The 86859-nt window shown below is 57.5% G+C and carries 81 protein-coding genes and 2 tRNA genes (1 of these 83 running past the window's edge); 32 read left to right on the forward strand and 51 right to left on the reverse strand.

The features are described 5' to 3' along the window. Positions 1-21, reverse strand: the beginning of a protein-coding gene (locus DY251_RS16835; protein ID WP_137113489.1) for a hypothetical protein. It extends 216 nt beyond the left edge of the window; the window shows 21 of its 237 coding nt (coding positions 1-21); the start codon lies at positions 19-21; the stop codon falls past the left edge of the window. An 89-nt stretch (positions 22-110) separates the two neighbouring features. Further along, positions 111-353 carry a helix-turn-helix domain-containing protein gene (locus DY251_RS16840; RefSeq protein ID WP_116625078.1) on the reverse strand — a complete coding sequence of 81 codons (243 nt, stop codon included), beginning with the start codon at positions 351-353 and terminating at the stop codon, positions 111-113. Between the two features lie 106 nt (positions 354-459). Between DY251_RS16840 and DY251_RS16845 the strand changes: the two genes are divergently transcribed. The 8 genes from DY251_RS16845 to DY251_RS16880 all read left to right on the forward strand — a co-directional run bounded on the left by DY251_RS16845 (position 460) and on the right by DY251_RS16880 (position 8904). Then, positions 460-3378 (forward strand): monovalent cation/H+ antiporter subunit A, encoded by a 2919-nt coding sequence (locus tag DY251_RS16845; RefSeq protein ID WP_116625079.1) that lies wholly within the window; start codon positions 460-462, stop codon positions 3376-3378. After that, on the forward strand, positions 3378-3716 hold the full coding sequence (locus tag DY251_RS16850; protein ID WP_116625080.1) for a Na+/H+ antiporter subunit C: 339 nt from the start codon (positions 3378-3380) through the stop codon (positions 3714-3716). The genes DY251_RS16845 and DY251_RS16850 overlap by 1 nt, the downstream gene beginning before the upstream one ends. 1 nt (position 3717) lies before the next feature. Continuing rightward, entirely contained in the window at positions 3718-5319 is a 1602-nt protein-coding gene (locus tag DY251_RS16855; protein ID WP_116625081.1) for a monovalent cation/H+ antiporter subunit D, read from the forward strand. 5 nt (positions 5320-5324) lie between these two features. Beyond that, positions 5325-5801, forward strand: a complete 477-nt coding sequence (locus DY251_RS16860; protein WP_425373313.1) for a Na+/H+ antiporter subunit E — start codon at positions 5325-5327, stop codon at positions 5799-5801. Beyond that, a complete protein-coding gene (locus tag DY251_RS16865; protein ID WP_116625083.1) occupies positions 5798-6079 on the forward strand; it encodes a K+/H+ antiporter subunit F in 282 nt (93 codons plus the stop codon). Before DY251_RS16860 ends, DY251_RS16865 begins: the two co-directional genes overlap by 4 nt. Further along, positions 6076-6423, forward strand: coding sequence for a monovalent cation/H(+) antiporter subunit G (mnhG, locus tag DY251_RS16870; protein WP_116625084.1), 348 nt, complete (start codon positions 6076-6078; stop codon positions 6421-6423). Before DY251_RS16865 ends, mnhG begins: the two co-directional genes overlap by 4 nt. A 139-nt stretch (positions 6424-6562) precedes the next feature. Continuing rightward, positions 6563-7144, forward strand: coding sequence for a TRAP transporter small permease subunit (locus DY251_RS16875; RefSeq protein ID WP_116625085.1), 582 nt, complete (start codon positions 6563-6565; stop codon positions 7142-7144). Next, positions 7144-8904 (forward strand): TRAP transporter large permease, encoded by a 1761-nt coding sequence (locus DY251_RS16880; protein ID WP_170971323.1) that lies wholly within the window; start codon positions 7144-7146, stop codon positions 8902-8904. The genes DY251_RS16875 and DY251_RS16880 overlap by 1 nt, the downstream gene beginning before the upstream one ends. A gap of 2 nt (positions 8905-8906) precedes the next feature. On the opposite strand, the gene DY251_RS16885 is transcribed toward DY251_RS16880, so the two are convergent. After that, positions 8907-9170 (reverse strand): hypothetical protein, encoded by a 264-nt coding sequence (locus DY251_RS16885; protein WP_147307452.1) that lies wholly within the window; start codon positions 9168-9170, stop codon positions 8907-8909. Between the two features lie 425 nt (positions 9171-9595). Between DY251_RS16885 and DY251_RS16890 the strand changes: the two genes are divergently transcribed. The 6 genes from DY251_RS16890 to rimO all read left to right on the forward strand — a co-directional run bounded on the left by DY251_RS16890 (position 9596) and on the right by rimO (position 14370). Next, the gene (locus DY251_RS16890; RefSeq protein WP_116625087.1) at positions 9596-9868 is read left to right on the forward strand and encodes a hypothetical protein; all 273 of its coding nucleotides are present in this window, start codon (positions 9596-9598) and stop codon (positions 9866-9868) included. A gap of 118 nt (positions 9869-9986) precedes the next feature. Further along, complete coding sequence (locus DY251_RS16895) at positions 9987-10256, forward strand: DUF2934 domain-containing protein (RefSeq protein ID WP_116625088.1); 270 nt, start codon at positions 9987-9989, stop codon at positions 10254-10256. A gap of 170 nt (positions 10257-10426) precedes the next feature. Continuing rightward, entirely contained in the window at positions 10427-11254 is an 828-nt protein-coding gene (gene map / locus DY251_RS16900; RefSeq protein ID WP_116625089.1) for a type I methionyl aminopeptidase, read from the forward strand. A gap of 88 nt (positions 11255-11342) precedes the next feature. After that, positions 11343-12095 (forward strand): RadC family protein, encoded by a 753-nt coding sequence (gene radC / locus DY251_RS16905; RefSeq protein WP_116625090.1) that lies wholly within the window; start codon positions 11343-11345, stop codon positions 12093-12095. A gap of 142 nt (positions 12096-12237) precedes the next feature. Then, the gene (locus DY251_RS16910; RefSeq protein WP_116625091.1) at positions 12238-12933 is read left to right on the forward strand and encodes a TerC family protein; all 696 of its coding nucleotides are present in this window, start codon (positions 12238-12240) and stop codon (positions 12931-12933) included. Between the two features lie 120 nt (positions 12934-13053). Continuing rightward, the gene (gene rimO, locus DY251_RS16915; protein ID WP_116625154.1) at positions 13054-14370 is read left to right on the forward strand and encodes a 30S ribosomal protein S12 methylthiotransferase RimO; all 1317 of its coding nucleotides are present in this window, start codon (positions 13054-13056) and stop codon (positions 14368-14370) included. On the opposite strand, the gene DY251_RS16920 is transcribed toward rimO, so the two are convergent. The 5 genes from DY251_RS16920 to DY251_RS16940 all read right to left on the reverse strand — a co-directional run bounded on the left by DY251_RS16920 (position 14352) and on the right by DY251_RS16940 (position 17927). Further along, entirely contained in the window at positions 14352-14990 is a 639-nt protein-coding gene (locus DY251_RS16920) for a glutathione S-transferase family protein (RefSeq protein WP_116625092.1), read from the reverse strand. The two genes, rimO and DY251_RS16920, sit on opposite strands and share 19 nt — an antisense overlap. A gap of 139 nt (positions 14991-15129) precedes the next feature. Next, positions 15130-15747: a 30S ribosomal protein S4 gene (gene rpsD, locus DY251_RS16925; protein ID WP_116625093.1), complete on the reverse strand. Its 618-nt coding sequence runs from the start codon at positions 15745-15747 to the stop codon at positions 15130-15132. A gap of 252 nt (positions 15748-15999) precedes the next feature. After that, the gene (locus DY251_RS16930; RefSeq protein ID WP_116625094.1) at positions 16000-16185 is read right to left on the reverse strand and encodes a DUF3008 family protein; all 186 of its coding nucleotides are present in this window, start codon (positions 16183-16185) and stop codon (positions 16000-16002) included. Between the two features lie 55 nt (positions 16186-16240). Then, complete coding sequence (murI, locus tag DY251_RS16935) at positions 16241-17041, reverse strand: glutamate racemase (RefSeq protein ID WP_116625095.1); 801 nt, start codon at positions 17039-17041, stop codon at positions 16241-16243. Further along, positions 17034-17927: an RNA methyltransferase gene (locus DY251_RS16940; protein WP_116625096.1), complete on the reverse strand. Its 894-nt coding sequence runs from the start codon at positions 17925-17927 to the stop codon at positions 17034-17036. Before DY251_RS16940 ends, murI begins: the two co-directional genes overlap by 8 nt. A gap of 178 nt (positions 17928-18105) precedes the next feature. On the opposite strand from DY251_RS16940, the gene DY251_RS16945 reads away from it, so the two are divergent. Beyond that, entirely contained in the window at positions 18106-19317 is a 1212-nt protein-coding gene (locus DY251_RS16945) for an NADP-dependent isocitrate dehydrogenase (protein WP_116625097.1), read from the forward strand. A 284-nt stretch (positions 19318-19601) separates the two neighbouring features. Here DY251_RS16945 and alaS read toward each other — a convergent pair whose 3' ends face one another. The 4 genes from alaS to DY251_RS16965 form a co-directional block, all read right to left on the reverse strand. Continuing rightward, positions 19602-22262 (reverse strand): alanine--tRNA ligase, encoded by a 2661-nt coding sequence (gene alaS, locus DY251_RS16950; RefSeq protein ID WP_116625098.1) that lies wholly within the window; start codon positions 22260-22262, stop codon positions 19602-19604. Positions 22263-22342: 80 nt separating this feature from the next. Beyond that, a complete protein-coding gene (locus DY251_RS16955) occupies positions 22343-24313 on the reverse strand; it encodes a polysaccharide biosynthesis protein (protein WP_116625099.1) in 1971 nt (656 codons plus the stop codon). A gap of 98 nt (positions 24314-24411) precedes the next feature. Then, a complete protein-coding gene (locus DY251_RS16960; protein ID WP_116625100.1) occupies positions 24412-26388 on the reverse strand; it encodes a bifunctional 2',3'-cyclic-nucleotide 2'-phosphodiesterase/3'-nucleotidase in 1977 nt (658 codons plus the stop codon). A gap of 62 nt (positions 26389-26450) precedes the next feature. Continuing rightward, entirely contained in the window at positions 26451-26918 is a 468-nt protein-coding gene (locus DY251_RS16965; RefSeq protein WP_425373312.1) for an Lrp/AsnC family transcriptional regulator, read from the reverse strand. Between the two features lie 158 nt (positions 26919-27076). Here DY251_RS16965 and ald point away from each other — a divergent pair, with 158 nt between their 5' ends. After that, on the forward strand, positions 27077-28195 hold the full coding sequence (gene ald / locus DY251_RS16970) for an alanine dehydrogenase (RefSeq protein ID WP_116625102.1): 1119 nt from the start codon (positions 27077-27079) through the stop codon (positions 28193-28195). Positions 28196-28310: 115 nt separating this feature from the next. Here the strand turns inward: ald and DY251_RS16975 are convergent. Continuing rightward, positions 28311-28384 (reverse strand) — tRNA-Gly (locus tag DY251_RS16975). 19 nt (positions 28385-28403) lie between these two features. Next, positions 28404-28488 (reverse strand) — tRNA-Tyr (locus DY251_RS16980). Between the two features lie 237 nt (positions 28489-28725). On the opposite strand from DY251_RS16980, the gene rlmB reads away from it, so the two are divergent. Continuing rightward, positions 28726-29574, forward strand: a complete 849-nt coding sequence (rlmB, locus tag DY251_RS16985; RefSeq protein ID WP_116625103.1) for a 23S rRNA (guanosine(2251)-2'-O)-methyltransferase RlmB — start codon at positions 28726-28728, stop codon at positions 29572-29574. Positions 29575-29777: 203 nt separating this feature from the next. Here the strand turns inward: rlmB and DY251_RS16990 are convergent, their stop codons facing one another. The 3 genes from DY251_RS16990 to gcl are packed head-to-tail and all read right to left on the reverse strand — an operon-like array spanning position 29778 to position 33261. Beyond that, on the reverse strand, positions 29778-30665 hold the full coding sequence (locus DY251_RS16990; RefSeq protein ID WP_116625104.1) for a 2-hydroxy-3-oxopropionate reductase: 888 nt from the start codon (positions 30663-30665) through the stop codon (positions 29778-29780). Between the two features lie 8 nt (positions 30666-30673). Next, positions 30674-31465, reverse strand: a complete 792-nt coding sequence (otnI, locus tag DY251_RS16995) for a 2-oxo-tetronate isomerase (RefSeq protein WP_116625105.1) — start codon at positions 31463-31465, stop codon at positions 30674-30676. A gap of 14 nt (positions 31466-31479) precedes the next feature. After that, positions 31480-33261 carry a glyoxylate carboligase gene (gcl, locus tag DY251_RS17000; protein ID WP_116625155.1) on the reverse strand — a complete coding sequence of 594 codons (1782 nt, stop codon included), beginning with the start codon at positions 33259-33261 and terminating at the stop codon, positions 31480-31482. A 203-nt stretch (positions 33262-33464) separates the two neighbouring features. Here gcl and DY251_RS17005 point away from each other — a divergent pair, with 203 nt between their 5' ends. After that, on the forward strand, positions 33465-35786 hold the full coding sequence (locus DY251_RS17005; RefSeq protein ID WP_116625106.1) for an NADP-dependent malic enzyme: 2322 nt from the start codon (positions 33465-33467) through the stop codon (positions 35784-35786). Between the two features lie 15 nt (positions 35787-35801). On the opposite strand, the gene gltX is transcribed toward DY251_RS17005, so the two are convergent. Genes gltX through DY251_RS17020 form a run of 3 tightly spaced genes read right to left on the reverse strand, consistent with a single transcriptional unit; the run spans position 35802 to position 40176 of the window. Further along, positions 35802-37175: a glutamate--tRNA ligase gene (gene gltX, locus DY251_RS17010; protein WP_116625107.1), complete on the reverse strand. Its 1374-nt coding sequence runs from the start codon at positions 37173-37175 to the stop codon at positions 35802-35804. Between the two features lie 54 nt (positions 37176-37229). Then, entirely contained in the window at positions 37230-38444 is a 1215-nt protein-coding gene (locus DY251_RS17015) for an MFS transporter (RefSeq protein ID WP_116625108.1), read from the reverse strand. Between the two features lie 55 nt (positions 38445-38499). Further along, a complete protein-coding gene (locus DY251_RS17020; RefSeq protein WP_116625109.1) occupies positions 38500-40176 on the reverse strand; it encodes an NAD+ synthase in 1677 nt (558 codons plus the stop codon). A gap of 172 nt (positions 40177-40348) precedes the next feature. Here DY251_RS17020 and purL point away from each other — a divergent pair, with 172 nt between their 5' ends. Together purL and DY251_RS17030 are read left to right on the forward strand one after the other, a co-directional pair. Then, positions 40349-42556, forward strand: coding sequence for a phosphoribosylformylglycinamidine synthase subunit PurL (purL, locus tag DY251_RS17025; protein ID WP_116625110.1), 2208 nt, complete (start codon positions 40349-40351; stop codon positions 42554-42556). Between the two features lie 18 nt (positions 42557-42574). Further along, positions 42575-42808, forward strand: coding sequence for a BolA/IbaG family iron-sulfur metabolism protein (locus tag DY251_RS17030; protein WP_116625111.1), 234 nt, complete (start codon positions 42575-42577; stop codon positions 42806-42808). A gap of 75 nt (positions 42809-42883) precedes the next feature. Here DY251_RS17030 and DY251_RS17035 read toward each other — a convergent pair whose 3' ends face one another. Next, on the reverse strand, positions 42884-43660 hold the full coding sequence (locus DY251_RS17035) for a phosphodiester glycosidase family protein (RefSeq protein ID WP_116625112.1): 777 nt from the start codon (positions 43658-43660) through the stop codon (positions 42884-42886). 145 nt (positions 43661-43805) lie between these two features. Here DY251_RS17035 and grxD point away from each other — a divergent pair, with 145 nt between their 5' ends. Next, on the forward strand, positions 43806-44141 hold the full coding sequence (gene grxD / locus DY251_RS17040; protein ID WP_116625156.1) for a Grx4 family monothiol glutaredoxin: 336 nt from the start codon (positions 43806-43808) through the stop codon (positions 44139-44141). Between the two features lie 120 nt (positions 44142-44261). Then, complete coding sequence (locus DY251_RS17045) at positions 44262-45530, forward strand: multidrug effflux MFS transporter (RefSeq protein WP_116625113.1); 1269 nt, start codon at positions 44262-44264, stop codon at positions 45528-45530. On the opposite strand, the gene DY251_RS17050 is transcribed toward DY251_RS17045, so the two are convergent. Genes DY251_RS17050 through aspS form a run of 3 tightly spaced genes read right to left on the reverse strand, consistent with a single transcriptional unit; the run spans position 45527 to position 49011 of the window. Further along, a complete protein-coding gene (locus tag DY251_RS17050) occupies positions 45527-46351 on the reverse strand; it encodes an inositol monophosphatase family protein (protein ID WP_116625114.1) in 825 nt (274 codons plus the stop codon). The two genes, DY251_RS17045 and DY251_RS17050, sit on opposite strands and share 4 nt — an antisense overlap. Further along, positions 46348-47208: a tRNA 2-thiocytidine(32) synthetase TtcA gene (ttcA, locus tag DY251_RS17055; RefSeq protein WP_116625115.1), complete on the reverse strand. Its 861-nt coding sequence runs from the start codon at positions 47206-47208 to the stop codon at positions 46348-46350. The genes DY251_RS17050 and ttcA overlap by 4 nt, the downstream gene beginning before the upstream one ends. A 9-nt stretch (positions 47209-47217) precedes the next feature. Then, positions 47218-49011, reverse strand: a complete 1794-nt coding sequence (gene aspS, locus DY251_RS17060) for an aspartate--tRNA ligase (RefSeq protein WP_116625116.1) — start codon at positions 49009-49011, stop codon at positions 47218-47220. 193 nt (positions 49012-49204) lie between these two features. On the opposite strand from aspS, the gene DY251_RS17065 reads away from it, so the two are divergent. Further along, positions 49205-50443: an MFS transporter gene (locus DY251_RS17065; protein ID WP_116625117.1), complete on the forward strand. Its 1239-nt coding sequence runs from the start codon at positions 49205-49207 to the stop codon at positions 50441-50443. 58 nt (positions 50444-50501) lie between these two features. Next, positions 50502-51650, forward strand: a complete 1149-nt coding sequence (gene rnd, locus DY251_RS17070; protein ID WP_116625157.1) for a ribonuclease D — start codon at positions 50502-50504, stop codon at positions 51648-51650. A gap of 6 nt (positions 51651-51656) precedes the next feature. Here rnd and DY251_RS17075 read toward each other — a convergent pair whose 3' ends face one another. Continuing rightward, a complete protein-coding gene (locus tag DY251_RS17075; protein WP_116625118.1) occupies positions 51657-52073 on the reverse strand; it encodes an MAPEG family protein in 417 nt (138 codons plus the stop codon). A 12-nt stretch (positions 52074-52085) separates the two neighbouring features. Beyond that, positions 52086-53576, reverse strand: coding sequence for an IMP dehydrogenase (gene guaB, locus DY251_RS17080; protein WP_116625119.1), 1491 nt, complete (start codon positions 53574-53576; stop codon positions 52086-52088). Positions 53577-53796: 220 nt separating this feature from the next. Between guaB and DY251_RS17085 the strand changes: the two genes are divergently transcribed. Then, positions 53797-55221, forward strand: a complete 1425-nt coding sequence (locus DY251_RS17085) for an MFS transporter (protein ID WP_281004476.1) — start codon at positions 53797-53799, stop codon at positions 55219-55221. Here the strand turns inward: DY251_RS17085 and DY251_RS17090 are convergent. From DY251_RS17090 to exoK, 4 genes are all read right to left on the reverse strand, one after another. Beyond that, positions 55218-55910 (reverse strand): RlmE family RNA methyltransferase, encoded by a 693-nt coding sequence (locus DY251_RS17090; RefSeq protein ID WP_116625159.1) that lies wholly within the window; start codon positions 55908-55910, stop codon positions 55218-55220. The genes DY251_RS17085 and DY251_RS17090 overlap by 4 nt on opposite strands. Beyond that, positions 55907-57127: a Ppx/GppA phosphatase family protein gene (locus DY251_RS17095; protein ID WP_116625120.1), complete on the reverse strand. Its 1221-nt coding sequence runs from the start codon at positions 57125-57127 to the stop codon at positions 55907-55909. The genes DY251_RS17090 and DY251_RS17095 overlap by 4 nt, the downstream gene beginning before the upstream one ends. Positions 57128-57286: 159 nt before the next feature. Beyond that, entirely contained in the window at positions 57287-57514 is a 228-nt protein-coding gene (locus DY251_RS21500; protein ID WP_158553273.1) for a hypothetical protein, read from the reverse strand. A 274-nt stretch (positions 57515-57788) separates the two neighbouring features. Continuing rightward, on the reverse strand, positions 57789-58577 hold the full coding sequence (gene exoK, locus DY251_RS17105; RefSeq protein WP_245416016.1) for an endo-1,3-1,4-beta-glycanase ExoK: 789 nt from the start codon (positions 58575-58577) through the stop codon (positions 57789-57791). A 194-nt stretch (positions 58578-58771) separates the two neighbouring features. On the opposite strand from exoK, the gene DY251_RS17110 reads away from it, so the two are divergent. Both DY251_RS17110 and DY251_RS17115 read left to right on the forward strand, forming a co-directional pair. Beyond that, positions 58772-60115 carry an O-antigen ligase family protein gene (locus DY251_RS17110; RefSeq protein ID WP_116625122.1) on the forward strand — a complete coding sequence of 448 codons (1344 nt, stop codon included), beginning with the start codon at positions 58772-58774 and terminating at the stop codon, positions 60113-60115. Then, entirely contained in the window at positions 60112-60999 is an 888-nt protein-coding gene (locus DY251_RS17115) for a hypothetical protein (RefSeq protein ID WP_116625123.1), read from the forward strand. The genes DY251_RS17110 and DY251_RS17115 overlap by 4 nt, the downstream gene beginning before the upstream one ends. Here the strand turns inward: DY251_RS17115 and DY251_RS17120 are convergent. Continuing rightward, the gene (locus DY251_RS17120) at positions 60996-62159 is read right to left on the reverse strand and encodes an acyltransferase family protein (RefSeq protein WP_116625124.1); all 1164 of its coding nucleotides are present in this window, start codon (positions 62157-62159) and stop codon (positions 60996-60998) included. The genes DY251_RS17115 and DY251_RS17120 overlap by 4 nt on opposite strands. 99 nt (positions 62160-62258) lie before the next feature. Here DY251_RS17120 and DY251_RS17125 point away from each other — a divergent pair, with 99 nt between their 5' ends. Then, on the forward strand, positions 62259-63263 hold the full coding sequence (locus DY251_RS17125; protein ID WP_116625125.1) for a glycosyltransferase: 1005 nt from the start codon (positions 62259-62261) through the stop codon (positions 63261-63263). Further along, positions 63260-64207, forward strand: coding sequence for a glycosyltransferase family 2 protein (locus tag DY251_RS17130; protein WP_137113491.1), 948 nt, complete (start codon positions 63260-63262; stop codon positions 64205-64207). Before DY251_RS17125 ends, DY251_RS17130 begins: the two co-directional genes overlap by 4 nt. Here DY251_RS17130 and DY251_RS17135 read toward each other — a convergent pair. The 6 genes from DY251_RS17135 to DY251_RS17160 are packed head-to-tail and all read right to left on the reverse strand — an operon-like array spanning position 64204 to position 71656. Further along, positions 64204-66654: a polysaccharide biosynthesis tyrosine autokinase gene (locus tag DY251_RS17135; RefSeq protein ID WP_116625127.1), complete on the reverse strand. Its 2451-nt coding sequence runs from the start codon at positions 66652-66654 to the stop codon at positions 64204-64206. The genes DY251_RS17130 and DY251_RS17135 overlap by 4 nt on opposite strands. Next, entirely contained in the window at positions 66651-67592 is a 942-nt protein-coding gene (locus DY251_RS17140; protein WP_116625128.1) for a glycosyltransferase family 2 protein, read from the reverse strand. Before DY251_RS17140 ends, DY251_RS17135 begins: the two co-directional genes overlap by 4 nt. Further along, the gene (locus DY251_RS17145) at positions 67589-68578 is read right to left on the reverse strand and encodes a glycosyltransferase family 2 protein (RefSeq protein WP_116625129.1); all 990 of its coding nucleotides are present in this window, start codon (positions 68576-68578) and stop codon (positions 67589-67591) included. Before DY251_RS17145 ends, DY251_RS17140 begins: the two co-directional genes overlap by 4 nt. Beyond that, the gene (locus tag DY251_RS17150; RefSeq protein ID WP_116625130.1) at positions 68575-69750 is read right to left on the reverse strand and encodes a glycosyltransferase family protein; all 1176 of its coding nucleotides are present in this window, start codon (positions 69748-69750) and stop codon (positions 68575-68577) included. Before DY251_RS17150 ends, DY251_RS17145 begins: the two co-directional genes overlap by 4 nt. Positions 69751-69782: 32 nt before the next feature. Next, complete coding sequence (locus DY251_RS17155; RefSeq protein WP_116625131.1) at positions 69783-70994, reverse strand: polysaccharide biosynthesis/export family protein; 1212 nt, start codon at positions 70992-70994, stop codon at positions 69783-69785. Then, positions 70994-71656, reverse strand: a complete 663-nt coding sequence (locus DY251_RS17160) for a sugar transferase (protein ID WP_281004478.1) — start codon at positions 71654-71656, stop codon at positions 70994-70996. Before DY251_RS17160 ends, DY251_RS17155 begins: the two co-directional genes overlap by 1 nt. A 485-nt stretch (positions 71657-72141) precedes the next feature. Between DY251_RS17160 and DY251_RS17165 the strand changes: the two genes are divergently transcribed. Then, positions 72142-72393, forward strand: a complete 252-nt coding sequence (locus DY251_RS17165) for a hypothetical protein (RefSeq protein WP_116625133.1) — start codon at positions 72142-72144, stop codon at positions 72391-72393. 3 nt (positions 72394-72396) lie between these two features. Here the strand turns inward: DY251_RS17165 and DY251_RS17170 are convergent, their stop codons facing one another. The 6 genes from DY251_RS17170 to DY251_RS17195 form a co-directional block, all read right to left on the reverse strand. Beyond that, positions 72397-74214: an ABC transporter ATP-binding protein gene (locus DY251_RS17170; protein ID WP_116625134.1), complete on the reverse strand. Its 1818-nt coding sequence runs from the start codon at positions 74212-74214 to the stop codon at positions 72397-72399. Beyond that, positions 74211-75161, reverse strand: a complete 951-nt coding sequence (locus tag DY251_RS17175; protein ID WP_116625135.1) for a phosphoenolpyruvate carboxykinase (ATP) — start codon at positions 75159-75161, stop codon at positions 74211-74213. Before DY251_RS17175 ends, DY251_RS17170 begins: the two co-directional genes overlap by 4 nt. Then, positions 75158-77050: a lasso peptide isopeptide bond-forming cyclase gene (locus DY251_RS17180; protein ID WP_116625136.1), complete on the reverse strand. Its 1893-nt coding sequence runs from the start codon at positions 77048-77050 to the stop codon at positions 75158-75160. The genes DY251_RS17175 and DY251_RS17180 overlap by 4 nt, the downstream gene beginning before the upstream one ends. Further along, on the reverse strand, positions 77047-77541 hold the full coding sequence (locus DY251_RS17185; RefSeq protein ID WP_116625137.1) for a lasso peptide biosynthesis B2 protein: 495 nt from the start codon (positions 77539-77541) through the stop codon (positions 77047-77049). Before DY251_RS17185 ends, DY251_RS17180 begins: the two co-directional genes overlap by 4 nt. After that, the gene (locus DY251_RS17190) at positions 77435-77740 is read right to left on the reverse strand and encodes a PqqD family protein (RefSeq protein WP_245416017.1); all 306 of its coding nucleotides are present in this window, start codon (positions 77738-77740) and stop codon (positions 77435-77437) included. Before DY251_RS17190 ends, DY251_RS17185 begins: the two co-directional genes overlap by 107 nt. A 68-nt stretch (positions 77741-77808) precedes the next feature. Further along, positions 77809-77961 carry a lasso RiPP family leader peptide-containing protein gene (locus DY251_RS17195; protein ID WP_116625161.1) on the reverse strand — a complete coding sequence of 51 codons (153 nt, stop codon included), beginning with the start codon at positions 77959-77961 and terminating at the stop codon, positions 77809-77811. A 509-nt stretch (positions 77962-78470) separates the two neighbouring features. Between DY251_RS17195 and DY251_RS17200 the strand changes: the two genes are divergently transcribed. Both DY251_RS17200 and DY251_RS17205 read left to right on the forward strand, forming a co-directional pair. Then, positions 78471-79550: a nucleotidyltransferase family protein gene (locus tag DY251_RS17200; protein ID WP_137113493.1), complete on the forward strand. Its 1080-nt coding sequence runs from the start codon at positions 78471-78473 to the stop codon at positions 79548-79550. Next, entirely contained in the window at positions 79531-79953 is a 423-nt protein-coding gene (locus DY251_RS17205; RefSeq protein WP_137113494.1) for a hypothetical protein, read from the forward strand. The genes DY251_RS17200 and DY251_RS17205 overlap by 20 nt, the downstream gene beginning before the upstream one ends. A gap of 73 nt (positions 79954-80026) precedes the next feature. On the opposite strand, the gene DY251_RS17210 is transcribed toward DY251_RS17205, so the two are convergent. The 8 genes from DY251_RS17210 to DY251_RS17245 form a co-directional block, all read right to left on the reverse strand. Then, positions 80027-80704, reverse strand: a complete 678-nt coding sequence (locus DY251_RS17210) for a GntR family transcriptional regulator (RefSeq protein WP_116625141.1) — start codon at positions 80702-80704, stop codon at positions 80027-80029. 89 nt (positions 80705-80793) lie between these two features. Further along, a complete protein-coding gene (locus DY251_RS17215; RefSeq protein WP_158553275.1) occupies positions 80794-81567 on the reverse strand; it encodes an SDR family NAD(P)-dependent oxidoreductase in 774 nt (257 codons plus the stop codon). Continuing rightward, positions 81560-82351 (reverse strand): SDR family oxidoreductase, encoded by a 792-nt coding sequence (locus DY251_RS17220; RefSeq protein WP_116625143.1) that lies wholly within the window; start codon positions 82349-82351, stop codon positions 81560-81562. The genes DY251_RS17215 and DY251_RS17220 overlap by 8 nt, the downstream gene beginning before the upstream one ends. Then, positions 82348-83430: a branched-chain amino acid ABC transporter permease gene (locus DY251_RS17225; protein WP_116625144.1), complete on the reverse strand. Its 1083-nt coding sequence runs from the start codon at positions 83428-83430 to the stop codon at positions 82348-82350. Before DY251_RS17225 ends, DY251_RS17220 begins: the two co-directional genes overlap by 4 nt. Then, entirely contained in the window at positions 83430-84311 is an 882-nt protein-coding gene (locus DY251_RS17230; protein WP_116625145.1) for a branched-chain amino acid ABC transporter permease, read from the reverse strand. The genes DY251_RS17225 and DY251_RS17230 overlap by 1 nt, the downstream gene beginning before the upstream one ends. Beyond that, a complete protein-coding gene (locus tag DY251_RS17235) occupies positions 84308-85066 on the reverse strand; it encodes an ABC transporter ATP-binding protein (protein WP_116625146.1) in 759 nt (252 codons plus the stop codon). The genes DY251_RS17230 and DY251_RS17235 overlap by 4 nt, the downstream gene beginning before the upstream one ends. Continuing rightward, positions 85063-85779 (reverse strand): ABC transporter ATP-binding protein, encoded by a 717-nt coding sequence (locus tag DY251_RS17240; RefSeq protein WP_116625162.1) that lies wholly within the window; start codon positions 85777-85779, stop codon positions 85063-85065. The genes DY251_RS17235 and DY251_RS17240 overlap by 4 nt, the downstream gene beginning before the upstream one ends. Before the next feature lie 59 nt (positions 85780-85838). Next, positions 85839-86780, reverse strand: a complete 942-nt coding sequence (locus tag DY251_RS17245) for an ABC transporter substrate-binding protein (RefSeq protein WP_116625147.1) — start codon at positions 86778-86780, stop codon at positions 85839-85841. Positions 86781-86859 lie beyond the last annotated feature (79 nt).

Raw genomic sequence — 86859 nt, forward strand, 5'->3', positions numbered from 1 at the left:
AAGCGTGATGGGCTCTTTCAAGCGCTTGATTGCCGTAAACACTGCAAGCGACCAATGCACTCTAGACCGCAATTGTGGCATCTCAAATAACATTTGAGGGAGAACGTCGCTCAGCCCCGCGCCCTGAAACGAACGCCAACGCCACGCGCTGCGCCATCTTCAAAAAGCAGCTCGACACCGCGCAGACGGAACGCATTGATCAGCAGCTCCTCCGAACTGCGCTGGAGCGCGTGACGCTGGCACTCGAAATCCTTGATGGTGCTACGGGAAACCCCCGCCGCGAGCGCGAGTTGGCCCTGTGTCCAATTCAAAAGACCTCGCGCAGCACGACATTGTTCGGGCAGCAGAGACATAGTGCCGGACTCGTTGCTGTTTCGCCGATTATTCCGTTGCAGAGTCAACCATAATGGGTGACATTAGGCAACCGTTCTTCATGCTGAGTCCGAGGCATCCCATCGTATGATCGAGAGTGCAATCTTGATTCCGCTCGTCACGATACCCTTCGTGGTGAGCCTTATCGCGCTTGCACTTCCTTCCAACGCCCGCAACACGGAAGCCTGGATTGCCGGCATTACGGCGCTTGGGTTATTTATCCTCACGGCGATGCAATATCCGGCTGTCGACGATGGCGGCGCGATACGGCACAACATCGAATGGGTGCCACAGCTTGGCCTGAATATGACGTTTCGCATGGACGGCTTTGCATGGCTGTTCACCATGCTGATTACCGGGATCGGTTTCCTGGTTGTCATTTATGCGCGCTATTACATGTCGCCCGAAGACCCGGTGCCGCGCTTCTATGCATTTCTGCTTGCGTTTATGGGGTCGATGCTCGGCGTCGTAAATTCCGGTAACCTGATCCAGCTTGTCGTGTTCTGGGAACTGACGAGCGTCTTTTCATTCCTGCTGATTGGCTACTGGTATCACAATGCCGCCGCGCGCGATGGCGCACGCATGGCGCTGACGATCACCGCGCTTGGCGGGCTGTGCCTGCTGGCCGGCATCCTGCTGATCGGGCAAGTGGTAGGCAGCTACGATCTCGACACGGTGCTTGCTTCCGGCTCGATGATCCGTGGACATAAGCTCTATGTGCCGATCCTCGTTCTCGTGCTGATCGGCGCATTTACGAAGAGCGCGCAGTTTCCATTCCATGTCTGGCTGCCGAACGCTATGTCGGCCCCAACGCCTGTGTCCGCCTATCTGCATTCGGCAACGATGGTGAAGGCCGGCGTATTCCTGATGACGCGCCTCTGGCCGGTGCTCGCAGGCACGCCGGAGTGGTTCACGATTGTCGGACTTGCTGGCATGGCGACCCTGCTGCTCGGCGCATTTTTCGCAATCTTCCAGCAGGACATCAAAGGGCTGCTTGCGTATTCGACCATCAGCCATCTGGGACTTATCACGCTGCTGCTCAGCCTCGGCAGCCCGCTTGGCCTGGTGGCCGCGATTTTCCACATGGCCAACCACGCTACATTCAAGGCATCGCTGTTCATGGCGGCGGGTATCATCGACCATGAAGCCGGAACACGCGACATGCGCAAGCTTGGCGGATTGTTCTCGCTGATGCCGGTGACCGCCACGCTGGCGATGGTGGCAAGCGCAGCGATGGCGGGCGTGCCGCTGCTCAACGGCTTTTTGTCCAAGGAGATGTTCTTTGCGGAGGCAATCGAGCATCACGCGGATTCGATTCTGGATACGGCAGCGCCTTACGTAGCCGTGCTGGCGAGCGCATTCGCTGTTACCTATTCGATCCGGTTCATTCACGGCGTTTTTTTCGGAAAAATACCGGCGGACATGCCGAAGCATCCGCATGAGCCGCCTTTCTTCATGAGATTGCCGGCGATGCTGCTGGTGTTGATATGCCTCGTTGTCGGCATACTGCCCGGCCAGACTATCGGCGGCTATCTCAACAGCGCAGCGATGGCAGTGCTTGGCCCCGAAATGCCGGAATATAGCCTATCGATCTGGCACGGGTTCAACGTGCCGCTGCTAATGAGCGTTCTGGCGCTTGTCGCGGGAATTCTGCTCTACGGCATTCTCAAGACCTATCTCGCCACGAGCGAGGAAGGCCCACCGTATTTCCGCGAACTCAAAGGGCAGCGCATTTTTGAGCGCGTGATGGTATCCGTATCGTGGCGCTGGGCGCGCCTGCTGGAAAGCTGGCTCGGCACGCGGCGGCTGCAACCGCAGCTGCGGCTATTGGCGTTTATCGCGCTTGTTGCGGCGGTATTGGCTGCGACAAGGCGCGGCGTGCCGCACCCAACCCTCTCGTTGGGAAATATGGATTTGCTTTTCACCGGGCTCTGGGCGATCGGCATTATTTGCGCGATTGGCGCGGCATATCAGGCGAAATATCACAGGCTTTACGCGCTTATCCTGATGGGCGGCGCGGGGCTGGTAACGTGCATCTCCTTCATTTGGCTTTCGGCGCCTGACCTGGCGCTGACACAGCTCGTGGTCGAAGTGGTGACGACCGTGCTGATCCTGCTCGGCCTGCGGTGGCTGCCGAAACGGATAGAGCAGAATTACGATGGCGTATCACTGGAAACGCGACTGCGGCGCGGTCGTGACATGCTGCTGGCCGTCGGTTGCGGCGCGGGTACGGCATTCCTCGCTTACGTCGTGATGGTGCGCCAGCCGCCACAGACCATCGCCGACTTTTTCGTCGAGAACGCGTACGAGCTTGGCGGTGGGCGCAATATCGTCAACGTTATCCTTGTCGATTTCCGCGGCTTCGATACGTTTGGCGAAATCACGGTTCTCGGCATTGTTGCGCTGACCGTTTTCTCCCTGTTGCGCCGCTTCCGCCCTGCCCCGGACAATATCGATTCACCGGAGCAGCAATTGCTGCAATCGAGACATACGGCCCGCAGCGACGAGAGCGAGGAAGCCGAAACGGCGAGCATTGCCGACGAATATCTCTACATGCCTTCGGTGATTATGCAGTGGCTGTTCCCAGTCATTATCGTGTTTGCTTTCTACCTGTTCCTGCGGGGCCACGATGCGCCGGGCGGCGGCTTCGTTGCAGGCATCGCGATGGCCGCGGCGTTCATTCTGCAATATATGGCTGCGGGCACGCGCTGGGTGGAAGAGCGGTTGCGCGTTCTGCCCGTGCGGTGGATGGGCATGGGCCTTCTGGTTGCTGCGGCAACGGGCCTTGGCGCGTGGGTATTTGGCTATCCATTCCTGACATCGCACGCGCAATATATCGAGCTTACGCTGATCGGAAAGGTTCCGGCAGCGACGGCGCTGATATTCGACTTCGGCATTTTCTCGCTGGTGATGGGCGCTACCGTGCTGATGCTCATCGCGATTGCGCACCAATCGATCCGCAAGCTGCGCGCGGCGAAGCTGCCGACAGCGCAGGAGAACGCGTGATGGAACTCGTTCTCGCAATCGGAATCGGAGCACTGGTAGGTTCGGGCGTGTGGCTACTGCAACGCCCGCGCACGTTCCAGCTCATCGTCGGACTTTCGCTGATCGGCTATGGCGTCAACCTGTTCATCTTCGCGATGGGACGGCTGCGCGTTAACGCGGCACCCGTATTGTCCGATGGCGGGCCGGCCGATCCGTCAGCCTATGCCGATCCTATTCCGCAGGCGCTGGTTCTGACTGCAATCGTGATCGGCTTCGCTACAACAGCGCTGTTTCTGGTCGTGTTGTTAGCGGCGCGTGGCCTGACCGGCTCGGATCACGTCGACGGCAGGGAGCCATAATATGGACCTGTCGAACCACCTCATCATCGCGCCGATACTGCTGCCTTTGCTGACGGGCGCGCTGCTGCTTCTCTTCGATGAACGCAAGCACACGTTGAAAGCGCTGCTCAGCGTCGGTTCGACGTTGCTGCTGGTCGCGATGGGTATGGTGCTACTGCGCGTAGCAGATAGCGGCACTGCGAGCGTCTACCTTCTTGGAAACTGGGCAGCGCCGTTTGGCATTGTGCTGGTGCTGGACCGCTTGTCCGCCGTCATGCTGCTCGTGACGAGCCTGCTGGCGATTGCGTCGCTGTTCTTTTCACTCGCGCGGTGGGACAAGATGGGCTCGCACTTCCACAGCCTGTTCCAGTTTCTGCTGATGGGGTTGAACGGCGCTTTCCTGACCGGCGATCTTTTCAATCTGTTTGTGTTTTTCGAGGTGGTTCTTTCCGCTTCATATGGCTTGCTGCTGCACGGATCGGGGCCGCATCGAGTGCGCGCCGGGCTGCACTACATCGCAATGAACCTGGCCGCATCGTTCCTGTTCCTCGTTGGCGTCGCGCTGATCTATGGCGTTACGGGCACGCTGAACATGGCTGACCTCGTCGGGCGCATCGGCGAGGTGCCGCCGGAAAACCGTTTCCTGCTGGAAGCAGGCGCGGCAATCCTCGGCATCGCGTTTCTGGTCAAAGCTGGAATGTGGCCGCTCTGCTTCTGGCTTCCGAGCGCTTATTCTGCGGCAGCAGCGCCGGTTGCCGCGATCTTCGCCGTGCTGAGCAAGATGGGCATCTATGTGCTGCTGCGACTTTCACCGCTTTTGTTCGGTGCAGCGGCAGGAAGCTCGGCAGGCTTCGACGACAAATGGCTGTTTGCCGGTGGCCTTGTAACGCTGGCCTTCGGCACGATTGGCGTTCTGGCATCGCAAGCGATGGTGAGGCTGGCCGCGTTCAGCGTTCTAGTTTCAAGCGGCACGCTGCTGGCGGCAGTCGCAATGTCGGGCGACCGCTCAACAGCAGCGGCGCTCTACTACATGATTAGTTCCACGCTGACGATCGGCGCGCTGTTCCTGCTGATCGAACTGCTTGAGCGCGCGCAAGATCCCGCCGCGGCGGTTCTGTCAGTCACGATGGAAGCCTATGGCGATGGCGACGAAGACGAACCGGAAGAGGAAGTGGGTGTCACCATCCCTGCGACGCTTGCCATCCTTGGCGTCTCATTCGGTGTTTGCGGCATTCTGCTTTCCGGTCTGCCACCGCTGTCCGGCTTTGTGGGTAAATTCGCGCTGCTTTCGGCAGCCATCGATGCGGGCAACAAGATTTCGACGTTAAACTGGTTCTTCTTTGGCCTGCTGATAACTTCGGGCCTGTTCGCGATGGTCGCAATGGTGCGCGCGGGCATCCGCATATTCTGGGCGCCCGTCGAGATCATCGTGCCGCGCGTTCGAGTGATCGAATTCGTGCCCGTGGCATTCCTGTTGATACTTTGCATCTGGATGACGGCGCAGGCGGGGCCAACAATGCGCTATCTGGACGCTGCGGCCAACGCCTTGCACGATCCGACGGGCTATGTTCATGACGTGCTGAGCGCCGCACCAATACCGTCGCCAAAGGAGGCTGGACATTGAGCCGCGTGCTTCCATACCCTGCACTCGCAGCGTCACTGCTGCTGATGTGGTTTCTGCTCAATGGCTTTTCGCTCGGCCATCTCGTGCTGGGCGCTGCGATTGCGCTGTTCGCGACCTGGGCGATGGTGTCGCTGCAACCTGCCAAGCCGCGCGTGCGCAGCTGGGGTGCAGTGCTGCGCCTGCTCGGCCTCGTGTCGGTGGACGTTCTGCGCTCCAACATTGCGGTGGCGCGGCTGATCCTGTCTCCCAACAGCGCACAAGCGCGATCAGGCTTCATCCCGATCGAGCTGACGCTGCGCGATAAAACAGGCCTCGCCGTGCTCGCCTGCGCGCTGACGGCCACGCCGGGCACAGCTTGGGTGGAGTACCGATCCCGGCAGAATATCCTGCTTCTGCATGTGCTTGATGTGGGCGACGAGCAAGACTGGATCGACCTCATCAAGCAGCGCTATGAACCCCTGCTGCTGGAGATATTCGAATGAGTGTGACCCTGCTCTACTGGTCGCTGACGATTTCGCACTGGCTGCTGCTGGCGGCAATGTTCTGTTGCCTCATCCGGCTCGTGCGCGGGCCGCGCGCGCAAGACCGCGTGCTTGCATTCGATGCGCTTTATGTGAGCGCGATGCTGTTCCTGCTCAGTCTCGGCATCGCAACTCGCAGCCCGTTCTATTTCGACGCAGCGTTGGTGATTGCCCTGCTCGGCTTTGTTTCCACAGCAGCATTGTCAAAGTTTCTCATGCGCGGCGAGGTCATCGAATGAGCGACCCCACCGCACTTCCTCTCTGGGCGGCTATCCTGATTTCAGCGTTTCTGTTGATCGGATCAGGGCTGACGCTGCTTGGCGCTATCGGCCTTCTAAAATTCGGCAGCTTTTACCGACGCCTCCATGCCCCAACGCTTGGCACGACATTCGGCGCGGGCGGCATACTCATCGCGTCCATCATATTTTCGCTTTTTAGCCAGACGCGGCCGTTTCTGCATGAATTGCTGATTTCGGTTTTCGTGACCGTAACGACACCCGTCACGCTGATGCTGCTGAGCCGCGCGGCACTTTTTCGCGACAGAACCGAGAAAAACGAAGACGTGCCGCCGTTCCGCGGCTGAGCTGTCGCCACTATTTTTGCCACTTTCGTTGTAGCGACAAGCGGTCTGCTGTGATCTAAGCAGTTATGAGAATCTTGATCGGCTGTTGGGGAACGTGCCGCATCAGGACATACGAGGCGGAGTACAGGGAGGAAATGGGATGGCGGGTTTACTCGCGCTTTCCAGAGCCATTGATCGATTCAACGAAATCGTCGGCAAGTGGGTGGGATGGTTGATCCTGCTTTCCATCCTGATCAGCGCGATTAACGCGGTTGTTCGCAAGGTTTTCAGTATCTCCTCGAACGCGTGGCTCGAAGCGCAATGGTATCTTTTTGGTGCTGCGTTTTTGCTGGCTGCGGCCTACACACTCAAGGAGAACGAGCATATTCGAATTGACATCGTCTACGGCATGTTCTCCCGGCGCGTTCAACACTGGATTGACCTTTTCGGCCACGTGTTCTTCCTGATGCCGTTCGTGCTGCTGATGGTCTATTACTTCGTCCCCTATTTCCTGCTCTCCTACAGATCCGGCGAAATGTCGACCAATGCGGGCGGCCTTATCATCTGGCCAGCAAAAGCGCTGCTGTTGATTGGCTTCACCCAACTCGCCTTTCAGGGCATTTCGGAAATCATAAAAAAGATCGCGATCATACGAGGAGACATTGAGGACCCCAATCCCTTCATCTCCGCTCACGAGGCTGCCGAACTGGAAGGCAAAGCGCTGGCGGAGGAGATCAAGTAATGATCGAGTTCATCGCCACGAACATGGCTCCGATCATGTTCTGCTCTCTTATTGTTTTTCTGCTGCTCGGCTATCCTGTCGCATTTGCGTTGGCTGCAAACGGACTGCTTTTCTTTTTGATCGGCGTTGAATTGGCACCGCTTTCGAGCGGGACGATCAGCCTCAACTGGAATTTGCTCTACGCCCTGCCCGAGCGCTTCTATGGCGGCGTAATGGCAAATGAAACGCTGTTGGCCATTCCGTTTTTCACCTTCATGGGCATTGTGCTCGAACGATCGGGCATGGCTGAAGACCTGCTCGACACGATAGGCCAGTTGTTCGGTCCGGTTCGCGGCGGCCTCGCCTACGCCGTCATTTTCGTCGGCGCACTGCTTGCGGCTACGACCGGCGTAGTGGCAGCGTCCGTGATCGCGATGGGCCTCATTTCGCTGCCTATCATGTTGCGCTACGGATACGACCGGCGTCTCGCTTCGGGCGTTATCGCCGCATCCGGTACACTTGCCCAGATCATCCCGCCATCGCTTGTTCTTATCGTTTTGGCGGACCAGCTGGGTCGCTCGGTTGGCGATATGTACAAGGGCGCAATGATACCCGGTCTGATCCTCACCGGCATCTACATGCTCTATGTCCTCGTGATGTCGATCATCCGACCAAAATCGATGCCCGCGCTGCCGCCCGAAGCGCGCACGCTCGGCTCAGGCGTCACGTCATTGTTTGTAGCACTCGTGGCCGCCGGCGCATTTGCCTATGCGGCGCACATCTACCTCGCGCCGACCCATGGGGAGAATGCCGACATTCTTGGCGCAACGGTTGGCGTGATCGTGATTTATATCGTCGCGCTGATCGACAAGCATTCCAGCCTCGGCATGATGTCCCGGCTTGCGCAACAGGTGATTATCGTTCTGATCCCGCCGCTGGCGCTCATTTTTCTGGTTCTGGGAACGATCTTCCTCGGCATTGCGACGCCAACAGAAGGCGGCGCGATGGGCGCGGTCGGCGCGCTGATCATGGCTGCAATGAAGGGTCGCCTAAATTTGGACGTGGTGCAGCAGGCACTCGCCGCCACCACGCGCCTTTCGTCATTCGTGATGTTCATCCTCATCGGCGCGCGCGTTTTTTCGCTGACGTTTTACGGCGTGAACGGGCATCTCTGGGTTGAACATCTGCTGACCTCACTTCCTGGCGGAGAGATAGGCTTCCTGATTGCCGTCAATATTCTGGTTTTCCTGCTTGCGTTCTTCCTCGACTTCTTCGAGCTGGCATTCATTATCGTTCCGCTTCTTGCGCCCGCGGCGGATAAGCTCGGCATTGATCTGATCTGGTTTGGCGTGCTGTTGGGCGTCAACATGCAGACCAGCTTCATGCACCCGCCATTCGGATTTGCATTGTTCTACCTGCGCTCGGTGGCAACACGCGTGCCATATATCGACCGCATCACGAAACAGAGGATCGAACCCATTACAACTGGCCAGATCTACTGGGGTGCAGTGCCGTTCGTATTCATCCAGGTCTTGATGGTGACACTGGTCATTATGTTCCCGCAAATGGTGATGCACTACAAAGGCAAGGTAGTTGATCCATCGACCATCGACATCAAATTGCCCGACCTGCCAGGATTTGGCGCGCCGGCTGGCGGTGCAACGCAGCCAAAGCTGGAACAGCCGAATAGCAATGACCTGTCCTCGCCACCCGATATGGGTGGATCCAAGCAAGCGCCCGCGCCGGCCAACGACCTGTCAAAGCCGCCTAGTTTTAACTGACGCTAGGCGGCGGTGCGCTGCGAATCCGCACCCTCGCCCTCGTCATTCAGCAAGGTGTGAGGCGCGGTGCAGGCATAATATGAAAAGGCGACGTTCTCATCCGATAGGCCTGCAGAGCGGCAGTCCGGACAGTAAAAATATGGCTTGAGATGTTCCGGGCGCGCGCCATGGCGGCTACCCAGATAGCGCGCCAGCAATACCAGCTTAAGCGGGACATTATGATTGCAGCCTGTGCTGGTGCAACGCGCCCGAATATCAACACCCAATGCGATATGTTCGCCCAGCGTCTGGATGTTAGATGGGTCAGAAATTGGCGGAAGCGGAAAGATTGGGTGAGGCATGGTAGAGCAACAAGCTGCCTCAACTGCTGCATTACGACCAGCCCATAGAAGAATATACACCACACCACCATCGCTAAAAAACACAGCGCCCGTCGGCCAAGGCCGACGGGCACACTCATAACGGCTCCGGGCGGGCGGCATAGGGAAAGCCGCGATGAGTAAGCAATCCTAGCGTGCGAACAAAGCGCAATACAATTCAGCACTTAGAGGAGGGTCGGCTAATACCGCTAACGCCTTTATGTGATGTCTATACCGACCGGGCGGGCATCAAATGCGGGCCCTTGCTAGCGGTCTGGTTGCACCATAATCTCGCCCACCGTCGTTCATTTCGCACCGGATGGGAGGATCGAATGAAACTTTTCAATGCATCTTTCCGCAGAGCATCACTCGCAGCAATTGCCGTTCTGGCAGCACTAGCCACCAGCAATGTGTCACTGCTTACGTCTGGCTTCATCGGTGACGCTCAGGCGAAGAAGATTGTGATCAAGCAGACCAGCATCTATGTCGCGACGCTTCCGACCGGTTGCGTCAAAACTATATACGGCAATGTCACCGTTTGGCGCTGCGGCACAATCTACTACCAGCCGTACAAGGGCCGTTACGTTCGCGTCTATATAAACTAGCCGAGCTAACTTCACGCTTTGCACCTCTGGCACTCTGTGGCAGGCTGCATTTGCGGCATGAATCTGGAACTTTGATTCACGCTCGCGCCAGTCGTGCAACGCCATCCGGGAGCAGGATATGAGCGGAAATCGTGACGAGCGCATAAGAGAACGAGCACACGCAATTTGGGATCGGGAAGGCAAGCCGGAAGGTGCAGCGCAGCGCCACTGGCAGCAGGCGGAAGGCGAGATCGAAAAGGAAGACAGCGCGCCGAAAAAGGCGGCAGCAAAGAAGCCTGCCGCCAAAAAGCCGGTAGCAACTTCTGCGAGCGCGAAGGCAAAAAAGACCGGTGCCGACGCAGCACCCGCCAAGCGCTCCAAAGACACGAAGAAGCCCTCGAAAGCCTGAGTACACTCCGCAGCAATTGCGCCGCATAGGCCTCAGCGCGCAGATTTGATCAAAATCCGCATGTACGCGCGCGGACAATCCATCCGTGCGGTTGAAATTTGCGTGCCAAGGTGCCAAATCCGGGACAAGCTAATTTGCCCTGGATAGGGCAGTATCCTGAGACATTGCCGATGGTCACTTATCTCGACGCCGAAACCGCGCCCATGCGCAACACCGGCCAAATACGTCTTTACGGCGCGGATGCCTTTGAAGGCATGCGACGCGCGTGCCAGCTAACCGCGCGCTGCCTCGATGAGTTGGCAGATATCGTTCAGCCCGGCGTGACGACCAACGAGATTGACCGAAAGGTTTTCGAGTTCGGCATGGACAATGGCGCGTTGCCAGCCACACTGAACTATCGCGGCTACACGAAATCGTCCTGCACCTCGATCAACCACGTCGTTTGCCACGGTATTCCAGACGATAAGCCGCTGCGCGAAGGCGATGTGGTCAACATCGACGTGACTTATGTGTTGGATGGCTGGCACGGCGATTCCAGCCGTATGTATCCCGTTGGCCAGATCAAGCGCGCCGCAGAGCGACTGCTTGAAGTGACGCACGAATGCCTGATGCGCGGCATCGCTGCGGTTAAGCCCGGCGCGCGCACGGGCGCAATCGGTGCTGCAATCCAGAGCTTTGCGGAGCGCGAGCGCTGCTCGGTGGTGCGCGACTTCTGTGGCCACGGCGTCGGCAGGCTGTTTCATGACGCACCGAATATTCTTCATTACGGCTCCGCGCATGAAGGCATCGAAATGCGTGAGGGCATGATTTTCACCATCGAGCCGATGATCAATCTCGGTCGACCGCATGTGAAAGTGCTGTCCGACGGCTGGACCGCTGTGACGCGGGATCGCTCGCTCTCCGCCCAGTACGAGCATACGGTCGGCGTAACCAGGGATGGGTGTGAGATTTTCACGCTTTCGCCAAAGGGCTTGGATCGCCCCGGCCTGCCCTCCTGAACAGGAATCCCAAGGATAACTGAATCTGCCCGCTTCATTCGCGCATAAGCACAATCTAATAAGATGATCGTGCGGCGCAGGATCGAGCATGCAAGACGAACAGGACGAGCGCGGTTTCTTTGGCGAGCGGCCACTTAAGCCTCTCGCGAAAACCGACCCCAAACTAGACAAGCCGCACTATCTCGGCCATCGCGAACGCCTGCGGCAACGCCTTCGCGACAGCGGGCCGGAATCGCTCCAGGATTACGAGGTTCTGGAGCTTTTGCTTTTTCGCTCGATCACCCGCGCAGATACCAAGGGTCGCGCAAAAGCGCTCATTCAAAGATTCGGCTCACTAAGCGAAGTGCTGGGTGCACCGGAACGCCTGTTGCGAGAGGTGGAGGGCATCGGCGACGCGGTCGCGTTTGACCTCAAGGTAATTGCCGCCGCCGCCAAGCGCATGGCAAAGGGCGAGGTCGCACAGCGCGAGGTTTTGTCGTCATGGCAATTGCTGCTCGACTATGTGCGCACAGCGATGGCATTCGAGACGACAGAACAGTTTCGCATATTGTTTCTGGACAAGCGAAACGCGCTGATCGCCGACGAAGTGCAGCAAACCGGAACAGTCGATCACACGCCCGCCTATCCGCGCGAAGTTGCCAAGCGTGCGCTGGAACTCTCCGCCACGGCAATCATACTGGTCCACAACCATCCGTCTGGCGACCCGACGCCTTCAAAGGCTGATATTGAAATGACCAAGACGATCATGAGTGTGTGCAAGCCGCTGAGCATTATGGTTCACGATCACATCATCGTCGGAAAGGCCGGTTTCGCGAGCCTCAAGGGGCTGGCGTTGATATAGCGCGAACACTGCAACCATATATGCGCAACGTCGTTCACGAGCAGCGTCGGTGAATGAAATGCAGAATGCCGCGAAGCGCTTGACGTGTGCCGACATCACAGTTTAGGGCCAAAGCTGGAATTCATCAGGGGATAGATGCGATATGGAAATATTTACCGCCGCAGGCTTTTCGGCTCTGCTCCAGGTTATCGCAATCGATCTGGTGCTTGCTGGCGACAACGCCATCGTTATCGGGCTGGCCGCTGCGGGGCTCCCCAAGGATCAACGAAAGAAGGCGATCCTCGTCGGCATTGCAGCCGCCACCGTACTGCGCATCATCTTTGCGCTGATCACCCAACAGCTTCTACAAATCGGGCCGATCCTGCTCATCGCCGGTGGTTTGTTGCTTCTCTATGTGTGCTGGAAAATGTGGCGCGAACTGCGCGTCTCGCATGAAGACGAGGCCGATGCGACCGAAGCCCTGTCCGATACGGATTATAACGCGGACGGCACCGTTGCCGGCAGGGGCGCTCGCAAAACCTTCGCGCAAGCGGCGATGCAGATCGTTATCGCAGACGTTTCGATGTCTCTCGACAATGTTCTCGCGGTTGCTGGCGCGGCGATGGACCACCCCACGGTTCTTATCATCGGCCTTGCACTGTCGATCGCTCTCATGGGCTTCGCGGCTTCCTTCATTGCACGCTTGCTGCATCGCTACCGCTGGATCGCTTACATTGGCTTGCTGGTCATTCTGTACGTCGCAATCGAGATGACTTTGAAGGGCGCATACAACCAGTGGCCCGATCAGCTCAGCTTCCTCAACGCCTGGTTTGGCGCGCCAGGAAGCCTCGCTCATTAAACGGACAGGTTTCATTGCGCCGCCAAGTGTGATACTGCGCCGCGCAATATGAAGATCATAAGGGCCGGACCGAAAGGTTCGGCCTTTGGCAATTGGCCCATGACCACTGAAATGAAGCCCATGTCTGTAGCGCCCCGCGTCAGCTTTGTGAGCCTTGGCTGCCCCAAGGCACTTGTCGATTCCGAACGCATCATCACCCGCCTTCGGGCAGAGGGATACGAAATCGCGCGCAAACATGACGGCGCAGATTTGGTGGTGGTGAACACCTGCGGGTTCCTCGATTCCGCGCGCGACGAGTCCCTGGAGGCCATCGGCACGGCGATGAAAGAAAACGGCAAAGTGATTGTCACCGGCTGCATGGGCGCCACGCCGGAACTGATCCGCGACAAGCATCCGAACGTCTTCGCGATCACCGGGCCGCAGGCATATGAAAGCGTGATGGCAGCGGTGCACGAGGCCGCGCCGCCCGCGCACGATCCTTACCTGGACCTGCTGCCGCCGCAAGGTGTCAAGCTGACGCCACGCCACTACGCCTATCTGAAGATTTCGGAAGGCTGTAACAATCGCTGCACATTCTGCATCATCCCTGCCCTGCGCGGCGATCTCGTTTCGCGTCCAGCTGCGGACGTGCTGCGAGAGGCGGAAAAACTGGCGAAGGCTGGCGTCAAGGAAATCATGGTCATCAGCCAGGATACGAGCGCCTATGGCGTGGATATAAAATATGCCGCCAGCCAATGGGGCGACCGCGAGGTGCGCGCAAAATTCCTCGACCTTTCGCGCGAGCTTGGCGACATGGGCATGTGGGTGCGCCTGCATTACGTCTACCCATACCCGCACGTCGCGGATGTCATTCCATTGATGGCGGAAGGCAAGGTGCTGCCCTATCTCGACATTCCCTTCCAGCACGCATCGCCCGCAGTATTGAAAAATATGCGCCGCCCTGCGCATGGTGAAAAGACGCTCGACCGCATCCGCTCGTGGCGCGAGATCTGCCCAGACCTCTCAATCCGCTCGACCTTTATCGTGGGCTTCCCCGGCGAAACCGAGGAAGATTTCCAGATGCTTCTGGACTGGCTGGACGAAGCGAAAATCGACCGCGCTGGCTGCTTCAAATACGAGCCAGTTGGCGGCGCACGCTCAGAAGAAATGGGCCTTGCTGCTGTGCCGCAGGAGGTCAAAGAGGCGCGCTGGCATCGGTTCATGCAGCGCCAGCAGAAGATTTCCGCTCAACAGCAGAAGAAAAAGATCGGCAAGCGCCTGCCTGTCATCATCGACGAGGCAAATGGATTGTCGGCCAAGGGCCGCACGAAATACGACGCACCGGAGATTGACGGTTCAGTTCACATCGAATCCCGCCGTCCGCTGCGCACAGGCGACATTGTGACAGTGAAGATCGAACGGGCGGATGCCTACGATCTTTATGGCATCACCGGTTGATTGGCGGAGGCGCCCGCCTCTGCAATCTCTTTTTCGACACTCATAATGCGCTGATAGGCCGGACGCGACAGCGTGCGGCTCAGATACTCCCGGAACACAGGATCATTCGGCATCGCTTTCAGAACATTCATAGTGAAAAATAGACCGCTAGCCATCTGAGTGTCTGCGGCGGTGAAATTATCGCCCGCCACGAACTTGCTGCGCGCAAGCCGTTTGCGCACATTGGCAAGCATGTCCTCATACGAGCCGAACGAGAAACTGCCGGACCGATAGGAAATGCCCTGTGCATGAGCCGAGACCGCAGGATCAAAAACAGAATCGCAATAAATCAGCCAAGTAAGGAACGCAGCTCGATCCGCAGTGCCCACCGGAGGCGCAAGCTGCGCATCAGGGAAAGCTTCGGTGAGATAAAGGCAGATCGCAGCGCGCTCGGTTACGACCGTGCCGTTATGATCAATCGCTGGCACTTTCTTATTGGGCTGAACTTCGCGATAGCTCTCCGGCACACCGTCTTTTGCCCTGATATCGATATGAATGCGCTCGTAACGCGCGCCGATTTCTTCAAGCAACCAATGAACGCCGACCGAACGTGACCACGGCGCAAAGTAGAACGTCAGCATCGGTTTCTCCTTCCGCTTAGGGAACGACAACGCCTGCCGATGACAGAAACCTCTGGCCAGCCTTGTGACAAGAGCCCTCCCAAAACGAAAAGCGGCCCTTGCGGGCCGCTCCAAATACTCTGCGTGAAAGCAGGCGCGCTTAACGAGAATAAAACTCGACGACCAGATTCGGTTCCATCTGAACTGCAAACGGAACGTCCGACAGGCCCGGAACACGACGATAGGTCGCGACCATCTTGTTGTGATCAACTTCGATGTAGTCCGGCACGTCGCGCTCTGCGAGCTGGACAGCCTCCAGAACCAGAACGAGCTGCTTGGACTTTTCGCGAACTTCGATGACGTCGCCCGGCTTGCAGCGATACGAACCAATGTTGGTGCGCTTGCCGTTCACGTTGATGTGGCCGTGATTAATGAACTGGCGTGCCGCGAAAATGGTGGGCACGAACTTCGCGCGATAGACGACAGCGTCAAGGCGCGATTCCAGCAGACCAATCAGGTTTTCGGAAGTGTCACCACGGCGGCGGTTGGCTTCCTCGTAAATCTTGCGGAACTGCTTTTCCGAAACGTCGCCATAGTGGCCCTTGAGCTTCTGCTTTGCGCGGAGCTGCAGGCCGAAATCGGACAGCTTACCCTTGCGGCGCTGACCATGCTGGCCGGGACCATATTCACGACGGTTTACAGGGGACTTCGGACGGCCCCAGATGTTTTCGCCAAGACGGCGATCAATTTTGTATTTTGCCGATTCGCGTTTGCTCATCGCATTCCCTTTCAAAAAGTTACGCCCGGAACTTCACGTTCCGGGTGAAGGAAACGCGCCCTCCTCTGGCTTCCGTTTTCGAAACCTGACAGGATTTTCCACAACGCTGCGGATAATCCACGGGACACGTCAATGATCTCAGGACGTATTTCTGGCAATCCTGTCAGGTCCCGAACCGACAAAAGCCAGCGCCGGACTTTTCGGCCCGGCGCGGCGTGGACATAGGAGAAAGCTGCGCAAAAGTCAAATCAGCTAACTAGCCTTTTTCTTCGGCAAGCCCTTACGCTTCGTTTCGGCAAATTCCTCAAGCTGCTTTTCGCTCATGGAATCGTACATTTCCCGCGACGCGCCCTTGAGTTCGCTCTTTTTTGTCTCGCCGCGCTTTGCAGAAAGCGCAGCGCCTGCGGCCTTCTGTTGTGCTTGTGATTTGGCGGGCATGAATGCCTCCTGTCGTTGATGACATTTCAACGCAGGCGGACACCCGCCGTTCCCGTCAGCTTACAGAAAGTCCAAATCCCTGCATCAGCCGGCGCGTGGCGAAATCCACACTTCCAGAACTGAAAACGGCAACATCATGCATATCTTTTGGCGGCGCGGCATGTTCGCCGGGATTTACCTCGCCCAGAAGCGAAAGCGTGCGGCGCGCAATCGCCTCGCTGGAATCGATCCAGTCCACCGGCCACGGCGCCATTTTGCGCATACGATTGATCAGGAAGGGGTAATGCGTGCAGGCGAGCACGACAATATCGGTCCGCAGCCCATCCCTTTCGACAAAGCAGGGCTCGATTTCCGCGCGCACGGCTTCCTCGTCGACGAAACCTTCACGCATATAAATTTCAGCGAGTCGTGCAAGTTGCGTGCTGCCGACCAGCCGCACATGGCACTGCCCTGCCCATTTGCCGATCAGATCACGCGTATATTGACGCTTCACCGTGCCGGGCGTCGCGAGCACGGAAACCAGACCGGAGCGCGTGCGCTCTGCCGCCGGCTTGATGGCTGGAACTGTGCCCACAAAAGGCGTTTCGGGATAGGCCTCCCGCAAGTCAGAGAGCGAAAGCGTCGAAGCGGTGTTGCACGGAACAACGGCAACCTGCGGCCGGTAGCGCTTTATAAGATCACCAAACAGCGAGACGATGCGCTCGTTGAGCGCGGGTTCCTCCCAATCGCCATAAGGAAATGCTGCGTCATCAGCGAAATAGACAAAGCGCCGATCTGGCATCAGCACCCGCGCCTCACGCAGAACGGTGAGGCCACCAACACCGGAGTCGAACATCAAAACCGGGCGGTTAGCCATGTTTGACGCCCCGTTTGGCCATCGCTTCCCTGCCGCGTTCCGATAGAGGCGCTGCACCTTCCTCGCTGTGCGCCGCGCGGTCGGCAAGCGCCTTGCGTTCGGGATAACCGCTGCCGCGCGGCTGCTTCGGCGAAAAATAATCGAGTGACGACAGAACGCCGCGCAGCACTTTCAATTCAGCTTCCGCGAAGGCAGGACGGGTCAGCACGGAGCGCAGATTGTCGACCATCTTGGGCTTCTTGGCCGCGGGACGAAAATAGCCACGAGCCTCCAAAGCAGCTTCCAGATGCTCAAAAAAGCTATGCAGTTGCACCTTCGATGCGGGCTCCATATCCGGTCCACGGAACGCGGTATCCGTTTCGGATGCGAGGCCCGACTTCATCCACTCATAAGACATCAGCAACACCGCCTGCGCGATATTCAGCGATGCAAAAGCCGGATTCACCGGAAAGGTGACAATCTCATCGGCCAGCCCGACCTCCTCGTTGAACAGGCCGAACTTTTCGCGCCCGAAGAGAATGCCAAGTTTTTCGCCATCGTCGTAGCGGGTTCGCAAGGTTCGTGCGGCCTCAACAGGTCCGCGCACCTGCTTGAAGCCATCGCGCTCCCGCGCGGTCGTCGCGAACACGAAATTAAGGTCAGCTACAGCCTCCGCGAGCGTTTCGTACACGACCACGCCGTCAATCACATGATCAGCCTTGCTGGCTGCCGCACGCGCCCGCTCGTTCGGCCAACCATCGCGAGGCTTTACCAGACGCAACTCGGACAGCCCGAAATTCGCCATTGCGCGCGCAACCATGCCGATATTCTCGCCAAGCTGCGGCTCAACGAGAATGACAGCCGGCCCGCCGGTAATCATGGGTCTATCGCTATCAGTTCCTGCCATTTGCCTCGGGTGCCTGTTCATTGCGGCGAATGCTGGGTCGGATGCCATATTCGCGCGGCAAATTGAAGAGCCTCGACACTTTGTCGTAGACAGCGGCTCGCCATTTGCGCGCGCGGAACCGCTTTGCTATAGGCCACTCACACATCCAATTCGCGCATTTTCACACGAGGCTCAATTTATGTCGAAAATCAAGGTGGCAAATCCCGTTGTCGAGCTGGACGGGGATGAGATGACCCGCATTATCTGGCAACTCATCAAGGACAAGTTGATCCACCCCTATCTCGACGTGAACCTGGACTACTACGACCTTGGCATGGAGCATCGCGACGCGACCAACGATCAGGTCACAGTCGATGCGGCGAACGCGATCAAGAAATATGGCGTTGGCGTCAAGTGCGCGACCATTACGCCAGACGAGGCTCGCGTCGAGGAATTCGGCCTCAAGAAAATGTGGAAGTCGCCCAACGGCACGATCCGCAACATTCTCGGCGGCGTGATTTTCCGCGAACCCATTATCATGAAGAACGTGCCGCGTTTGGTGCCGGGCTGGACGAAGCCCATCATCGTTGGCCGTCACGCATTCGGTGATCAGTATAAAGCGACGGACTTCCGCTATCCCGGCAAGGGCAAGCTGACGATCAAGTTTGTCGGTGATGACGGCACGGTGATCGAGCACGACGTATATGACGCGCCAGGTTCCGGCGTCGCCATGGCTATGTACAATCTGGACGAGTCGATCCGCGAATTTGCGCGCGCCTCGCTGAACTACGGTCTGCTGCGCGGCTATCCGGTTTATCTTTCGACCAAAAACACGATCCTCAAGGCCTATGACGGCCGCTTCAAGGACATCTTCCAGGAAGTGTACGAGCAGGAATTCGAGGCTGAGTTCAAGGCGCGCAAGATCTGGTACGAGCATCGCCTGATCGACGACATGGTTGCTTCGAGCCTGAAATGGTCGGGCGGCTATGTCTGGGCCTGTAAGAACTATGACGGCGACGTGCAGTCCGACACCGTGGCGCAAGGCTTCGGTTCGCTCGGCCTCATGACCTCAGTGCTCATGACGCCGGATGGCAAGACAGTTGAAGCAGAAGCCGCGCACGGCACGGTTACGCGCCACTATCGCCAGCATCAGAAGGGCGAAGAAACGTCGACCAACTCGATCGCATCGATCTTTGCATGGACGCGTGGTCTGGCCCATCGCGCCAAGCTGGACGACAATGCGCAATTGAAGAAATTCGCCGAGACGCTGGAGAAGGTCTGCGTGCAGACGGTCGAATCCGGCTTCATGACCAAGGATCTGTCGCTACTGATTGGACCCGATCAGCCGTGGCTCTCCACCACCGGTTTCCTCGACAAGATCGACGAGAATTTGCAAAAGGCGATGGCGTAAAAGCTAGTCCTTCAGGAATCGAAAAGGCGCGCTCAATGGCGCGCCTTTTTTGTTTGAAAGATTATGATCGGCGGACGCATTTGCCACCAAGCGAGCACTAGTGCCGCCCCTCACCCTTACCCTCTCCCCGTAAACGGCGAGAGGGGGCATCGACGTAGCTCTCAATTTTCAACGCAGCTTGAGTTCGCAAACTAGGCCACAGCCCGCCTCCCCCCGTTTACGGGGAGAGGATGCCGGCAGGCAGGTGAGGTGCAGAGCCGACCTCACCCGCATTTTTGCTTTCCCTACGCGGCCATTGCGGCCTTCACTGCAGCGATGGCTTCGGCAGCCTTCGATGCGTCGGGGCCACCAGCCTGCGCCATGTCCGGGCGACCACCGCCACCCTGCCCGCCAAGAGCGGCAGAGGCAACGCGCACAAGATCAACCGCGCTGAAACGCTTGATGAGATCTTCGGTGACGCCCACGACAACACTCGCCTTGCCTTCAGCCTCACCAACCAGAACAACCACGCCGGAGCCAAGCGACTTCTTGCCTTCGTCGGCCAGAGACTTGAGATCCTTCGGCGCAACGCCAGACACTGACTTGCCGAGGAAACCTACGCCGGCAACCTGCTCCGCCTCGCTGCCGCCATCGGCTTTGGCCGAACCGCCCATTGCGAGCTTCTTGCGCGCATCGGTCAATTCACGCTCCAGCTTCTTGCGTTCATCCAGCAAGGACTCGACGCGAGCCAGCACATCGGCGGGCGCGACCTTCAGCGCCGATGCAACGGCCTTCAAGCGCTGATCCTGTTCATCAAGATGCTTGCGCGCCGCAATGCCCGTAAGCGCCTCGACACGCCGAACACCAGCGGCGACCGCGCCTTCACTCACGATGCGCACCAGCCCAATATCGCCAGTGGCAGACACATGCGTGCCGCCGCAAAGCTCAACGGAATAAGGCCGGTTTGACTTTTCGCCGTGCAGGCCCGTACCCATCGAAACGACACGCACCTCGTCGCCATATTTTTCACCGAAGAGCGCCATCGCGCCCTCTGCAATCGCGTCATCGACACTCATCAAGCGCGTGGTGACGGGTGCGTTCTGCACGATGATTTCGTTCGCCAACTCCTCGACACGCTCAAGCTCTTCATGGCTGATGGGCTTGGGGTGGGAGAAGTCGAAGCGCAGACGATCCGGCGCAACCAGCGAACCTTTTTGCGCAACATGGGTGCCGAGCACTTCGCGCAGACCTTCATGCAGCAAGTGGGTCGCAGAGTGATTTGCACGCAAACGCGTGCGCCGCTCATGCGCAACATTCAACTCAACAGCTGTACCAACCTTGATGCTACCCTTGGAGACGGTGCCAATATGCACGAACAGCCCATCTGCTTTCTTTTGCGTGTCGGTAACGGTGAAGGTAAAGCCGTCGCCAGAGATCGTGCCGGTATCGCCCATCTGGCCACCCGACTCGCCGTAAAATGGCGTCTGGTTCACGATGATGGAAGCCTTGGCACCGTCACCAACCTGCGCGACCTCTTTGCCGTCCTGAACGATGGCGAGCACAACGCCCTCTGCCTTTTCGGTGTCGTAGCCAAGGAATTCCGTCGCGCCGTGCCTTTCACGCAGTGCAAACCAAATCGTTTCCGTAGCGGCCTCGCCCGAGCCAGCCCAATTGGCGCGAGCCTCCGCCTTCTGGCGTTCCATCGCGTCCTGAAAGCCGTCAAGGTTCACGGAGATATTGCGCTGGCGCAGGGCGTCCTGCGTCAAATCAAGCGGGAAGCCGTAAGTATCGTAGAGCTTGAAGGCGGTTTCGCCATCCAGCATGTCGCCCGATTTCAGCGAGGCGGTTGCGTCTTCGAGCAGGTTGAGCCCGCGCGCAAGCGTCTTGCGGAACCGCGACTCTTCCAACTTAAGCGTTTCGGTGATGAGCGCCTCGCCACGAACAAGCTCGGGATATGCCTGACCCATTTCGCGCACGAGCGCCGGAATCAGCTTCCACATTATTGGCTCGGATGCGCCGAGAAGCTGCGCGTGACGCATAGCGCGGCGCATGATCCGGCGCAGCACATAACCCCTGCCCTCGTTGGAGGGAAGCACACCATCCGCAATGAGGAAGCACGATGAGCGCAAATGGTCTGCAATGACACGGAACGAAGCAACTGTTTCCGCATCCGGCCCGCGACCAAGCGCAGATGCGGTCGCCTCGATCAGGTGCCTGAAAAGATCCGTCTCGAAAACGCTTTCGACGCCTTGCAGGATCGACGCCATGCGCTCAAGACCCATGCCCGTGTCGATGGACGGGCGCGGCAAGTTGATCCGCTCTTCCTTCGTGACCTGCTCATACTGCATGAACACGAGGTTCCAGAACTCAAGGAACCGGTCACCATCCTCTTCCGGACTTCCGGGAGGTCCGCCCCAGATATGCTCGCCACGGTCGATGAAAATCTCAGAGCATGGGCCACAGGGGCCGGTGTCGCCCATCGCCCAGAAATTGTCCGAGGTGGCGATGCGGATGATCCGATCGTCCGAGAACCCGGCGATCTTTTTCCAGTATTCCGCCGCCTCATCATCCGTATGGTAGACAGTGACGAGCAGCTTATCCTTCGGCAGACCAAAATCCTTGGTGATGAGATTCCAGGCAAACTCGATGGCGTTTTCCTTGAAATAGTCGCCGAACGAGAAATTGCCCAGCATCTCAAAGAATGTCAGATGGCGCGCGGTGTAGCCTACATTGTCGAGGTCGTTGTGCTTACCACCGGCGCGCACGCTCTTCTGCGCCGTTGCAGCGCGCACATAGGGGCGCTTCTCAAGACCCGTAAACACGTTCTTGAACTGCACCATGCCCGCATTGGTGAACATCAAGGTCGGATCATTGCGCGGCACCAGTGGGCTGGAAGCCACAACCTCGTGACCGTTCTTTCGGAAATAATCGAGGAACGTTGACCTGATCTCGTTGACGCCGCTCATGCACTGACCTTCATGAAAAACCGCCGGCAAACCGGCGGGAAAACTCGACGGTGCTTCTTAGCCGCCGGAAATTTAACTGTCTAGGAAATCGCTTGGTCTTGTTCAGCTTCAGCGCGAGATAGTGGCCGATTTTCAGGCTCAGACGAAGCACGCTCATTGCGGATGAACTCGGGCACGATGTGGTGCAGGATCATCAAGGCCCGCTCGCGATCTTCACGAGCGAGCGCGCTTTCAATCTCGGCCACGGATTTGTTCAGCAAAACATGGTCAATCATTCGCGGCGAAGCGACAAAATAACCGTCATGCGCGGTATCCTCTCGCACTTCCGACTTGTCGAACAATTCCTCATAGAGTTTCTCACCCGGACGCAGGCCGGAAAAAACAATGTCCACATCAGTGTATGGCTTGAAGCCAGCAAGCTGAATCATCCGCTCTGCAAGGTGCAGAATGCGAACGGGCTTACCCATATCCAGCACCATGATCTTGCCACGCTCATTGGCGCGATGCATGGCATGTGAAGACGCATTCAGCACAAGCCGAACGGCCTCCGGAATGGTCATGAAGAAGCGGATGATGTCGGGGTGCGTAACCGTAACCGGCCCACCCGCCGCAATCTGCTCCTTGAAGCGCGGCACGACCGAGCCATTAGAGCCAAGAACATTGCCGAAGCGAACCGTCTTGAAGCTGGTTGCATCGGAGGAAACATCCAGCGCCTGACAGTAAGATTCGGCCGAGCGCTTGGTGGCACCCATCACATTGGTCGGGTTCACAGCCTTGTCGGTCGAGATCATGACAAACGACAGAGCGCTGTTTGCGAGTGCCGCGTCGGCGACATTGCGCGTACCGAGGAGGTTGGTCTTGATGGCTTCCAGCGGGTTCGATTCGACCAGGGGCACGTGCTTCAGCGCCGCCGCGTGGAAAACAAGCTGCGGCTTGAACTCCTCGAATATCTGGTTGACGCGCGCACGGTCGCGCACGTCAAGAATATGTGCAACAAGCGCAAGCTGCGGATGACGGTCCCGAAGTTCCGTATCCAAATTGTAGAGCAGGAATTCCGAGTTATCGGTGACGATCAGCTTTTGCGGGCCGAGCATTGCGATCTGTCTGCAAAGCTCCGAACCAATTGAGCCGCCGCCGCCCGTGACCAACACAACGCGGCCATTGATCATGGACGACACGCCTTGCAGATCGGCCTTTATTTCCGGACGCCCAAGCAGGTCGCCAAGCTCAATTTCTTTCGGTTCCAGCAACTGGTCACTGGTAAGAACAGTCGTGGAGGTTCGATCTGGCAGGCGCAGGACCTTCAGCCCGGCAGCAGTCCCGGCCTCGACAATTTCACCGAGCCGTTTGCGCGAGTGATTTGGATCGGTGATGATGAGTTCAGATGCCGGCTTGCCACGCGATTGCAATAGCGTTTGAATATTAGGCAAATCACCCAGCCGTCCGCGAACACGCACACCCTGCACGATGCGCCCCTTGGCAAAGAGGCTATCATCAACGATTGCAGCGACTTCAAAAGTGCCATTTCCCGCCCGTCGCACCGAGCGGATGAAACTGTCGGCCTCATCGTTCATGCCATACAAAATAACGCGGCGCTTGGCCTGCTTGGTGCGCTTGGCGGCGCGCGACCCATGCCTGCGCTCAAGCATCAGCCGGTAGGCAAAACGCGAACCGACCATGCCACCGATCATGAATATCGCGGTGAGGACAGGCACTGATCGCGGAACGTTTTGGCCGCGCGAAACGAGAAACGCGCCGGCGGTATAGATAACCACCGCGGCGACCACCGCCTTGATTATCTCCAGCACATCCGGCGCGGAGACATAGCGCCATGAAGTGCGATTGACTCGAAACACATAAATGCAAATCGTGCTGAGCGCGACAAACGCGGCGATCTTCTGCGGAAAATCAGGAATCCACGACAGATAGTTCGTATTATAGGCAACAGCGAACGCCGCCACGAACGCGATAAGCGCGACGATAACATCATGGGCGAAGCTGATGTAGGGAAGCCAGCCCTTCTGCCGTACGAATTGGTAGAGGTTCCGCATTACCTTGCCTGTCGTTATGGCAAACTCGTCTATACCGCGTTAAGCGCCGCAACAACATAGGTGCAGCACTTAAACTGTGGCCAATCGTCTAGTTTCGCTCAAAGATCAATGCGGTAGCGCGCAAAACCTCCTTCGCCTTCACCATCCGCCGCGATTTTTACCCCCTTTACCGAATCGAGAAAGTCCTTGGCTTTCGGACCCGTTTCAAAAACCGCGCTCGTTCCAGACATGGGCGCAAACGACCAGTTCGAATCAGCAGACGGATTAATCGTTCCCTGCTCTACAATATACCTTACTATAACATCGCGATTTGTATCGGGCGCCTCATAGATAATTTTGGAGGCGTTGATGCCCGGAAAATTGCCGCCTCCGCCGGCGCGGTAGTTGTTCGTGGCCACAACGAATTTCTGCGCAGCGTCAATCGGTTTTCCGTCGAAGCTCAAATCTACGATGCGGCTTGATCCGGAATTTATGAGATTGCCCTTTGGGTCATATTTGGGCGGTTGCGACAGGTCGATCTTGTAGGTAACGCCGTCGATGACATCGAAATTATAGGCTGGGAAATCCTTGTTTATGAGCGGTTGGTTGCTCTTTCCCGGCTCGATCTTGTTGAAAATGCCAGCAGACATTTCGAGCCATTCCTTGACCTCCGCTCCGGTGATTTCCACGGCGCGCACAGTGTTGGGATAAAGGTAAAGGTCCGCGACATTCTTGATCGCAATGTCGCCCGCTGGCACGTCCGTATAATAGTCTGGCCCGCCGCGCCCGCCCGACTTGAACGGCGCGGCAGCAGACAGAACCGGCAAATCCTTCCACTTGGACTCTTTCAGCAGATCCTTGATGTACCAGGTTTGCGCCTGGCTGACGATCTGCACAGAAGGATCATCCGCAACCAGCGCGAAATAGGAATAGAGCGGAGCCGAGGTTTTACCGACCGGCCTGCGGACATAGACGAGCGTCGCCTCATGATCCTCCTTTAGGGCACTCACAATACGCTCATCGTCAACCACAAGCGCCTTGTTCTTGCTCTCAACCCTCTCGTAGATCGGCCGCGCCTCTGAAGCCGCCGCGACGACCTTCCATTTGTTTCCATCTTTTTCCAGCAGCAGGTCGATCAGGCCCATATGCGAACCCCAAAAGCCGCCCATCACGGCGGGCTTGCCGCCAAGCGTGCCTTTTTCCGCATCGACACCGTCCAGCCCCACAAAATCCTTCGGGCCGGGGAAGACCAGATGCTGGTGGCCCGTGAAAATAGCATCGATGCCGTCCACACCCGCGAGGAAGAACGAAGCGTTCTCCATCATGTCGGTTTGCTTGATGTCGATGCCTGAGTGGGAGAGCGCGATGATGATATCTGCGCCCTCTTCCTTGATCTGCGGAACCCACGCCTTGGCGGCCTGCACAATATCCCGCGTGACCACGTTTCCAATCAGGTTTTTGGCATCCCAGTTCATGATTTGCGGCGGCACGAAGCCAATGATTCCGATCTTGACAGGCTGTTCCGCCCCGGCCCCGTCTTTGATCTTCTTTTCGAGGATCACATAGGGCTTGAGGTACAATGTGTCCTGTCGCGGATCGGATGCTAGTTGCGTGCCGCGCACCAGATTTGCGCAAACAAAGGGGAAATTCGCGCCGGCAAGCACCTTATCCATAAAAGAAAGGCCGTAGTTGAATTCGTGGTTGCCGAGCGTTGAGCACTCGTAGCCGAGCAGGTTCATGCCCTTCATGACCGGATGGATATCACCGTCCTTCATGCCTCGCTCATAGGCGATGTAGTCGCCCATCGGGTTGCCCTGAAGCAGGTCGCCATTGTCCACCAGCATTGAGTTGGTGGCTTCGGCCCGAACATTGCCAATCAATGTCGCGGTGCGCGACAGGCCCATCGTGTCATTGGGTTTATCGGCATAATAGTCATAAGGCAGCACGCTGACGTGAATGTCAGTCGTTTCCATTATGCGCAGATGCGCCTGATTTGCATTCGCCCGCGCCGAGAACGGATGCAGCATCACAAGGGCGCTGGCGGCGGAACCGGCGAGAAAAGTACGGCGGGAAACGGAAAAGTCGGGACGCGACATGGGGGCAATCTCCTGTCTGGTCAGATGCCAAAACTGTCGACCCTAATTGTGTCCAAGTCCAGTCACGTCGTCTCGGGCTTCATTCCAACCGTCGTGCGGTCGATAACCTCTCGCAAGGCAAAGGAAGAATTGATCTTCGTCACGTGCGGCATGGCTGAAAGCCATTCCTTGTGAATGCGCTCATAGTCCTGCAAATCCTTCACCGCGATGCGCAGGATATAGTCGTATTCGCCCGACATGAGGTGGCAGGACAGAACATTCGGACAGCGGCGGATAGCAGCCTCAAATTCGGCCAGCGATTTCTCGAACTGACCGGAAAGCGAAATGTGCACAATGGCTGTCGTACGATAACCCAGCGCAGCATTTGACAGACGCGCATGATAGCCGCGGATCATCCCGCTCTTTTCGAGGATATCGAGGCGACGAGAGCAGGCCGATTGCGACAGCCCGACCTTCTCCGCCAGGGCCGCATTGGGCAACCGCCCATCAGCCTGCAGGGCCTCCAGAATGGCGATATCAAGCTTATCCAACACCGTTCATCGAACTTTCTTCGAAAAAGAACAATTTCAGCGCAAGAAATAACGAATATTAGCTATTCTAGCAACCATCTTCGCAAAGACCTGCGAAACGGATTGTGTTCTACTCAGTTGTCAGGGAGCACGGCAGTAAGCCGATAGAGGAGAACGCGATGCGTGTAGGATGCCCGAAAGAAATCAAAAACCATGAATATCGCGTCGGTCTGACGCCCGGCGCAGTGCGCGAATATGTTGCGCATGGCCATGAGGTGATCGTTCAGACCGGCGCAGGCGCAGGTATTGGCGCTGACGATAATGCGTACCGCGCAGCGGGCGCGACGATTGCAAAAACCGCGGAAGAAGTTTTCACCCGCGCAGACATGATCGTGAAGGTCAAGGAGCCCCAGCCGAACGAATGGGTCCAGCTTCGCGAGGGACAAATCCTCTATACCTATCTGCATCTGGCTCCCGATCCGGCGCAGACCAAGGGCCTGCTAGATTCCGGCGTTACAGCCGTTGCCTACGAAACCGTGACGGATGATCGCGGCGGCCTGCCGCTGCTCGCACCAATGTCCGAAGTTGCGGGACGCCTGTCGATTCAGGCTGGCGCTACTGCGCTTCAGAAAGCAAATGGCGGACGCGGCGTGCTGCTCGGCGGCGTTCCGGGCGTTCTCCCCGGCAAGGTAACTGTTATCGGTGGCGGCGTCGTGGGCCTTCATGCTGCGAAAATGGCGGCTGGATTGGGCGCGGACGTGACAATTCTGGACCGCTCCATTCCACGCTTGCGCCAGCTGGATGACATCTTCAACGGTCGCGTGCACACGCGCTACTCCACAGTTGAGGCGCTGGAAGAAGAATGCTTCTCCGCAGACATCGTTGTCGGCGCAGTTCTCATTCCCGGCGCAGCAGCACCAAAGCTGGTCAGCCGCGAAATGCTTTCCGGCATGAAGAAGGGTGCGGTTCTGGTAGACGTCGCCATAGACCAGGGTGGCTGCTTCGAAACCTCTCACGCTACCACCCATGCCGATCCGACCTATGAAGTCGACGGCATTATTCACTACTGCGTGGCGAATATGCCGGGTGCCGTGCCGGTCACCTCCGCTCACGCGCTCAACAACGCCACGCTGCACTATGGCTTGCAGCTTGCCGACAAGGGGATCAAGGCGATCCTCGACGACCAGCATCTGCGCAATGGTCTGAACGTCCACAAAGGCCGCATAACCAACCGCGCTGTTGCAGAAGCTCTGGGCTACGAAATGGCTGAACCAAAGACCGTTCTGGCAGCCGCCTGATAAAAGATTATCGCTGAAATGATTTGGCCCGCCTGTATGTCAGGTGGGCTTTTTCATGCGCGAAGAATTCTCTCTCGGACCATCTGAAAGAAAAGCACATTAGCGTTTGGAAAATTGGAGCGGGTGAAGGGAATCGAACCCTCGTATTCAGCTTGGAAGGCTGCTGCTCTACCATTGAGCTACACCCGCGTGGCTTCCGGCGCGACAGTGGTGGAGGAGGTTGGATTTGAACCAACGTAGGCTAAGCCAACGGATTTACAGTCCGTCCCCTTTAACCACTCGGGCACTCCTCCATACTGTCTACGGAGCCATGCGACGAGGCATATTCGCATCCGCGAACCGAAGCAAATGCTTGCTCAGTCACGATGCGAAGCGCCTTATGGCGACTGCGTATTGGTGTGTCAACCACGGTCGCAATTATTCACGACCTATTTTGAGCAAATAGCGATATTCGCCTGCCCGCGCAGGATCGATGTAGCCATTTTGCCGGAAACTGCTAAGGCGTTGCGCAGATCAGGGAAACGATTGGCATGAGCGACGACAAAAAGGCTGGAACACCCAAGGACAGCCACTATGCGCGTTTGCGGCGTGAGCACCGGGCCAAAACAACCGGAAATCAGCCGCAACGTTCTCGCCCCGCAACGCCTGCCGGACCTGTGCCAAAAGGTGTTGTGCAGATTTACGGCCTGCATTCCGTGCGCGAGGCAATTGCCAATCCCAAACGGCGAATCGACCATATGATGGTCACGCGCAATGCGGTGGAACGCCTCGGCATTACGGACGTGGACGCCCTGCCCTTCGACGTCAAAATGGTCGAGCCGCGCGAGATCGACCGCATCACCGGCAGCGATGCGGTACATCAGGGAGTATTGATCGAAGCCAAACCACTGCAACCAAAGCGGCTCGATGAGCTTGGCGATTCACCGCTGCTGCTAGTACTGGATCAGGTGACGGACCCGCACAATGTCGGGGCAATCATGCGCTCGGCAGTCGCGTTCGGCGCGGGCGCATTGATCACCACAGCGCGACATAGCCCGCAGGAAAGCGGCGTGCTGGCAAAAGCAGCCTCAGGCGCGCTGGAACACATCGACCACATCGAGGTTCGCAATCTCGCCGAAGCGCTCGAAACGCTGCACGAGGCAGGTTTCCAAACGATTGGTCTGGATTCCGATGGACCGGCAGAGCTGGAAAAGACCTTCGCGGGTGGAAAAATCGCACTCGTGTTGGGAGCGGAAGGCAAAGGCTTGCGGCAGAAAACACGCGAGACAGTGTCAACGCTCGCACGGCTCGATATGCCCGGAGCGATACGGTCGCTGAATGTCTCCAACGCTGCCGCCGTCGCGCTATACGCGGCGCAACGGCATCTGGGTTCTGTATAGCTCGCGCCACCCCCGATCCGCCTGCCGCTACCTTCTCCCCGTAAACGAGGCGAAGGACGATGGCAGAGAGGTCGAAGTCCTCTTGCGACGTTCTGAGATTGAAATCAAAGCGGATCAGTGCTTCCTTCGCGCCGTTTACGGGGAGAAGGCGCCGGCAGGCGGATGAGGTGCAATGCAACGCTGACACTAGTCACGGAATCCGTTTAAGCGACTGCGTGCCCCGCCATTAGTTCCAGCGCCTTCACCAGCCCTGAATGATCATCCTTGCCGCCGCCATTGGCTGCGCAGGCGTTAAAAAGCTGCTGCGTGGTGGACGTGTTCGGCAGCGCGATGCCAAGCGCGCGCGCACCATCCAATGCGAGGTTCAAGTCCTTCCGATGGAGGTCGATGCGGAAACCCGGATCGAATGTCCGTTTGATCATGCGTTCGCCATGCACTTCCAGAATGCGCGAGGTCGCTAGCCCACCCATCAGCGCTTGCCGCACCTTCGCAGGATCGGCTCCTGCTTTCGACGCGAAGACCAGCGCTTCCGCGACTGCCTCAATGGTGAGTGCGACGACGATCTGATTGGCAACCTTGGCGGTTTGTCCCGATCCGACCGGCCCGACGAGAGTAATGTTCTTGCCCATCTTTTCCAGAACCTGACGCGCGCGCTCGAAAACCTCCGGCTTGCCGCCGCACATTATCGACAGGCTCGCGGCCTTGGCTCCAACCTCTCCGCCCGAAACAGGCGCGTCGAGATAATCAGCGCCGAGCGCTTCGATCTTTGCCGCAAACTCCTTGGTTTCGATGGGCGAAATCGAACTCATGTCGATGACGAGCTTGCCCGCTGATAAACCAGCCGCAAGGCTATCTTCGCCGCCGAAAAGCACGTCCGCCACATCCGGCGTATCCGGCACGATTGTGATGATGATATCCGCCGCCTGCGCGACCGCCTTGTTGCCCGCGACCGCTTTCAGCCCCTTGGCCACAAGATCAGCGCGCGGCGCGCCTCGATGGTTTGAGGTGACGACACTGTAGCCAGCATCCAGCAAATGCCCGGCCATCGGGCCGCCCATAATGCCCAGACCAATAAAGCCGATCGTTTCCATAATTCCCCCTACGCCGCAGCCTTGCGCGACAAATCCTTGAACCAGCCGAGCCCTTCCACCGTGCCGGCGCGGGGTTTGTATTCCGCACCGACCCAACCGGCATACCCGATGCGGTCAAGATGATCGTAGAGGAACGGATAGTTGATTTCGCCCGTGCCGGGTTCGTGACGTCCGGGATTATCGGCCAACTGGATATGCGCGATGCGCGGCAAGTGCTTTTCGATGGAACGCGCCAGATCGCCCTCCATTATCTGCATGTGGTAGATATCGTATTGCAGGTAGAGATTATCCGAACCGACACGCTCCATAAGGGCCAGCGCCTGACGGCTGGTGTTAAGAAAAAAGTCCGGAATATCGATTGTGTTGATCGGCTCGATCAGAAGGCGAATGCCAGCTTGCTTGAGCTTCGCAGCCGCAAACTTCAAGTTCTCAACAAAGACATTTTCGAGCACGGCAGCATCGACGCCTTGCGGTGCAATTCCGGCAAGGCAATTCACCTGCGGACAGTCCAACGCCTTGGCGTAAGTGATCGCCGTATCGACGCCCTTGCGGAATTCGTCGATGCGATCCGGCAGCACGGCGATGCCGCGCTCGCCTTTTGCCCAATCGCCCGGCGGCAGGTTAAACAGCACCTGCGCCAAGCCGTTGCGCTTCAGCCGTTCGGCCACAGCCTCCGGCGCATGGTCGTAGGGCCCGACATATTCGACGCCCTTGAAGCCAGCCTTCGCCGCCGCATCGAAGCGGTCTAGAAACTCATGCTCACCAAAAAGCATGGAAAGATTTGCCGAAAATCTTGGCATGAAATTACTCCTGCTTAGTCGAGCATCATGATGGCGGTCGGCGCATCTTCATTACGCTCGGCCAACTCTTCGAACTCGATGATATTGTCGATTTCAGTGCCCATCGAAATGTTGGTCACGCGCTCAAGGATGAATTCGAGCACGACCGGAACCTGATGCTCCTTCACGAGCCGCCTGGCTTCTTCAAACGCGGACTGGAACTCTTCCGGCTTGCGCACGCGCAACGCCTTGCAGCCCATTGCCTCCGCGACTGCAACGTGATCGACGCCATAGCCAGCTTCTGCGCCCTCGCCCACGTTGATGTTTTCAAAGGCGAGATCAACCTGAAAATCCATGTTGAACCCGCGCTGCGACTGACGGATCAGACCGAGATAAGCGTTGTTCACGAGCACATGGATATATGGCAGCTTGTGCTGCGCACCGACGGCAAGTTCCTCGATCATAAACTGAAAATCATAGTCACCGGACAGCGCGACGATCTCGGCTTCAGGCCGTGCAGCGCGAACGCCAAGTGCTGCAGGAAGCGTCCATCCGAGCGGTCCCGCCTGCCCGCAATTGATCCAGTTGCGCGCCTTATAAACATGGAGGAACTGCGCCCCGGCAATCTGGCTAAGGCCGATGGTCGTGACATAGGTCGTGTCGCGCCCGAACGCCTTGTTCATTTCCTCGTAGACGCGCTGCGGCTTAAGCGGAACGTTCTCAAAATGCGTCTTGCGCTTGAGTGCCTTCTTGCGCTGTTGGCATTCGCCAACCCAATCCCGCCAGGCGCGAAGCTTGCCTGATGAGCGCCATTCAGTTGCGACGTCGAGCAGCATTTTCAAGGCCGCACCAGCATCGGAAACGACACCCAGATCCGGAGCGAACACGCGCCCGATCTGCGTCGGCTCAATGTCGATGTGAACGAACTTCCGGCCTTGCGTATATGTTTCGACAGAGCCGGTGTGCCGGTTTGCCCAGCGATTGCCGATGCCAAGAACGAAGTCCGAGGCCAGCATGTTGGCGTTTCCATAGCGCTGCGAGGTTTGCAGGCCGCACATGCCAGCCATCAACGGGTGGTCGTCGGGAATCGTACCCCAGCCCATGAGCGTTGGAATGACCGGCACACCAACGATCTCGGCAAATTCGGTCAAAAGATCCTGCGCATCCGCATTGATGATGCCGCCGCCAGCGACGATGAGCGGCCGCTCCGACTCGTTTAGAAGTGTAAGAACCTTTTCCGCCTGCGCTCGGCTCATGGCTGGTTTCGCCAGCGGCATGGGCTCGTATGCGTCGATGTCGAACTCGATTTCCGCCATCTGCACGTCTATTGGCATGTCGATCAGAACCGGCCCCGGCCTGCCTGAACGCATGAGATAAAACGCCTTCTGGAACGCCATCGGCACCAGATATGGCTCCATGACCGTGACAGCCCATTTCGTGACGGGGGCGGCAATCGCCGCGATGTCCACCGCCTGAAAATCTTCCTTGTTGAGCCGGGCGCGCGGCGCCTGCCCTGTAACGCAGAGAATCGGTATCGAGTCTGCCGAAGCGGAATAAAGGCCGGTTATCATATCCGTGCCTGCCGGACCGGATGTGCCAATGCACAGGCCGATATTGCCCGCCGCAGCGCGCGTATATCCCTCAGCCATATGCGAAGCACCCTCAACATGACGGGCGAGGACATGGCGGATGGAACCGCGCGCCTTGAGCGCGGAATAAAATGGGTTGATCGCCGCGCCTGGTACGCCGAAAGCGCAATTCACGCCTTCTTTTTCCAAAACCAGAACGGCTGCATCGACTGCCCGCATACGTGCCATGACTTCCTCCTCCGGCGCAATTTGGGGATCGTTGAAAGCCTCTCGCAATGTGATCATCACGACAATCAGGGCAAATGCTGTTTCATTTTCAAGAAATTCTTGGCAATCGAAGCGCCCTGCGCATGACCTATTTGTGTAGTTTGGGGTTGCGGCAACGGCGCTTTCTTGCTCTTTCGTTGCGCGGAAGGTGTGGAGGGAAAATCATGTCCGGCGAGATCAAGCAAAAGCGCAGTGATCTGGAAGAAGCTGCTCTTTTCTTTCACAAATATCCTATTCCCGGAAAGCTGGAGATACAGGCGACAAAGCCGCTTGGAAACCAGCGTGACCTTGCCCTCGCCTACTCGCCCGGTGTCGCCGCCCCATGCCTGGAAATCCATGACAATCCCGCGCTCGCGGCCGAATACACGGCACGCGCAAATCTCGTAGGCGTAGTTTCCAACGGATCGGCAGTGCTGGGTCTGGGAAATATCGGACCACTCGCTTCCAAGCCGGTGATGGAAGGTAAAGCGGTTCTTTTCAAAAAATTTGCTGGCATCGATGTATTCGACATCGAAATCGACGCGCCAGAAATCGACACGATGGTCGGCACCGTCGCTGCGCTGGAGCCGACCTTCGGTGGCATCAACCTTGAAGACATCAAGGCCCCGGAATGTTTCGAGGTGGAAGAACAGCTGAAGGCACGGATGAAAATTCCGGTTTTCCACGACGATCAGCACGGAACCGCGATTATTGTTGCCGCCGCTGTGACGAACGCGCTGGAGCTTTCGGGCAAGGATTTGGCCAAGGTCAAGATCGTTAGTTCGGGCGCAGGTGCAGCGGCACTCGCTTGCCTCAACCTTCTTGTCTCGCTCGGCGCGAGCATTGAAAACATCTGGGTCACAGACCGCTTCGGCGTAGCTTACAAGGGCCGCGCCGAGGAGATGGACCGCTGGAAAGATCCTTATGTGAAGGATACGGACAAGCGCACGCTTGCAGACGTCATCGAAGGCGCTGACGTTTTTCTCGGCCTTTCGGCGGCCGGTGTTTTGAAGCCGGAATTGCTGGCAGGCATGGCGAAGCATCCGCTGATTTTGGCGCTGGCCAACCCCACGCCGGAAATCATGCCCGAAGAAGCGCGGGCCGCACGGCCCGATGCGATGATCTGTACAGGCCGTTCGGATTTTCCGAATCAAGTCAACAATGTGCTATGCTTCCCCTACATTTTCCGCGGCGCGCTGGACTGCGGCGCAAGCGCGATTAATGAGGAGATGAAGCTGGCGGCAGTGCGTGCAATCGCCGGGCTGGCGCGCGAAGAGCCTTCCGATGTCGCCGCGCGCGCCTACTCCGGCGAAACGCCGACATTCGGGCCAACCTATCTCATACCCTCGCCCTTCGATCCGCGATTGATCCTGCGCATCGCGCCAGCTGTCGCCAAGGCTGCGGCAGACTCTGGCGTAGCGACGCGCCCGATTGCCGACATGGAAGCCTATGTGGATCGGCTCACGCGCTTTGTGTTCCGCTCCGGCCTCATCATGAAGCCGATCTTCTCGAAGGCAAAAGCCGCAGCTTCAAAACGCGTGATCTATGCCAATGGCGAGGACGAGCGTGTGCTGCGTGCTGCGCAAGTGGTTATCGAGGAAGGCATTGCCCAGCCGATCCTTATCGGGCGCCCGCATGTCATCGAGATTCGCAGCAAACGTTACGGCCTGCGCATAAAGGCTGGTACGGATTTCGAGTTGATCAACCCGGAAGACGATCCGCGCTATCGGCACTATGTTGACGAACTGGTGGAAATAGCTGGCCATCGCGGCATTACGCCGGAAGGTGCGCGCACGATGGTTCGCACCGACAATACGGTGATTGCAGCGCTCGCACTAAGGCGCGGCGATGCTGATGCCATGATCGGCGGGCTGGAAGGCCGGTTCGAGCGGCATTTGCGCAATGTGCGGCTGATTATCGGAACCCGGCCGGGTGTACGCGACAAGGATCTGTCGGCGCTCTCGATGCTTATTTCGCAGCGCGGCGTGACCTTTTTCACGGACACTTACGTGACGGTCGATCCGTCAGCGCAAGAAATTGCGGAAATGACGGTGCTGGCCGCTGAGGAAATCCGGCGATTCGGCATACACCCCAAGGCTGCCCTGCTCTCGCATTCGGACTTCGGCTCCCGCGATTCGCCAAGTGCGCTGAAAATGCGTGAGGCAGCAGAGATACTGAAACGTCTCGCGCCCGATCTTGATTGCGACGGTGAAATGCACGGCGACTCGGCGCTTTCGGAAGCACAGCGCCAACGCGTCTATCCGCATTCCAAACTTAAAGGAGAGGCGAACCTACTGGTCTTTCCGAATCTGGATTCGGCAAACATCACGCTATCAACGGCAAAGCAGATGATGGACGCACTCCACGTGGGACCGATCCTGCTCGGCACGAAAAAGCCAGCCCACATTCTCACACCGTCCGTAACGTCGCGCGGCATCGTGAACATGAGCGCGCTGGCCGTGACGGAAGCTTCTCAACAAGCGAAAGCGGTGCTGCCCGAAGCTTGATTAAACGCGCAAGTCTCAGGGCTTGCGCGCAAGCATGGCGTCGCGGCCAATCAACGGCAACAAATCAGCCAGTTCCGGCCCGGAGTCGCGCCCGGTTATCGCAAGGCGAAGCGGCGTGAAAAGCTGCTTTCCTTTGCGCCCGGTTGCCTCGCGCACTGCCGCAGTCCAAGTTTTCCATGTCGTGCGGTCCCACGGTTCCTCGGGCAGCACATTGAATGCGGCGCGCACAAAATCGAGATCGTCTTCGCCGAACAACACGGGTTCGTGCGGCCCCTCGCGAACGATGCGCCACCAGCCAGCGGCATCCTGCAACCGATCAAGGTTTCCGCGAACGACATTCCAGAACTCTTCCGCGCGCTCGCCGGAAACGCCATGCGCACCGAGCCTATCTTGCGCATCGCGGAAATCCATCTGATGAAGGATGGTGCGATTGAGCGTCACCAACTCATCAGGATCGAACTTCGCAGCCGATTTGGAGACGGTCTTGGGGTCGAAATGCTCCGAAAGCTCAAGCATGTTGTGGCAAGCGATGACATTTTCGGACGTGCCGTGCAGCACAGCGAGCGACGCGATGGACATCGGCTCAACGCCGTCCTCGCGCAATCCGCCGAGCGACAGCGCGCCGCTGCGCTTGGAAAGTCCCTCACCGGAAGCCGTAGTGAGAAGGTTGTGGTGGCCGAATGTCGGAGGCTCTGCGCCCAGCGCCTTGAATATCTCGATCTGAACGCCGGTGTTCGTCACATGGTCATCGCCACGAATGACGTGGGTAATGCCGAGATCGACATCGTCCACAACTGACGGCAGGGTGTAGAGATAGGTTCCGTCCTCGCGCACCAGCACGGGATCGGAAAGCGAGGCCAGATCGACCGTCTGCTTGCCGCGAATGATGTCGTTCCACGTAACCTTCGTTGAGCGAGGCTCAAGCGGATCAGACACAAAGTTCGGAAGCAGGAAGCGCCAATGCGGCTTGCGGCCCTCAGCCTCATATTCGGCCTTTTCCTGCTCGGTCAACGCAAGCGCCTCGCGACCGTAGACCGGTGGCATCTTGCGCGTGCGGCGAATCTTTCGGCGAAGCTCCAGCTCCTCCTCCGTTTCATAGCACGGATAGAGCAACCCCTTGGCCTTCAGCGTCTCGACCGCCTGATCGTAAACGTCGAAGCGCTGAGACTGATACTTCACATGATCGGGGAAGATTCCGAGCCAGTGAAGATCATAAAGCGTGGCGTCAGCATATTCCTGCCGCGAGCGCTCAACGTCCGTATCATCGAAGCGCAGCACGAATTGTCCGCCGTTCTGCATGGCATAAAGCCAGTTGAACAAAGCAGTGCGCGCATTGCCAATGTGTATGTAGCCCGTCGGTGACGGTGCAAATCGAACAATAACAGTCATGGCGTTCGACTAATTCAACACAATCGTCATTGCAAGCAGACGACCGAAATCCGATTAACAAGCGTTTCGGGCCCGCGCCGTTTTGGCAACATACCAAAAGACAAGCGAGGCAAAAACGCAGTAGAGGCCCATCGCGATCAACTGGCCGGGATAAGACACGCCGATGTCGATCAAATAACCCGTGAGTCCCGGCCCTGCCGCCGAGGCGAAAACCGCCGCCGAAATACCCAGCGCGCGGATCGAACCAAGGTGTTTCAGCCCATAAAGTTCGGGCCATACGGCACCAAACAGTGTCGTGGAAAGTCCCGCAGACATGCCGACCAGCACCATGAAAGCAAACGGCGCCCAAGGCGCGGCGACGAATCCAAGCATTGCGGCGGCCATTCCGAGCGGAAGCAACACGAAAGGAAGCAGCGCCAGACCGGAAAACCGGTCGATCAACTGGCCGGACAGCAGCGTAAAAATGCTGTTGACGAATGCCCAGACGACGAACGCCGATGCGAAAATGCCCGGCGTCCATCCGCGCAGTTCAGACAGATAGACCTGATGGAAGAAAACCACCGTTACGATGAAGCCCGGCGCCATAAAGCCGAGCATGAAGAGATAAAACAGCGGATCGCGCAAAACTTCCGAGCGCGACCAGTCGCGCGCATCGACCACACGCGGATTGACCTCACCACTGCCCGGTTGCCGCTCTACAGATACAAGCGCCAACACCGCAGGTAGCGCAAACAGAGCCACGAGCGCGGCGTAAAACAGCCAACCGCCGCGCCAGCCAAGCCAACCGGCGAGCACCGCAAAACTGCTGATCAGCACCGCTTCACCCGCATTGTGACCAAGTATCACCAAAGAAAGCGCTTTGCCGCGCTGCGCCGAAAACCAGCGCGCGGTCGCCGTATAGGCAAGGTGCGGGGACATGCCCTGCCCGAACAATCGCAGCAGATATACCGTAAGCACCAGCAGCAGGACGTGATGCGACAGCGCCATCAAAGTCGCCGCCAGCGCCAGCATCGGCAGCACGAACAACGCCACCTTTCGCGCCGGATATCGATCGACGATCTGGCCGAGATAAGGCAGCGTCAACGCGCTGCAAAGAGTGCCGATCATGTAGACCAGCCCCCACTGACCGTTTGAGAGCCCGTATTCAGCGCGCAAATAGCCGGCCGAGCCGCCCATGAACGAAGTCTGACCGACCGTGGAAAAGAAGGTGAGCAGAAACCCACCGGCGATCCAGCGGAAATTCGATTTCAGAAAGGTCAGAAACGGCATGGATAAAGCCGGTCAGGAAAGAGGCAAGGTCCGGTTCAGCAGGAAATATAATAAGTTATACTCGATCCCTAAACCTGTTTGTAATCGGATAGCGCCGGTCACGTCCAAAATTCTTTTTGGTGATTTTCACGCCCGGCGCAGCCTGCCTGCGCTTGTACTCCGCGATATAAAGCAGATGCTCAACGCGCTCGACGGTTGCTCTGTCGAAGCCCTGCTTGACGATATCGTCAACACCCAACTCGCCTTCAACCAGACCTTCGAGAATAGCGTCCAGCACCGGATATGGTGGCAGCGAATCCTGATCGGTCTGGTTCGGGCGGAGTTCCGCAGACGGTGCCTTGTCTATGATGTTGTGCGGTATCACCTCGCCCGAAGGGCCGAAGGCTCCGGGCGGCACATGATCATTGCGCCAGCTCGACAGCGCGTAGACCTGCATCTTGTAAAGGTCTTTGATGGGATTGAAGCCACCATTCATGTCGCCATAGAGCGTGGCGTAGCCCACTGACATTTCCGATTTGTTGCCGGTCGTGACAACCATTGAACCGAACTTGTTGGAAACCGCCATCAGGATCGTTCCGCGCGCGCGGCTCTGGAGGTTTTCTTCGGTGATGCCTTCCTTGGTGCCCTCGAACAACGGCCCAAGCGCTTCAAGAAAGCCCCCTACCGGCTTGAAAATAGGCACAACATCATATGCACAGCCCAATGCGCGAGCGCAGTCCTCAGCATCCTTGAGCGAGTCCTTCGACGTGTAATGATAGGGCATCATGATGCAGCGAACGCGCTCCTCGCCCAAGGCATCCACGGCAAGCGCGGCGCAAATCGCCGAGTCGATGCCGCCGGAAAGACCCAGCACCACATCCTTGAAACCGTTCTTGTTCACATAGTCGCGCAGGCCGAGCATGCAGGCGCGATAATCTGCCTCCTCGCGCTCGGGCAGCTTTGACATCGGCCCTTCTTCACAGACCCATGTTTCACCCACGCGCTTCCAGGTGGTGACGGCGGTTACATCCTCGAACTGGCTCATCTGAAACGCGAGGGATTTGTCCGCATTGATGGCAAAGGACGCGCCATCGAAAACGAGATCGTCCTGCCCACCAAGCTGGTTGGCGTACAGCATGGGCAGGCCCGTCTCGATGACTTGTTTGATGACGATCTGATGGCGGACATCGATCTTCGCGCGATAATAGGGCGAGCCGTTGGGTACGAGCAGGATTTCCGCGCCGCTTTCAGCGAGCGTTTCGCACACGTCCTGATCGCCCCAAATGTCTTCGCAAATGGGAATGCCCAGCCTGACGCCGCGAAAATTGACCGGCCCCGGCATATCCGGCCCCGGCTGGAAAACGCGCTTTTCATCAAACTCGCCATAGTTCGGCAGGTCGATCTTGTAACGCTCGGCGATGATCTTGCCGCCATCAGCAACGATAACGGAGTTGTGCCGCCCGCTTTTGCGTTGCAGCGGCGTGCCGATAATAACCCCGGGGCCACCATCCGCCGTGTCGGCGGCAATCTCTTTGGCGGCCTTTTCGCAGGCTTTCAGGAATGCCGGGCGCACCACCAGATCTTCCGGCGGGTAGCCAGCCAGAAAGAGCTCGGTGTACAGCACGAGGTCAGCGCCGTGACGCGCAGCTTCAGCGCGTGCCTCCCGTGCTTTGGCGAGATTGCCTTTAATGTCGCCTACGGTCGGGTTGAGCTGGGCAACGGCAATGCGAAGAACATCGAGCTTCTTTGTCATGCCCAGCGGTTTAGCCGCTGAATAAATTGCCCGCAATGGTCGCAAAGCATCGTCTGCGTATACCAAAAGGAATGAACCGCAATTCACCGGATTTTTTTCGTCTTGCCTGTGTATCCCGGCGACGCCATGCGCTATGAGCCGTCCAACTGTTGCAACGGATTCCTTGTAGGCGATGACAATCCCGAACACCGTGAAGATTACTGACGAACTGATAAAGGCGCACGGCCTGAAGCCGGACGAGTATCAGCGCATACTCGATCTGATCGGCCGCGAGCCGACCTTTACAGAACTCGGCATTTTTTCTGCCATGTGGAACGAGCATTGTTCTTACAAAAGCTCGAAGAGATGGCTGCGCACCCTGCCCACCAGTGGTGAAGTCGTGATCCAGGGACCGGGCGAAAACGCAGGCGTCGTGGATATTGGCGATGGTGATTGTGTGGTCTTCAAGATGGAGAGCCACAACCACCCTTCGTATATCGAGCCATATCAAGGCGCTGCGACCGGCGTCGGTGGCATTTTGCGCGACGTGTTCACAATGGGCGCGCGCCCCATCGCAGCCATGAACGCGCTGCGCTTCGGTGAACCGGACCACCCCAAGACACGCCACCTCGTAGCTGGCGTGGTTGCGGGCGTCGGCGGCTATGGAAATTCCTTCGGCGTGCCGACTGTCGGCGGCGAAGTGAATTTCGACGCGCGATATAATGGCAATTGCCTCGTCAATGCATTCGCCGCCGGTCTGGCAAAGACGGACGGCATTTTCTATTCCAAGGCGGAGGGTGTTGGCTTGCCGGTCGTCTATCTCGGAGCCAAAACGGGCCGCGACGGTGTTGGCGGCGCGACGATGGCTTCCGCCGAATTTGACGACAAGATCGAAGAAAAGCGCCCGACCGTTCAGGTTGGTGACCCCTTCACAGAAAAGTGCCTGCTGGAAGCCTGTCTTGAACTTATGGCGTCAGGCGCGGTCATCGCCATTCAGGACATGGGCGCCGCCGGCCTCACCTGCTCGGCTGTGGAAATGGGCGCGAAGGGCGACCTTGGCATCGAACTCGACCTCGACAAGGTGCCTGTGCGCGAAGAGCGCATGTCTGCCTATGAAATGATGCTCTCCGAAAGCCAGGAGCGCATGTTGATGGTGCTCAAGCCTGAAAAGGAAAAGGAAGCCGAGGCCATTTTCCGCAAATGGGGGCTGGATTTCGCGATTGTCGGGCACACCACCGACGATTTGCGCTTCCGCATCCTGCATCAGGGCGCAGAGGTGGCAAACCTGCCGATCAAGGAGCTCGGCGATCAGGCTCCCGAATATGACCGGCCTTGGGTCGCACCGGCTGCTCAGGCAGAGCTATCGGGCGATGCACCCAAAATGGACGTCGCTGACGCCTTGCTAAAGCTCCTGTCCAGTCCGGACCTTTCGAGCCGTCGCTGGGTTTATGAGCAATATGACACGCTGATTCAGGGCAATTCGCTGCAAATTCCCGGCGGCGATGCCGGTGTCGTGCGGGTCGAGGGCCATGCGTCAAAGGCGCTCGCGTTTTCGTCGGACGTTACACCACGCTATTGCGAGGCCGATCCGTTCGAGGGTGGCAAGCAGGCTGTTGCCGAATGCTGGCGCAACCTGACTGCGACCGGCGCTTTGCCGCTGGCTTCGACGGATAATCTGAATTTCGGCAATCCTGAACGGCCTGAAATAATGGGCCAGCTCGTCCATGCCATCAAAGGCATCGGCGAAGCCTGCCGCGCGCTGGATTTCCCCATCGTTTCGGGCAATGTCTCGCTCTACAACGAAACCAACGGACGCGGTATTTTGCCGACACCGACCATTGGCGGCGTCGGTCTGATTGACGATTGGTCGAAAATGGCGCGCATTCGCTTTGCTGCCGAGGGTGAAGCGATTTTGCTGATCGGCGCGCCCGAAGAATGGGGCACACATCTCGGCCAATCGGTCTACCTGCGCGATTTGTTCGGCAAGGCGGAAGGCCCTGCCCCGAAGGTTGACCTCGCACACGAGCGCAAGGTGGGCGATTTTGTGCGCAGGCTGATCGGTAAGGAAACGGCCACCGCGGTTCACGACCTTTCAGACGGCGGACTGGCCGTTGCGCTTGCCGAAATGGCGATTGCGTCAGGCATCGGTGCGAGGGTGAACGAGGCGACCGGAAATAGCGCTGCCGCCTGGTTCGGCGAAGATCAGGGCCGCTATCTTGTGACCGTTGCGGCGGGCAGGCAGGACGCGGTCGTAGCGGAGGCGTCAAAGTCTGGCGTTCGCGTTGCCGTGATCGGGATGACCGGCGGTGACTCCTTGAAGCTCGGCGGTACGCGTGCGATACCGGTTAAAGATTTGAAAGCAGCCCATGAAGGCTGGTTCCCCGCCTTCATGGCTGCGTAAGCGAGACAGGCATACGCAATGGCAATGGACGCACGCGATATCGAACGCCTCATCAAAGAAGGCATCCCAGACGCGGTTGTAACGATCCGCGATCTGGCGGGCGATGGGGACCACTACGCTGCCGAGGTTGTGGCGGAAAGCTTTCGCGGCAAGAGTCGCGTGCAGCAGCACCAGATGGTCTACAAGGCGCTGCAGGGCAATATGGGCGGCGTGCTTCACGCACTGGCTTTGCAGACAAGCGCTCCAGAGTAACGTGGCTATCGGCCGAAGTTGAAGCATCGAGGCTAATTACCCCTCATCCGCCTGCCCGAACGATGAAGTTTGCCTCTAACCGCCCCGGCTCTGCACAATCAGCATCGGCCCGGCTGGTTCTTCACCCCCAACCACATAGCGCGCGCCGTCATAGAGCGCGGATATTCCGCCATCGAAAAACAGTGCATTTCGGCAGCCAAGTGCATCGCGGAATAAGCGCGCAAAGCGACCAAGACTCACCGGGCCGCGCGAGATGGCCAACACCACCCTGCCCTTTTCGTCCACGCCCACACCGTTGCGGATATATTTCGACTGTCCGTCAGGTTCGAAGCGGCTGTGTACATCGCCATCAATAACCACCATCGGACCAGACTGCGTGGCAACGCGCGGGCGAATATCGGCCGCGGCGTAAGCACCTGTTTCCAGCACGCCCGGCTGCCCGTCCTCGTCAATGAAGAAAACGCCATTTGGCTTCATAAAGAAATTGCCGTCACCACTATCCGTATTCAACGCCGATAGCTCCTTGCCGTTCTCCACATACAGCCCGACCGGCGAATAATCGGCATGATACATGCCGGCATTCATCGCCATGACAAAGGGTTTGGGCAGACGGTCAAGATGCTCGTACGGTTTGCCGTCCGAACCCTTCAGTGCGAGATGAATTGAATAATTGGAGAGATCGACCGCGCAGACGACAAAGGTATCACCTTCAAATTCCCTGTCTGAGCAAAGTGGCGGCAAGCCGGCATCCATCATTTTCTCATCAGGCCGCATTTGAGAAGTCCACCAGACCGCGCCGCCCAGAGCCAGCAAAACAAGCACTAAAACCAGCGCAAAACGCTTCCAAATCATTTTCATTTTTTCTGGGCTATTTCTCACAGGCCTGTTACTGGCGCAATGAACGAACTGATCCGCGCTTGTTTAGATCGACTTATAGAGTTATTTGAGCAAGAAGTTGACGCTCGCGCAATTTGGCGGGCTTGAAGAGGTTTTCACAATGAGCGGCATTAGCGAATACATCGACAGCGAAGTGAAGGGCAACGAAGTGGTGCTTTTCATGAAGGGAACGCCAGGCTTTCCGCAATGCGGCTTTTCGGGTCAGGTCGTTCAGATTCTGGATTATCTCGGTGTCGACTATAAGGGCATCAATATCCTGACCTCCGGCGAGCTTCGCCAAGGGATCAAGGATTATTCGAACTGGCCGACAATTCCCCAGCTTTATGTGAAGGGTGAGTTTGTTGGCGGCTGCGATATCGTGCGCGAAATGTTCCAGTCTGGTGAACTCCAGCCATTTCTTGAAGAGAAAGGGATCAGCGTCAAGGGCGCTGCCTGATCTTGTTCGATCGGGCCGATGACCGGCCCGCATCGCATTACATCCATCCGCTCTGAGCGGCAGAAATGACAATGCGCCGGCCAACCGGCGCATTGGCGTTTGAACCATGAGGATTCGGTTATGGACCAGCAACGCAACGTTCAGACGAGCGGAGCCTTCGCGATACCGCGCTGGGAATTCATTGCGATTTGTGCCGGGCTGATGGCCCTGAATGCGCTCGCAATAGACATCATGCTTCCCGGTTTGCAGGAAATCGGCGCCACGCTGGGCGTGACCAATGAGAACCACCGCCAATATGTGATCTCGGCCTATTTCGGCGGTATGGCGGCAGGATTGCTGTTTTATGGCCCGCTTTCAGACCGCTTCGGGCGGCGTCCGCCTTTGATGTTCGGTTTGTCTGTCTACATTCTGGCTGCGATTGGTGCCGTATTCGCCCCGACGTTCGAGTGGCTTCTCGCGCTGCGCGTAATTCAGGGGATAGGCGCTGCTTCGACCCGTGTGATCGCTGTTTCCATGGTGCGTGACCGCTTCGGCGGACGCGCAATGGCGGAAGTCATGTCACTCATCTTCATGGTGTTCATGATCATTCCAGTGCTGGCACCGAACATTGGCCAACTCGTGATGCTCTTCTCCACCTGGCATATGATCTTTGCGGTGATGGCGACAATCGCACTGGCGATTGCCATTTGGGCATTCGTGCGCATGCCCGAAACGCAGCACCCCGAGGATCGCCGTTCAATCGAACTGCGTTCGATTTTGCAGGGCTTTGGCATCGTTCTCTCGAACCGGGTTTCACTCGGCTACACCATTGCCTCGACAACCGTTTTCGGCGCGCTGTTCGGCTTCATTAATTCCGCTCAGCAAGTCTATGTCGGCATCTACCACCTCGGCGTCTGGTTCCCCATCGTCTTCGCCGCAATAGCCGGAATGATGGCTGTTTCCTCCTTTTTGAACTCCCGGCTGGTGGGCAAATTCGGCATGAGGCGGCTGTCGCACAGCGCGCTGATCGGCTTCATCATTGTCAGCTCGATATGGCTTGTCTGGTCGCTGACCGGACCGGTTCCGCTGCCGGTTTTCATTGTTCTGTTTGCAGCAGCGATGTTTCAGTTCGGCTGGATCGGCTCCAATTTCAACGCCATAGCAATGGAACCGCTCGGTCACATCGCAGGCACTGCCGCGTCGATTCAAGGGTTCATGCAAACCTTGGGCGGCGGCTTGATTGGCGCATTCGTAGGACAGCAGTTTGACGGGACGGTTACGCCGCTGGCTGCAGGGTTTGCGGGCGTAGGGCTCGTAGGGCTGGTGATGGTGTTAATTGCCGAGCGCGGCAAGCTATTCCAGCCGCACAGCGCACCGCTGGCTCAGTCAAGCGCGATGCAAGCGCATTAATCGGCCCACAGCCCCGATCGCACGGCTTCCCAAGCGGCGCGGTCGGGCGCTACCAGCAATCCACCAGTCGTATCGCCCGGCACATAGGCGCTGCCATCGAAGCGCGCGTTGTATCCACCGGCTTCCGAGTGGATGAGCAGACCGGGCAAGTGGTCCCACGGCATAAGCTTGTTGTAGATCCCGAAGTGGCCATATCCCGAGGCCAGCAGCCGGTATTCCTGCGCCGCGCAGCGATAGCCAAACGTACCAAGCACTTTGCGGGCATTGCGCGCCAAAATGGTGCGCTCTGGCTCCTGCATATATTGCCAGCCGACATTGCCTACCATTTCACCAAGCGGCTCTGACTTGGCGACATGGATCGCCGTCTCCGAGCCACCGCCGCGCAGATGGCTTCCGCCGCCCTTGACGCCAACAACCCAGTCTTCGCCAAGCGGATCGTGAATGATGCCTGCAACCGTCTCGCCATTGACCACGACGGCCATCATCACTCCGAAAGGTGCCACACCAGCGGCGAAATTATAGGTGCCGTCTACCGGATCGAGCACGAATGCGAGCGCCGCGCCGCGCAAACCCTCCAGCACGCGCTCATCTTCTGCGTAAGCTTCTTCGCCCACTATCAGCGCATCGGGATAACGTTCACGCAATGCCGCCGTCATGTGGCGTTCAGCGTTCACGTCAGCGTCAGTAACAACGTCGAGTGCAGAAGTTTTCTCGCGAATATCGTTAGCGGACAGGCGCCGAAAGCGCGGCATAATTTCTTTCCTGGCAGCATCGGCCATCAGCTCGCACAGCCAATCCAGATGAGATTCCGCAAATTTCATGCCGCATCTTCCTTATCCAACGCCGAGATATTCAGACCTGCAAAGTCGAACAACTTGCGGTCCATAAGGTGACTTGGTCGCACATTTGTGAGCGCGCGGATCATCGTATCCTTGCGGCCGGGCATACGATGCTCGATGTCGTCCAGCATCGCTTTCATGGCGTTGCGCTGCAGACCTTCCTGACTACCACACAGGTCGCACGGAATTATGGGAAACTGCATCGCATCTGCGAATTTCGACATGTCGGCTTCCGCAGCGTATGCCAGCGGACGCAGCACCATGACGTCGCCCTCATCGTTTAGCAGCTTCGGCGGCATGGCCGCGAGGCGACCGCCGTGGAAAAGATTCATGAAAAAGGTTTCGAGAATATCCTCGCGATGGTGGCCGAGCACGAGCGACGAACACCCCTCCTCCCGCGCGATGCGGTAGAGATGACCGCGCCTCAGCCGCGAGCAAAGTGAACAATAGGTCGCGCTTTCCGGCAGCTTATCGGTGACGATCGAATAGGTATCCTGATATTCGATGCGGTGCTGGATATCGTACCGGTTCAGGAAATCCGGCAGAATGTGTTTTGGGAAATTCGGTTGCCCCTGATCGAGATTGCAGGCGAGCAGATCAACGGGCAGCAGTCCGCGCCATTTCAAATCGAGCAACAGCGCCAGCAGGCCGTAAGAATCCTTGCCGCCCGAAAGCGCGACCAGCCATCGCTCGCCGGGCTTGACCATCGAGAAATCCTCGATGGCCTGCCGTGCGTGGCGCAGCAGGCGCTTGCGCAGCTTGTTGAATTCGACCGAAGCCGGTGTTTGCAGGAACAGCGGATGGCAATCCGATTCAAGAACAGCCAACTCCTCCTGCATCGCCCTGCCCTACTCTTCTTTCTTCGCAGGCACGGCAACGCGAAGCGCAAGCTCGCGCAACTGCGCCGGCGTTGCGGGTGCAGGAGCATTCATCAGAAGGTCAAAAGCCTGCTGGTTCATCGGGAACATGGTAACTTCGCGCAGGTTGCGCGCGCCAACCAGCAACATGATGATGCGGTCGATGCCGGCCGCCATGCCGCCATGCGGCGGGGCTCCATATTGAAACGCACGATAAAGACCGCCGAAACGCTCCTCCACCGTTTCGCGATCCAGCCCGACGAGTTCAAAGGCTTTGACCATCGTTTCCGGCAGATGGTTGCGAATGCCGCCAGACGCGATCTCGAAGCCGTTGCAAACCATGTCGTACTGGAACGCCTTGATCGACAGCGGGTCTTGCCCGTTGAGCGCATCGATCCCGCCCTGCGGCATCGAGAACGGGTTGTGGCCGAAATCGATCTTCTTCTCGTCTTCGTTCCATTCGTAGAACGGGAAATCCACGATCCAGCACAGCTCGAAACGGTCGCGGTCAACCAGATTGAGGTCTTCGCCAACGCGCGTGCGCGCATCGCCCGCAAACTTCACGAACTTCTTCGGATCACCCGCGACAAAGAAGGCTGCGTCGCCATCCGACAGGCCAAGCTGCTGGCGAATCGCGTCGGTTCGCTCCTCGCCGATGTTCTTGGCAATCGGCCCAGCGCCTTCCAGCTTGTCGCCTTCCTTGCGCCAGAAAATATAGCCAAGGCCTGGCTGGCCTTCGCCTTGCGCCCAGGAATTCATGCGGTCGCAGAATGCGCGTGAGCCACCGGATTTCGCCGGAATAGCCCAGACTTCCGCCTTGGGATCGTTGGCCAGAATGTTCGCGAAAACCTTGAAGCCAGATCCGGCAAAATGCTCGGAAACGCTCTCCATTACTATGGGGTTGCGCAGGTCCGGCTTGTCCGACCCGTATTTACGCATCGACACGTCATAAGGAATACGCGGGAATTCCTGGGTAACCGGCTTGCCCTCGGCGAAGGTCTCAAACACACCGCGCAGCACCGGTTCCATCGTCGCCAGCACGTCTTCCTGCTCGACGAAGCTCATTTCGAGGTCGAGCTGATAGAATTCGCCCGGCAGACGGTCCGCGCGGGGGTCTTCGTCGCGGAAGCACGGAGCGATCTGGAAGTAACGGTCGAAGCCCGAAACCATGATGAGCTGCTTGTACTGCTGCGGAGCCTGCGGCAGCGCGTAGAAATTGCCCGGATGAATGCGCGACGGCACGAGAAAATCGCGCGCGCCTTCCGGCGAAGAGGCCGTCAGAATCGGCGTCGAATATTCGGTGAAGCCTGCGCCTTCCATGCGGCGGCGCATTTCCGAAATGATCTTCGTGCGCGCAACGATGTTCTTGTGCAGCGTATCCCGACGCAGATCGAGAAAGCGATATTTCAGGCGAATGTCTTCCGGATAATCCGGCTCGCCAAACACCGGAAGCGGAAGCTCCTTCGCTGCCGACAAAATCTCCATGTCGAGCGCGAAAACTTCGATCTCACCCGTCGGCAGGTTCGGATTCACGGCTTCTGCGCCGCGTTCCTTCACCTCGCCATCCACACGAATGACCCACTCACCACGCGCGGTTTCCGCAACCTTGAAGCAGGGCGAATCCGGATCGGCGACGATCTGGGTGATGCCATAGTGATCTCGCAGATCGATGAACAACAGGCCGCCATGATCGCGAACGCGGTGGACCCAACCCGAGAGGCGCACGGTGCTGCCAGCGTCGGACTTTCTCAATTGTGCGCAGGTGTGGCTGCGATAGCGATGCATTTACGGTTTCCAGTCAGTGGAGTCAGTGCGGCAGGCAAGCGCGGCGCGCTGCCCGAAATTTGCGCGGACAAACACATGTGAGTTCTGATTTGTCAAGGATAAGTCGGTTCGTGGACCAATCGCGTCGCTAAATACGGATAGCGGAATGGCGCCGGATGCTAGATCTATTGCAATCTTCCATCACGGTTCGTGCATGTCTTCCCTTCGCCCCTTGATCCCGCTCCTGATTGCTGCCGGCATTTTGCTCGGCGGAAATGGCCTGCAAGGCACGCTGATTGCGCTTCGCGGAGCAATGGAAGGTTTCGAGCCGTCCACCATTGGCCTCATCGGAACAAGCTATTTCGGCGGCTTTCTGCTGGGATGTCTCGCGATCACACGCATGTTGAAAGCGGTGGGGCATGTGCGCAGCTTCTCGGCGCTCGCGGCAATCGCATCGGCGGGAACGTTGCTATTGGTATTGGTTGTCGATCCGCTGATGTGGACGGCGGTACGATTCGTGAGCGGCTTCTGCTTCGCAGGGCTGTTTACGGTCATGGAAAGCTGGCTCAACTCCGGCGTGTCCAATCATGATCGCGCACGCGTATTGGCCCTTTATCGCATTATCGACATAGGCTCAGTCACCGGTGCGCAATTTCTGATCCCCGTGTTCGGAGCTGGCGGCTTCGCGATCTTCGCCATTATGTCGATCATGATAACGCTCTCGCTCGTGCCGGTTTCGCTCGCTGACCGTTCCAACCCGGCACCACCAGAGGATGTAAAGCTGGACCTCAAGCGGGCATGGTCGATATCGCCCCTGGCGGCAATTGGCTGCATCGCAGTTGGCATGACAAACAGCGCATTCCGCACATTGAGCCCGGTCTATGCCGAACAAATCGGCATGTCGGTTACAGATGTCGTGACGTTCGTCAGCGCCGGAATCATCGGTGGCGCGATCATTCAATATCCGCTGGGCTATCTTTCAGACCGCTGGGATCGGCGTTCTGTGCTGCTCATTACCTGCCTTGGTGCGATGTTATCTGCACTGGCGATTTCTTTTTTTGCCGGAGACAGCGGCCCGATGAATTTCGCGCTCGTATTTATATTCGGTTCGTTCGCAATGCCGATGTTTTCGCTATCAGCCGCCCACGCGAATGACCGCGCAGAGCGGCACGAATTCGTGCTGGTGAACGCCGCGCTCATGCTCTTTTATTCATTCGGCGCCATCGGCGGCCCATTCATCGCTGCATATGCCATGCAGGTGCTCGGTCCCTCATGGTTGTTCACTTTCAGCGCCATTATATATGCGCTTCTGGCCTTCGTGATCGTGTACCGAATGCAAGTTCGCGCGCCAGTACCGGAAGGCCACCGCAGCCGTTTCGTCGCATTGCTACGCACCTCGACCATTTTTGCGAAATTGGCTAAGCGTGCTGTGCGCAACGGCAAGCATTCCTGACTTGACGCGTCGCCTTCCGGCTGAAATGGAACATTCGATCTGGAATTCCGCTGAGCACATGCAAGTCATCACCACACAATCAGAACTTGAATCCGCAATACAGCGGCTGAGCGAATCAGAGTTCGTGACAGTCGATACGGAGTTCATCCGCGAAACGACCTTCTGGCCGGAGCTTTGCCTTATCCAGCTCGCTTCGCCGGATATGACGGCACTGATCGATCCCATGTCACCGGACATTGATCTCAAGCCGTTTTTTGAGTTGATGGCGAATGAAGCCGTCACGAAGGTTTTCCACGCCGCACGGCAAGACATCGAGATCGTGTTCCACCTCGGCAACCTCATTCCTCATCCGGTGTTCGACACACAGGTGGCGGCGATGGTTTGCGGGTTTGGCGAGAGCATTTCGTATGACCAGCTCGTGCAGCGCATCACCGGGACGCATCTCGACAAGTCGTCACGTTTTACTGACTGGCGGCAGCGCCCGCTTTCGGAAAAGCAGCTCACCTACGCGCTGGCTGATGTCACGCATCTGATCGATGTCTACAAATATCTCGAAGCCGAATTGAAGCGCGAGGATCGCGCGCATTGGGTGAATGAGGAAATGGACGTGCTGACGGCGCGCGAAACCTATGACCCACACCCGGAAGACTCCTGGAAGCGGCTGAAAATGCGGTTCCGCAAGCCGGTCGAGCTTGCCGTGGTCCAGCACGTCGCCGCATGGCGTGAGCGTGAGGCGCGCGAGCGCAACGTGCCGCGTCAGCGCATTATCAAAGATGATGTGATCTATGAAATCGCACAGCAGCAGCCACGCGATTCAGCCGCGCTCGGAAAATTGCGCACTATCCCGAAAGGCTGGGAGCGTTCATCGACCGCAGCCGCGCTGATGGATTCGGTCAACGCCGCGCTGGCTATTCCCAAGGAAGACATGCCGCGCCTGCCGCGCGCGCCCGCTTCGCCGGAAGGTTCAAGCGCTGCTACCGAGTTGCTGAAAGTTCTGCTGAGACTGACTGCGGAAAAGGAAGGCGTTGCGCCAAAGCTGCTGGCTTCCTCCGACGAACTCGACCGCATCGCCGCGGAAGGCGAACAGGCAGACGTGCCAGCCATGCATGGCTGGCGGCGCGAGGTTTTCGGCGAACGAGCGTTAAAACTCGTGCGCGGTGAAATCGCGCTCAAATTCGAGAAGCGAAAGATCGTGGCGGTCGAGTAACGGCGTTCAGAACGCTGCAATATGCAGGGCAAAGGCCGCCCACATCGCGAATAGCACGAACATGCTGACCAAAAAGCAATTGAAGCGAATACCGACATTATTGCTGGTCAGGTGCACATAGGCGTGGGCGTAACGCGAAATCACGAACAGCCAGGCCAGAACGACCGTTAGCAGATTCACGCCACCGGTAACGAACAGCGCTATACACACGACATAAAAGAGAACCGGCGATTCAAACTGGTTCATCACATTGTTTGACGTCGCCGCAGTGGAAGCGGGCTCGTCGCCACGCAGTTTGAACTGCTTCAGCTTGGCCTCGCCATCCACAATCGATTTGCGCCTACGAATACCGAGCAGTCCATAGACGATGAAAACCAGCAAAACATAGATAATCATCGGCCAGAAAATGGCGATCGGATTCATGTCCAATTGTCCTCACGAACCTTGATAATTGGGGCTTTCGCGCGTGATGGTCACGTCGTGTGCATGGCTCTCGCGCAGGCCTGCATTCGAGATGCGCACGAAGGTAGCACGGTCGCGGAAGCTCGGAAGATCTCTTGCGCCGACATAGCCCATCGCGGCTCTCAAGCCGCCCGCAAGCTGGTGCAGCACGCCCGCTACCGGCCCCTTGTAAGGCACCTGACCCTCGATGCCTTCGGGCACGAGTTTCAGCGTGTCGCGCACTTCCGCCTGGAAATAGCGATCCGCCGAGCCGCGCGCCATCGCTCCGACTGACCCCATGCCGCGATAGGCTTTGAACGAGCGACCCTGATGCAGATAAACCTCGCCGGGGCTTTCGTCCGTACCGGCCAGCAGCGAGCCAATCATGGCCGCGCGCGCACCTGCCGCAAGTGCCTTGGCAAGATCGCCGGAATACTTGATGCCGCCGTCCGCGATGATGGAAATATTCGCGCGATCAGCAACCTCGACGGCGCCCATAATGGCCGAAAGCTGTGGCACGCCAACGCCCGCAACGATACGCGTGGTGCAGATCGAGCCCGGCCCAATGCCAACCTTTACACTGTCGGCGCCCGCATCGATCAAAGCGCGCGTGCCATCCGGCGTCGCGACATTGCCCGCCAGAATGCGCACGGAATTGGAGATTTTCTTTGCCCGCGCCACTGCATCCAGAACGCGCTGCGAATGGCCGTGCGCGGTGTCGATAACGAGGAGGTCAACACCCGCATCGATCAGGCGCTCGGCGCGCTCAAAGCCGTCTTCACCAACACTGGTGGCCGCGGCAACGCGCAACCGGCCCTGCGCATCCTTCGATGCGTGCGGATTGAGTTGCGACTTCTCGATGTCCTTGACGGTTATGAGGCCGACGCAATTGCCATCGGTATCGACAACCAGCAGCTTTTCGATGCGATGCGCGTGCAGCAAGCGCTTCGCTTCGTTCTGCTCCACGGATTCCCGCACCGTCACCAGGTTTTCGCGCGTCATGAGTTCGGAAACCTTCTGCGCCGGATCGGATGCGAAACGAACGTCGCGGTTGGTAAGGATGCCGACCAGCTTGCCGGGTCCGCCGCCATTGCCTTTCACCACCGGAATACCGGAAATGCCGTGCGCCTTCATAAGCGCAAAGGCCTCCGCCAGAGAGGCGTCCGGGCCGATTGTGACCGGATTGACGACCATGCCGGACTCGAATTTTTTGACCTGCCGCACTTGCTCGGCCTGTTCGGCGGGCGTCATATTGCGATGGACAACGCCAATGCCACCTGCCTGCGCCATAGCGATAGCGAGCCGGGATTCGGTTACGGTATCCATGGCCGCTGATAGAATTGGAAGGTTCAGGTCAATGTCGCCCGCAATCCGCGTTCTGACATCAGTCTCACCGGGCATAACCTCGGAATGGCCGGGCTGCAGCAGCACATCGTCAAATGTCAGGGCCAACTGACCTGTTGCGGTTTCGATGATGTTTGCCATGGCCAATTCCTTAAATACGTAAAGGGCGCAACCCGGTTGGGCAGCGCCGACTCGATAAGTCCCTTTCAGGATTGGCGCTGGCTGGTAACACGTCCAATCCCAGATGAAAAGCGGCTGCCGCCACTCATTTCAGTTTGACATCACCTTAAATTGACGACGGCCATATTGCCTCCGCTCTTGATAGGTTTAAGCCCACTTTCTGCAATTAGTGATCACCGCCTTGCCAGCTTCTCGAACGGTTCCGCTCATTCTTGCCGTCGCGCTGTTCATGGAAAACATGGACTCGACCGTGATCGCTACATCGCTGCCGGCGATTGCGATCGACATCGGAACCAATCCCATTGCGTTGAAGCTGGCGCTCACGTCTTACCTCGTATCGCTTGCTATCTTCATTCCCCTTAGCGGCTGGATGGCAGACAAGTTCGGCGCGAAGAACATCTTCCGCGCTGCGATTGCCGTTTTCGTCATTGGCTCGATTGCCTGCGCCACGTCCGGCTCGCTCGGTTCCTTCGTGGTGGCGCGGTTTTTGCAGGGCATGGGAGGCGCAATGATGACTCCCGTTGGCCGCCTCGTGCTGGTGCGCTCCACACCAAAGAGCGAACTTGTGGCCGCAATGTCCTGGCTCACCGTTCCCGCTCTTATAGGTCCGCTCATCGGGCCACCGGTGGGTGGCTTCATCACCACATACTTTTCGTGGCACTGGATATTCATCATCAACGTGCCCATCGGCCTGCTTGGCATAATGCTCGCTACAAAATTCCTGCCGGAAAGTGCGGCTGTCGAAACGCCGCGACTGGATTTCGCCGGGCTTGTGCTGAGCGGCATCGGCGCTGCCGGAATCGTGTTCGGTATTTCGGTCATGAGCCTGCCCGCGCTACCACCAATCTACGGCGTGTTGACCATGCTTACTGGTGCCGTTTGCATAGCGCTCTATCTTTGGCATGCGCGCCGCACGCCCAACCCCCTGCTCGCGCTGCGGCTGTTTAACAATCAGGTTTTCCGCACGTCGGTGCTTGGTGGGAGCATGTTCCGGCTCGGCATCGGCGCTGTGCCGTTCCTGCTGCCGCTGATGCTACAGATTGCCTTTGGGCTGAATCCATTTCAGTCGGGCATGATAACATTCGTTACCGCGCTCGGCGCTATGGGCATGAAGTTCGCGACCAGCTGGATTTTCCGCACTTTTGGCTTTCGTCGCGTGCTGATCTTCGGGTCAATACTCGCCGCCGGAACCATCGCGATTTACGGCTTCTTCACGCCAGAAACCTCGATAGCTTTGATGATGATGCTGATTTTCTTCGGCGGGCTCATCCGGTCGATGTTCTTCACCGGCGTCAACGCATTTTCCTATGCGGAGATTCCACCGGAAGACATGAGTAAGGCCACGCCTATCGTCGCGGTTGCACAGCAATTGTCCGTTGCACTGGGTGTTGCGCTTGCAGGCGGTGTGCTGGAGTTGCAGACCTTGATCCACGACCGACCGCTGGATTTGGCCGATTTCCATGTTGCGTTTTTCATCGTCGCGGCAGTTTCTGCACTCGCGTCCATCGCCTTCATGCGATTGCCGGCGGACGCGGGCAGTGCTGTGTCAGGCCACGCGCTGATCCGGCCGGTCACTCAAGAAGAATCAGAAACTGCCAAGGCTTAGCCCCTGCCCTTGAAGTTCTTTGCAAGCAGGTAAAGCTCGACGGATTCGTCGCGCGATGCAGGCGGCTTGACGTGGTGCACGGTTCCAAAGCTGCGCTTCAAGCGATCCAGCAATTCGGTTTCCGTTCCGCCCTGAAAGGTCTTGGCCAGAAAATGCCCGCCCGGTTTCAGCACATTGATAGCGAAATCCGCCGCTACCTCAACCAGATGCATGGTGCGCAAATGGTCAGTGCGCCGATGACCCGTAGTCGGTGCCGCCATATCGGAAAGCACCAGATCCGGCTCGCCGCCCAGTGTCGTTTCCAGTAGCGCTGGCGCATCGTCGTCTAGAAAATCCTTCTGGAGAATAACCGCTCCCGGCACCGGATCGACCTCGAGATAATCGATACCAACCACGCTGGGCGCATCCGGATCGGACTTTGCGCGCTGTGCTGCAACCTGGCACCAGCCGCCCGGCGCCGCTCCAAGATCGATAATCTTCATGCCGGGCTTTATGAGCTTGTAGCGATCGTCGATCTCGATCAGCTTGTATGCTGCGCGCGAGCGATAGCCCTCGGCCTTCGAGCGCTGCACATATGGGTCGTTGAGATGGCGCTCAAGCCAGCGGCGGGACGACTCTTTCAGGCCGCGCTTCTTCTTCACTTTCGTGCGCAAAACACGCGATGGCGCGGCAGGTCCGGGCTTTTTCATTGGCGCGCATCCCTCTGCGGTCGCCTGCGCCACACGCCTTCGTCACCCATCAATTCGCTCAACACTCCTTCGCGCAGGCCGCGATCAGCGACCCGCAGCCGCTCGCTCGGCCATACCCTGCGAATGGCTTCCAGAATGGCGCAGCCCGCCAGCACGAGGTCTGCACGATCCGCGCCGATGCATGGGTTCTTCACCCGCTGCTCGAAATCCCAGCCCAAAAGCCGCTCAATCATTTTGTCTACGTTGTGATTGTCCATCCACAGGCCATCAACTCTGCGGCGCTCATAACGCGGCAAATCCAGATGGACACCCGCCAGCGTTGTCACCGTTCCAGATGTGCCAAGCAGATGGAAATTCCGCGATTGAGCTACGTGCTTCAGCCTGTCGCGCTCGGCAAAATCCGCAATCATGTCGGTCACAGCCTGCACCATTGCCGCAAAGCTCTCGCGCGTAACGACCTTACCACCAAAGCGCTCGGCAAGCGACACCACGCCGACCGGCAGCGAGGTCCATGCCACGATGTGCGATGACAATCGCCCCTGCCGCCCGCGCGACAGGTCAATCAGCGCGATCTCCGACGATCCACCGCCAATATCGAACAGGACCACGCCTTCGGTGTTTCGTTCGATCAGCGACTCGCATCCCGAAACTGCGAGACGAGCCTCCGTCATCCGGTCGATGATCTCCAGTTCAAGACCCGTTTCGGCCTTGACTCGGGCGAGGAAAAGCTCGCCGTTTTCGGCTGCGCGACAAGCTTCGGTAGCAATCAGTCGCGCGCGTCGAATTGGGCGTGCGCTCAGTTTCGTCGCGCAAACCGTCAGCGCATCAACAGCGCGATCCATTGCGGCATCAGCCAGTCTGCCGTTGGCGCTCAAGCCTTCGCCCAAGCGCACGATGCGCGAAAATGCATCGATGACGCGGAACTGGCCTGGCGCAGTCGGCACAGCAACCAGCAGGCGGCAATTGTTGGTGCCGAGGTCGAGCGCCGCGAATATGCCAGGCGAATAGCCGTTGTTGCGCGGCGCGGGCTCTACCCCGCGCGGCTTCGGTTGCTGCTTTTCGGCATTTGCTTGCGCAGCCTGCGCCGCACCGGGCGCAAACACCTTGCGGTCACGCTTTCTCTTGCGCTTTCGGCGCTTTTTCGTCCCCTTCGGGGGAATCTCCGAGCCGGGCGCAGCCGAACGGTGCGCCGACCCTTTCCGGGCGGCATCCGCCATCGGCGGACTCGCCCCTGAGTCGCGGTTTTCCACTTTGATCCTTCAGCGCCGCACACCAGACGAGTGGCGCGGCAGGCGCGATAATTCTTTTCGTTGGACCAAAGATAGCAGGCCGCAGCCCCTGTACCAAGAGGCTAGCGCGAGATTATGGCCCGCCGGCTAACCGGCGGGCTGCATCATTGGATTACCAATACACCCAGACTCTGACGCGACGGCAACGGTGACGCCAGCGGCCATGATGCCAGTAACGGCGGCAAACCCTGCGCCACACGCGGCGGCGACGACGCCGGTATCTCCAATGAGGATGCCCCGGTCTGTGCCAATCACGATGATATACCGGCTCGACAATAGCTTCTTCGCCATCGTTTGCGGGCATATCCAGCTCATCAAGTATGCCCGGACCGCCGCTCATGTCCGGTACTCCCGCCAACGCCTGCGCGGGCCTGACCACGCTGGCGACGGCAGCAGCACCTGCCACGCCCAACAGTCCTGTGAGGAATAAACGTCTTTCCATCCTTGCCTCCGCTAACAAAGATTTTCGACAAGCGTCTCACAACGCCTGACCAACTCCGTCCCTCCACGAAATTAGCGTGAACGATCTAACCTGTACACAAGATGAACGGCACCGCCGCTTATGTGTTCCGTGATGCGGCGGAAGGTTTCACTCCTTCGCCGCGAGCATACAGACAATCGACTGAGGGAACTGGCATTTTTCGCCTTTCGCAGTGAATGCGACCCGCTCGACTTCAAGCTTTACGGGCTTTTGCGGAACCTCGAATTTGCCCATCCATGCGCTCAGCGTGTCTGTGCCCCAGATGCTGAAGAATATCTTCTGCGGATGCGTTGGCAGCGTGGCGTCCGGTTCGCTTTGATGCATCAGCTTGCCGTCTACGTACCACGACATGCGGTCAGGCTCCCAAACGAACGCATAGTCGTGGAAGTCATTATCCGACCCGCCCGGCACGTCGACAAGCGCCGTATTGTGCTGCTGGGCATCAATGTAAGTGTTGAGCTGAACCTTCGATGTGTCTTTCAGCAGCACCTCGAAGTCGATCTCGTCATGTGGCTGCTTCTGCGTTGGCCCGATATAGGTGAAGAATGCTGCATTGAGCCCCGACCCTGCCCCCGTGCGCATACGTGCTTCATAAGTGCCATATTGGAAGCGCTGCTTTGTTTGAACTTCACCGCAGGAATACTGCCGATCCTTGAACGGCACATTGCTGAAGGAGAGTGTCAGCTGACCTTTGCCGACATCGATCTCGCGCGTTGACCAGGTGCAGTTTTGATGCGCACCGTTGTTCCAGCCGTTCGATGCCATCCAGAGATCAGGATCGAAGCGATCGAACTCATCGACGAAGGATTTGCCAAGCGCAACCGTTGGTTGGTCTTGCGCCAATACCGGAAAGCTCCAGCCAATCGCGATTAAAAGTGAGGTGATGCAGATTTTCAAAACAGTCTCCTTGAGGCTTAATTTGCCAACGACTGTTCGTGGCCAATCAGATCAAGCCACCGCTGCATTGCAACACGCACAATATTGCATTGCAAGAGAAAACGAGCCTTTTCTCCGCCCTTTTTGTTGCGTCGCACAAGAAACGACGTTACGCTCGCGAGAGTTGCATTTGGCAGAGGCAAGAACGCCAGACGATGCAGACAAATGCGCAACCGCCGCTTGGCGGTGTGGCAACCTTACCTCCCGCTTCTGAGAAGCCCGAGCAAGGTGTGCGGACAGACACGCTCATAGCTATCGCGGCTTTGGGAAGCCTCTTTCTGTTGCCTATTCTGGCTTCGCTCGCGCCGCTGATATTCCTTGCCTTCGGCGCGTTCCTGATGGCGCGACGGCCTGCCTCCACAATCGATGCATTGGTCCGAAACTGGTACATCCTAATACTGCCGCTCTATGCATTTGCCTCGACGCTCTGGTCGGCCGAGCCTAATCTCTCAATGCGATATGGCTTTCAGCTCTTGCTGACTTTCATGATCGGCATCGTGATCGCGCACCGCGTAACAGCCTATACATTTCTCGCCATTTCGTTCTGGACATCTGTTCCGATCATATTGATCAGCGCACTGTTTGGCGGCGCAAGGTTGGACGGCATTGCTTTGGGCGTTTTCGCAGCGAAGAATGCGTATGCCACGGCAATTTCCATGTTTGCGCTAGCAGCGCTTGGCCTGCTGTTTGCAAGGGAAACCGACCGACTGACACGGCTTGCCGCGCTTTTCGGCGTGCTCATATCGCCCGCCTTGCTGATTTCCGCGCAATCATCCGGCGCTATCGTAACAACGCTCCTCACGGTGGGCTCATTCGGCATGTTCGTGGTCGGCGGCTGGCTCACCGCCTATCAGCGAAGAGGCTATTTCACGCTGCTTTTTTCGATTTTTGCAGTGCTTGGTCTGGTGGTCGCAGTTTTTCACCAGCAATTGCTCGAAATTCTGCTCGCGCTATTCGATAAGGATACGACAATCACTGGCCGCACCGAGCTTTGGGAAATCGGCTCAAACCTCATCAGCGAGCGGCCATTCCTGGGATTGGGCTTTCAGTCATTCTGGGTTCAGAATACACCGGACGCCGAAGAGCTTTGGGCCTATTTCAAGATCGATGCGCGCACAGGCTTTCACTTCCACAACACTTACATTTCCATCGGCGTCGAATTGGGCATTATCGGCATTGCACTAACCGCGATATTGCTGTTTTCCAGCCTTGCGCGATCCGTCCAATGGGCGGTGAAAGAACCATTCGGAACTGCCGGCTACTTCGTGGGATTCGCGGTTTTGATTGCAGCGCGCAGCATGGTTGAAGTGGATGTTTTCTACCAGTTCAGCGCCTCGTCCGTAACGATCATCTGTGGACTGATCTATGCCAATCAGGCGCTCGCCGCATATCGCGCATCGCAACCTCAGATAACGAACGAAGCGATACGGACAATCGTCTATCCCGCAAGGCTGGCAGATACGAAAATCGCATCGGCAGACAGAGGCGCACCCTCATGACGCAGCAGACCATTCCCGAAATTCGCGCAATCATCTGCAAGCGCGATGTGGAACTCGGAATCGAATGCCTTGGGTCGCTCAAAAGATTCTCGGCCGATCCTGTCCGCATCGTGCTGCACGACGATGGCTCAATCAGCAAGGATGAGCGCGCGAGACTCGAAGAAGGACTCCCCGGCGCGGTGCTTATATCAAGGGAAGAAGCAGACGATGTGATGAACCCTCTACTCAAGGCCACGCCCCGAACCTTGGCATTTCGCGAGCGCTCGCCAATGGGCCGCAAGCTCGTCGATGTGGGCATATTCTCGAAGGGCGACATCATCCTCTGCGATACCGACGTGCTGTTTTTCCGACCATTCAAGGGCGCGTTCAGTTGGCCCAATGAAACCATCAAAACCGTTCACGTGCTCGACGTTGCGGATTCATTTTGCCTGAAGCCTTGGCAGACCGGGCCGTTGCACCTGCTGCATCGCTTCAACGCGGGTTTCATGATGATCCGCAAAGAACTATTCGACATGGATTTGATGGAACGAACAGTCCGGCTGATCGAAGACAATCCCGGTTACATTGAAAACAAACCCTATCAGTGGTTTCTGGAACAGACCTGCTGGGCCTCCGTGGCTGGCGAACATCCGGCCATGATGTGGGCTGGCAATCAGTTGCGCGTTATCAGCAAGAACGACCGCTATTCGACCGATCTCGTAGGTGGCCACTTCGTTGGAAACGTTCGGCACATGCTCGCGCAGTTTCGCGATCAAGCGCGGGTGACTGGAGTGGAGCACACCGAGCCCGTCACGATCGAGTTCGAGCGCACACGGCCCTATTCAACCACGGCATTTATCGCAAACAGATTGAGCAACCGCATACGTTATGCGTTGGCGAGCTAAGCAGGGGCTGAGGGCGCCGGCAGCTTTGGGTCGAGAATATACTTTTCGAACAGCCGCCACGTAGCGTGCGAAAACCGTATCGCGAACTGCTCGACGGGAACGAACAACATCGCGCATGCCATCGCCAGAGCCAGCGACGTCAGCGCAATGCCCGCATAGACTGGTTGCGGCGCAAGGCTGTCCAGCGAGGTCTGCACAATCGCCCATGACGTGAAGGTCACGATCACCGCGTAGTGCATCAGGAACAGTGGAAACGAGATCTTTCCAAGCCATTGCGAAAGCGAGTTGGAAAGAAACGCTGAAATGTGGACATCCGAGTAAATCAGCAGGCAGCAAACCGCCGCTACCAGCATCAGCAATGGTGGCAACTCGTGATGCTGGAGCATGAGGTAGGATGGCGGAATAAGCAGCACGATTATCGCCGCGATGGCCAGCGCAGTATTTGCGTGCGACTGGCCGTGCCAATCGAACAGCCCTTCCCGTCGCATCAGCGCAAAAAGCATTCCAACGAAGAAGCAGCCGCTCAGCGTGCCGGTCGCAATTGCGATGAAAGCGAGGATCGCAAGCACGGTCTTCTTTTGGCTGATAAAGCGCTCGCACAGTAGAAACAGCACTACGACAATCGAGCCGATTGCCTCTGTCCGCATCGTCCACAAAAACGGAATAATCGAGAAATCGATGAACGGCTTGTAGAATACGTAAAACAGCGCAAACGAAACCGTCTCACCTATCGTTTTCGTCTCTGTCGGAAACTCTCGAAGCCAAGTGTTGCCGATCAATTCGCCGGCCTGCCGGTTATATACAAGTCCAACGGCAATGAGCAGCGCAACAATAACGCAAGCCACAGATACGGGTATCGCAAGGCGCGGATAGCGTTTCACCGCGAGCTTCCAGATCGCCCGCCGCTCTGGCTTTGCCCAATAGGCCGCGGTCAGCGCTTCACCTGAAATGACAAAGAACAGCATCACCGAAAACAGGCCGTTGAGAAAAACTCCGGTCGCTACATTTTTGAACAGCGGAACCACATCGCCGAAAATGCCCCAGAAAATGTGGGAACAGGTCACGCACAGCGCAGCCCAACCCCGCAACCCGTCAAGAACAGTTAGCCGGGGCGCTCCCGCCCTGGCAGCTTCCTGCATGTTCCCGCCGCCCATCGACATGCGAAATCTCGGGTTGGAGCCAAGAATATTGTCTGAAGGAGTTTACAATTACTTTTGCGCATCGCACAATAGATATATTGCAACGCACACCTCGGTGACATGCAGAAAGTATCCGAGCTCGGCTCGCAAGACATCCTCCTGTTTTTCAAGAATGTGGAGGTCGATAAGTTTCTTCCGGGCGACCGCTATATTAAGCGCATCCTGCGTCCGGCGTGGAACCTGTTGCACCATCGCCAGAAGAAAACCGGTTTTCAGGTTTCGTTTGAGATGTTGGCCGATGCGTTGCGCGCAAACGGCTTTAATGTGCGCGTGAATGATTACGCGGCGGCGCGTAAAAACCCCAACCATCCGGTCGGTGTTGTTGGTTTTCCCGTCATTCTGGATGGTTGGCGGCTACCAAATCCGGTGCTGCTGGGACCGTCGCTTTATGATCATCCCGGCCTCGCTCCGAAGCTTTTCGCGGACAAGCGCTTCAAAAGCTATCTCGTGCTAGCCGACTGGATGAAGGAAATGTTCGCTCCCTATTATGGAGAACGCTGCGTCCAATGGTTTGCGGGCATTGACCTCGACAATTGGCCAGATCTTTCTCGCGAGCCAAAACAGTTCGATTTTCTGATCTACGACAAGATTCGCTGGGACCATGACCAGATGGAGCGAGACTTGATCGAGCCAATCCGAACGCGATTGCACGAGCAGGGCCACACCTTTCAGGAAGTGCGTTACAAGATGCACGACCACGCCACGCTCAAAACAATGCTGGCTCAATCACGCGCGATGATCTTCCTGTGCGAGCATGAAACGCAGGGGCTTGCCTACCAGGAAGCACTTGCGTCCGGCGTGCCGGTTCTTGCCTGGGATCGCGGCTATTGGGCCGATCCTCTGTGGCAGCGCTTTTTGCCCAGCGCCCCGCCTGCCTCGTCCGTGCCATTCTTCTCCGAGCAATGTGGCGCGCGCTTTGCGGGTATTGAGGATTTTCCCGCGGTACTAGACAATTTCTGGAACAATCTCACCAGTTTCAAACCCCGCAACTATGTGAAAACGCAGCTCTCGCCCAAGCGCTCGGCGCAGATTTACGCCGACGCCTATTTCGGAACGGCGCGTTGAATCCGCCAGCCCCCCTCGTCTCGGTCATAATGGCCAATTATCGCGGAGCACGCTTTCTTGAGGAGTCGATGTGCTCGGTGCTGGCGCAATCGGTCAAAAATCTGGAACTGATTGTCAGCGATGATGGCTCAGACGATACGAGTGTGGAAATCGCGAAACGCATCGCGCGCGAGGATAAGCGCGTTCGTGTCCTGACGGGCGCAGGCAACACAGGCCCGGCCGCGACGCGCAACCGTGCGCTAGCCATTGCCAGGGGCGAATGGGTCGCCATTGTAGATTCCGACGACCTCATGCAGCGCGACCGGCTCGAACTATTGATCAAACTGGCTGACGCTCACGCCTGCAACATTGTCGCTGACGATCTGACCTATTTCGGTGACGACGAAACGCCTGCGGGACGCACGCTGCTCCGCACCGCGGCAAGAACAGTCCCGCAATTCGTGTCAGCTGATTTGCTGGTCCAAACGGAGATTCAGGGTTCCGGCCTGCCGAAACTGGGCTATCTCAAACCGCTCATCCGCCGCTCGGCTCTCGATGGCATGAAATATAACGAAGCGCTGCGCGTGGGCGAAGATTTCGACCTGTTGCTGCGGCTACTGCTCAAAGGCAAAAAGCTGCTCGTCACGCAGGAATCCTATTATCAATATCGCAGGCATAGCAACTCGATTTCTCATCGCCTGTCGGAAGAAAAAGTGTTCGCCATGATCGCCGCTCAGCGCGCGCTGGAAGGCGGCGACATACCCGCTGCAACACGCAAGGCTCTTCACCGGCGATTGAAAGCGCTCGAAAACCTGCTGGCCTATGAGCGCCTCGTGGTGCTGATAAAACAGCGCAACATTTCAGGTGCAACGCGCTCGTTGATAAAGCACCCTGCCCTCCTCAAAGACCTGCTACAATCGGTCGCCGAAAACCTCGCGCGGCGTATGCGTCCGGCCTCGACTTAAACGTTCTCCGGAGACTTCACGTAGTATTCGGCGTAACGCTCGAAGAACTGCTCGCCGCTGCCTGTCGTGCCAAACTTCGGAAGTGACTTGATCTCGGCCTTGTTCAGCACGACACCCAGCATCTTGCTCGAAATGGCAGGCTCCGATTCAAGGATCGAGCGAACCAGTTCACGCGGGGTGGAGCCCCACTCCACAACCAGAAGGAACGCATCGGCAAACGGTGCAAATGCCTTGGCATCAATCACCGGCCCCAGAGGCGGCAGGTCAACGATAATGTAGTCGAATGTGTCTTTCGCGCTGTCGAGGAAGCGGCGCATACCAACCGAAGCCAGAAGTTCGCCCGTATGCGGCATACGGCGGTTGAGCAACGTCGGCACGAACACCACGCGCGCGCGCTTGTCGAGGTTCGCGACTTCGCGCCAACTCATGCCCTTGATAACTGCTTCAACGAGGCCAACGCCCTTGGACCGTCGGCGCATACGCGTCAGCTTGCGATTGCGCAAATCGGCATCGATCAGCAGCGTCTTGAGGCCGCTATTCGCAAGCATTGCGGCAAGGTTCGACGACACAGTAGATTTGCCCTCGCCCGGCAAGGCCGACACGACACCTATCACGCGGCAGGGCGTCTCCTGCAAGAGCACATCGCTGGCGAGCCGGACGCTGCGCAGCGTTTCCGCATAGATCGAGTAAGGATGATCGATTGCAATCGACATTAACTCGCGCTGCGAAATCGGCTCGTTGAAAAGCGGGCGACGCATCGGCGCGCGTCCGGACGGCGCATCCGTTACCGCCTGCAGCCCCAACCGGATTTTCACCCGTTCAATCGCAATCGTCTTCCATTCTTGCGCCTTGGCGAACCATTCCTTCCAAAGGTCGCGAAGGCCCTTGCGGCGCGATTTCGAAGGCTCGACGCTGATGGAAGGAAGATAGCCGAGGAACTTTGCACCGATTGCCGAGCGCACATCGGCAGCCGTGCGGAAAAACCGCTCGTTGAATTCGTTCAGCGCCGCAATCGCACCACCAACCATCAGGCCGAGCATAAGCGTTGCCAACAACACCACCATCGTGCGCGGACTTGATGGGCGCAGCGGCAGCATTGCCTCGGAAATGATGCGCGCCTTCGCTATCGGGAAGGATTGCTGCTGTGTGATCTGCTCATAGCGAGCCAGGAACGTCTGGTATAGATTAGTCAGCGCTTCGGAACGCTGCTGCAATTCGCGAAGCTGAACCTGAGAGCGCTGCGCATCGGTATTCTGGCCCGATGCACTTTCAACGCTGGAACGCAGCTTCTGCTCGCTCGCGTGCTTCACTTCATATTCGTTCTGCGAGGCCTGCGCGAGTTGCTTGGCTTCATCGAATATGCTCTTGGCAAGTTCCGAAAGCTCGGCACGCATAGCCACAGCCTGCGTGTTTTGAGCGCCATAAAGCTCCGTCGCTTCACGCTCGCGCCTGCTGAGATTGAGATATTTCGTGCGCATCTCGGTCAGCGCCGGCCCCTGATCGGGGGCGCTCGACATAGCCAGATTTTCCGCCGCGCGATCCGGTCCCATTTCTACGATCTTGCGAAGCTGTTCTGCGCGAGCGAGAGCGCCCGCCGCTTCGGATTGAGCAACGATCAATTGCGCATTCAAATCCGAAAGACGCTGCTCGGACATCAACTCACCGCGCGCAACGGAAAGCCCTTGCTTGGCGCGATAATCTTCTGCCGCGAGAGCAGCCTCCTGCGAATCCTTGCGCAGTGTCGCCAGGCGCTCTTGCAGCCAGACGGTCGCGCGCTCGGTCGCGTCGAAATTCGCTTCAAGCTGATCCGCCAAAAATGCGTCGGCATAAGCCTGCGTGATGCGCTGCGCCAGAGCAGGATCGTATGAGCTGTACCCCACGACAATCACGTTACTGCGCCCGCTGCGCTCAACGATCACATTCGCCTGCAAAATATTGGACGCGAGGTTGATGCGCGCCTCATGCATCGCCGCTGTATCGGTGCGAATCTGTGCGCCACCGCCAAACGAAAATACGGAAAGCACACCACGAACGACACCGCGCACAGCTCCAATTGTCTTGGCCAAAAGCGAAGCAGGCGGGTTCGTGAAGTCCGGATCTTCGTCAAGCTTTTCCTTGATAACCACCGCGCGCGCCAGCCGTTCGGAGCGCAAAATCTCGGTCTGGCTCATGATTGTCGCATCGGTCTGCAGCGTTGCGGCAAGCGGCGAAACTTCATCCACCGATTTCGCAATGCCGTCATCGATCAGCACGCGCGCCAGCGACACATAGGTGGGCGGCGTCGTCTGCAGATAAACGATGCCCGCGAACAGCCCAAGCCCACCGGCAACCAGCAAAGGCACTGCCTGACGACGCAACATGCCAAGTATCGAGCCGAAGCTGATGAAATCGCTGGTGTAGTGAAACAGGTGGTTTGGGCCCGCAGGATAGGCTGTCGGTTGGTTCATCTATATCTCGTTTCCGAACTCGGCAGATCAGGCCCGCCGTAGATTTGGGGCTGACGCCAGCCGAGTAAGCCGGTCATCGCACCCGCATGGAGCACCGCACGCAACAAGGCGCGCTTTGCGCTCACTTCATGAAAGGGAGGAGCGAATACAGACCCCAAACTGTATACAAATTTGGCGAACGCTATCGGAAGTTGCTTTGCAACACCCGACGCGCTCTTGCGCCGCAACAGCCCGCCATGCGTTTGCCCGGAACGAAAGCGGCGGCGCGCCAGCCATTTGAAGCAGGCGCGATTTTCAGGAACCGGCTCTTCCACCCACGCTTCAGGCGCGAACTCGATCCGCCCGCCTGCAGCGAACACCGCATCAAAAAACTCTGTATCTTCGCCGCCGCTCTTGCCGCGCGCCAGGTCGAAGCGTCTACCGATCACGCTGGCCGCGCCGACCTTCACCAGCACGTTGCAAGAATAACCCGTCCGTATCTCGCCCTTGACCCAAACGGGCCTCGTCTCGTGAAAATTTCCGGCCTTAAGCCAATCCGGTGCGTGTTCGTCGTAGCGAGCGCGAACCGGCCCCAGCACGACATCCGCCCCGCTTTGACGAGCCTTCGCAACCAGAGCCGAAAGCCAGTTTCCGGTCGCCGTCTCATCATCATCGATAAAGGCGAAATAATCGCCGGAAACAGCGTCCAGACAGGCGTTGCGGGCGATGGAAATATTGCGCGCAGGGCTGTGCAGATACTGGATCGGCAGATCGAGCCAGCCGGCGCATTCTTCTACAAGCGCCTTCGCGCTGGGCAGGTCATCATTGTCGGAAACGATTACCCGTATAGAAACACCCCGCGGCAAGCGTTGGGCAGCAACAGACTTCAGCGTGGCAGCAAGTCCCGGTCGGCGAAACGTGCAAATGCAGATGTCTATTCTCGAGCCAATGCGCTTCATGCCGAGGGCCTCGCGGATTGCGAGGCGAACAATTGCCTCCAGAAACCAAGCGACCACGCAAAATGCATGACAATGGCGGAAACGGCGGACAGCACGAGATCAGGCTTGCGCTCCGATATCGCCAGCCAGAAGCCGAACAGGAAGCACACGCCAAGCCATGCGACAGCGGGAATAGCCGCAACCCAATAGATCGCGGAGCCAAGCGCGAGGAGGAGTGCGGGGCAAACCAGAAGCGGCGCAAGCTGGCGAATGCTCGGCAGCGTGCGGTGCTTCAGCAGATTTTTCGCCCTGCCCCGCCCATACGCCATGTATTGCTTGAACAATCCGCCGAACGTTTCACGTGGGTAATAGATCATATGCGTGCGGCCAGAGAGCCAGATCCGGAAGCCGTTCAGCTTTAGCCGGTGGTCGAGTTCGGCATCTTCATTGTGCGAGAAATTCTCATCATAGCCGCCAGCGGCAAGGAAGGCCCTCGTCCTGAAAAGCGCGTGGTGGCCATGATCGACCCACTCACCGCCCGACCCGTGTCTGTGCTTGGAACCGCCGGTGCCCAGTTTGGAATTCTGGATGGCCGCATTCGCGCGCTGGATCCGTTCCATGCCCTCCGTGTACATCGAAACGACGACCGAATCCGCGCCTTTCTCCTCCGCCTCGGCGAGCAGCTTTTCGCAAAAATCGACTGGATATTTGCCATGCGCATCCAGCCGCAGCATGTACCGGGAATTCATGCCGTGGCGGACGACTGCAAGATTGATTCCCGCGCTTTGAATGCGCGCAGGATTGTCCATCAAAGCCACGCGTTCGCTGCCGCGCATGAAATCTTCAACGATTTGCTTTGACCGATCATCACTGCCGCCGTCGACAACGAGGATACGGGCCCCGACCTTCTCCGCCACCGGATCCACCCATCCCAGAAGCGCACCGATATGGCGCTCTTCATTGAGACACGGAATGACAATCAGGATATCAGCATCGCTATGCGTCATGCGGCCCTCCGGTCGAGGATCGAAGGCTCCAGGGAAACAACTGGATGTTTTGAACGCGGAAGCTGCGCAACAAGTTCGCGGCAGTCCCGCGCGGTGCAGACCCAGGTCGATGGATCGACCGCCGCGATGCGCGCCTGATGTTCTGCGTAGTCGGCCTCACTGAATGTGCCGAGGACTTCCTTTAGCGTTTCGGGAGAAGCCTCATCGAGTAGAATTCCAAATCCCTTGCGAGCGAGGAATTTTCCAACTTCGGTGCGCCGCAAAGCAATCGGAACCGCGCCGAACCGGCAACCTTCATAAAGCCTGTTGGGCAGGAGCCATTCCGAATTCTGGCCTTCCTCGAAGAAGTCAATGGCCCACGTAAAATGCACATGGCCATAGATCGTGGCCATGTCTTCCGGGTTGCGATACGCGCCCTCGAATGAAAGATACGGCTCGCTGACCACCGCAGAACGGAAACCCGGTATCTCGCGCATCGCGGGGCGACCGCGCAGTTGCACCTTCACCCGCCCATCCATCTTGCGCGAAAGATCGCTTAGAATTGCGAGTGACCGGCTGCACCTGAGTGCACCGAACCAGCCAATGACCCAAGGCGGCGAAACATCCGCTGAACGATCCGGCGCAGCGCCAACATATTCGGCATCAAGATCGAGCAGGCGATTTTCGACGATCAACGACGGTGCTGCACACTGCCCATAAGCGTCAAAATACTGCGCCAGAAACGCTGGCGAACTGGTCAGCAACAGGCTGACTTCGTTGGACAGCCTGCGCTCCAGCCAGCGAAGCCCAATGCCGACCGCATCCTTGCGCAACAGCAGGCGGTGAATGTCGAGGCACTCGTAAACAATCGGAATATTGTCATCGCCAAAGCTGGCTGTAGCCCGCCGAGCCAAAAACAACGTTTCGAGATTGCGCGCGATAATACAATCCGGCTTTGAAACCCCGCTTAACAGCTTTCGCAGATTGGTCGCAGCGCCGAACACCGCCGAAATGCGTTGGTTGAAATTGCCGTCCTGCGTGGCGCCGAACGAAATTCGCTTGTCGTCCGAAGCCAACTTGGCGCGATGAAACCCGGCAACGGTGACGCTCGCGCCACCGGCCTCAAGCATCATCGTCCGCCGCCGCGTGGCAGGGTCCTGCAAATCATGCACCAGATAGAGCACATTCAACACAGCAAACCGCTCGACTTATCCCGCGCGCCGGATCATCGCGTCGGCACTTCCGCGACTTTCACAGAAACAACGTCGCCGGGCTGTACAGGCTGATCCATCGCGGCCTTCACCACCGTCGTCGATCCGTCCGGCTTTGCCCTGCTTATCGAGAATTCAAGAAGCGTCTGATCGCCAGGAGACAGCGTGGAAGCTTCAACCATGAGATCTGACCGCATGTTCATCTTGCGCGACGTCGAAAGCAGATCGACCTCGACCTGCTGGCGTTCGACCGCCAGTTCCGTCTGCATCGAATTGCGCAGTTCCAGCGCATCTTGCTCCGCCTTGCTGACGGCCTGACGCGCCCGCACAATCGCAGTGTCGATGTCCAGCCGCTGCGCCTGAATGTCTGCTGCGGAGCGTTCGGCGGTCAGCACGCGTGAATTGTTCACAAGCCCCTGCTCTGCAAGCGCACCAACGCCTTTCAGCTCTTTTTGCATCAACTCAAGCTGGCGATCCTGATTGGTCCGCTTCTTTTCCAGCGTATCGATTTCAGTCTGCAAGAGCCCCTTGAGGTCGGATAACGCCGTCAGCTGCAAATCGAGATTGGTCTTGCGAGCGGTCATAATTGCGCGCTCCTCGCCAATGAGATCATTCAGCCGCTTGCCCTGCGGCAGCGATGCCGGCACCTCGAAATCGGCCTTGCCTGCAATCTCGGCGTCAACGCGCACGCGCTTTACCATCAGGCGAAGGCGATCATCGGAGAGCAAATCATATTCGCCCTTTTGCGTAATCAGTTCCCGCTCGACGCGCTGACCATCCAGCGTGCGCTGCGTTCCACCCGCTACCGCGAGCGCTTTCTGCACGGTCAAGCCCGGCATGTAGGGGTATTGGCCGGGGCTCTGCACAACGCCGGTTATGAAAAACGGACGATATTGCGCAATCTCCGCTGAAACTTCAGGCGCGGATTTGAGCGCGAAACGCTCCTTAAGCCGCGCCGCCAACTGCTCCTGCAGTTCATCGGTCGTAAGGCCCGTCACTTTCAGGTCGCCAGCGAATGGAACCGAGATACGGCCACCATCCTGAACGGTGTATTCACCGTTTATCGACGTCCACTCGCGAAAAGCGTTCTCGATGATCTGCCATTCTACGACACGCAGCGTCAGCTTGTCCTGCACGCCCAGCCGATACTCATCCGCCAGAGCTACGCCGCTTGCGCCAAGCAGAAATAGCGCAGCAAGCCCCGCGCGGCTCATAAGGCCTGCCATCAATAGCTCCCCCGCGAGGATAGAATTGCAGGCACGGTGAGAACGATGATGCGGAGGTCGCGGATAAACGACCAACCTTCATAATACTGGCGGTCATAAGCAACGCGGTCCTCATAAGACACATCATTGCGCCCGCTTATCTGCCAAAGGCCCGTGAGGCCTGGGCGCACAGCGAGGTAGCAATGCAGGTCGGGACCGTAATATTCCAACTCGTCATCTATTACGGGACGCGGCCCAACAAGGCTCATATCGCCTTTGATGATGTTGATGAGCTGCGGTAACTCATCGACGCTGAGCTTTCGCAACACGCGTCCCAGCGGCGTGACACGAGGGTCGCGCTTCAGCTTACGCGTCGCCTGCCACTCGATACGAGCTGCACGGTTGCGCCGAAGATACGAGCTAAGCACTTCTTCGCTGTTCGGAACCATCGTCCGAAACTTCAGGCAACGGAATTCGTTTCCGCCCTGCCCAATACGACGATGCCCGAAGAATATCCGACCACCATCATCATACTTCACAAGTGCCGCTACAAACAGGAACAGCGGCGATAGCAGGATCAATGCACTTGTCGCAGCAACGACGTCAAATAGTCGTTTCCACACTCCTCCCGGTGCGATCAGCACCACGGACTTGCCTCGATCAAGCAGATTTGAACTGACGATCTCTGTCACGTTTCACCTCTGACTTTTCAAGGTAAACGATACGCGATCGATGGTGCATTGCAACAAAAAAATAGGCTCTCTATTTGTGCAACGCGATGCTTTTATGATTAAATAATGGACATCATTGCATAATTTTTTTGCTTAAAGCGCATATATAAATATATAACGAAATTATAATATAACAATTTCGCACAGTTTTTGAGTAATAATCATGCGGGGATTCTATCACTCTGTCTGGATAAAGTTGAGTGACTCGCCGCAATCGACGGTAATATCTTTAAAATGCAAAGCTAACTGTAATAGTTGGCTAAAATTAAACTTAGATCAAATGACCCCCAAAATTGCTGCTATGCAACAATGGGAGTAGGTCAAAACAGCCGCGTCCATATGGCGTTAGCGGGCCTGATCGACTATATTTCGGACGGAATTTTTAATTGAATTGAACGCTCCCAGATTTGGGATGGGTGGAGCAGGTTTAGCATAAAATGCCGATCGGACGATTTATCGCCGGGCTCATATTCACGTTGATCGTTGTTGGGCTCTGGTCTTGGCAGGATGGCGCAAGCACCGGAACTGTTGTGCTGCGGCTCATCGCGGCCGCCTTTATCGTGCAGTTCGGCTACTTCGTCGGCATCTACATTCTTGCGAAGCGCGAAGCGAGCTTGGATGAGGCTGGCGATCCGAAAGATGCGACGCCGACTGCCCCCGCTACGCGCCGCCCCTCGCTCGATACGTAATTGCTACGCTGCCGCTGATTCTGCGGAAAGCATTCGCGACAGCCTGCTTTGCGGCAGCTTCGTAAGCGCCGCATACGCACCGCTTTCCGCAACCTCACCCGCGTGAAGCGCCACAACATGATCTGCAAATGCAATCATGGAAGGACGGTGCGCAATGGTCAGGATCGTCATATCCCCGCGCAGCGCCATAATCGTCTCCGAAATCAGGCTTTGATGACGCCAGTCGAGAGCGCTCGTTGCCTCATCGAGGATGAGCAGAGCCGGTTTGCGTATCAAAGCGCGCGCAAGCGCGATGCGCTGGCGCTCCCCGCCAGACATCCGAATGCCCCGCGCGCCGATTTCCGTTTCAAGTCCTCTCGGCATCTGTCGCACGAAATTGTCTGCTCCGGCTTGCTTCAAAGCGCTCCAGATTTGCTCGTCAGATGCCTGCGGAGCCGCGAGCCTCAAATTGTTGGCGACCGTGTCGTCGAACAAAAATACGTCCTGCGGAACATAGGCGACCCGGTTTCGCCACGCGCGGCCTTCCTGCACCAGCAGCGGACGCCCGCCGATCAGCATTTCGCCAGCTTGCGGCATTTGCAGACCCAGCAGAATCTCGGCAACCGTGCTTTTTCCGGCCCCGGATTCGCCAATTAGCGCCGTCACCTTTCCTGCCGGCATATCGAAGCTGACATCCTTCAGCGCCGCTCGTTCGCTATCGGCTGAATACGCGAAGGTCACGTTTCGCAACTGGACCGAAGGCGCCGCCAATTCGCCGATCCACGCCGGTTGCTGCACTTCTTCGCTTTCTGCGCAGCGTTCCAGTTCGCCTCGCATCGATGCAATCGCCTGCACCGCCGGAAGCACTGCCAGCAATTGCTGGATATAGGTTTGCAACTCACGGAACCTGCTGAAAATGCGCGTGAACAGCAGCAGCAGCACTATGGTTTCAGCCAGCGACAGGCGGAAAACCTCCAGCGCCGCATAGACGAATACGCAAAGCACCAGCCCGGCGAACACGTTGAAAAGCGCGGTGGAGTTTGTCGTCGCCAGCACATATTCACGGTCTTGCGCTCGCGCCTCTGCCTGAATGGATTTCACGCGATCGGTAAACTGCGTCTCGACGTTCAAGACCTTCGCAATCTTCATCCCATCGACCAGCTGGCTGATGGTTCCATGCATCTGCTTGCGATTTTTTCCGACGCGCGCGCCGTGCTTCATCGCCTGCGTGCGCACCGGCTGCAATACCGCAAAAACGACGACACCCACCACGCAGGCAAACGCGGTCATAGGCACCGAAACGAAGAATGACGACGCGACGTAGACCGCAAGCAAAACCAGCGTTTGCGCAAGCATAAGCACGCAGAAGCCAGCACCCTGCACGCGGTCGGTTTCGGTCGTAAGCGCATGTTCCGCATCAGAGGTTCGAATTGCGGAAAACACGTCCCATCGCGCCCGGCTCAGGCTCTCAAAAAGGCTGGTGCGTTCCCGCGCCACGTAGTCGAAAAGCAATTCGCCCATATGTGCCGAGCGCAGCCGTTGAAACCACGCCTGAAGCACCAGCAGCACGGCCAAAAAGACCAGCGCCGGTCCGATCTTCAGCGTTCCGCCCGACAAAAACGACAAGGCCGGAATGTTGATTACCGTTCCGTCGAGCCCACCCGAAGCAAACCCCAACAGCGGAATCAGCATCAGAATCGATACGCCATCCACCACGCTTGCCAGAAGAAGGTAGCCAAGCGCGATCCAAGCGCGCTTGCCGGAGCGCTTCCAGAAGTCGCGCGCAAAGCGCCAGACCTCGGCCAGCCCCGCTTTTTTCTGAGCGCTTTGCGCTTGCGTCATGAGCGCGCCAGATCGTCTATGATCTGCCCCTCGATTTCGCCCGCGCGGCCAAGATTATCAGCCACGACCAGCCGCGCCGAAACGCTTTGATTTGAAAGCGCCGCACATTTTCTAAAATGATCCCGCATCGGCAGGCTCGCGGTAAGCTTCGATCCGAAACGGCTGATAAAGGAAAACCGCAGCAAGGCCCCGAAAGCTGCATGCGTATCAAGTCGTTGCATCTGCGCTTGCGGTCCGCGTTCAAGCACGTAAAGACGCGAAAGTCGCGCTGGCCGACCCTGAAAATGATGGCTCAGATCGTACTGTCGCTTCGGTTCCAGCCCGGTATGCGGCAGTTGTTGACCCTCGTCGGCGCGCCACAGCAGCGTATCGGCGTACCGTTCCGCCACCTTCAAACGCGGAAATGATGGCACGATAAATGGTTGCCCATGCGCATCAAATTCAATCGCGACCAGATCGTCGGACAAAAGCGCATGTCCCTTGGAAAGGAGCATCGCCGCTGTCGTAGACTTTCCGGTTCCCTTGTCCGCCATCAACACAACGCCACCATCACCCACCGAAATGGCCGATGCGTGCAACACGAGTATTCCCCGTAAATGCAGATAGAGCGCCATGACCGGACCGAGCAGCGGCAGTGCAAGGAGTGAGGCGCCCACCCCAACTGCGGGCTGTACCGATATGCTGTCACCACAGATTTCGAACGCGCCCACAGGGCCCCAAACCAACAGCTGTCGTTCAGCCGAAAATTCAAACATTGGCGGAGCATCCGCCCCAGGTATTTCGACACCAAGATCGCGCACGACGATGGATAGATCAGCGGGGCCACCATCCCCTTCCCATACCGCATCGAGCAGCACTTGCGAGTCGATCCGCAGTCCGAACGCGCAATAGCTGCGCAAGGGTGCGGCGGCGGCATGAGGCGCGGTGAGCGCTTCAACGGTTCTCAAATGCTTACCCCGCTTGCGTTGAGTTCGCCGAGCCATCTATCCAGCATCACAGATCGCCACACATTCTGAATGTCCTGAAGCGATGCTCCTGAAGGATCGTTCTTGATGGTGCGATAGGACCGGCGCGCGCAATCCAGATTCACGAAACACGCGATGCGCTCGGACCCTGGCCCAAGAACATCGCTGATGAGCGCGTCGTGGTGAACAACCAAACCACGCGCAAGATTGCCGCGAAAATCCACCTTACTATACCGCCAGCACACGCTTTCCGGCAAAATTCCCGCCATCGACTTGCGCAATATGTAGCGCGGCCAGCCGTCACGCAGTTTCCATTCCGATGGCAAGGCCAGGCAGAAAGTCACGAGGTCCTTGTCCCAGAACGGATAGCGCGGCTCTACCCCCTGCCGCGCGGCAGCCTTGTCCAAAATCTCGAACCCATTAGCGACCAGCGGCCCTGACAATTGCCAGAGGTGCAGCGCGCCATCGCTGTCACGCACGCTTTGCGGCGGTCGAGTCTCCTCCATCCACCGCTCGATCGCGTCTGGATTGACTCGGCTCTCATTGACTATTTCCAAAGGCGAACGCTGGTTGTCGGCACCGTTTTTTCGCAGCAGCTTGCGATACGCGCCGACCCCTATTTTGACATAAGCACCATATGGCCCCTGCGCCATTCCATAGAGCGCCAGCTTCAGAAACTGCCGGTACGCGCTTTCATTGTGGATCTTTGCTGCACCTCGCACCTCCGTCCAAAGCGCGCCCCAGCGTCCCGCAACAGAAAGCTCAACCAGCCGACCCTGCCCGTGAGAAACGACTTCGTCGCCGCCGTGGCCATCAAGCAGAACGCGAACACCATCCCGGCCCGCCGCTTCATACAACAGCCCGGAAATTCCGAGACCCGGCGCACACAGCGCACCCTCCTGCTGATGCACGAGATTATCGAGTTGGCCGAAAGGCGGCCTATCGGCCACATCGATACTCGTCGGCTGATACTTGCCCGACTGCAACACCTTTTCGATCCAAGGCTGCTCGTCGAACTTTGAGCCCTTGCCGAACACCATCGAATAGGTGCGAAGCCCCTCCGAGCCTTGCGATGCCATTGCGCAAATTGAAGAAGAGTCCAGTCCGCCCGACAGCATCGCCCCGACATTTCCGCCCCGCAAACGACGCTGGACCGAGCGCTGAAACAGGTCACGAAACTGCTCAGCAGCATCCGTCCGCACGCCCTCACGAGATGGTTCAACGGTCCAATACGAGCCTATTCGAACGCCGGATTTGTCAGCCCACAATTGCGAGCGCGGCGGCAGTTTCAACACGCCGTCAACCGAAGTCGTTTCAGAACTGTCCGGCAAACCGGTCAGAAAACGGGCAATCAAGCTTTGCGTCAGCCGCCATTGCCCATCCGCAAGTTGGACGATCGGGCGCACCTCCGAAGCGAATGCGAAACGCTCGTCATTATCGTGATAGTAGAACGGCTTGACGCCGAAGCGATCCCGCGCGGCGTAAATGCCTCGCCTGCCGCCATCCCAGATCGCGAACGCAAAATCACCTTCCAGATGACAGGCGCATTCCTCGCCCCATTTCGCATATGCATGGAGAATGATCTGGGCATCGCTCAGCGGTTTAGCTGTCGCGCCAATGGTCGAAATAAGCTCCTGCCGATTGTCCAGCCTGCAATCCGCCGTAATTGCGAGCTCCGGCGCAGTCCATTCGCAAATTTGGGGAACATCGCCGCCGAGCGCATCAAGATGCGCGTTGCAGAAAGAAGCGCTGCGCAGGCGCAGGACATGCCCGCCATCGCGCGCGCGGTGCTTCATTGCGCCAAGCAGCACCTTGGCCGACGCATTGTGCGCCCTGCCCTTGCGCGAATATATGCCCCCGATGCCGCTCATCGCTTTTCTGTCAGGTCGACGAGATGGACAAAGGACGTCGCCTCAAGTCCCGGCCCGCCTAAAACGACTGCCTTGCCGCTGATTAGCCAAGCATGGGCCTTCAATGAGTTTGACGAATTGCCGTCAACGCCGATGCGGATCGTTGACGCTTGCCCGCGCCGCGCGAGCAAAAATCGCCCAGCAACCGCCTGCGTCAGACAGCTTGCGTGGGGCACGAAGCGCGCAGCAGTTGAAACGCCCCACGCCACTTTTCGCAAATCGACGGGACGGCGTTTGGCGCGATGAAAACGGCTGAGCAGCCCATCGATCCGCTTGTACCCAATCGTGCTCAAGCCAACCCGAACCACGCAGACAACGCCAAGGCAAATCGCGAGATGCGCGGCCTTATTTATTCGGCTGCGGATGGGCATTATCGACTTTAACCAAGCCGGCGCGCGACAAAGTGGACAGAAGAGCAGAAGCGTCCGCCCGGCAAACATCTGCGGCAACATCGAAGCGGCGCGTTATCGCCGTGCAAACCTCATCCAGCGAGCTGGGAGATTGCAATTGCTCCCAGATAGCAGCACCAACGGGATTAAGGCTGTAGTAGACATTCGAATCCATGTCGAGCACAGCAATATCCTTGCCCATGGGGCAAGCCACTGCACTCTTTGAAACCGAGAAAATCGACCCATTCATATCAGCAGACAACTCTCTTCCCCCTCGCGAGTAGAAAAGTGTGATGGGAGCGGCTACGCAGCCGCTCCCAACCTTATCATTCAAGAGAAAGTAAGATCCCCGAACGGGGTTCCTGTCGGAAAGGTCGCATCGAGCGACCAGCCTGACGATTGACCCTGCGTCAAGGATTCGATGGTGCCATGCACGACGAGTTCTGGAGCTTGATACTCCAACTTCCCATCTTCATTTTCCATTGTGGTCTCCTTCTCGACTTCGCCAGCAAGCCCCCTTTTGCCCCACTTGCGTGACAGAAAGTGTTCTTGCTGCAGTGCAATAGCGACACAATCACAATCGAACGTCAAGGCCGATCGAATTCAGCCTGCCCAATTTATACTTTACATTAATATGGTTATTTTGAATAATTTTAGATGTTCTACCAATTATATAACCGTTATTTCGGCATAAGGTAAAACTAAAAATATATATTATGATATAAAATTAGACCTATACACCCTCGCTATATTCGCAGAAATGCTCATGAAATATCCTTCCGTGCTGAAAAATTGGGCAATCATACCAGCACGCGGGCAAGCGCATGGAGATATAAGCGCCAAATATGCAACAGATTCATGATATTTGGATGTAACCTGCCGTTTGACCATTTGTATGCTCCATATCGTATGGACAGCATGTTCTACGATTCTATACTTTTTCGCACTTGCAGCATGGATCAGGGGCTTGCTAAGCTCTCTGAGTGGAAAGAGTGCCGGTACCTTATACGTTCAACGCACCCCCGAATGATGTCCGAAAGGTAGCGGACTTCGTTCAAAGCCTTATGGCAGAAGTGCTGGAGCTTTCACCGATCGTGGATCAGGACTTGCCTGACCTCGACGTTTTGATCGAGGTGCTTCGTATCAACAAACTGTCAGTTCAAATCCTGCCTTTACTTAGAGATCGCCACGCTAAACTTGCCGCAACTTACAACAATCATCGCTTGAGAACCGTCGCACTGAATGCGCAATGTCTTCGTTCAGCGACCTGCGCGCAGGCAGTTCTTGAATCGCGCGGCCTGAAATTTCTGCTGTTCAAGGGCCCGCCGCAACAGATGCAGCTATATGGCAACCGCTACGCGCGGCCCTGCGCGGATCTGGACATATTGGTGCAGCCGGCCGACTTCGTTACAGCAAGAATCGCCTTGCAGGAGATCGGTTACAAAGTAGCGCAGAAATCGAACTCGCTTTGGTGGAGCCGCTTTTTGGGCGAACAGCACCTGAGTCACGATTCGGGCGCCATCATTGATCTGCACCATCGTCTTCACCAACCCGGCTCACCGGGGCCCGCCACCGTGACCTCTTTTCTGGAGAGGGGCCGGATGTTGGCTATCGACGAGACAGCCTATGTCGTTCCGCCTCTGGAAGACGTGCTGTTGATCTGCTGCGTCAATCTCGCCAAAGCGCTGTTCAACAGAGAGCCATGCGGTGGCTATGTTCTGGACATCGCCGCGGCTCTGCTGCGGCTCGGCGCTAAAGACCGCGCGGCCTGTCGTGATCGCGCGGCTCAACTCGGCATGCAGGGAATCTTCCTGCTCGGCATGCGCGCAGTCTCAGCCACCGTTGATCGTTCTATCGTCCCCGACAGCGCAGACGAATTTCTTCCCAGCGTCGACGATCTCACCTTGCGCGACATGCTGCTCACCCCCTCCCTGCCCGACATGCATTGGATTGGCCGACGCGAAATGCTCTGGGCCGTTTGCTCCGAGCGCGGGCATCGTTACATTGCAGAATTAAGCTGGGCGTTTGCGTCTGAGGCTGGCAGACGTATGTTTGCACGCGGCGAAGTTTGAAATGCCCTTGCACCTTCGCCCAGCACCGGAGTGGTTAATGCTGAGACCGTTTAGCTTCCGCATCAGAAATCCACAGCGTGACAAGCAAACTGATGCCGAGCGCTTCAAGCATTTGGCAACCGTCATTGACGAAACCATTGCTGAAGTCGCAGCGGAACAGGAAGGCTTGGACCGTCGCTATAAATTATCTCAATCCGACGCCGCATTGCTGATGATGGCATCAGACAATGACGACGTGACCGAAACACATGCGCATACGCGCCTGTCATCCCTCGAAGCGACGATCATCGCTTGCGAAGAGCGCTTGAAGGAACTGGGTACCCAGAAGAATTTGCTGCAGAAATTGCGCGGGGAATTGCAGCCGCTACTCGCAAGCAAAGGCGACAAGCCAACGGCAGGCTGAGGACGGATATAATTCAACCTGGAAAATTTGGCTGGGGAACTGGGAGAAAGTACTTGGCCTGCAGTCTGGAAGCCTATTTGCCGGCCTGCGTCTCGCGTCCGTCGTAGAAATGTTCGTGATACCATTGCGCCGTGTCGGCAATGTCTCTTAGAAGCGCCTGTTGCGCAGCGTCTCGGTCCTGCGTTCGCAAAGCGCTGAGCAGTTCGCCATGTCGCTCCACGCCACGCCGGAATACTATCGGATCGTAGCTGTTTATCTTGAACGGCATACGAAGCATCGGGCCCGCTCTAACCCAGAGCGTCTCAATGATACCGTGAAGCAATCCTCCGCTCGCCAGGCGATACAGCATGAAGTGAAACTCCATGTTGGCGTCTGTAATAGCCTCTGCGTCACCCCTATCAACGGCAAGTTCGAATTTCCGGTTCGCCAGTTCTAATTGGTCCAACTGCTGTGGGCGCAGGGGCATGGGAATGAGCCGCATGGCCTCGCCCTCAAGCATCAACCGGATACGCACGAGTTCGTCGAACGCAGCGCGGTTCAATTCTGGTACACAGGCCGATCGATTGCCCAACAATTCGAGCGAACGCTCTGCCACCAGGCGCTGCAACGCATCGCGAACTGGAACCATCGAGGTTCCCAGCGCGCTCGCCAACGCGCGGATCGTAAGCTGCGCGCCCGGCTCGAAATGCCCTCTGATCAGTGCATTCCGCAATGTGATGTAAACCTGATCCTGAAGATTGACCTTCTCCATCAAAGAGAGGTCGACTCCCGAAAAGGCGCTCGACGAGTCGATCGATGCTGCACGCCTACCCAACGATGTGTCCCTTTTGTCCCGGCATATCAGTGGGTGACAGTCAATCCACCATCGACGACCATGAGATGACCGTTCACAAATGATGATGCTTCAGAACACAGCATCAACAATGGCCCACGCAAATCATCAACCGACCCCCATCTCTTGAGTGGAACCCGCGAAATCATTCTGGCGTTGAACTCGGCATCGTTTTGCAAAACTACATTTATCTCGGTCCGAATGTAACCGGGGCACAGCGCGTTCACACAGATTCCTTCACTGCCCAGTTCCGATGCCATCGACCGTGTCAATCCGGCGAGTCCATGCTTAGTCGCAGCGTAAGAATGCGCATTCGGCTTGCCTTGCAGAGCAAGTATCGAAGCAACGTTCACGATGCGACCCCACTTCTTTGCGCGCATGGCGGGCACAAAAGCCTGAGCGAGCATGAAAGGTGCAGTGAGGTTAAGCGATATTACGCGCTCCCATTCGGACGCTTCCACCTTGCCGAATGGGCTGCGGTCAATCGTCCCGGCATTGTTCACCAGAATGTCGGGCAACATTTGTGCCTGCTCAAGTTCATGCGCAAGCTGATCCACAGCGCTGTGATCAGACACATCACATGCGAACGCGAAAGCCTGCCCGCCAGCGGCAACGATTTGCTTTCGCACCGCCTCCAAACGCTCAGCAATGCGAGCAACCAGCACCAGCCGTGCACCAGCATTTGCGAGCGTTAAGGCCGCTTCCCGTCCTATGCCTCCCGACGCACCGGTGACGAGCGCCGTGCGCCCGTTCAAACTGAACAGTGACAGTACGTCAGACATCCGGTACGACCTCGAAAAGCGGTGAGCGATAACTTTCGAAATTAGCGCAAACACCAACGGACTGGCCAGATATCCGACTGGCAGCATCGGAAGCAAGAAATACGGCCGTTGCAGCCACGTCTTCCGGTGTAACGGTGGTGTGCAGCGAGACGTTGTGCAGCATCAGTTGCAAATAGGTATCGGGCGGAATGTTCTTCGCCGCCGCCTGCTCTGCCACCACCTTATCCAGCCTTGGCCCGGCAACCATGCCCGGCAAAAGTGCGTTTACGCGAATTCCAAATTCACCCAACTCGATTGCGAGCACATCAGTCAGGCCGCGCACCGCATATTTGGACGCTGAGTAAGGCCCCCGCAACGGCATGCCCATCCGGCCCGCCGTGGAAGACAGATTAAGGATCACCCCGGAGCGCTGCTTTTTCATGTCTGGAATCACGGCTCTGGCACATAAAAACTGGCCCGTGACATTCACCGCCAGCGTACGCTCCCATTCCGCGAGCGAAATGTTCTCAACAACCTTTGTCGGCCCTGCGATTCCTGCGTTGTTAACGAGTATATCGATGCCGCCGAACTCGCCCTTCACTGCCTCGAAGAACGTGGCAACCTGTACCTCATCTGAGACGTCGCAGATGCGCGAAAAGAACGAAGAATTATCAACCGCATCCGCATCTACATCACATATTGCTACCTTGGCACCTGCAGCAGCAAATGCCTTTGCAATTGCAAGACCTATTCCAGAACCGCCGGCGGTTACGACCGCTCTCTTCCCGGTAAGATCGAGTTTCATGAATGAAGCTCCATTGGATTTTCTTGGGGCAATTTGTGTCGGTTGGCGCTACGCCTCGGCCACGACAGTTCAAGTCCGCGGGTCAGACCATCGGGCCGCAGAATGAGAGCGAGCAACATGCAGAGACCGAGCAGGACTTCGCGGCTGCCACCCGGTAAAATGATATTCAGCCCGAATATATCGACGCCGATTTCAAGACGACGGAATATTTCCCCGATGATCGACAAGGTAAGCGTTCCGACGACAACGCCGGAGAGACTGCGGACGCCACCCACGACAAGCATGGCTATGATGGTGAATTGGAGGTTGAGGTAGACATTGTTCGCAGTAGAAAGCGCGCCGTTGGAATGCCCCCAAAGTATCCCTCCCAATGCAGCGACCGCCGCGCTCAGAACGAAGGCCACAAGCCGCAAGCGTTCCGCGCGAATGCCCGATGCACGCGCCGCAACGAGGTCTTCACGAGTTGCACGAAGCAACAAGCCGTATCTGGAAGTCTGAAACAACCACGCCACCAGCAATGATACGCTCGCGGCACACAAAGCGATTTTCGGACCTACATATACCGGCAGACCGACAAGGGACGCCGTGCCCTTCGTCCAGCCGGTCCAATTATTATAAATGACGGAAACGACGATAAAGAACGCGAATGTGCCGATCGACGCCGCGATACCGCTCAACCTTACCAACGGTATGCCGATCAACAGAGCAACGAGAGCTGCGAGCAAGATGCCACCAACAATCCCCACATACGGGGCTGCATCGACCAGTTGTAGAAATTGAGGAAGGTTCGGCAGGATTACTTTCTTCATCATCGGTGGGATCGTTAGCCAGGCAGAAGTGTAGGCCGAGACAATGAGAAACGCGCCGTGGCCAAACGACAGGATGCCCGAATTGCCGATGAAGATGTAAAGCCCCGTCACCATAATCAGCTTGATGAGCGTGTCGGTTGCGATGCGCGACATGGCCGGGCTGATAGCGGAGATCGCAAACGTCAATATTGCGAGCAACACCACCCAGGCGAGACAGGGCCAGAGAAAGCGAAAAATTGCAGAAGGCGTGATCTTGGCTTCGTCGATCATCACACGCGCTCCAGAGAGGAGCGGACGGCAATCAGTCCGCGCGGCCGCACCAGCAACACCACGATAACCGCAGCAAATACAAAAGCTTCGCGGAATGGCTGGAGATCGGGCGGTAGCAACATCTGTAGCAACGTGGTGAGCGCACCAACAAGGAAGCCGCCGAGAGCACAACCCGGTAGGCTGCCAAGTCCACCTATCACTGTTGCTACAAATCCAATCATGGTCAGCGACACACCGAAGAACGGCGTCATCGACCCGGTTTGGGCAACAAACAGAACGGTTACCGTCACAGCGAGCAGCGCGCTGATAGCGAAGGCCGCGGCTATAATGCGGTTGCTGTTCACCCCAACAAGCCGAGCCATACGCGGATTTTCTGAGACAGCCCGCATCTGATATCCGATGCGCGTAAAGTTGATGAAGATGGCGAGCGCAGCGGTCAGCACCAACGTAGCGCCGATCTGGAGCAGGCTCACGCCCGCGATCCGCAACCCGCCAACCTCAAAACCACGGCTGATTTCGGGGAGAAAATTCACCGTGCGCGTCAGAGAGCCAAACAACATCACATAGAAATATTGAATCATGAAACTGAGGCCAAAAGAGACGATCATAAGTGTCTCTGGTGGTGCTCTGCGCACTTGTCGAAAAACAAGCCAATCGCTTGCTAGAGCGAAGATCACCACAAACACTAGCACACACAGCACCGCGACGGGCCAATAGAAGCCAGCGGTCAGCAGCAGTACATAGGCACCGACCATGATGTACTCGCCATAGGCGAAGTTGACGAGGCCGATAACCCCGAAGATTAGCCCGATACCGATTGCCGTTAGCGCGTATAATCCGCCGACACTTGCGGCATCGATGAGCATCTGGAGAAAGGTCATTGTGCAGTCTCCACTTGTGGGGATGTTCGGACGATCCCGGCAGCAGCTCGTCCGAAAAGAGCCTGTTCAACCAACCCGCCCTTAGCGAGTTCTTCCGGACTGCCCTCCAATGTCACTCGTCCGGCCTGAATAATGTATGCGCGATCACACACGCCGAATGCCCTTTCCGCATTCTGCTCGACGAGCAGGATCGAAGTTCCACTCTTTTTCAATTCGGCGATGGTTTCGTATACCTTGTCGGTAATGATCGGAGCGAGGCCCAGCGAGGGCTCGTCGAGCATCAGAAGCTTAGGGCGCGCCATCAACGCGCGACCAATTGCGAGCATCTGCTGTTCTCCACCAGACAGAAAGCCTGCCATCTGCTTGCGACGCTCTGCAAGGCGCGGAAACAGCGAATACATCCGATCAATGTCAGTTTTTACGACGGCAGCGTCGCGGCGCAGGCTTGCTCCGATCAGCAGGTTTTCGTGTACGCTGAGCTTGGCAAAAATATCTCTGGTTTCGGGAACTACAGATATCCCCGACCCTACGCGCTGTTCTACGGAGGCCGAACCAATATCTTCTCCGCGCAATTTTATGCTGCCCGAGCGAGCCGGAACGACGCCTGCGATTGTCAGCAACAGTGACGATTTCCCTGCACCGTTCGGACCTATAAGAGCAACCGTTTCGCCTTCATCAAGATGGATGGACATATTTGCCACCGCACGGACTGCTCCATAGATCACCGTGAGGCCGACTACATCGAGATGTCTCATGCCGCGCTCCCGAGATAGGCCTCGCGCACCATGGAATGGCTGCGGATTTCATCTGGCGTCCCGACGGCAAGCGTTCGTCCGCTTTGCAGCACCTGAACGCGGTCGCAAAGCTTGAAAACCACGCCCATATTGTGCTCGATCAGGAGAACACCCGCACCCCGTTCGCGCAACATCCCTACCACGGCCAGAAAGGCGAGCGCCTCGTCCTCATTCATGCCTGCCGCCGGTTCGTCGAGCATTACGAAAGCCGGTTTCGAAACCATTGCGCGTGCGATCCCGACGCGCCTTTCAATGCCATATGGAAGCGCGCGTGCTTCCACATTGATCCAGTCACCGAGGCTTAGAAGTTCGACCAGCTCACGTTCACGCTTGCGGGTTTCGGAAACCGACAAGCCGATTGCGAGACCGGCAGCACTGATATTCTCGGCAACGGTCAATCCGGGGAAAAGGCGCACCGCCTGAAACGTCCGCACAAGGCCAGCGCGAACACGATGTTCGGGTCTGGTAAAGGTTATGTCTTTTCCGCCGATTCGCACGGCTCCGGCTTTCGGCTTCTGGAACCCTGTCAGCACATTCACGAACGTGCTTTTTCCAGCACCATTCGGTCCAATCAGACCGAGAATCTCTGCCGGTCGGATTTCGAGATCGACATTATCGATCACCGTCAGTCCTCCGAAACGAACCGTAATATTGGTCGCGGAAAGCCTGTTCATAGCCGCTTCCTCAGTTGAGAAGGAGAGCTGCAGCGGCTTGGCCGCTGCAGCAACGCGTATCAGAACTGCGGCGGATCGACCTTTTCCGCAGCGCGACGACCTAACGGCTCGAACTTTCCGTTGGTAGCCTTCATCATCAGCATCGGCGTGTTGAGGTTGATGTGGAGCTCAGGGGTGAATGTCGAACCACCGGTGAGCAGCGGCTCGTTGGAGAATGTCTCCATCGCCGCCTTGATCGCATCAGGATCAAGGCTGCCCGCCTTTTCCGCGCCATGCGCCCATGCCTCCACGGCAGTGTAGCCGGTCACTACATGGCCCATCTTTGCCGGTTCCTTGTACTTCGCTTCATACTTCTTCATGAAATCAGCGATGCGGGGTTCAGGGTCGTTGCCGTAGATCGAGGCATAAACAGCGATATAGAAGTTCGATAGATCCGGAACCGCGTCTATCCAGTGCGACCCATCCATCGACTCCGACGCCAGAATCGGAACGTCGATCCCCGCTGACCGGACTTGTCTCATCATTGAGCCGTTGTTGGTAAAACCACACCACATAACGAAGTTGGCGCTGCTGGCGGCCTTAATGCGGGATATCTGGCCGGCTATGGCATTGTCGTTCAAGCCGTTCCACGTATCCTCGCCAACGATGCTATCTTCACCCTTCAATTCTACCCAGCGCTTTCTGAAATTATCGCAAAGTGACTTGGTGTATTCGATTGCGGTGTCCTTCATGATGTACACCTTGTCCCACCCGGCCTGTTCCGTAGCGAATTCCGCCAGCAGCGCGCCTTGGCCGTTTGTGGCAAGAGACATTGTGAAAGCTTTTGGACCCACGCCCTGCACACCAAATTTCGCATCGGCAGCGCAGCTCGCGATAGCGATCTTGCCTGCCGAAATTGTCGCAAGTGCTGCGGGTGCACCGAAGTCATAGTCGCAGGCGACAAGCACCATTTCAGCGCCCGCATCGAGAACTTCAAGTGCGACTGTCGTGTTGATTTCCACTCAGAAGTGAGCCGGGTTTTCCATCGAGAAGTGAGCCACCTCTGATTATGGATTTCGAGTCATGCTGGGGTCAATACGG

The organism is Mesorhizobium denitrificans (assembly GCF_003403035.1).
Classification (GTDB): Bacteria; Pseudomonadota; Alphaproteobacteria; order Rhizobiales; family Rhizobiaceae; genus Mesorhizobium_G; species Mesorhizobium_G denitrificans.

Coding starts and splice junctions, on each gene's coding strand:
- DY251_RS16840 (WP_116625078.1), bottom strand. CDS start 353: ATGTCTCTGCTGCCCGAACAATGTCGTGCTGCGCGAGGTCTTTTGAAT.
- DY251_RS16845 (WP_116625079.1), top strand. CDS start 460: ATGATCGAGAGTGCAATCTTGATTCCGCTCGTCACGATACCCTTCGTG.
- DY251_RS16850 (WP_116625080.1), top strand. CDS start 3,378: ATGGAACTCGTTCTCGCAATCGGAATCGGAGCACTGGTAGGTTCGGGC.
- DY251_RS16855 (WP_116625081.1), top strand. CDS start 3,718: ATGGACCTGTCGAACCACCTCATCATCGCGCCGATACTGCTGCCTTTG.
- DY251_RS16865 (WP_116625083.1), top strand. CDS start 5,798: ATGAGTGTGACCCTGCTCTACTGGTCGCTGACGATTTCGCACTGGCTG.
- mnhG (WP_116625084.1), top strand. CDS start 6,076: ATGAGCGACCCCACCGCACTTCCTCTCTGGGCGGCTATCCTGATTTCA.
- DY251_RS16875 (WP_116625085.1), top strand. CDS start 6,563: ATGGCGGGTTTACTCGCGCTTTCCAGAGCCATTGATCGATTCAACGAA.
- DY251_RS16880 (WP_170971323.1), top strand. CDS start 7,144: ATGATCGAGTTCATCGCCACGAACATGGCTCCGATCATGTTCTGCTCT.
- DY251_RS16890 (WP_116625087.1), top strand. CDS start 9,596: ATGAAACTTTTCAATGCATCTTTCCGCAGAGCATCACTCGCAGCAATT.
- DY251_RS16895 (WP_116625088.1), top strand. CDS start 9,987: ATGAGCGGAAATCGTGACGAGCGCATAAGAGAACGAGCACACGCAATT.
- map (WP_116625089.1), top strand. CDS start 10,427: ATGGTCACTTATCTCGACGCCGAAACCGCGCCCATGCGCAACACCGGC.
- radC (WP_116625090.1), top strand. CDS start 11,343: ATGCAAGACGAACAGGACGAGCGCGGTTTCTTTGGCGAGCGGCCACTT.
- DY251_RS16910 (WP_116625091.1), top strand. CDS start 12,238: ATGGAAATATTTACCGCCGCAGGCTTTTCGGCTCTGCTCCAGGTTATC.
- rimO (WP_116625154.1), top strand. CDS start 13,054: ATGTCTGTAGCGCCCCGCGTCAGCTTTGTGAGCCTTGGCTGCCCCAAG.
- DY251_RS16920 (WP_116625092.1), bottom strand. CDS start 14,990: ATGCTGACGTTCTACTTTGCGCCGTGGTCACGTTCGGTCGGCGTTCAT.
- rpsD (WP_116625093.1), bottom strand. CDS start 15,747: ATGAGCAAACGCGAATCGGCAAAATACAAAATTGATCGCCGTCTTGGC.
- DY251_RS16930 (WP_116625094.1), bottom strand. CDS start 16,185: ATGCCCGCCAAATCACAAGCACAACAGAAGGCCGCAGGCGCTGCGCTT.
- murI (WP_116625095.1), bottom strand. CDS start 17,041: ATGGCTAACCGCCCGGTTTTGATGTTCGACTCCGGTGTTGGTGGCCTC.
- DY251_RS16940 (WP_116625096.1), bottom strand. CDS start 17,927: ATGGCAGGAACTGATAGCGATAGACCCATGATTACCGGCGGGCCGGCT.
- DY251_RS16945 (WP_116625097.1), top strand. CDS start 18,106: ATGTCGAAAATCAAGGTGGCAAATCCCGTTGTCGAGCTGGACGGGGAT.
- alaS (WP_116625098.1), bottom strand. CDS start 22,262: ATGAGCGGCGTCAACGAGATCAGGTCAACGTTCCTCGATTATTTCCGA.
- DY251_RS16955 (WP_116625099.1), bottom strand. CDS start 24,313: ATGCGGAACCTCTACCAATTCGTACGGCAGAAGGGCTGGCTTCCCTAC.
- DY251_RS16960 (WP_116625100.1), bottom strand. CDS start 26,388: ATGTCGCGTCCCGACTTTTCCGTTTCCCGCCGTACTTTTCTCGCCGGT.
- ald (WP_116625102.1), top strand. CDS start 27,077: ATGCGTGTAGGATGCCCGAAAGAAATCAAAAACCATGAATATCGCGTC.
- rlmB (WP_116625103.1), top strand. CDS start 28,726: ATGAGCGACGACAAAAAGGCTGGAACACCCAAGGACAGCCACTATGCG.
- DY251_RS16990 (WP_116625104.1), bottom strand. CDS start 30,665: ATGGAAACGATCGGCTTTATTGGTCTGGGCATTATGGGCGGCCCGATG.
- otnI (WP_116625105.1), bottom strand. CDS start 31,465: ATGCCAAGATTTTCGGCAAATCTTTCCATGCTTTTTGGTGAGCATGAG.
- gcl (WP_116625155.1), bottom strand. CDS start 33,261: ATGGCACGTATGCGGGCAGTCGATGCAGCCGTTCTGGTTTTGGAAAAA.
- DY251_RS17005 (WP_116625106.1), top strand. CDS start 33,465: ATGTCCGGCGAGATCAAGCAAAAGCGCAGTGATCTGGAAGAAGCTGCT.
- gltX (WP_116625107.1), bottom strand. CDS start 37,175: ATGACTGTTATTGTTCGATTTGCACCGTCACCGACGGGCTACATACAC.
- DY251_RS17015 (WP_116625108.1), bottom strand. CDS start 38,444: ATGCCGTTTCTGACCTTTCTGAAATCGAATTTCCGCTGGATCGCCGGT.
- DY251_RS17020 (WP_116625109.1), bottom strand. CDS start 40,176: ATGACAAAGAAGCTCGATGTTCTTCGCATTGCCGTTGCCCAGCTCAAC.
- purL (WP_116625110.1), top strand. CDS start 40,349: ATGACAATCCCGAACACCGTGAAGATTACTGACGAACTGATAAAGGCG.
- DY251_RS17030 (WP_116625111.1), top strand. CDS start 42,575: ATGGCAATGGACGCACGCGATATCGAACGCCTCATCAAAGAAGGCATC.
- DY251_RS17035 (WP_116625112.1), bottom strand. CDS start 43,660: ATGATTTGGAAGCGTTTTGCGCTGGTTTTAGTGCTTGTTTTGCTGGCT.
- grxD (WP_116625156.1), top strand. CDS start 43,806: ATGAGCGGCATTAGCGAATACATCGACAGCGAAGTGAAGGGCAACGAA.
- DY251_RS17045 (WP_116625113.1), top strand. CDS start 44,262: ATGGACCAGCAACGCAACGTTCAGACGAGCGGAGCCTTCGCGATACCG.
- DY251_RS17050 (WP_116625114.1), bottom strand. CDS start 46,351: ATGAAATTTGCGGAATCTCATCTGGATTGGCTGTGCGAGCTGATGGCC.
- ttcA (WP_116625115.1), bottom strand. CDS start 47,208: ATGCAGGAGGAGTTGGCTGTTCTTGAATCGGATTGCCATCCGCTGTTC.
- aspS (WP_116625116.1), bottom strand. CDS start 49,011: ATGCATCGCTATCGCAGCCACACCTGCGCACAATTGAGAAAGTCCGAC.
- DY251_RS17065 (WP_116625117.1), top strand. CDS start 49,205: ATGTCTTCCCTTCGCCCCTTGATCCCGCTCCTGATTGCTGCCGGCATT.
- rnd (WP_116625157.1), top strand. CDS start 50,502: ATGCAAGTCATCACCACACAATCAGAACTTGAATCCGCAATACAGCGG.
- DY251_RS17075 (WP_116625118.1), bottom strand. CDS start 52,073: ATGAATCCGATCGCCATTTTCTGGCCGATGATTATCTATGTTTTGCTG.
- guaB (WP_116625119.1), bottom strand. CDS start 53,576: ATGGCAAACATCATCGAAACCGCAACAGGTCAGTTGGCCCTGACATTT.
- DY251_RS17090 (WP_116625159.1), bottom strand. CDS start 55,910: ATGAAAAAGCCCGGACCTGCCGCGCCATCGCGTGTTTTGCGCACGAAA.
- DY251_RS17095 (WP_116625120.1), bottom strand. CDS start 57,127: ATGGCGGATGCCGCCCGGAAAGGGTCGGCGCACCGTTCGGCTGCGCCC.
- DY251_RS21500 (WP_158553273.1), bottom strand. CDS start 57,514: ATGAGCTGGATATGCCCGCAAACGATGGCGAAGAAGCTATTGTCGAGC.
- DY251_RS17110 (WP_116625122.1), top strand. CDS start 58,772: ATGCAGACAAATGCGCAACCGCCGCTTGGCGGTGTGGCAACCTTACCT.
- DY251_RS17115 (WP_116625123.1), top strand. CDS start 60,112: ATGACGCAGCAGACCATTCCCGAAATTCGCGCAATCATCTGCAAGCGC.
- DY251_RS17120 (WP_116625124.1), bottom strand. CDS start 62,159: ATGTCGATGGGCGGCGGGAACATGCAGGAAGCTGCCAGGGCGGGAGCG.
- DY251_RS17125 (WP_116625125.1), top strand. CDS start 62,259: ATGCAGAAAGTATCCGAGCTCGGCTCGCAAGACATCCTCCTGTTTTTC.
- DY251_RS17135 (WP_116625127.1), bottom strand. CDS start 66,654: ATGAACCAACCGACAGCCTATCCTGCGGGCCCAAACCACCTGTTTCAC.
- DY251_RS17140 (WP_116625128.1), bottom strand. CDS start 67,592: ATGAAGCGCATTGGCTCGAGAATAGACATCTGCATTTGCACGTTTCGC.
- DY251_RS17145 (WP_116625129.1), bottom strand. CDS start 68,578: ATGACGCATAGCGATGCTGATATCCTGATTGTCATTCCGTGTCTCAAT.
- DY251_RS17155 (WP_116625131.1), bottom strand. CDS start 70,994: ATGGCAGGCCTTATGAGCCGCGCGGGGCTTGCTGCGCTATTTCTGCTT.
- DY251_RS17165 (WP_116625133.1), top strand. CDS start 72,142: ATGCCGATCGGACGATTTATCGCCGGGCTCATATTCACGTTGATCGTT.
- DY251_RS17170 (WP_116625134.1), bottom strand. CDS start 74,214: ATGACGCAAGCGCAAAGCGCTCAGAAAAAAGCGGGGCTGGCCGAGGTC.
- DY251_RS17180 (WP_116625136.1), bottom strand. CDS start 77,050: ATGAGCGGCATCGGGGGCATATATTCGCGCAAGGGCAGGGCGCACAAT.
- DY251_RS17185 (WP_116625137.1), bottom strand. CDS start 77,541: ATGTTGCCGCAGATGTTTGCCGGGCGGACGCTTCTGCTCTTCTGTCCA.
- DY251_RS17195 (WP_116625161.1), bottom strand. CDS start 77,961: ATGGAAAATGAAGATGGGAAGTTGGAGTATCAAGCTCCAGAACTCGTC.
- DY251_RS17210 (WP_116625141.1), bottom strand. CDS start 80,704: ATGGAGAAGGTCAATCTTCAGGATCAGGTTTACATCACATTGCGGAAT.
- DY251_RS17215 (WP_158553275.1), bottom strand. CDS start 81,567: ATGTCTGACGTACTGTCACTGTTCAGTTTGAACGGGCGCACGGCGCTC.
- DY251_RS17220 (WP_116625143.1), bottom strand. CDS start 82,351: ATGAAACTCGATCTTACCGGGAAGAGAGCGGTCGTAACCGCCGGCGGT.
- DY251_RS17225 (WP_116625144.1), bottom strand. CDS start 83,430: ATGATCGACGAAGCCAAGATCACGCCTTCTGCAATTTTTCGCTTTCTC.
- DY251_RS17230 (WP_116625145.1), bottom strand. CDS start 84,311: ATGACCTTTCTCCAGATGCTCATCGATGCCGCAAGTGTCGGCGGATTA.
- DY251_RS17235 (WP_116625146.1), bottom strand. CDS start 85,066: ATGAGACATCTCGATGTAGTCGGCCTCACGGTGATCTATGGAGCAGTC.
- DY251_RS17240 (WP_116625162.1), bottom strand. CDS start 85,779: ATGAACAGGCTTTCCGCGACCAATATTACGGTTCGTTTCGGAGGACTG.